Origin of the sequence: Colwellia sp. (assembly GCF_013214175.1) — a bacterium.
Classification (GTDB): domain Bacteria; phylum Pseudomonadota; class Gammaproteobacteria; order Enterobacterales; family Alteromonadaceae; genus Colwellia.
Genome location: NZ_JABSPA010000001.1, coordinates 113,953 through 229,295, shown reverse-complemented (window position 1 = coordinate 229,295; position 115,343 = coordinate 113,953). Strand labels below are relative to the sequence as shown.

The following is a 115,343-nucleotide window of genomic DNA, read 5'->3' as shown; positions in this document are numbered from 1 at the left end:
AGTCGTTGTTGGCAGGCTTTAGCTGATGAGAAAACACTGATGGCTTATTTCGAGCACTTACTCACTAATGACGACTTAGCCATGTTCGCTAGCATATTTAAAGATTTAGTGGCTATTCCTTTAATGAGGCCCGTGGTTTTTCTTTGTATTCGCAGTGAAAATCGCTCACCGGCACTAGCACAAGCCATTGGGCAATTGTTTAGACAAACTTAGGTATTATTATTTATGGAAAATATATATTATTTATTAGTCTTTTGTTTATTTTGCTGGTATTTCGTTTACTTAAGACAAGTATCAGAAGCCGCTAAAAAGCATGTAAATCGTTATTGCAAAGAAGCCGGGTTACAATTTATCTCTTTGGCAAGGCGCTCAAGTCGGATAAAATTTACTAAGCAGCATGGACCCTATATTTATAGCACTTTTGATTTTGATTTTAGTGGCGATGGTGAATCAAATAACCAAGGTGTGTTAACCCTTTATGGTTTAAAGCTCGAGCAAATTAACTTACCCGCATATCGAGTAAATTAGTACTGACCTTTATTAGTAAAAAAATCACACTGGAATTTATTGTCATACTAACCACTAAATCGCTGTTACCTTAAAGCATTAGTTTAGTTAAAGAATAAGTTACCTTAATAAATAACAAGCACCAAGTTTTAATCTATCTGTTGGAGATTTTTGTGCCATTTTTACAAGCCGTTTTTTGTTTAGAAGGATTTGATGATCGCAGTCGTTTTTTGGCAAGCTCAATGTTTGCTTTACTCGGCTTTATTTTTTGTTCGGTAATTTTTTCCGGCTATTTAGTGGTTAGTTTTGCACTTTTATTAATATTAACCACTGTACTCATCTGTAGTACTAAACGACGATTACACGACGCTAAACTAAATAAAAATTGGCAATTAGTGCCCGCGGGGCTCTTTTTACTTACCGGAATCTTAAGTTTAATTATTGAGAGTAGTAGTAGCTTCTATTTGTTAATTTTACCGGCGCTCAGTAGCGCTTTATTACTCACTTACCCAAGTAAAAATAAAAAACACCAAGATAAATATATCTTGGGTTATTACGGCCCAGTCGATCTAAGTATTTACCAACAAGAATCTGTTGGTATGACAACTCATAATCAACGTATCGAACCAACCCTAGTTGCAACAGGCATTAGCGAGCAACTTTATATCAATGAAACTGTAGCAGAACAAAACTCTGCGCAAAATTATCACTCAGATGATGTAACTGACAGTAAACAAGTCGATATTGGTGAACTTATTCGTTTGAAGTTCCTTAGTAACCGTAAATTACAACTTGGGGTAATCGCCAGCGTATCGCTGGTTTTTATCGCGGTCTTTGTTAATAGTTTATTTAATTCAATCAATCAACAGCAGTTAAGTAGCAATAACACTGAGTTGACTGAACCACAAGACAGCTCTAAAAACACCGCCAGTAATAGCATTACTACTAAAAATCATTTGCTTGAGATGCCAGATAACTTCAATTTATACTTATCTGAATATCAGGGAATTATTATTCACTGGCAGGCTGATCAAGTTCCTGATGGTGAGCTATGGTCACAGCTATCCGCAAAGGGTGATAAAAGCTGTCAAAGTATTAAATTTAATAAAGGTAGTGCTTTACGTCCTTTAACTGTTTTGGTTGAAAGCGGCAGTGAATACTTTGCTAGTTTCTCTCCCCTTGATAGTCAAGAACTAGTACAGGCACTGGCTTTTCGTGGTAAATTTTCACTTTGTGGTTATAGCTTCTCTCTTAAAGGCAGCCAAGCAGTATTGGGTAAACACAATCAGTACGCACCTTTTTTAGATAAAGACGCTTAGTTTGAACTATACCGCTATATAATCGAATGCAAAATAAAAAAGCGGCTCAATTAAATTGAGCCGCTTTTTATAATAATTTTTTACTGTTAATTGGCTTTTAAGTAAAGCCAATACCCGCCTTCATCAGGCCTTGATAGATACTTTTCATGGCAATGGTATTCTCACTAAGAGAATCTTGCCATTTATCACGTTTATCAAAGCCTAAGTCGCTAATTTTAAAATAGTGATCGGTTTTGATAGCGCTTTTATCTAGGCAAGCTTTAGTACAACCCAGCTCGCAGCCATCTATAGCAATAATAGCTCGACCTGATTTAGCCAGTGCAAGAATAGGTTCAACCTGACCGACAACCCCTGAAACACAAGACATCTCAGCAATACCGTCACCATCAAGATTTAAAGAAATATTGTGCGCCATCTGCGCAAGGTTTGAGCAACCAGAGCATGAATAAACTATTGGTTTACTCTTACTTTTATCACTATTGAGTTTAGGGGATTGTTGTAAGTACGACATTAAGCCACTCCTCCGCTACCTTTTTCAGCTGGCAACATTACCAATAAGAGCATTTTAACAAGCAGAAATAACTAAGAATTGATTTAGATCAATACAGCAAACAATAACCATTATGTTTTTGTGGTTATTTGTACCAGTCTGTTATTATTTGTTTTATTTTTGCCATATCCAGATGTTTTTGACATGCTTGACTGATACGTTCAATGGCTTGCTCCTCAAGTAGTTCAATACTCGGCGCTTGACTTACCTCATGACCAAGCCAATGCATAAAGAGTTTTAAGGCATTCGGTTGGTCAAATAAACCATGTAAATAACAAGCTGCTATTTGACCATCTTCGGATATTAACCCTTGTTTATCGCCTTGAATATCAAGTAGCGTATCAAGCGGTTTTTCGTCGTCATTAATAAATGTGCTCTCACCGGCATGAATCTCATAACCACAGATTTCAACGCTTTGTCCAGCTAGTTGCAATAGTCCTGAAACATTAAGCAAGATCTTTTGCCGCTTTAACACTGTCTTCATAGCAAAATAGCCGAGACCTTTACTGCTGCCCGCTTGTCCTTCCAGTCCATCGGGATCATCGATCAATTGACCGAGCATTTGATAACCACCACAAATGCCGATTACTTTACCGCCATAACGCAGATGTTTGGCAATATCATTATGCCAGCCACGTTGGCGTAAAAAACTGAGATCACTACGAACATTCTTACTACCAGGTAAAATAATCAAATCACAGGGAGGAATAGCTATTTTTTCAGGGCTAGTATCACCTTCAGCGCCCTTAGCGAACAGAAATTGGCAATCAATATCTTTATGATGGCGCAAAGCATCAAAGTCAGTGTGATTACTTATATGCGGGTAAACTAATACCACAATACGCACTTTGCCTGAAGACGATGTGCCTTGTGTTGATGACTGCTTTGTTACCAGCGCATCTTCAGAAGATATATCTAAGCCGTGTAAATAAGGCAAAACCCCTAACACGGGTTTATTGGTTTTTTGCTCCAGCCAGGTCAAACCTGACTCAAGTAACTTAATATCGCCACGAAAGCGATTAATGACAAAACCAACAACTCGGTCTTGCTCTGACTGTGACAACAACATCAAGGTACCAACCAATTGCGCAAAAACTCCGCCCTTATCGATATCAGCAATAATTAACACCGGGCAATCGACGGCCTCGGCAAAGCCCATGTTGGCAATATCACCCTCACGTAAGTTTATCTCTGCCGGGCTTCCCGCTCCTTCTACTACCACCAAGTCATATTTTTTTATTAAGCGCTGATGTGAACTAAGCACAGCGTGCATAGCCACTTTTTTATAATCTTGATACTCACTAGCTTCCATATTCGACGATGCGTTATGGCTAAGTGCTTTGCCATGGACAATAACTTGTGCACCAGTATCACTATTAGGCTTTAGTAATATAGGATTGAAATCGACATCTAAAGGTAAGCGCGCGGCCTTGGCTTGTAGTGCTTGCGCTCGGCCTATTTCGCCACCACAAGGGGTAACGGCACTATTGAGCGCCATATTCTGCGGCTTAAATGGTGCTACCTTAATATGTAAATCAGCAAACAAGCGACAAAGGCCTGCTACTAAAGTAGTTTTTCCTGCATCGGAAGTTGTCCCTTGCACCATCAAGGTTTTGCCTTGAGCAGATTTTTCTAACTCAAAAGGGTTGTTCATAGTATCAGTCTTACTTTGCCTGGCTTGCTTGTAATGCTTGGCTTTCAATTTAAGAATCCTCGAGCAGCGGTATGGCAATAGCCGTCACTTGCTGGTGTAATTGCTGATCTGGTTGTTGATGTATTTTCTGGTACGGTTGCTGGTCTGCTTGCCGGCATTGCTTTTTATCTTGATAAGGCTGGCTAACACAAACCCGAGAGAGGCTGCCATAACCAATTTGTAATTTTTGATGCCAACTGGCTTGTTGCCAATCAAGCTGTAATATATGCGCTAAGATCATGCGAATAACACCGCCATGGACAATAACTAAAACCCGTCGAGGTGTTTTCGATTCTTTTTTCTTAGCGGCAATAGCTATATGTTGCGCTAGCAAATTCTGCCAGGCGTTTATTACTCTCTGATGAAAAACGGCTAAGGTCTCTGCCTTAGGTAACACTATGTCCGCTGGCGCATGAAAAAAGGCTTCAAGTTGTGACCAATGAAGCTCAGGATTTTGTTCATTTAGCTTTCGATTGTGCCCCTTTGAGCTTCGGTTTTTCGCTTCGCTAAAGGGAGTATTATCAAAAGGAATGTCATCAAAAGGAACTCCATCAAAACAGCCAAAGTTCATCTCTTGTAAATCCGGAGATAACTCTAACGGTAAGTGGCAAGCCTCGGAAAATTCTCGCGCTAAAACTTGGCAACGTATTAGAGGTGAGCAAACAATAGCTTGGTGAGCAGTAGTCGTTTTTTGTTGGGCAACTAAGTATTTAAGTAAACGACGATTATCATTAGCAATAGGCTCTATATCTGTGCAACCATATAAAGCCGGTTTACCAGTTACCTTTACATGCCTTATTAACTCTATTTCAAGCATAAATAATACCAATTCCATTAAGTTTGTGATCTTGTTGTGCGCAGAAAAAATAAATCAGGGCAAGGCGCTTGATTGAGCAATAGCTGGCTATTGGGATTGAGAGAAACACCGCCTTGAGGTATTTTAACCAGCACAAGTAAGCGATAATTAAATTAAATTGGTATAATTATCACTTACCCACTAACATTTTTTATCGTTAACGGAATGCCCGCGGTTACCAAGGTGACCTTATCGGCAATGCCAGCAACTTTTTGATTTAACCAACCACAATAATCAACATATAAGCGGGTTGATTCGCCCATGGGGATAACCCCTAGACCTATTTCATTGCTGACAATAATAACCTCAGCATTTACTGAGCTTAAAGACACCACTAAACTATCTATCTCAGTTTGTAAGTGCTGACCTTGTTCGCCGTTAGTTGCTCCATGCACCGCATAAAGTTGATTATTCAACCACAAAGTTAAGCAATCTAATAAATATACATTATTGCTATCAAGATCAGTCAGTTTTTCGGCAAGCGCTAATGGGCATTCAATGAGTTGCCAGCTATCACCCCAAGCAGCTCTATCATTTTTATGCTGCTTTATTCTGCAGCCCATTTCCACATCAATGGCGGTTGCCGTAGCAATATAAACGGCTTGTTTATTTTGCCTTGTTGTCATCTCCAGTACTTGATGCTCGGCAAATTTCGACTTACCCGAGCGAGCCCCACCTAAAACAAAATGAATCAAGTGATTACCCCTGACAAGATATCTTTATTGATAAAGGAAACCAGCGTTAGATAAATAAGTAACTCGGAAATTTGCTGTGCTGCGCCTAAACAATCGCCGGTAAAGCCACCTATTTTGTCCATAAGCCACTGCTTAAATAACCAACGAAAAATCAATAACACCAGCAACAAAGCAAAGACCACTTCGCTTGCATAAAAAATTAATGGCGCAATTCCTATCAAGAGTAAGATAGATAATTCAGTTGAAGATTGTGCTTGAGCTAAGGGCTTACTCTTACTTAGATCGTCATCTGTGACATAAGGCATGCTAGAAATTAAACTACCCGCAACAGCCCTAGATAAACTTGCCGCTAAAATTAGTGCCAAAAGTAAGTGGTTACTATCTTGCTGAGTTAGCTCTACTAGCAAGGTAAATTTTAACAGCAAAGCCATCACTAAAGCAGCAGCGCCATATGTACCAATACGACTATCTTTCATTATGCTTAGTCGCTTTTCTCTAGTAAAAGCGCCGCCTATGCCATCAGCCATATCGGCTAGACCGTCCTCATGAAAAGCGCCGGTTAGTAGTAAACTTACGCCCATAATTAACAACACAGCGATATTGACGGGTAAAAAACTACTAAAACCGACATAAATCAACGCAAGAAGTAAACCTGTTACTAAGCCCACTAAGGAAAAATATCGGTTAGCTTTATTGAGTAATATCTCTGAATAGTGCATTGATTGGGGCACAGGTAAACGAGTAAAAAAACTTAGCGCCAAATAAAATAAATTCAGCTGACTCTTTGCTTGCGCTATCAACTGCTCTATCTGAGACTCTTTTACCTGTGCTTTTATCTGTCCATTTTCTGGCTTAGTCACACAGTAACTCCTGCACTTTCAAAACTGGCCATATTATTATAAAAACTTGCCGCCGCTTTAATTAAAGGATAAGCAAGTGCAGCACCAGTGCCCTCCCCCAAACGTAAACCTAGATTTAATAAGGCTTGGCCAGTTTGCTCAGTTAATGTTTGTGCAGCTAATAGCTCAGACAGTAAATCTTGGTGAGCTTTCTCTTGCGAGACATGTGAAAATATAAGGTAGTTGGCGACATTTTTATCCAAGCGATGGGCAACAAGTGCGGCCACGCTCACGATAAAGCCATCAATAACAACCGGAATACTTTTAGCTGCCGCCGTTAATATCGCAGAGACCATTTGTACTATTTCGAAACCGCCTAATTCAGATAAGAGAGTTAGTACCTCAGATTTATTTAAAGTCTCAGGCTCTTTCCCGGAATCTCTACTCGACTCTTTACAAGATAGACTAACTCGCTGTAATGCTTTCTCTATCAAAGCTATTTTTTTATTTAATTGCTCATCCGTAATGCCAGTACCTCGACCGACACATTGCTCGACACTAAATGTAGTCAGCGCTGACATTAACGCAGCAGCAGAGCTAGTATTGGCAATACCCATTTCACCAAGCAATAATAACTCGACCCCCTGTGCGACTTGCGCATTAACTACTTGCCTGCCATATTCAAAGCCTTGCTCTACCTGAGTGATAGACATAGCTGGCCCTAGTGAAAAGTTATGCGTACCGGCGCCAAGTCGTTGCTCAATAAGCTTAACAGCGCCCTTTTTATCCTTTACCACTTGAGGAACTTCATGCTGATTAATGGCTTGTAATATACCGCAATCAATCACAGTTAAGGCAAGCTCATTACTTTGGCAAAAGCAGTTTATCGCTGCACCGCCTTGTAAAAAATTGACTACCATTTGCTGGGTCACTTCACTGGGGGCAATACTTAATTTTTCTTCATTGATGCCGTGATCGCCAGCAAAAACCAACATGCTCGGCATTTTCATACTTATTTTTTCACTGGCTTCATCAACAGTGTTAGATAAGCTAGCACTAGCAAGCTTGCAGTTGTTTTCTCGTCTTTGCTGGTTAATTAAAGCGAGTTGTAAAGCCAAGGGTTCAAGTGCACCTAAGGCGCCTAGTGGTTTAGTTTTATGGTCTATTTTGGCTTGGATACTGTCGAATGTTTCTTTACTTAAAGGTGAAATAGGCATCATGAGGCTTAGTCTAAAGAGTTGTAATAAATAAGAAAAATAATGTTTCTATTTTAAGCTATTTAACTTGCTAAAAACATAACTCTTTTCACTATGATATAGCGTTAAAGTCACCCTAACACCCTGTTGCTTTTTATCTTTTTATTGCTTGCACTAGTGAATTTTACCACTAGCTTAGCTAGGAAAAAGAGTTAAAACTCTGTACCATCACCAATAGCAAGTATTTACCTTAAAATTTTACGTCAGGCTGATATAGTTTTATGAAAATAATTACAAAATGTACCCTTATCCTCTCAAGCATCTTTTTGACAAGTTGTGTTAATCAAAATACAAAAATTTCCGCCAACATTATGCCCCTGACGAACCCTTGTACTAAGCTCGACTTACTTAAAAGTGCTTATTATGATGACTTTAAGCAACTTAAAGAGATAAAAGTGGGCGGCAGAGTCAGTAATATGTGGAAAGCTAAATATCAGCTTTTTGGTGAAAGCTGCCAAGTATTTTCATGGGGAGGCAAGCAACATTCCTATTCTTGTCGCTTAATTGCGCCAGATGAAGAAACCGCGAAAAACTATTACCACAATGCAAAAAAAATCACTCAGCAATGCTTAGGCGATGAGTGGCAATTAGAAGAGAGTAAAAGAAAACACGATGATGGCATGAAGGCAGTTTTTACTAATCAAGACGCTAAACATAGTGAGCAGGTAAGCTTCTCAACTCATTTAGTACCAACATCGGGCATATTTTCTACCACTTGGACGCTTTACTATTATGTTGGTAATAGTTCACAGCCGAGCAAGAACACAGATTAACTTAAAATAAACATCTAATACCTATCAGCATAAGACTTAGACTCTTAAAGATACTTATACCAATTGCACTAACTAAGTGATCATTTTCAAATGGCCTAAAGTTCCAATAACATCGTTGCTTTCAATCTCAATAGCCAGCTATTGCTCAATCAAGCGCCTTGTTCTTGAAAATTTATTCTCATTGAATTCTGGAACCTTAATTAATCCAAATGGTATTATTTCAGCTATAAAAAAAGCTGATAGTTACTTTTGAAAATAAGTAAATATCAGCTTTCGAATTTTATAGCCTACGACTCAGTTATACCCGAAAACTCAGTTATAACCAGCAAGTCAGTAAAGGCTACTCACCAGGTAATAGTAACTAACAAGGCAACAGTTGCTAGCTATCTGTCGGCTCAAAACCGTCTAACGTTACCCCAGATAATCCACCGGTACCCGCTTGATCATTACTACGTAATTTAATCATTAAGCGTAAATCATTTGGTGAATCAGCGTGATGTAAAGCATCAGCATAAGTGATCAAACCATTTTGGTAATGATTAAAAAGCGCCTGATCGAACGTTTGCATGCCCAATTCATTCGACTTTTCCATAACCTCTTTAATACTACCGATGTCACCTTTTTTGATAAGTTCACTGATATAAGGCGAGTTAAGTAAAATCTCAATGGCGGCAACACGACTATGGCCGTCTTTTGTCGGTACCAGTTGTTGAGCAATAATGCCGCGTAAGTTTAATGCCAAATCAAATAATAATTTACCGTGTTGATCCGCTGGTACTAAATGCATAATCCGATCAATGGCTTGGTTGGCATTGTTAGCATGCAGCGTAGCAATACATAAGTGACCCGTTTCAGCAAAACTAAGCGCATGCTCCATAATTTCTTGGTTACGGATTTCACCAATTAAGATAACATCGGGCGCCTGTCGTAATGAACTTTGCAGTGCCGCATCAAAAGATTCGGTATCTAAACCAACTTCACGCTGAGTGATCATACTTTTTCCATGTTCATGGACAAATTCCACCGGATCTTCAATGGTTAAAATATGGCCACAGGAATTACGGTTACGATAACCTATCAGTGATGCCATTGAGGTTGATTTACCCGTACCGGTTCCACCAACAAAAAGTACTAAGCCACGCTTAGACATAACAACTTCTTTAAGTATCTGTGGTAAACCTAAATCGTCAACATCAGGTATTACAGTGACGATACGACGAGCAACCATACCGGCCATATCTCTTTGCCAAAAAGCAGAGATACGAAAACGGCCAATATCATCAATTTCAATAGCAAAGTTACATTCTTTTTCGCTATGAAATTGCTTCTGCTGCTTTTCATTCATGGCGGCATGGACAAGTTCTAAAGACTCTTCAGCCGTTAATACCACATCATCTATCGGTTGCAACTCACCATTTATCTTTGCGCTCACCGCCATTTTTGCGGTAACAAACATATCCGAAGCGTCTTTTTTTACCATTTTTTCTAATAATTGATGAAGTCTCATCTAATATCCTCTATTTCTTTTACTGGCAAAAGCTAGGTTCTAAAAACCTGAAAATTGATTTTTATCAACCGCTTTTTCCATGGCATCTTGTTTGGTAATCATGCCGCGATTTACTAGGTTTTGCAGACACTGATCCATGGTTTGCATACCGTGTTGCATACCGGTTTGAATAGCCGAATACATTTGCGCTATTTTATCTTCGCGAATCAGGTTTCGAATAGCGGGTACACCAATCATTATTTCATGGGCAGCAACACGACCACCACCAACCTTTTTAATCAAGGTTTGAGAGATAACGGCTCGTAATGACTCAGAAAGCATAGAACGCACCATAGATTTTTCTTCACCCGGAAAAACATCAATAATACGGTCAATAGTTTTTGGCGCTGAAGTAGTATGCAGTGTACCAAAGACTAGATGACCCGTTTCTGCTGCTGTCATGGCTAAGCGAATAGTTTCTAAATCACGCATTTCACCAACGAGAATAACATCGGGATCTTCACGTAAGGCAGAGCGCAATGCGGCTGAAAAACTCAAAGTATCACGATGGACTTCCCTCTGGTTAATCAAACACTTTTTGTTCTCGTGCACAAACTCGATAGGATCTTCGATGGTAAGAATATGATCGTGTTTGGTATTGTTTATATAATCAACCATGGCCGCTAAGGTAGTTGACTTACCTGAGCCGGTAGGCCCAGTTACTAAAACTAAGCCGCGCGGGGTATCGGAAATCTCCCGAAATATTTCCGGACAACCTAAGTCGTCAAGTGACAAGATCTTACTTGGGATGGTACGAAATACGGCTGCTGGACCACGATTTTGATTAAAAGCATTCACCCTGAAGCGCGCTAATCCTGGAACTTCAAAGGAGAAATCCACCTCTAAATTTTCTTCATATTCTTTGCGCTGACGGTCATTCATAATGTCATACACTAAAGCATTAACATCTTTTGCATCAAAAGCTGGGATATTAAGTTTACGTATATCACCATCTACACGAATTGACGGTGGTGTGCCCGTTGATAAATGTAAATCTGATGCGTTATGCTGTACGCTAAATGCAAGTAATTCGGTAATATCCATAAAAGCCTCTTTTATACGGTAATAAATAGGGTGATAAAAAATAATGTTTTTATCTTTTATCGGTAATAATTTAATAGGTTATACTATCCAGAAAATAATATAAGTTAAAAAGTTCACGCTAAATTCACATGATAAACATTAAAAATAATCTTGATAAAATTAAAGCGCAAATTCAGCAAGCTTGCCAGAAAAGTGGTCGATTAACTCATCTTAGTGAGCAGTCAAAGCAATCATTGCCAGTATCACTACTAGCAGTCAGTAAAACTAAGCCAGCGGCCCTCATCGAGCAGGCCTATTTAGCCGGGCAACATGATTTTGGTGAAAATTACCTGCAAGAAGCCATAGAAAAAATAGCCCAGCTGGCACACTTAAATGAGGCAAATTGGCACTTTATTGGCCCAATTCAGTCGAATAAAACCAAACAAATCGCCAGTAATTTCTCTTGGGTTCATAGTGTCGATAGAGAAAAAATTGCCCTGCGCTTAAATCAACATATCCAAGATAATAATTGTCACAATACTCCGCTAAACATATGTTTACAAGTGAATATTAGCAATGAAGAGTCAAAATCAGGTGTTGCTATTGATGACATTTTTCCGCTCGCTGAAATTGTCAACAACTGTGATAAACTCACCTTACGTGGCTTAATGGCCGTACCTGAAAAAAACGCCAGCAGCGCCTGCTATGAAAAAATGCAGCAATTATTTGCACAATTGAAAAAACAGTACCCCAGTGTCGATACCCTTTCTTTAGGTATGTCTAATGATTTGGAACAAGCGGTGGCTCACGGTTCAACCATGGTGAGAATTGGTACCGCCATATTTGGCGAACGAACAGTTAAAAATTAACCTTAGGACATCGTTATGAACAAAATTGCCTTTATTGGTGCCGGTAACATGGCGCGTGCGATTATTATTGGCCTAGTCAACTCAGGTGTGGCAGCACAAAACATCATGGTCTCTAACCCATCTGCAGCAAAGAGACTAAATCTTGCGCAAGAATTCGGCGTTTTACAAACTGATGACAATAATAAAGCCAGTGAATTTGCCGATGTAGTTGTGCTTTGTGTGAAACCACACTTTATCACTGACGTTTGCCGACAAATAAGTCAGGCTATCAGTATTTCCGGAAAACTGTTTATCTCTGTTGCCGCTGGGACTACGGTGGCACAGATTCAATTAGCGCTATCAAAAAACAGCCAGGTAAACTTGCCGCCAGTGATTCGCGTTATGCCTAACACGCCAGCACAGTTGGGTTTAGGAATGAGCGGTTTATATGCCTCAACTGAAGTTAGCACAGAGCAAAAATCAATTGCCGAGAAGCTTATGACTGCTGTTGGCAAAATAATTTGGCTTGCCACAGAAGATAAGATTAATGATATTATCGCCGTTGCAGGCTCTGCTCCGGCTTATTTTTTCTTGTTTATGGAAGCTATGGAGAAACAAGCGCAACATTTAGGTTTTTCTGCCCAAGAAAGTCGTATGTTAGTACAGCAAACGGCCCTTGGCGCTGCACAAATGGTTGCCCATAATGACGATGCTATCTCTACATTGCGTGCTAATGTCACTTCAAAAGGTGGTGCTACCCATGCAGCAATAGAGCAATTTAAGCATGATGGTATCGAAGAAATGGTGAAAAACGCCATGGGTGCAGCAATTACTCGTGCTGAAGAAATGGCTAAATAGTTCATTTCATTTACAGGATTTTTAATTAGAAACTTATTATTAAAAATTTAATTACCAAATTTAATTACCAAATTTAAAATTAACTAGAGGAAAACCAATGGAAGCAATTATTTATTTGCTTAGATTCGCCTTCGACGCCTTGTTAATGATTTTAATCATGCGCATATGGCTACAATGGGTAAAAGCTGACTTTTATAACCCATTAAGCCAATTCATTGTCAAAGTAAGTAACCCATTAGTGGTACCACTGCGCCGAATTATTCCTGGATTCGGCGGGATAGACCTGGCAACCATAGTTGTTGCTTATATTGTCGCAACATTAAAATTTGTTACTCTGGCGGCTTTATCCGGTGAAAGCTTAGGTGTTTTAGCGTTTTACATCGGTTTATTAGTGTTATTAAAACAAGCGGGCTTCTTACTGTTTGTATTGATGATCATCATGGCTATCATGAGTTGGGTAGTAAAAGGCTACAATGCTACATTAATGGTAATTAGCCAATTAACCGACCCTTTTTTACGACCTATTCGCAAAATAATCCCCAATATGGGTGGTTTAGATTTATCCATGTTAGTTGCGTTTTTGGCGATGAATGTCATCAATATATTGTTGGCAAGTTCACTGCCTTATTGGGGCGCGTTATAAAATAGCAGTTTGCCTATATTTTTGAACTTAACTTACTTTAGAACTGTTCTATAATAAAAGAGAGTAATAGCACAGTTCTAAGTCCGCAGTACTTTTTTTGGGAGATCCACATGAAAACTTCAATCATCAAACTACTTATAGCACTTAGCCTTAGCTTGTTTGTGATGACCAGTGTTAGCGCTGAAAACATGAAAAAATTAGGCTCTATGAATGTACATTACATGGCTATTGGTTCAACCTTTTTCACCCCTGAGATAGCTAAGGTCTATGGTATTACCCGCAGCCGATACAATGGTTTAATCAATATTTCGGTATTAGACAATAGCCAGAAAGGCACACCCGCTAAATCAGTGAGTATTACCGGTAAAGCTAAAAACAACCTAGGGCAATTTAAAGACTTAGACTTTAAAGAAGTCAAAGAAGGTAAGGCTATTTATTATCTCGCCCAAGTAAGCTATCACAATGAAGAAACCCTTCATTTTGATATTATGATTAATGATGGTAAAGAAAAACAGCAATTAAAATTTTCACAAAAATTCTATGTTGATTAAGATAAAATAACCTAACTAGTTATTAAAAAAGAGCTTTTTACAGCTCTTTTTTTTAGCCTTAATTTTAGCGATACAGGCCAGTATAAGGTAGAATAGCGCCTTAAAAACATCATCCATAAAACTCGCAATAGCCACAGGTAAACATCATGTCAAAAGTAGTATTAGCCACAGGAAATCAAGGAAAAGTTAAAGAGTTAGCACACTTATTGGCTGAGCAAGGTCTTGAAGTAGTTCCGCAAAGTGAATTTGATGTACCAGAAGTTGCAGAAACAGGCACTACCTTTGTCGAGAATGCCATTATTAAAGCCCGTCATGCGGCAAAAATTACGGGTTTACCTGCTATTGCCGATGATTCTGGTTTAGAAGTTGATGCCTTAAATGGTGCACCGGGTGTTTATTCTGCGCGTTACGCTGCCGACATCACCCAAGGTCAACTAACCGATGATGATAATACCAACAAGTTACTCGCCGCTTTAGCCAATACCCCGGATGAGCAACGAACGGCACGCTTTCATTGTGTTTTGGTTTATATGAAACATGAAAATGATCCAACACCACTTATTTGCCATGGTGTTTGGCAAGGTACTATTTCAAGAAGTAAACAAGGTGAGCAAGGCTTTGGTTATGATCCGGTGTTTTGGCAAAACGATTTACAAATGTCCTCCGCGCAATTAACACGAGATGTAAAGAACCAACGCAGTCATCGTGGTCAAGCATTAGCAAAATTGGTTGAAAAACTTAATCTTGCTGCAAAGTAAATTTTTTAAAACCTGTGTTTATGTTAGGTAGTTAAATATGTTAGAAAACCAGCCACTTTCACTATACATCCATATTCCATGGTGTGTGGAAAAATGCCCTTATTGTGATTTTAATTCCCATGCCGTTAAAAGCGCTATTCCAGAACAGGATTATGTCAGCGCTTTAATTGCCGATTTAGATGCCGATATTAACCGTTTTGCCTTAAACGATCGCCCGTTACACTCAATATTTATTGGTGGCGGAACACCGAGTTTATTTTCAGCGGCATCAATTAAAAGCTTACTAACACAGGTGCTGAGTCGCTTTGACCATAAAGCAGATATTGAAATCACCTTAGAAGCCAACCCCGGCACCGTTGAAGCCGACAAGTTTATTGGCTTTTACAATGCGGGTGTAACGCGACTGTCTATTGGTGTACAAAGTTTTGCATCTGATAAGTTGATAAAACTAGGACGTATCCATGATAGTAATCAAGCCCAAACTGCGGCAAAACTAGCCACAGATAGCGGAGTGACCAGTTTTAATTTAGACTTAATGCATGGTTTACCTAACCAGTCTTTGGAGAATGCCTTAGACGATTTAAAAATCGCCATTAGTCTTAACCCTCATCATATTTCTTGGTATCAGTTAACGATTGAACCTAATACTATTTTCCACTCTAAGCCACCGAAATTACCCGTGGATGATGTTTTGTGGGACATCCAAGATAGGGGTGTAGAACTACTTAAAGAAGCGGGTTATATCCAATATGAGATTTCAGCCTATGCTAAGCCAGGTTACCAATGCCAGCATAATATAAATTACTGGCAATATGGCGACTACCTTGGTATTGGCTGTGGCGCCCACGGAAAAATTTCCGATAGCCGTACACAAAAAATAATGCGTACGGTTAAGGTTAAGCACCCTAAAGGCTATTTGGATGAAAGTCGCGATTACTTAGATCAATTATCAGAAGTCGATAACAGTGACCGCCCATTTGAGTTTATGATGAACCAGTTAAGGCTACATCGTGCTTTTAGTGTCGAGCAATTTCAAAAAAGCACAGGGCTCACAATCAGCTCCGTACTGCCGCTACTTAAAGAAGCTCAGCAAAAGAAACTCATGGCTTTTGAAACGCGAGACAATGAAGAATATTGGCTGGTCACGACAACAGGACAAAGATATCTAAATGACCTGTTGGAAATTTTCTTATGACACTAACACCGCCATCAAACTCGCTGTCAACACAAAGCCCTGAGCAACAACGCCAGCTTGATTTAACGTTTATGCAAAGGGCCTTCGAGCTAGCTCAGCAAGCTGAGCTACATGATGAAATTCCGGTAGGTGCTGTGGTAGTGCATCAAGGCAAGATTATTGCTGAAGGCTTTAATCAGTCTATTATGCTTAACGATCCGTCAAGCCATGCGGAAATGAATGCTATTAGGCAAGCGGGAGAATATCTTAATAATTACCGACTACTAGACTGTACTTTATACGTAACGCTTGAGCCCTGCCCTATGTGTGCTGGCTTATTAGTTCATAGTAGAATAAAGCGCTTAGTCTATGCCTGCAGTGACCTTAAGACTGGCGCCGCAGGTAGTGCTTTTAACCTAGTCAATAATCCACAGCTAAATCACCAGTTGGAAATAAGCTCAGATATAATGCAAGAAGACTGTAGCCAACTGCTATCTGCTTTTTTTAAACGACGTAGAAAAGAAAAAAAACAAGCTAAACAAGCCGCCAATAAAGCCGCTCTTTAATAATAAATATCGCCGAAAAAACTTGCCACTAGAAATAGCCGCTAATTGATGGCGAATATTCAACCCTGTGCTAACTTATAAGTATTCCTCTTATTTAGTTTTGTTAATTTCTCTCATTTTCTCATGATTAAGAAATTAACAAACTAATAAGCTCATCATGCAGTATATGGCTCATGGAAGAACCCCTATGTCGGCTTATTTTGCACGTAATTCAAAAGAAAGATCAGGTCAAAAAGTAACTAATCCAATCACTAACACCACATTTTTTGATAGCAAGAAAAAAAGCTTCTTAGTTATAGTGCTGGTATTGTGTTTACTACCTAGCCTACTCAATTTATTGGGCCTCGACTTCTCTTCCAACATCACCGCCTTAAAACCTAATCAAGCGATTGAAGCAAACAACTTGTTTAATGCCCTTGCCGGAGCGCTTCATCACACATTACTAGAATGGTCTGCGGTAGTTTTAGCTTTACTTACTTTTATTCTGGCATTGGTGCATTACCGTATCCATCGTGATGTTGCTATCCCTATAATGGGCATGGCAATTTTTTGTGCTGGCTCAGTCGATGCCTTTCACACGTTAGCCGCCACTCGTATTATTTCAGCACAAGCAGCAAATACCGATTTCATTCCTTTTACTTGGGCTTTATCACGGATATTTAATGCTTGTATTATGATAACCGGTACCCTGATATCTTTTATGCTTTACGCAAGGCAGCGGCAAGCTGACAAAGCTGACAAAGCTGACAAAGCTGACAAAGCTGACAAAGCTGACAAAGCTGACAAAGCTGACAAAAATAGTATTGAATATGCACAAGCAAAGAGTAAAAAGGATTATCGAGCAATACTCATTATCGGCCTTTGCTTTATCACCCTAGCTTATGTCTTAGTTCATATTGCCGCGAATAGCACCAGCTTACCGCAAACAATGTTTAAAAATGCTCTGATCACTCGTCCTTATGATGTCTTACCCTTAGGTTTATTTATCTTTGCCGGCAGCTTATTTATCAACTTATATAAGCAATTTCCCACCTTAGCCAAATATGGCTTATTACTTAGTGTTATCCCCGAGGTCACCACACAAATTCATATGGCCTTTGGTTCAACGGCATTGTTTGATAATCACTTTAATATTGCCCATAGCTTGAAAATACTGGCTTACGGTTGTGCTTTTATTGGCTTACTTCTTGATTTAAAAGTAACCTCTATAAATAAACTGAGCCAAGAAGCGCGAACTAGTTCACAAGAAAATATGACTTCGCTGAAAAATTTAACTAACGATGCACTATTGAAAAACAAGTTGTTAGAGGTTGGTCATGCTCGATACTCTATTAGCATGCAAATACCTATTGCCGCTTTTATTTTGGTATTAAGTGTTAGCACTTTGGTAAGCTTTTTATTCTATTTCGAAACTGAGCGCTTGTTAACTCAACAAACCAGCAATGAAGTGGCTATTGAAAGTAACCTTGTTGAACCTATGATTGAACAACTTTACAGCCAAGCCAATTCTGACATCTTATTTTTGAGTCGTTCTCCTGGAGTGCAAGGGATGCTTGAGTCTTTTGAAAGTAGTGATGATCATAACTACCGATTGTGGAAAAGACGAATTGAGCAAACCTTCAGTGAATTCCTCATTAATAAAGAATTCTATTATCAAATCCGTTACATAGGTATCGCTAATAACGGCCAAGAATTAATTAATGTCCGCAATGATAGCCAAAGTATCGTTATACCAAAGTCTCGTTTACAGCAGAAATCCACTAGTCCATATTTTAAAGCCACTATAAATAAAGACCCTGGCCAAGTATATTTCTCCAAAATAGAGCTTGCTAAGAACTACGGTAAAATTGAAAAACCTCATAAACCGGTCTTACGAGTAGCAACACCTATTTACCATCCAAGCACAGGTGATATATTTGGCCTTATCATCGTTAATATAAATTTTGGCGACTTTATTAGCCAACTTAAAACCAGAGAGTTAAGCCAATTATCTTTTTACTTAACCAATGAAGAGGGCGACTTTGTTTCACACCCTGACAATAGTAAAACCTTTGGTTTCAACCTAGCACAGCGTTATTTAATACAAGATGAATTTCCTGAGTTAGCACCTGTGATTAATGAGAAATTAACCGAATATAGGATGGAGAGTGTCACTATTGATGACCATAAGTTTCTAGGCCATTATCAGCAAGTCAATTTAAATCGCTTTGATAACATTCATCAACTTAACTTATTGGTACTAAAAGACAGTACTGAAATGGAACAAACGCTAGCGGCCTTTAGAATTCGTAGCTTATTACTGGGTAGTGCCTTAGCTTTAGTTGCATTAGCCATAGCAACCGTTGCCGCTAGGCGTATTGCCACGCCATTACAGCAAATAACAGATAGCTTAGAAAATTATGAGCAATCTAATACTTTAAGCACACTACCCACCCAAAGTAGCACCGAAATTGGTGTGCTCGCACGTAGCTTTAATAATCTATTTACCCAGATGCAATTTGCTCTGCGTGAGCAAGAACACTCGGCATTACTGGCAAAACAAAGCTCAGAGCAAATAAATGCCATATTTTCCAGTGCCGCGGAGGGTTTTATTACTATCAATGAACAAGGCGACATCATTGCTTTTAACAAAGCGGCTCAAGAAATGTTTGGTTATAGCGAGGCAGAGGCGCTTAATCAAAATGTTCGTACTTTAATGCCCATTCAACAAAGCTCAAAACATGATGACTACCTGAATCAATATAAAGTAACTGGCATAGCTCATATAATGGGCATAGGTAGAAAATTACGCGCACAGAAAAAATCAGGGGAAATATTCCCCATCCACTTATCTATATCAAAGGTCACCAGTGAACAAGGCATAGTTTTTACTGGCATTATCCGAGACATTTCAAAAGAAGAATTACTCGAGTTAGAGCAAGAGCAACATCAACGCGCCTTAATGGAAGTGAACGAGCGAGTAAGCCTAGCAACTGACTCCGCAGGCATAGGTATTTGGCAATATAATATAGCTAATGACAAACTGACTTGGGATAAATGGATGCATAGAATATATGCAACAACGCCACAAAACTTTGTTGGCAATTTATCTGATTGGCAAAAATCTGTACACCCTGAAGATATCGACTCTGCTAATCAAGCAGTCTTAGATGCCATTGAAAAAAAGAAAAATTTTGATTATGAATTTAGAATCGTTACCCCCACAGGAGTAGTAAAACACATTAAAGCAATGGCTTTAGTAAAACTCGATAGTAATGGTGACGCCGTGCAAATGACCGGTGTTAACTTTGATATTACTGAGCGTAAGGCTGTTGAACAAGAGCACATTGCCGCCAAAGAATTAGCGGAAGATACAGCTCGCCATAAAGCTGAATTTCTTGCCAGTATGAGCCATGAAATTCGTACGCCAATGAATGGCATCCTTGGCATGCTTGGCTTACTGCTGAGAAATGATTTAAGCGAAGAACAAATGCATCGGGTGGAGCTGGCTAATTCAAGTGCCGAAGCGCTACTGAGTTTAATCAATGATATTCTGGATTTCTCTAAAGTAGAGGCAGGTAAACTGGATTTAGAAGTGATAGATTTCGACCTAAGAAATCTCTTTGGTGAGTTTAGTGAATCACTCGCTTTAAAAAGCCAAGAAAAAAACATTGAGATTATTTTAGATAATAGAGGCATCCAACAGAGTCATGTCAAAGGCGATCCCGGACGTCTCAGACAAATCCTTAATAATCTAACCGGCAATGCTATTAAATTTACCGAGCAAGGTGAAATAGTCATCTCGGCAAAATTAGTCGAAGAGAAGGCTGTTAATGACAATGAAGAAAGTCAGCTAACCCTGCATTGTAGTATTCGTGATACCGGCATAGGAATACCGGCCGATAAGATTGCCAATTTATTTCAATCCTTCACTCAAGTTGATGCATCAACAACCAGAAAGTACGGAGGTACAGGCTTAGGTCTCGCCATTTGTAAACAACTCTGCCAACTAATGCAAGGTGATATAAAAGTATCCAGTACTTTAGGACAAGGCTCTAACTTTTCATTTACGGTAAGTTTAGCAAAAAGTGAACAAGCCAAAATTGTGCTGCCTGATGTTGATATCAATAACGTGCCCATATTAATCGTTGATGATAATGCTACTAATCGATTTGTATTAAAAACACAATTAGAGCATTGGGGAGCAATTGTTTATGAAACCGAAAGTGGCTTAGCCGCGTTAGCTTTACTTGAAAGTAATGCGAAAAATCAAGAGCAAGCAAATATAAAAATGGCCTTTTTTGATATGTATATGCCCCATATGGATGGTGCGTCATTGGCTAAAAATGTAAAAGACAACCCTAATTTAAAAGAGATAAAGCTGGTAATGATGACTTCTATGGCCGCTCGGGGTGATGCAAACTACTTCAGAGATCTTGGCTTTTCAGCTTATTTCCCAAAACCAGCCATAACAAAAGACTTATTTAAAACTTTAACCTTGTGTTTATCACAAAGTACAAGTTCATCACAAAAATTGCCACTTATCACTCGCCACTACTTAAAAGGTGTTGAATCTTCCGAGCAAGGTAACGATCATATCAGTTTAAGTCAGTGTCGATTATTATTGGTAGAAGACAACCGTATAAACCAAGAAGTCGCTCGTCATATTTTAGCTGAATTTGGTATCGTGCCAGACATTGCCGTTGATGGTTTAGAGGCCTTAACTTTTCTTAAATCAACGAAAGGTAAATTAGCAAACGGTCCATCAATAAAGGGGCAAGCAACTCAAGGTAAGGCGCCATATGATATTATTTTAATGGACTGTCAAATGCCTGAAATGGATGGTTATCAAGCGACTGCAGCCATCCGACAAGGAGAAGCAGGTGACGAAAATAAGGCGGTAACGATTATCGCTATGACCGCCAATGCCATGAAAGGAGATAGAGAAAAGTGCTTGGCCGCTGGGATGACGGATTACTTAAGCAAACCCATTGATCCAGTAAAACTAAAAGAAAAGCTTACACAGTACGCTGAGTTAGTCATTGAAGCTGAAACAATTAGCCCAGCAGTCTTTAATGAACTTGAGCTACCGCCCCTAGTTAAAGTGCCAGAAAAAATAGCCGCTGACAGTGATGGTCCTTTACCTAAAGAGCAAGAGCAACTGATAGTATGGCAAAGGGATGAATTTAGTAAGCGTTTAAATAACAATGAGCAGTTTCAACACAAGCTTATCGCATTATTTTTAGACGATGCGCCCAAACAACTTAGCGCGTTAGCCCTAGGTATTCGCCAACAAGATAACAAACAGCAACATGAAATCAGCCATAAAATTTTAGGAATGACAGCAAACTTAAGTGCTCACGCACTACTCCATCACACCCGTAACTTTAATCACTATTTAACAACATCTCCCCCTGCGTATGCTCAAATAGATACACTATTCCAAGCAATGCAATTAGCTTATCAAGCACTTGAGCAAGAATTAAAACAAGTAATCAATGAAAAGCTCATCAAGAGTTAATAACAAACGAAAAACTTATGACTTTTAGCCGCTCTAGCGAAGGCTAGAGTATCCACTTTTTAGAGTTATTTTATTCGCTTAAATTTGATATGCCAAGCACATTAAGGTATTAATAGAGGTGTAACAACAGCAAAATAAAAATAATACTAATACCAGTCAGAATAAGAAAGTGCTCACGTAGCGAGAATTTAAAGGCTAATAGGCAAGGCTTTGATTGTAGATAATGGTTATTCCTTTATCAAAATCAATAACGTAGCATATAAGCCTTTAAAACTCGCCTTTGGAACACATGGAACACCATGATAACGTTACAAAATGAATGAAATATAGAACGACTATATCACTATTCATTTTGTGTGTTCTAATGTCGCCCATGTAATTCTAAGTGGTCACTTCTTTATGCTGAATGGTATCAAATAGCTAAAGGTTATCACTACACATGATCAAACGTCTTCTGCCCATTTATCATACGGGTTGGTTTTATCTACTTCTATTATTCTGGGGTTTTAGCTTTTGGTATGTTGCCCATGGAGCCCTAAACCAGGTAAACCAATTAAATATTAATACCCTCGCTAAACTAACATCAGTACAAGCTTTACCTGGGAATAACACAGCGTTTGACTCGAATAAAATTTTAACCCTGTATTCTTCTTTCGATGATCACGAGCTAGACTCAATAACAACAATATTGTCATCTCATCCTCAAAGTCAAATCACCTTGCTTGCTAAACCATCAAGCATATTTATGAGCCAACTTGAAAGTTATTTAGCTAACACTCCTAGGTATCATAAAGTGATCATTGCATCCGCGAATAGCTCATCGACACAAGCGCTAAATAGTCAATCGCCAACGCTACTTGCCCGCACCTTGGCTAGGTTTAGATACTCAGCAGAGCATAAAATCAGAAAGGTCAGCTCAAAACACTTTGTCTTTACGCCCTTTTTAATCAATGAGCGACAAAGCTTGCCAATATTATGGCAACAGCAAGATGGAATATACCTAAGTTTAGCCGGTGAAATTCTAAAGCAATTAAGTGTAAATAATGAGCTTAGTCTCAATCAAAATTGGCAATTAAGCTTAAGTAACAAAGAAAATAGCCTAATTCCTGCAGAGCTATTATTAGGGTTTTTTGGCGATGTATTCACTTCTGACAGCGTGGTTCAAGTTAGTCAGGAAAATAGCGCTAAGTTAGACCGCTTATCTAGCCCAGAAGATATTGCTAGTAATGCAGTTGCCCATACTTCGGTAAAGCAGTTTATTGAGCAGCAAAACGCCTTAGATTCTGCTATTTTTTCACCAAGGCAATATAAGGCCATAATTATCATAGATGATAATTATGGCCATCAAAAAATGGTGCTACCTTTAGTTAACAAATTAATTTTAGGTGATTATTTATCGCAAAACTTAAGCACTGTTTTATTATGTTGGGCTTTGGCGGCTGTCGCTTTAATTTTAGCTTGGTTCATACGCCACCTGCATATTAAGCAACAGCTAATAGGCATAGTGAGTTACAGCTTAGTGTTATTTATCATTCAATATTTTATGTTTAAGCAGCAACAATGGCTTGAGGTACTTCCCGTTGTGCTTGTACTGGCGGGCTCATGGTTATTACTTTTAGCTTATCAAAGGGAATATAACTTATTTTTATCGGCTCTTAATTATCGAACAGAGCACTTACCTAGTGCGTCACTCGCCACCATGGTTGATAAGGCTAAATCATTAACCAACAAGCAAGTAAAAATAGCACAGTCATCATCTCCGGCTGTGACAGATGTCACAGTGACAACAACCAATAGTGCCCGAGTAGCATCGCCCGTTAGCACCATAACTTTGCCCGCAGAAGATTTTGAGCAAACCTTAGTGATAGTTGATAATCAGTTACAAAGTCAGAGCAAGCTTAACCATCACTTAACCGTTAAGAATTTTGGCCGCTATCAAGTGGAAGGAATCTTAGGCAAAGGCGCAATGGGTATTGTCTACCAAGGTGTCGATCCTAAAATAAATCGGCATGTTGCCATTAAAACGCTGCAATTAAGTGATGATATTGACTCAGCTGAATTTACTGAAGCCAAAGAAAGGTTCTTTAGAGAGGCGCAAACTGCTGGTGGTTTAAGTCATGCAAATATAGTTACCATTTATGATGTCGGTGAAGAAAACAAGCTAGGTTATATCGCTATGGATCTACTGACTGGCGCGCCCTTATCACTATTTATCCAACCAGGGAAAACACTGCCTATTCCATTGGTTTATCAATTATTAATACAGATAACCGATGCCTTAGATTATGCCCATAAGCAAAACGTTGTTCATAGAGATATCAAGCCAGCCAACATTATTTATGATGATGACTTACTCAAAGTCACGGTAACGGATTTTGGCATAGCCTACGTCAGTGATAACAGTAAAACCCGTACCGGTATTATTATGGGCAGCCCTTATTACATGTCTCCAGAACAAATATTGGGTTTAAAAGTTGACGGTCGTAGTGATATTTTCAGTTTAGGGGTAACATTTTACCAGCTACTTTGTGGCTATTTACCTTTCGAAGGCGAGTCCATCGCCACCGTCGCCTATCAAATTACCAAAGCAAAAGCTGTTGCCGTCAATCAACGAAATCCCGCGTTGCCAACAAGTGCTCAGCGTATATGTAATAAAGCCATGCATAAAGATATAGATAAACGATATCAAAATATGGCAGAATTTAAGCTAGCGCTTGCTAATGCGCTTAAAAGAGACTTTAAAGTCAGCGCACTCTAATAAAAACAAGCTATTAACTAGTCCGTTAAATAACGACTTTTCATCATAAGATAAAGGCACTAACAGTTAACTCCTATGAATTATCACATTAAATCCCTATGTCATCAGGGCGCGATTCGAGACAATAATGAAGATGCCATAAGTTACGGCATTCATAAAGAGCTAGGTGTTGCTTGGATGCTAATTGCTGACGGTATGGGTGGACATAATGCCGGTGAAGTTGCCAGCGCAATGTTAGTTGACCATATCAAATCTGAGTGGGATAAAGTATCCATCACTAACCAAGCTAATTGGCTAACATGGATTACAGAACAACTTAATGCAGCAAATATAGCAATTCTAAACCAAGCAAGCAGTACTAGTGACCAGCAAGGCATGGGCACTACAGGCGTATTAATAGTAATAGAAAATAATAACTGCTATCTAGGCTGGGTTGGTGACTCACGTGCTTATAGTTTAAAAAATAAAAATTTAGTACAAGAAACAGTTGATCACACCATGCTGCAAGAATTAGTGAATAGAGGTGCAATAAGCGCAGAAACCGCTAAAAATTCCAATACCAAAAATCTACTATCGCAAGCAATTGGCGTTCGAGAAAAAATAGCCGTTGATACAGCAACAATTGCAATAAAAAGTGGTGATACCATTATGTTATCAACCGATGGTTTACATGATTATTTAACTGAACAAGAAATTAACCACTATTTATCAGTGTACTCTGAGAATAAAGATGTTTGTCATGACATGGTGTACCGAGCCTTAGCCCAAAATAGTAGGGATAACCTTACGGTAGGCTTAATCCGTGTAAGCAATTAACTAAAAATAAAAATAAATATAAATAAGAATAAGAATAATAATAATAATTAAATTAGGAGTTTATATGGCTTATTTAGCCTTAAGTGTTGAAGATGTAATTATTAATAAATGGCAACTTGTTGAAGGATATTTATCTATCGGCCGTGCAAGTAGTAATGACATTCAAATTAATGATGCCGCAGTCAGTTCAAAACATGCACGTTTAATCACCGAGCCAGACCCATTTATTGATGGTCAATTGATCACTTATTTAGAAGATCTTGCCAGTACTAACGGTATTGAATTAAATGGCAACAAGGTGTCGCGTGAAAAACTCAACCATGATGATGTGATCACTATTGGCTTTAATCAATTTCAGTTAATTGATAAGCAAACAAATAACCTTGATGAAACCGCAATAATTATTAGCTAGTATATTAGAGCACAGGCTAAAAGGTGCATTAGATAAGAGCAGTTGAGAAAGTTCAACTTATTGATAAGCAAGCAAACTTAATAATACTCGATGAAACTACAGTTATTAGCTAGTTCAATAAAAATGTACTAGTTAGAGCCTTTGTCAGAGTAGTGAATTAAATACTATTGAATTCCTAACTAAGCGGATAACTAAGCGGATCAGTGGCTTGCTCAACAACTTCATTCATGACTTGATTAAAGTGAGACTGTCTACGCGAGGTCATTTTATGATGTTGGCGGTTTAATTGTTTTCTTCGTTGATTATTCTTTAAGGTTCTTTTCATTTTATTATCACTCTAGGTAAGATTATTTTTAATTACCCATCGACTATAGCTTGGTGAAATGACAGTTTTATGACAGTAAAGGTATTGATAATGCTGTTATTATTTACCGTCATACCTAGCAATACCTAGCAATACCTAGCAAAGCCTAGTAAGACAATGTGAAGGTCTCTAACGAACAATGATTTAAATAGTTGGCAATGTTTATAGAATAGCTATTCTAATTCAGTAGGTTAATAATATCTGATATAACAAAGCAAGAAAATTAGCCCTAAGCTAATAGACTTGCCTCTACGGTTAAAGCTCTTCTCTGTAACTCTATTTAGCTGAACGTACATAAATAACCTTAACAACATCGCTATTATCATTAACCGCAGTTGTTACGTCTTGTATTTCAACACTAGTATCGTATTCCCTCAGGCTCAACTTTGTCAGTCCGTTCAAGTATTTAAACGTATTCATCGCCTGGTATTTTTTAGCAAAGCTAGCAATGGTCATGTCATTACACCTAACGGTATTGGCGATAAGTCTACCACTATCGTTAGGATAGCCTTTCGACCTACTCAATCTCGCCTTGTCATCAGAGCCAGCTAGCACACATACCTTAGTGGAAAAACTATTATCGCCGGCAACAAACTTATACTGAGTTGAATTGGCATTTACAGCGAATAAAAGGAAGAGAACAAGTGACATCAATTTTAGAATATTCATAACAAAAATCCTATACTATTGAGCCTAACAAGGCGTGCAATGGCAAAAGGCCAAGCACACCACAACTGCTAAGTATTTAGGTTTATATCTGAATGTATTTCATGCATATTCAAGACCTGTTATTTATCTGCCTGTTAACTAGAAATGAATCAATAGTTTATAAATACGTGCCAGTAAATTCCATTGGCTCTGAAATGATTGTGTAAAAATAACTGACAATATCATTATTTAAATAAAGCTTGTCATGTTAGTAGATGATAAATAAATTGTATTAATTACAATGATATTTAACGAATATGCATTGGAATTGAATAGTGTAAAGAAAAGCAGCAACTCTCAATATTTTTATACAATATAACAGCATAAAAAACGTCAATAAGTACGTTTAGCGTTAGGCTGCTAACTATTACATAAACACTTACAATCTAGCTGCGAATCGTGTTTTATTTGGCTGAAATTGCTTGTGCTTCTTTATCAGATTTTGGTTCAGATTTTACAGGAGTAATACTGTCCTGTGATTGACTTTCAGAGGGTAATGTTTCGGGTAAATGTTCTTGTAGTTCTAACGCTTGTTGGCGCTCTAATGCGATAGCATCTTCTTTGGCTTGCTCTTTGGATTTATTATCTAACCAGCTTAAGGTGTCGTAATAACGACGAATATTGTCAACATAATGCACAGGCTCTTCTCCACGTGCATAACCATGTTTAGTATTTTTATAATATTTTTTCTGTTGCAATAACGGCAAACGAGTTTTAACTTCGACCCAGCGGTCAGGATCGCCACCTTGGCGTTGGGTGATAATCCTTGCATCATTTAAATGGCCAAAGCCGATATTATAAGAAGCTAAAGCAAACCAAATACGATCTGGTCTCGGTATTCTATCAGGCATCATAGCAATCATGCGCTTAAAGTATTTTGCCCCGCCTCGAATACTTTGCTCAGTATCTAAACGGCTTTTAATACCCATTTGTTTTGCTGTGGCTAACGTCAACATCATCATGCCACGCACACCGGTATATGAACGTGCTGTTGGATTCCAGTGTGATTCTTGGTAACTAATGGCCGCTAATAAACGCCAATCGAGCTCTTGGGCATATTTCTCAAAAAAATGCTGATATTTAGGTAAAGTTGTTGCTACCGCTTTAATAAATGTCCGGGTTTCAACATAGTTAAATTGTTCAATATGACCATAATATTTGTCATCTAACGCTAGCAAAGTACCGTCGTGATGCACTATGCCAAAAAACTCAATCAGGCTTGCTAAGATATCATCATGACTGTTTTTACTGACCATCCAAGCTAAAGGCTCTGGCTTTTTAATACTAAAACCAATACTTATCTCAGGGTAATAACTGCGGTTAATGGCTAAGTTATTACTGTCAATCACGGTATAATCTATTTCACCACTGAGTACTTTAGCCAAAAGCTCTTCGCTATCAAATTCAATGGTTTCTTGCCAAGTGAGTTCGCTATGGGTTAGCTTTAGCTTCTCAAGGTTTTCCACATAACTTGACCCCGTGGTAACCATTAACTTACCCGCTAAGTCAGCCACTTTTCTCGGCCTGATATTACCTTGCTTAAAGACTAATTTCTGGCTGATAGTTTCATAACTCGGTGCAAAGCGAAAACGCTGTAGGCGCTTTTCAGTTTTTGACAAACTAGCAGCCAACAAGTCAACCTCACCGGTATTTAACTTGATGAAAAGTTCGTTAAGGCTATAACTTGGGATAATGCGCAATTCGACATTAAGCGAGTCAGCATACTTTTTTGCTAATTCATATTCAAAACCAGCAAAGCCATTGGCTGTGGTGTAATAATTTGTTGGTCCGAAGATTGTGCCAACATTGATATAACCTCGAGCTAAAATACGAGATAAACTTGAAGAGTCATTTTTTTTATCACAGCCACTTAATAAAAGAGTGGCAAAAATAAATAAGAGCAAAGAGATAAACTTAGTCATTAGCTTACCCTTTAATTTGCTCTTTAACTTACTAGCTAAGTTAGTAAAGAGTTTAGCTTTTATTGGAAAATATAAATGTTTAGTCATGACCTCAATTGTGTCGTGTATTGTTCTATTAGCCAAGTACTTTTTACCTGACACTAGTGTTAAGTTTTTACTTGACTTTTTCCGTTAACAAAAGCGTTAATTTCAACTATAATACGCGCGAAATTTTCGGTTAGTTTTTACTGTGCAGATTCAGCAAGTAAAAGCCAATCAAAGCCCTACATAATATTTGGTGATTACCCTATGACGATGTTGATTAAAAACCTTCGTGGCGCTCCAGCACTTTCTGAGTTCAGAGTTAAAAAACTATTAGCTCAATGTGAACAGTTACAGCTGCCAGTAAATGATATTTATGCTGAACTTGCCCATTTTGCTCAACTTAATGAAGATTTAAGTGCCAGTGAAGAGAATGTTTTACAGCAATTACTTACTTACGGCCCAACAATTGAAGAGCATCAACCTACAGGCTTATTTTTATTAGTGACTCCTCGTCCGGGCACTATTTCTCCTTGGTCATCAAAGTCTACCGATATAGCGCACAATTGTGGCTTAGCTAAAGTGGTTCGATTAGAGCGCGGTATTGCTTATTATGTATCATTCGAAAATGATGCACAGTTAAATGCAGAACAAGAAGTACAATTAAACGCATTATTACATGATCGTATGATGGAAAGTGTCTTTAATGATTTCGAAGAGGCAAGCAAGTTATTTGCCAGCAGTGAGCCTGGTGAATTAACCGCTATTGATATTGAAAATGGCGGTAAACAAGCACTTGTTAAAGCGAACGTAGAATTAGGTTTGGCTTTAGCTGATGATGAAGTTAATTACTTATTTGAAAACTTCACTAAACTAGGTCGCAACCCACACGATATTGAACTTTACATGTTTGCTCAAGCAAACTCAGAGCATTGTCGTCATAAAATTTTCAACGCGGACTGGACTATTGACGGCGTTAAACAAGAGAAATCTTTGTTTAAAATGATCCGTAATACTCACGAAATTAATGGTGATTACGTCCTTAGCGCTTATAAAGATAACGCTGCGGTAATGGTCGGTAATAAAGGTGGTCGTTTCTTCCCTAACCCTGAAACTAATGTTTATGGTTACCACCATGAAGATATTCAAATTTTGATGAAAGTTGAAACTCATAACCACCCTACCGCTATTTCTCCGTACCCTGGTGCTGCAACTGGCTCAGGTGGTGAAATTCGTGATGAAGGCGCAACCGGTATTGGCTCAAAACCAAAAGCAGGTTTAGTGGGCTTCTCGGTATCTAACTTACGCATTCCTGAATTTGTGCAACCTTGGGAAACTGATTTTGGCAAACCAAGCCGTATTGTTACTGCTTTTGACATCATGATGGAAGGTCCATTAGGTGGCGCGGCATTTAACAATGAATTCGGTCGTCCGGCTATTTTAGGTTACTTCCGTACGTATGAAGAAGAAGTTAACTCGTTTAACGGTGTTGAGGTACGTGGTTATCACAAGCCAATTATGCTTGCTGGTGGTTTAGGTAATATTCGTGATGAACATGTACAAAAACGTGAAATTATCGTTGGCGCTAACTTAATTGCCTTAGGTGGCCCAGCAATGAACATTGGTTTAGGCGGCGGTGCTGCTTCATCAATGGCTTCAGGTCAGTCAGCTGAAAGTTTAGACTTTGCTTCAGTACAACGTGAAAATCCAGAAATGGAACGTCGTTGCCAAGAAGTTATCGATAAGTGTTGGCAGCTAGGTGAAGAAAATCCAATCGCCTTTATTCATGATGTTGGTGCTGGCGGTTTATCTAATGCTTTCCCTGAACTTGTTTCTGATGGTGGCCGTGGTGGTGTATTTGAACTTCGTAACGTACCAAATGATGAACGCAGCATGGCGCCACATGAAATCTGGTGTAACGAATCTCAAGAACGTTATGTTATTGCCGTATCAGACAAGAATCTAGCGGTTTTTGAACAAATATGTGCCCGTGAACGTGCGCCATATGCTGTTGTTGGTCGTGCCACCGAAGAATTGCAATTAACCGTTACTGATGCACACTTTAGTGACAACGAAAAACTTAATACGCCGATTGATTTACCGCTTGAAGTATTATTAGGTAAAACACCTAAAATATTTAAAGACGTTAAAACGGCAACAGCTGCAGGTGATTCATTAGATCTAAGCAATGTCACCTTAACTGATGCTGCTAACCGTATTTTAAGTCTACCAACAGTGGCTGAAAAAACCTTCCTAATTACCATCGGCGATCGCAGCGTAACAGGCATGGTTAACCGCGACCAAATGGTTGGACCTTGGCAAGTACCAGTAGCCGATTGTGGTGTTACTGCATCTGCGCTTGATTCTTACCATGGTGAAGCTATGTCTCTTGGTGAGCGTACACCTGTTGCCTTATTAAACTTTGGCGCTTCTGCTCGTTTAGCAGTAGCAGAGTCACTAACTAACATTGCCGGTACTGATATTGGTGATTTAAACCGTATCAAGCTTTCAGCTAACTGGATGTCTCCTGCAGGTCACCCTGGTGAAGATGCTGGTCTTTATGAAGCGGTTAAAGCTATTGGTGAAGAACTTTGTCCAGCCCTTGGTTTAACCATTCCAGTAGGTAAAGACTCAATGTCGATGCGTACTCAATGGACTGAAGAAGGTATAGACAAGTCTGTCACTTCACCTATGTCATTAATCATCACCGCTTTTGGTGTTGTTGAGGATATTCGTAAAACAGTAACGCCTGAGCTTCGCAGCGACAAAGGCGAGACACGCTTAGTAGCTATCGACTTATCTAAAGGTAAGAAACGTTTAGGTGGCTCATGTTTAGCACAAGTTTACAAACAGCTTGGTAATGAAACCCCTGATGTTGATAGCCCAGAAGTATTAAAAGGTTTCTTCAACGCCATGCAAGCTCTTGTACGCGCTGAGAAGTTGGTGGCTTATCATGATATTTCAGATGGTGGTTTATTCACTACGGTTACTGAAATGGCTTTTGCCGGCCATACCGGTGTTGATATTGATATCAGCAAGCTCGTTACTACAAATGAAGCAAACGGCGCAAGTGATGATTTAGCTACCTTGTTTAATGAAGAGCTTGGCGCAGTTATGCAAATTCGTACCAACGATGTTGAAGCTATCGACACTATTTTAGCTGAGCACGGTATTTTAGATTACTGCACTGATATTGGTCATTTGAACAACGAAGATACTATTCGTTTCACTCGTGATGGTGAGGTTGTCTTAGAAAACTCTCGTACTTATTACCGTACTGTTTGGGCACAAACGACTTATAGAATGCAGTCACTGCGTGATAATCCAGAATGTGCACAACAAGAGCACGATGTTAAATTTGATACTGAAGATCCAGGTTTGAACACCGAGCTTACCTTTGATATCAACGAAGATATTGTTAGCGATTTAATTGTTAAAGACGCACAAAACGCTGCTAACGGCATCTCTAACCCTCGTATTGCTATTTTACGTGAGCAAGGTGTTAACTCTCATGTTGAAATGGCCGCGGCTTTTGACCGAGCGGGTTTTGTTGCCGTTGATGTACATATGTCGGATATCTTATCGGGTCGTACAGATTTAGCTGACTTTAACGGCTTAGTTGCTTGTGGTGGTTTCTCCTACGGTGATGTTCTAGGTGCTGGTGAAGGTTGGGCAAAATCAATATTATTTAATGCTGATGCCCGAACAATGTTTAAGACATTCTTTGAACGTAAAGATACTTTCACTCTAGGTGTGTGTAACGGTTGCCAAATGTTGTCAAACTTAAAAGACATCATCCCAGGCTCTGAGCACTGGCCTCACTTTGTACAAAACAAATCAGAACGTTTTGAAGCACGTTTCTCATTAGTTGAAATTCAAGAGAGTCCGTCGGTATTATTTAAAGGCATGGCTGGTTCACGTATGCCAATCGCGGTATCGCACGGTGAAGGTTATGCTGAATTTAGCTCTGATACTGCTATTGATGCTGCCAACAACTCAGGCACTGTATCAATGCGTTTCGTTAATAACTACGGTGACGTTACTGAAACATACCCAGCTAACCCTAACGGTTCAGTTGATGGTATAACTGCATTAACAACTACTGATGGTCGTGTCACCATTATGATGCCACATCCTGAACGTGTATTTAGAACGGTTGCTAACTCATGGCATCCAGATAGCTGGGGTGAAGATTCACCTTGGGTGCGCATGTTCCGTAACGCTCGTGCTTTTATAGGTTAATTTTATTGCTAGTTGTCCAAGGTTATTCATCAGAAATACTCATTGACTAACGTCAACTCCGTGTTTCTTCTTTGAACCTTGAACAGCTAACTGCAAAATAAACAATCAAATAGAACCGGTAAATTTCTGTTAAGAGATTTACCGGTTTTTTATTGCATAATTCAATGACTTAAACGAGAATACGATCAATTAAAGTAACCCACAACAATAAACAGTCGCTTTTTTGAGCGATTTTACCTATGCGGAAATGGAATTATGCATTACTCAGTTAAATTATATTTATTAACGGCTTTATTCGCTTTTTCGACTATATCTCAAGCCAACCAAAATGAGGCTGTTTTCTCTATTGGTGCGTTCAATGAACCTGAAGGGGATCGTTCTGGTGCCGAAATATCGGTATCTTTAAAAGGACATATGTTTGGCGGGAGACTAAGTGGCACTTTGTATTCTGGTGGTAATAACACTAAAACAGCTGAAACAACGAGTTACTTTTCTGCTGATGGTCATTTTTACCCTCAAGGCTATACAACTACAACCGAGTATGAAAGTAATGAGCTTTACCTTGGTTTTTCAGGCTTTGCCTTTGTGCATACCGGACAGGTAATAAACCCATATCTCGGTGTAGGTTTTTTTATTGGGAAAACACAACACTGTACCAGTCACGAAGAAGAATTTGAGGGCTGTAAAGATGAGCCTGTACTTGCTGTTTATCCTGAAATGGGTATTGAATTAAACATTATAAACATACAAATAACACCTTATATTCGACGTTATTACGATACCAGTGACTCACACAAGTCTGGCAATGTTTACGGCATTAACTTTGGATTTCGCTTTTAGCATTTTGTTCGTAGTCATACTTCAATTAATACAGAGTAATATTTAAAATAGTTGAACTTCTCAACGTTAACTTTTGTAAGTTAATTAAACAAAATCTAACGATATATCAGTACAGCCTTTTACACAGCGTACGCCCGTTGGGCCAGCTTGCTCAGGGGTATGAAGTTTAAGTGGTTGTTTACATACTTTACAGAGTACGGTTTTACCTAACATTACTTGTTTAAGTAATTTCTTTTGCTCAAAAAAAGAGTCTTTACTGGCTTTTTGTAACGCTGAAAACTGTTTAAGATCTATGTTCATATACTTGAAAAACTCACTAATAATAAAACCAAGGGTACACTTATAACAAGTAACTAGTTAAGCGATAAAATAAACACCAGCAAACTGTCCTTTTAAAGGTTCAGCACCTGCAACGAGTAACTCCTGATAACTTGTTATATTTTCATAAGTTGCCGGCATATACGGATAAGCAGTAATTTCCCATGGTAAATCTTCATTCGCTTCATTGGGGGTAAATGAAAGTTTTTGGTTGTTTTCTAATAATATCTGACCAAACTTAAGCGCTAACTCTTGACTAGGAAATAGCATTGAAAATTCAATTTCACGTTCGCTGTTAAGGTCATCACCATCTTGGCTCATCTGCCAAAGGGTGTTGCCTATTTCATCTTCAGGGAAAAGTGTTAGATCACGGCTCATATTAGTACTCATTTGCTGCAATTTTGCAGATTATTATTATCAATGGCTTATTTTAGCTTTGCACAGACCATAAACCTAGTAAAATAAACATACCAGCCTTGTTGTACATTAAAATTATGCCAATACCGTCCGCCGACTCTTCACTTGAGTCTAATAATCAAAGCAGTCAAAACTCTCAAAGCGCTCAATTCAAATATCACAAGTTTGAATGGCATATTAAAGCGAGTGAACAGCAAAGTGGTACAGCGATTACCTTACTTGAGAACTATGCGATAGATCAAGGCATAGCACTGTCCAAGGCAGAGTTAAAGCAGGCAATTAGTAAAGGTGCCTTATGGTTAACGCCAGCAAAAAATATAAAACAAACCCAACGCTTACGTCGAGTAAAAAAGCAATTACTCCCTGGTGATGAACTGCATTTTTATTACAATAGTGAAGTGCTCGGCACACCTGTCCCACAAGCTCAGTTGATTGCAGACTTAGTTGATTACAGCGTCTGGTATAAACCCTACGGTATGTTGTCACAGGGCTCTAAATGGAGTGATCATTGCACCATTGCTCGCTTTGCTCAGCAAAATTTACCAGATGAACGCCCTGCTTTTATTGTCCATCGATTAGATAGAGCGGCGACTGGCTTGATCCTTATAGCGCACAGTAAAAAGGCGGCACGAGCATTATCGAATATGTTTGAGCATCATCAACTAGAAAAGCATTACCACATCATTGTCCATGGCGATCACAGTGCAAGACCACAACCAGAGGTTATTAACAGTGACATTGATGGCAAGAGTGCCCGCAGTACTTTTACTTGCTTGGCTTATGACAGTGTTAGCAAGCGTTCATTAATAAAAGTCAAAATAGACAGTGGCCGAAAGCATCAAATACGCATACATGCCGCCACTATTGGACTACCAGTGGTAGGTGATAGATTGCATGGCATAGCAGATGAGAATGAGCCATGTAATTTACAACTGTGCGCAGTGAGCTTGCGTTTCATTTGCCCACTTTCAATTGAGCTGACGCCAGCAAGTGATAAGCCACCTATAGAAAAAGAACTACTTTTTGAATTGCCAGAAACATTAAAGCCCCAGTTGTAACATACGTTAGAACTGAGGCTTTAAATTTATAGCTTGTCTCGCGCTGAAAACTGTTTACCAGCACATAACTTCTATATACAGCGCTTAAATGCAGCTATTAGATGCAGATTTTAAATACAATAATTAAAGTCGTCATCTGCAAGTAGCGATAAACTATCACCAACTAAGTCTTTAGTGGCAATGGTTTTTAAAATATCTAGGCCCTGCTGACGTTGCTCTAGTGTTAGTGCTTGATACGGTAGACGAATATTTTTAGGCACCGCATCTGTCATCATTAACGCGCTATTGATTGCAATCGGGTTAGGCTCACAAAATAGCCACTTCATTAAATCTTGTACTTCGTCATTAAGTACTGTGGTTTGCGTTAAGTTCTCTTTATCCATTAGCTGGCGCATAATGCCAGGGATAATATTTGAAGTTACAGAAATCACGCCATGGGAGCCATATTCATGACGACTGGCATAACTTTCATCATCATTACCTGACCAACAAGCAATGCCTTGTTTTTCATAATAGGCAATACGATCGTTACCAGCACACTCTTTTACGCCAATAAAGTTTTTATGTGTTGATAAAGGCTCAATGAATTCTGGCGTTAAATCTTGTCCCGTTCTACCTGGCACGTTATAAATAAAGGCTGGACCAATATCGAGTACTTTTTTAAAATGTTCGATTACGCCTTTAAGAGAAGTACGGCCATAATACGGGTTAATTTGTAATGCGGCATCCATCCCTATAGCAAAACCATATTCGGTAGCTTTTATGGCTTCGCGGGTATTATTACTGCCAGTATTACCAACAATAATTAATTTATCACCAAAATTATGTACACAATGAGCAATTAGCATTAAATGCTCTTCCCAGCTAAGTAGATGCCCTTCACCGGTAGTTCCACCGACGACAATGCCATCAACACCAGCAGCGATTTGCTCTTTTATCAAGAAATCGTAACTTTTTAAACAAACTTCTCCTTTTTCAGTGTAAGGAGTTTTTATTGCGGTAATTAAACTTGCTGCTTTTAATCGCTTCATTAACTATCTCTAATTCTTATTTGATTTTAATTTAGGTAAATCAGTAAATTCTTGTCCATTATTCTAACAATGACCGAGGTTATCAACAACCCGTCTCATAATATATTCTTCATTGGTTAATATATGTTGGTAATGAAATGTTTTATGGTCCAACCCTAGCACCTTATACGCTTGATAATTATCATCATTATTTAAATCTGCTGAGTAGAGCTCTTCATTAATTAGTTCGTTTTTTGTTAAGGTAAAGTGAATATCTGCCACTAATCCCCAATCACCCAGCTCGGTAATTTCATCAATAACCTCACCCTTTTCATCAAGGGTTATAAAGGTAAATTCAAAGCTGCCATCACTGCTAAGCTGAGCATATTCAACGGTTTCATTACCTTGCTCATCAATATCATTTCGATACCAACGACCAAAAAGTAACGCCCGGGGATAAGTCTTTTTACTCACTATGTGTTTTCCTCAAATTTTGCCATGTGGAACTAGAACTTTAAGTTATTAGTTAATCATAAAAAAACCATAAGCTTGAATCAACAAACTTATGGTTATATTTAGGTAAAAAGTGCCAATATCAAAAAATTTCTATTTTTATGCACTAATGACGATAATGCATTGCTAACTAACTAGGAACAGACAGCTATTCACTTTTTAACAGCTCAATACTGCCATTAACGCTGTCTAAATTAATTTGACCTCCGCCGTTGCCAATTTTTCCGCGTAGGTTAACACCCAAAAAACCATTCTTGTTAGCTGTTAAGCCAAAAGTAGTGTTAATACTGCCATGCATAGTATCAGCCGTAATGTCAGCATTGATATTTTCAGGAAGGTACAATTTTATACTGCCGTTAACAGTTTCAACGGCTATCTTTTCAATGCCATGTGCATCTTGGTGATACCAAACATTTACGCTGCCATTAACTGAGCTTACTTCACTGTCACCGCGTAAACCAGTCGCATTGATTGAACCATTAACCACTCGCGCCGCTACTTCTCCGCTTATATTTTTAATCACTAAACTACCGTTAATAAGTTCAATATCAGTTAAATTAGTCTCCGCTGGTAACCATACTTGGTAATCTACTTTAGCCGCCTGTTTATGTTGACGGTAACCCTTTTCTTTATAGTCTGTACTAACCGTTACTTTCGGACCTAACTGAGTCATTTTAATAGTCACGTCATCACGAGACTCTTGTGTTTGTGCGCTAATTTTTGCCAGTACTTTTACGCTATTTTCCTGCCAACTATTGATGGTCACAGTGCCATTAATATTATTTAAGCTAAAACCACTTTGGCCTGATACCGAAAAAGACTGTTCAACTTCCTCAATCACTTGTGCTGATACTTGCAAACTAGGCAAAATAAGCGCGGTACAAAGCACTAAACGCTTTAAACAGTTGTTAATTTTATTACTCATGAATTATTCCCTCTATTTTATATTGTTTTTGACTTCACAAAAAAATTAGATGTAAGTTGAGATAAAAAGGTTTAAATTTATCGACAAATAATTACAGTTAGGAAAGCGATAGATGTCAGCCCCGAAAGTACAGTTATTATTAACCGGTAATGAGTTGATGACTGGAGACATTGTCGACAGTAACTCTGCCATGATGGCGCAAGTGTTAAAGGAACTTGGTCTTGAAATTAATCGTAAGGTAACCATCGCTGATGATTTAGCACTCCTTGTCAGTGAAATCACCTACATGGCAAGTACTAGCGACATCTTAATCATCAATGGTGGCCTAGGTCCTACGGTGGATGACTTAACCGCCCAAGCGTTAAGTCTTGCTATCGGGGAAGAGTTAAGTCAGCACCCACAAGCGCTTGCTCATTTAACCCTTTGGTGTCAACAACGTGGTACTGAATTAAATGCCCCTAACTTAAAACAAGCGATACTGCCTGCTGGTTGCCAAATAATCGCCAATAGAAGTGGCAGCGCCGTGGGGTTTTCCGTGCGTTATAAAGAGTGTGATATTTACTGTACCCCCGGCGTGCCTCATGAACTAAAAAACATGCTGAGAGAACAAATAATGCCAGCTATTGCTGAATACTTACCCAGTAATTTAACTACAGATGTTACTCGCTTGCAGGTGTTTGGCTTAGGTGAGTCAAGTTTGCAAAAAGCCATTAATGAGCAACTGCCCAATTGGCCCGCAGAAATAGAGCTGGGCTTTCGTGCCGGAATGCCGTTACTTGAAATCAAGCTAACCACAAATACCAAGCAAGGTTTGGCATTAAAACCACTATGGCAAAAGAAACTGACCAAGGTGCTTGGCGAGCATTTAATCGCTGAAATCCAAGGTAAACCAAAGACTCTGGCAGAACACCTGCTTAATCAACTGCAGCAGAATAAGGTAAAAGTCACCACAGCTGAGTCTTGTACTGGTGGACTCATAGCCAGTAAATTAACAGAAATCAGTGGCTCATCCTTATGCTTTGAAGCGGGTTATGTCACCTATAGTAACGAAATAAAAACGGCTATGCTTGATGTCCCCGCTAGCCTTTTCGAGCAAGACGGCGCGGTAAGTGAAGCTGTGGTAATAGCCATGGCAAAAGGCGCACTGTTAAAGTCGAAAGCAGATCTTGCCATTGCCGTATCGGGTATTGCCGGCCCAAATGGCGGCAGTGAAAATAAACCTGTGGGTACCGTTTGGTTAGCTTGGGGTAGTATTGATAATATCAAAACTCAGTGTTTGTTATTACCTTATAATAGACATCAATTTCAACAATTTGTCGCGGCAATAGGCTTAGACTTACTGCGCCGATACCTACTAAACGTAGAGGCAACACCAAACTATGTCATAGAAAGAGCCTTTCCACTGCAATAAGGTGCCAAGAACAAGAGATAAAACAATCACAAAGTTATCAACTAGAATAGTATTATCAGTTAATAACTAATCGCTTAGTCATTGCTTAGTTTAGTAAAAATTTATATATTAGGACTAATAGCAAAGATAAGTAATAAATGAATACTAGGAGCCTATTTTGATAGAGAAAAATTTTATAACCAGCGGCCGTAATACCGTAATACACAAAGTAAAAAAATTCGATTTACTTATTGTCAACGGCGAGAAATCTGTCGTTATTATCAGCCACCGCGGCATAGGAATTTATAAGGGTGAAGTGCCTGCAAAACGCTCTATTGCCAAAAAAGCTTACCAAGATATTGTTGATATTGCTTCTGCTGAATTATTTGGTGAAGAGAAAACACTATTATTTGTCCAAGCACTTGATGGCATTGAGTATAAGATAGATTATTCTAAAGAAGGCACCACAAGCTTTATTAAAATCCATCAAAATCATTATATGTAGGTTTGCTATAGATAAAGCCAGCTTTCGATCAAACACACACATGATAATTATAAAATAAAAGCACAGCATCTACCCGTTATTTGGCTCAGCAGTACTTAACGGTTAGGGGAGCCCCCGTAATGACCAAAGCCAGTTTAATTAGTAATAATAAGAATAATATCGATTTAGTGTTAGAGCCCATTAAAGGCGGAGATACTATTTCCGCTTTGACTATCAAAGAGCTAATTGATGCCTCAGAATTTAAAAAACTTAGACTCAATAATGGTAATGTTAAAAATGCCGTGGCTGAGTTAAATGATGTACTCAAACCTTTACAAGATAAAAAAACCGGTAGAACCATACGTTATCAAGTACTTGAACGTGTTGATGCAAAAATTAATATCACCATAGAATCTGATGAAATGGGCGCCAAGGCTGAAATTACTAGTGCTCAAGGTGGTAAACATCTTTCGGCAAAAGCAATATTAACCGCAGCACAAGAAGCTGGGGTAAAAAAAGGCTTTAGTAAAGAGCATTTAATACAACTTGCCCAACTTGCCGCAAAAGAAGCCCCTAATAATCAAGTTGATATGCAAATTGCTTCAGGAAGAGTACCAGTCAACGGTAAAGATGCCATCATCAAGCCATTAGTCGAAAGTGCACAAACTCGTATACTAAAACCCAAAAAACGCGAAGATGGTAGCGTAGACATGCGCGATCTAGGCGATATTATCTGTGTAAAAGTTGGTGACCCTTTAGCTAAAAAAGTCCCGTTAACACAAGGTATACAAGGTTACACGGTAACAGCGACACCGTTATCACCAGAGCCAGGTAATGACGTAGAGCTAGTTGCAGGTGAAGGGACTAATATAAGTCCGAAAAACAACAATATATTAGTATCAGAGAAAGTTGGTCTACCTAAGCTTATTAACAATGGCATGGAAGTTGATGAGATATATAAGATAAAAAACGTCAATGTGGCTACTGGTAACATCAATTTTACTGGCAGTGTAATTATTGATGGCGATGTTACTGAAGGCATGAAAGTAACAGCTTCAGGTGATATTACCGTTGGCGGTTTTGTTGAGTCAGCCACGCTTGATTCAGGTGGTGACATTACTATTTCGGGTGGCATTATTGGCCGAAAACATGATATTGAAAAAACTCATATTACCGACGTTACTATGAGTGTAAATATTCATGCTAAAGGCAGTATTTATGCTAAATATGCCCAATACGCACAAATCAGCTGTACTCAAGACGTGCGTATTGAAAACCAGTTACTGCACAGTATTTTAGATATTAATGGTCGTCTATGGATAGGAACCAATGACAAAGCCAATGGCAAACTCATTGGCGGTTATACCAAAGCAGGCAGCTCGGTAAACGCGGGGATGATTGGTGCTACCGCTGGTAGTAATACCATAGTTAATTTTGAGCACAAAATACTGAAATTTAAAGATGAAATTCATCAAGTAGAAGTATTACTCAAAGAAGAGTCAGATAAAACCAATGAATTAAAAGCGGCAATAAATAAATTAAAGAAATTGCCGAAAGAAAAAGCAAAACCAGAGCTAATAGCCAAAATAGTGCCAACCTACCAATATCATGCCAATAAAATGGGTGAAATGCTCAATGAAAAAAGCACCCTTGAAGATAGCTTGCAAGCGTACATGGCCAGTGTGTATATTGAAGCAACTGAAAAGCTTTATCATGGCGTAGAGCTCATTGTCGGTGACTTTAATGATAGAACCCGCCGAGAATATGGCCCAAGTAAAATGATCTATCGTGAGAGAAAGATACTTATTGACCCGATAGTGAATACTTAACGATTATGGTAAATATCTCAACGCTAAAATATAGTTTTATGCTTTTGGTTAGCTTACCTTTTTACCAGCAAGCCTATGCCCAGCAATGCTCTATCAACCTAAATTTTGGGGTTATTATTGACCCCAAACATATCCGTATTATCGAGCAAGGTAAAACCCTAGTACAAATTAACCATAGCGAACAACTTTTTATTAGTGGTAGAGAAGTCAGCTTATCTATTGAACAGCAACAATTATTAAGCAGCTTTAGTACTGGGATTCGCCAGCAAGTACCCGAAATAGTCTCTATTGCAGTTGAAGGTGTTGATATTGCTTTAAAAGCAGTCAATGAAGTGATTGCGGGCTTAACCGGTGAAAATAGTGCTTCACAGCAAAAAGTACAAGCCAAGTTTGATGAGTTAAAGTGGCGGATACGCGCACGTTTCAATCAAAGTGCCGATAACTATTATATCGCCCCACAAGACTTAAATGATTATGATGAAATGCTAACCGGTCAATTTGAACAAGAAATTGAAGCGATGATTTCAACATCCATTGGCTCTATATTAGCCGTGGTTGGTCAGTCAATTCTAGCAGACGATGACAATAGTGATTACGGTGGTGAAACACGAATAACTACCTTTGATACACGCTTAAAAAACATTAGTAAAGGGTTAGAGTTAGAAGTCACTGAACGTGCCAAAGCACTCGATAAAAAAGCGGCTATCATTTGTCAGAAGTTCAGCCAATTAGATGAAATTGAAACGCTGCTGCATCAGGCCATACCGGCATTAAAAAAATATAACCTGATAGAAATATCTAATTAAAGCTAACTATTACAGCTCTAAATTATTACCCACTTGATTTATAACTCCTTACTTTATAACCTCCTTTTTTTTAGCAGCTAAAAAGCAAAAGCCCCAGATACTCTAACGAGTATCTGGGGCTTTAATCGATATAATTAACTAATTACATATTCGGGTAGTTTGGCCCACCGGTACCTTCTGGTGTTACCCAGGTGATATTCTGACTTGGGTCTTTAATATCACAGGTTTTACAGTGAATACAGTTTTGCGCGTTAATGACAAACTTGTCGCCTTGCTCAGTTTTTTCAACTTCATAGACACCTGCAGGACAATATAACTGTGCTGGCTCATTATATTTAGCTAAATTCACCTGAATAGGAATAGCTGCATCTTTAAGCTTTAAGTGACAAGGTTGCTCTTCTTCGTGGTTAGTATTTGACAAAAATACTGAAGATAACTTATCAAAGCTTAATTTATTGTCAGGCTTAGCATACTGAATCACCGGCGCATCTGCAGCTGGCTTTAATTGAGCATAATCTAAGCTGTCATCTTTAAAGTTAAACGGTAATTTACCACCAAAGAAGTTTTGATCTACCATGTTATAAGCGCCACCTAACATGGTGCCAAACTTATGCATAGCTGGACCAAAGTTACGGGTGTTGTATAACTCTTCATATAACCAAGAGTCTTTATAAAGCTGGGTGAAATTAGTTAAATCTTGCTTACCTTCAGCCGATATACCTTCACCTGTAATCAATGTTTGGGCTATAGCTTCAGCAGCTAACATGCCAGATTTCATCGCCGTATGATTACCTTTGATTTTAGCAAAGTTAATAGTACCGGCGTCACAACCCACTAATAATGCACCCGGCATGGTCATTTTAGGTAATGAATTAAAACCGCCTTTGGCCATAGCTCGTGCACCATAGGAAACACGCTTACCACCTTCAAGGTATTGGCTAATTTTAGGATGATGTTTATAACGTTGAAATTCATCAAAAGGACTTAGGTGTGGGTTGCTATAATTTAAATCAACAATTAAACCGACAAATACCTGATTATTTTCCGCATGATAAAGGTAACCACCACCAGTAGTATCTTTATCTAATGGCCAGCCAGCAGTATGTACTACTAACCCTTCTTGATGATTGACTGGGTCAATATCCCAAATTTCTTTAAAACCTAAACCATAATGTTGTGGCGAGCTATCTTCATCAAGATTAAATTTTTCAATTAACTCTTTACCTAGATGACCACGACAACCTTCAGCAAAAACAGTGTATTTAGCACGTAACTCCATACCTGGCATAAAAGAGTCTTTCTCTTTACCGTTCGCATCTAAGCCCATATCACCGGTAATGATACCGCCAACACTGCCATCATCATTATAAATAATACTTTGTGCAGGGAAGCCAGGAAAGATCTCAACACCTAGTTGCTCAGCTTGCTCAGCTAACCAGCGACAAACATTGCCCATACTGACAATATAGTTACCATCATTGTGCATAGTTTTTGGTACAGAAAAGTTAGGTAATTTGATGCCTGAACTGTCATTACTTAACAAGTAAATGTCATCACCTGTTACTTTAGTCGTTAATGGTGCATTTTTTTCTTGCCAATCAGGAAACAATTCGTTTAAAGATCTAGGTTCAAATACAGCACCAGAAAGGATGTGAGCACCCACTTCTGAGCCTTTTTCAACTACACAAACCATTAATTCTTGTTGTTTTTCTTGTGCAAGTTGCATTAAGCGACAAGCAGTTGATAAACCTGCAGGTCCAGCGCCAACAATGACTACGTCAAATTCCATCGATTCGCGTTCCATAAGATCTCCCAGTATTATTCTATAATTATTTTAAAAGCTTGTAATTAAATTCAAACATGCGTTTGATATTCAAACAGGTGTTTGATAGTATCTTATTACAAGTGCTCAAGCAAGACACTGACATGAGCATTTAAATAGATTGTATCTTAGTTTAAAAGTTTTAACCAAGATTGCGTTGACGTTGACGTCAACCGAGGGTATCTTTTAACTATTATTGTAAATTAACCAACCTTTTCAGAGGCTGCGATGAAAGTATTAGTTCCTATAAAACGTGTTATTGACTATAACGTCAAAGTTCGAGTAAAACCCGACCATTCCAATGTAGATCTTGCCAATACAAAAATGGCGATAAACCCTTTTTGTGAAATTGCCGTTGAAGAAGCTGTACGTTTAAAAGAAGCTGGTATAGCTACAGAAGTCATTGCAATTTCTATCGGTGATAAGTCTTGCCAAGAGCAGTTGCGTACCGCATTAGCGTTAGGCGCCGATCGCGCTATTCAAATTGAAACTAGCGAAAGCCTAGATGCATTAAACATTGCTAAGTTATTACAAAAAGTAGTTGAAGAAGAGCAACCACAACTTGTTATTTTAGGTAAGCAATCAATTGATAGCGATAACAATCAAACAGGTCAAATGCTAGCAGCACTAACAGGTATGCCTCAAGGTACTTTTGCTTCAGTGGTAAAAGTTGAAGGCGAAAAAGTTAATGTTACCCGTGAAGTAGATGGCGGTTTGCAAACGCTTGCCCTTAACTTACCTGCGATTGTAACCACAGACTTACGTTTAAATGAACCTCGTTATGCTTCATTACCTAATATTATGAAAGCCAAGCGTAAGCCATTAGTTGTAAGACCGGCGGCAGATTTTGGCATTGATTTAAGCCCACGTACTAAATTATTAAAAGTGACTCCACCAGCAGAGCGCAAAGCCGGTGTTATAGTTGAAAGTATTGATGAATTAGTTGAAAAATTGAAAAATGAAGCCAAGGTGATCTCATGAGTATTTTAGTAATTGTTGAACACGACAACAGCTCGTTAAAAGCTGAAACTCTAAAAACCGTTGGCGCTGCGCAAAAAATTGGTGGTGATATCACCTTGCTAGTAGCTGGCTTTAATTGTCAAAATGTTGTTGATGCCGCAGTAAAAGTAAATGGCGTAAGCAAAGTATTAGTTGCTGACAATGCCGTTTATGAGCACCAGCTAGCTGAAAATGTCAGTTTATTAGTCACTGGTTTAGCAAGCGATTATGAACATATCCTAGCAACGGCATTAACTACCGGCAAAAACTTTATGCCTAGAGTTGCTGCGTTATTAGATGTTGCGCAAATTTCTGACATCATTGATGTTGAAAGTAGCGACACTTTTGTTCGCCCTATCTATGCAGGTAACGCGATTGCCACAGTACAAAGTTTAGACAGCAAAAAGGTTATCACTGTCCGTACTACGGGCTTTGATGCCGTAGCAACCGATGGTAATGCTGAAGTTGTTACTTTAGATACGGTTACTGATGCCGGTATATCAAGCCATGTCAATGACGAGTTTACTGTTTCTGAACGACCTGATCTAGGCGCAGCTACTGTGATAATTTCTGGTGGTCGCGGTATGCAAAATGGCGAGAACTTTAAATTACTTGACGGTATTGCCGACAAACTTGGCGCAGCTATTGGCGCATCACGCGCAGCTGTTGATGCTGGCTTTGTACCAAACGACATGCAAGTTGGTCAAACAGGTAAGATTGTTGCACCAGACCTTTATATTGCTGTCGGTATTAGTGGCGCGATTCAACATTTAGCCGGTATGAAAGACTCCAAAGTCATTGTTGCAATCAACAAAGACCCTGAAGCACCAATCTTCCAAGTAGCAGATTACGGTATTGTTGCTGATTTATTTGATGCTTTGCCTGAGTTAGAAAGCAAGCTTTAAAATATTGAGACAATAATATATTGCTAACAAGCAGTTTTCAGCTTGTTGTAGCCTTGATATAATAAAACCACGCTTATGCAAATAAGACGTGGTTTTCTTTTATCTAAAATTTGTTTAGTAATACCAAGTTGATTAAGTTCTTTCCCACTCAGCGAGAATTAAAGGGTTTAGAGGCAAGGCATTGATTAAAGAGAATGGTTATTCCCTTGTCAAAATCAATAACGCCGCATATAAACCCTTTAAACTCGCCCTATGGGAGCTTACTCAATGCCCACTAACATAGTTAAATTTATTTGGTTTAGAATGACTAGACCTAAACAAATCAGCCTTGTTAATGAACATTGAGTACAGCTCTGAGTTGGGGAGAAATTTAATCAATTTGGTATTATCCCAATCTGATTAATAGTATTGAGTGAGTTATGAAAAATAGTTTGTCTAGTTTAAGTGATTTAGCCGCAGCATTTGGTAAAGCACCCATCGAGCGTGATAACGCGGCGCCAGCAAGTGATGATTCATTAGTCTATTCAACTGACAGTGGTCGCATTAGCCAACAAAAAGAAAAAACAGTTACACCAAGTGATGGTTTTGCTCGCGTTCGACGTGAAACTAAAGGCAGAAAAGGCAAAGGTGTTATTGTTATCAGTGGCTTAGGCTTAGACAGTAAGGCACTTAAAGAGTTAGCGAAGAAATTGAAGAAGACCTGTGGCAGTGGCGGCTCAGTCGTTGGTGAAACCATTGAGGTTCAAGGCGATAAGCGCGACGTAATACAACAGGTTTTAGAAAAGTCTGGTTTTAAAGTTAAGTTTACTGGCGGTTAAACCTTCCCTCTAGTTCTGCCTTCTGGCTATTTATTAACGATTAATAGCCAGAATCTCATAAACTAGAGCTCATAATCTAAAGCTAATTAACTAAATCTCATAAGCTTTCCTACCTGATAAGGCATGAGATAAAGTATTGCCATCAACATACTCTAACTCGCCACCTACCGGCACACCGTGAGCTATTCTAGAGATATTAACTTGATATTGCTGAGCGAGCTCGGCAATAAAGTGTGCCGTTGCCTCCCCTTCTACCGTAGGGTTAGTTGCTAAAATAACCTCAATAAACTGACCACTGGAAAATTGCTTCGCTAAGATATCTAAACCTAAATCATCCGGCCCTATGCCATCGATAGGTGATAAATGTCCCATCAGCACAAAGTATTTACCAAAGAACTCACCGGTTTGCTCTATGGCAATAACATCACCCGGCGTCTCAACAATACAAAGCGTAGTTGATAATTGTCGCTTAGGGCTTTGGCAAATTTCACATAAGGCTTCTTCGGTAAAATTACGACACTGTTGGCAATGGCCAATATCAATCATCGCCTTTGCTAGAGTTTTGGCAAGTTTACTGCCGCCACGTCGATTACGTTCAAGTAACTGAAAGGCCATGCGTTGGGCTGACTTAGCGCCAACACCAGGTAAACATTTCAGCGAATCAATTAACTCTTGCACAAGTGGACTAAATTTCATAGGTAACAGCTATTTTAAAATATATGAAACTAATTTTAATAAAATTAGTCGCACAATAGTAGTGGCTTACTTAAATAAACACTACGGTGGTGAATAAATACCCTTTAACATGAAATTTATTGGCAAAGAAGGCTGACATTAACAGCAACCTTCCGCCCAGTAGACATTTTTTCTGGTAATTATTGTTAACAATTACCAGCAGTAATTACTGATGGTAAGAGAAAGTCGCCCTGAGTTTAATATTATTTAAAGCAGTCCCCAACAGCACTTCAAACTGACCAGTTTCAGCTAACCAATCATTAGTGTTAACATCCCAAAAAGATAAATCACGTTTAGTCAGTGTGATGCTAATTTGTTTACTTTCACCAGGTACTAAATAAACCTTGGCAAACCCTTTCAGTTCCTTTATTGGCCTGTCGACACTAGACTCGATGTCGTGCAGATATAATTGCACAACTTCTGCACCAGCGACTTTACCGGTATTTTCAACCCAGACAGTCACAGTTATATTTTCATCCCCTGTGATATTTGATGCCGATAAAGCAATTTCCGTTAAAGAAAAATTGGTATATGAAAGGCCATGACCAAAAACGAAGCTAGGTTTGATTTTTTGTTGTTCAAACCAACGATAACCAATAAAGACACCTTCAGTATATAAGCTTTCTTTGGCGTTATAATCGTTCAGGGCAATTGGTGCGGTATCTTCAAGATGAGCCGGCAAGGTAATTGGCATTTTACCACTAGGGTTAACATCACCGGTTAAAATATCGGCAAAAGCATGGCCTGCTTCCATACCGCCATACCAACCCCAAACAATAGTCTTAGCTTGCTCTGCCCAAGGCATTTCAACGGCTGAGCCGGCAACAAGGAAGACCACGGTTTTTTCATTGGCGGCAATCAGCTTACTAATAATTTCATCTTGCGAGTTAGGTAGTTTCATATCTGGTCGATCGATTGACTCTCGGTCATCGCCATGGCTCAAACCGCCAAAGTAAATAACTGCATCGGCTTGTTTAGCTGCGGCAATATATTCAGCTTCACTGCTAAATAATTCACCCGGTGCATTCCAACCTAAAGTGAAGTGTTCACTGCCATCATATTGAATTTCGAAAGAATAACTCTCACCTGCTATTAACTCGATATCATAAACTAATGCACTAAGTTCATTTGCTGTATCAGCACTAACTTGGTGAGCAATAACAATATTATCATTTATTTTCAATTGAAAATCACCCAAGGTTTCCACGTTCAATTGATGCAGGCCGGTCATTAACGGTTTGATCTGTGCTGCCATAGTGATGTGTTGAGTATTGACAACACCTTTAGCGTTAGCTGGCGCTATGGCTTTAAATTTTGAATCAACTATCCAAGATTGCTCGGTTAAGTTTATCCGGGCTTTTTCAGTAAAATAAGCGATGTTCCATGCCGGGGTGCCGGTCCAATGACGACTATCAACATAATCACTGGCAATTGCGGCTAATTCACTACTGCGTGCTCTCATTACAGTAATAGTAACGTCCTCACCAAACTTTTCTCTTAAACCTTGTAATGGCGTCACTTCATATAAAGACTTAACTTCTGACGAGCCGCCACCCGTACCATGCTTTTTATCGGCATTCGGACCAAGTACTAGTATATTTTTCAGTTGTTTTTTATCTAAAGGTAATACCGCTTTAGCGCCGACAATGTCATTTTTTAACAACACTACACCTTCGGTGGCAATTTTGCGCGCAGCAGCTTGATGTGCTTTGGTATTTCTTGAGCCTGGCAAACGGTTTTCGTCATACATGCCTATACTATACTGCACTCTTAAAATGCGCCTAGCCTTTTCATCAGCGACTGATTCTGGGATTTCTCCCGCTTGAATCATAGCTAAAAAAGGCTTAGCTAAAAAGTAATCTTCATAATCATCTACCTTAGTACCCATCTCTAGATCTAAACCATTAACTGCGGCATCATAGGTATTAATATCGACATGCCAATCGGTAAGTAGTACCCCTTGATAACCCCACTCACCCTTTAAAATATCCATGACCAAGTGCTTACTTTGATTGGCGTTAGTGCCATAGTATTGGTTATAAGAACCCATCATGCCAAGCACACCACCCTCTTTAACCGCCGCTTCAAAGGCAGGTAAATACACTTCTCTTAAGGTACGTTCATCTGGTTTGGCATTAACACCAGTGCGGTTTAGTTCTTGCGTATTTAAGGCATAATGTTTAACCGTCGCGGCAACATCATTGGCTTGAATAGCTTTAATTTGCGGTACCACTAACTTGGCAGCTAAAATAGGATCTTCGCCCATGTATTCAAAATTTCGGCCATATAAAGGTAAGCGCGCTAAGTTAACCCCTGGGCCTAAAATAAAGTCTTTTTTTCTATTGCGCGCTTCAGCCCCTAATACTTGGCCATGTAAGCGAGCCATATCAAGGTCCCAACTGGCAGCAACTGAAGTAAGATGCGGTAAATAAGTAGCATAGTCATCGCTCCAACCCGCCGATGCCCAAGTATGACGTTCTATTTGATGACGTACGCCATGAGGACCATCAGATAACCACATTTCAGGGATACCGACACGCTCAATGGCATTGATGTGAAATTTACCACTGGCATGAGCTAAAGAGACTTTTTCTGGCAAAGTCATTATTGCCAGCAGTGTTTCTACATCTTGCTCTACTGTCGCCAGACGAGCTTCTTGCTGGCTCTGGTTTTGTGATGCTGTGCTTGCCTGCCCTACCTTACTAGCTTGCTCTTCACTAACACAGGCACTAAGTGCCAGTGTTAGTGATATAAGAATTAAACGCTGTGGTGATACTTTCATGAACAGACCTTCTTTTAAAATTATTTTTTGCTATTTTCTATTTGATATTTATTTCGTTAATAAAAAATAAACACAAGAAAATGTAAGCGCTTACACAAATAAATAGTAACCATAATATTTATGGTTACTATTGGCAAGTCTAGCTAGACTAATTATCGTATCTAGTCGTTCAAAAATAGGTCTATACCCAAACCACTTCAAGATGCTCGTTTCAGGACGCCTGAGCGATTCATGTTCAAGGCGTGTATTTCATTAATGGTTGTTCCCTTAATGAACTACGCAACAATGAACGTGATTTGCTCAGACGTCACACAATGGCTGGTTTAGAAACGCTTTATCCATCGTTATTGACTTCGAAAATAGAATAACTATTCTCCTTAATCAATACCTTGCCTAAAGACGTTTCTAATTTCAGCTGAATCCTGCATCTTGAGGTGGCTTGGGTATATACCTGCAGCTGTACGTTTAAATAGATAAAGTCAGTTACACTAACTTGTTTGTACTCGCTTGATTTCCTCTGAGATTGTTCATGCCAAACGCTTAAATTATTATTTTTTCAGGTATGAATCTTATTATGAGTGATTGGCTTTTTAGCCACTTGGGACATTGGCAATTACAATCAGGGCATTCGTCATATTTCAAAAAAAGCCCAACATTGCACCTTCAACTTTATGTATACCTATACCTATATTTATACTTGTAAGTACATGTATTTATTTATTGCTCACTTCACTAAAACAAGAATATTTAACTGAATCTTACCGACTAGGCTACCTAATCAAGGTCAATTTTTGAAAAACATCAGCGGTGATATAACCTAAATTTTTATTACCATTTATAGCTTTAATATCAACCGAGCCGATAAAATGTTCGCGCTCTTTACTGCCATCGTTATCACAATAGGCCAACATAAAACCTAAGCTTTTGCCCTCAACTAATTTAACGGCTACTGGCTTTTTCATTTGCATAGTAAAACTATCGTCATAAACCCGAACCGCCAGCTCCCAGATAACTTTATTAGGGGGTTTTTCACTGCGTCGCCACTTACTTGTTACATGATCATTTAACAAGACAAAATTATCCGAGCCATCGGCATTTTTTTCGCCCATATCGACTGCCTGATTATCCAAGGCAATATGATAAGTAAAAGCATTAAAATTAAACTGGTGATTGCCACCTGAGCCATCTTCATCAATAAATATTTCTAAACAATCATCATCCCAATATAAATGGCGTGGATCGGCATGTTGATCAAATAAAATATCATCGGTAATTTCTACCAATAAATATAATTGCGCTTCATCCCACATTATTTTAAATCGTCCGGAAAAATCTTCTTTGCTCGGTTGTATACCAAGAATGAGCTTATCTATTGGCTGCCATGTAGCTAACTGCCAGCTAGCTTCATTTGCTAAGCCGTCTATATGCATTTTTTCTGGTGATTTTAACGCTTCAAGCGCAGACACATTGATAGAGAAGATAGCTAGTATTGTACTTATACATTTCAAATAGTTAGACATTGTTCGCTTTCCTGGTAATTAATTGAGCAAGGCTAGATATTTCATTTGCAACAGACAAAAAATTTCGGTCTATATTAATAGTGCTAATATCTTGCTCGCTCAGTAAAGGTGTCTGCATAGCTTCAAATTGGCTATCGAGTAATTCAGCTGAAAAAAAGTGACTTTCACGGTTAGAAATTCGCTCAGAAATAACCGCTTTGCTGGCAACCAAATAGAAGAAGTGACAATGAAAACCCAATACTCTAAACAGTTCTCTGTGCGCCGACTTTAAACCTGAGTACGCCAGAGCAACGGACTTACCTTGCTGATGTAGTGCATTTAACTCCGCTATTATCGCGGCAAGCCAAGGCGCTCTCATCTCATCTGTTAATGGCTTATTGGCTGCCATATGTCGTTTAGCTTGCTCACTATGAAAGTCATCTGCATCAACAAAAACTAACGAAAGTTCATCGGCCATTTGTTGGGCTAGGCTTGATTTACCCGTACCGCTAACACCCATAACAATAAATAAATGCGGCACTTGTTGTGTTAAAGCTTGGTTTTCTAAGTTACTCATGTAGCGGTACCTTCACCTGCAGCTGATAGATTTTCCCTGACTGTAAGGCAGTTAATACATTGCCAAAGATGACTTTTTTATCGAGTAATATTTCCATGTTCTCTATAGCACTGCTTTGCTCAATTTTAAAATCAATCGTTGCTCCCCTAAATAATCGATGACCGGATAAATGTTTTAACCTTGTCGGCATTTTGGGCGCTACTTGTAAACCGTTAGCGCAGCCTTTTAAGCCACACAGCTCTTCTACTAAACAGCGGTATAACCAAGAAATTGTGCCCGTATTGAATAAGTGGCTAGAGCGGCCTGCTTGTTTGGGAAACTGATGGTAAGCACCGCGATAATAATTTGGCACATAGATAGGTAATTGCCCGGTTCTTTGGGCATTTTCAATGGATGGCAGCATTTTACTGAGCAAGTCAAAAGCAAGATTGTTTTGCCCTGCCTGATAAAGGGCATAAATATAGAATATTGCCGCGTGATTATAAACAGAGCCATTTTCAGACACCCCAGGATGTTTTTGCGTGATACGGCCAATATCTTCCACCATAGCGGTATAACTTGGCGCTAGCATCATCACTCCTTGTGGCGTAGTCAACTGCTTAGTTATGGCCGCTATCATCTCGGCTTGCTGATGTGCGTTTGCTGCACCACTGAGCATGGCCCAACTTTGCGGGTTAAGGAATATCTTGCCCTCTTTGTCCTCATTGGTACCAAAGACACGTCCATTGTCGGTAATGCCGCGGGCAAACCATTGACCATGCCATAAGTGTTTATTTACCGCACTATTAATGGCTTTGGCAGCAAATCGATATTCATCATACTTTTGTCGGCTAATATTAATATCGTATTCAGCACAAAGATCACACCAAGTCGTTATTGCGTATGCGGTTGCTAAAGATAACCAGCTAGAAACGCCTTTACCTTGATAACCGACCATATTCATCGGATCGCACCAATCACCTTGTTCAATAAAACTTAAACCTCGATCATCGGTAGCATTAATGAGGTAATCTAAGGCTAATTCTATATGGTTGGCAAACGATAGCTCTTGCTCTGAATCGGCAAAACTTATCATTTCACTGAGTAAATCGACATCAGCAGTTTCATTTAAATAAACCGACAGACAAATAGGCAACCACACACCATGATCGGCATGGGGTACTTGATTAATATATTTAAGTTCCGCATCGACATGTAGCAATACCCCCTCAGGCATAGCGCCATTAATACTTTGCTGAGATAACGCTAAGATATAAGCTTGCCGCGTAACCTCAGTATTAATAAAGGCCATGCCCATATTGTCTTGAATATAATTACGCGTTTGTGGGTCGGTACTCAAACGGTTAACATCGCCGTGGTAAAACATCTGTCTTGGTAACCAATGATTAACAAAATCATCAAAGCCTTTATTTCCGGTACTATTATCACTATTAATGGTTAAACACGCTTTGCCTTGTGTTATGTAGTCTCGATAAGATCTTTCCGTTTGACTTCGTTGCCTATGGCCCAAATATTTTTCTTTAATTATCGCGATTTCAGCTTCATCTTTTGCTGGACCAAAGAGAAATTGGAAAGTTTTGCGCTCACTAGCTAATAACTGCTGTTTAAACTGCATTACTGCAACAGGTGTCTCATAACGCGCTTCAACATTTGCTAATAACTCAGCCTTTAAAGCATCGGGTTGATGCAAACCACCTTCACCTTCAAAAACCTTTTGATTAGCATGCCATGCCGTTGGGCGAGTATCACTAAGGAAAAAAGTTTTGTCTCTTAGCTGTTGATTTTTAAAGTAGTCTTCTACTTTTTGATAGGGTGTTACCGAATCAGCGACAATAGCATTTAAGGTCTCGTTATAGGTTGCTGACTGATTCATCCACGACATATAACCAATGGTAAAATATGGGTAGACGCTAATATTTCTCACCGTTTCAGTTAAATTAAGCACGGAAAAAAACCAACACTCCACTAAATCGTCTTTAGTTAAATTAACTTTAATGGTTATCTGCAAACCAAAGTGTTCAATGGACCAAGTAATATCACTATGGCTGAGTTCAAAAGAGAACTTATCGAGTTCAACGCGCATTGGCTCGTAAGGCAGTGAAATAGTTTCACCACTGTCTTCATCTTTAAGATAAAAAAATCGTCCGGGATGATGGCTAAAATAACTATGTTCTGGTTGAATAAAACTTTTAGCTTCCATGTTTGGCGCGTAAGAGTATTTAGCTGGCTCGGGTTGCATAAACTGTGCATTAACATAACCACGACAATTCACTTGCATCACCATGGCTCGATTCCATAAAAACCCGGTCGCATTAGGTAATTCAGTTGGGCTTGATAGTTTGATTTTACTAGCATCACCCGTTGTATTATCGATAGAAATCAACGGAAAAATAGGTATAGGTAACTTAGGCATTAACGGCTCCTGTTTGCTCATCAGCCGCTTTAGGGGTTTCTTGTTTCGTTAATTTTTTCTGTACTAATTCATGCTCCGCTAACGCTTCCCGTGTTTGTAACTCACCTTGCAACTTCTGCAACTGCTGATCATCTAACGGATAAAAATAAATTACCGGCACGGCAATGGCGGCAAAAATAGCCGGTAGCAAGGTCATCAATAGCACTATACCTTGCTCCGATGCGCCGGTTTGCACCTGATTGGCAATATAGCCTAATGAAGCCAGCGTCCAGCCAATCATAGCGCCCGCAAGGGCACCACCCAATTTTTGTGCAAATGCAGCAGCGGAAAATATCATCGCCGTGGCCCGACGCCCAGTACGCCATTGCGAGAAATCCGCTGTATCGGCATACATGGAAAAAACTAACGGTGATTTTGGCCCCAATGCTAAACCAATCATGATTTGTAAAATAAACATCAAGGTGATGTTATCCTTTGGCACAAAATAGAAAATAACTGACAGTACCGCGACAAGTGTCATCAGTATCATTAGCAAACGACGTTTATCAATAAATTTGGTTAATAGTGGCGTAGACGCTGCGCCAATGGCTAAAGCAATCATGTAAGCCATAGCAAAGCTGCCAATTAAATCTGGACGTTCAACATAATATTTAAAATAGAAAGTTCCGCTGCTGCCTCTTAATGAGATAGTCATCATGATAATAAGTGCTAGGACAAAAAGAATCTTCCAAGGGGAATTCCGGGTCAAATCTTTTAAATCTTGTAATACCGGTGTTTTTTGCTGTGCGGGCGGAGAGATACGCTCAGTGGTAGACAAGAAAGTTATTACAAAGAGTACGGCTGACACTAAACCATAAGTAAGCATAGTAAGCTGCCAACCCAGTGCTTCATCACCCTGCCCTAAGTAATTTACCAACTCAGGCGTCATATAAGCAACAAGACTGCCACCAGAAAAAGCACCAATAAAACGAAAGCTGGTTAAGGTCGTTCTTTGCTGACTGTCACCGGTAACCACACCGAGTAAGGCGCCATAAGGCACGTTTATAAAGGTGTATGCCAACATCATAAAGATATAAGTGCCATAAGCCCAAATTAATTTATTGCCATCACTGACATCAGGTACGGTAAAAGTAAGTACCCCTGCAGCAATCATAGGGATAATACCCCAGAGTAAATAGGGCCTAAATTTACCAAAACGGGTATTAGTTCTATCAGCGATTGCGCCCATTAGCGGATCAGAGAAGGCATCAATAAGCCGAGTCACTAACATCATGGTGCCGACGGCAGCTGCTGATAAGCCAAAAACATCGGTATAAAAGATGAAGAGGAATACATCAAAGACACGCCAATAAAAATTTGAGGCGACATCACCACAGGCGTAACCCACCTTTTCACCTAAATTAAGTTGATGTTGTTTTATATTTTTTATCATTATTAGGCTCGCTGTTATTACCAAAAGTTACATTTGTGCATCAAAGTCACAAAGACCCTAGTTACAATTTCCTGTCATCTCACACCACACAATGTAAGCGCTTACAAATATACTGTCATTTGTATTCTTTTCAACCTGTAATTTATTTAAAAAACAGCGAAAACAACCCAAACAACTGTTAAAAAACAAGTTTAACTTAAGAATTAAAATCAAGAACTGTAGATAAACTGTACTTTTAGTGTATAAACTTTAATATAAATTGAAATACTTATTGACCTACTTTTATTATTAATTTACCTTTATGTAAGCGCTTACATCGTTACTTTAGTTTGCAACTTGTCAAAACAATGTGATGTGATATATTTTTTTGTACCATCTTGTAAGCGCTTACACTAATATGATAATTATAAAATGGTCCACTAAGACTGAGGATGTAACATGATTCAGAAAACATTCACCAAAACAAGAATTGCAACAAGCTTGTCATTGATACTTGGGGCAACTGCGCTGCCGGCAATATCAGCAGAAGAAGTAGCACAACCTACAAGAGAAAATCTCGAAGTTATCGAGGTTCGCGGTATAAGGGGTTCATTAGTAAAGTCTCTTGATTTGAAACGTAATGCTATCGGTGTTACTGAATCAATTTCAGCTGATGATATCGGTAAAATGCCCGATCAAAATATTGCCGAATCACTTCAGCGTTTAACTGGTATCCAAATTGACCGTAATGCTGGTGAAGGAACTACCGTGAGAATTCGCGGTATGTCAAATAACCTAACCTTACTAAACAATGAAAGTTTTTTAACGGGTATGGAATACTTTCAACTTGGTGAAGGCCGCTCTGAATTTCAAGACTCATTAGAGGGTGTTCCTTCAGAAGTCCTTGGTGGCGTTGATGTTTATAAAACACCAACCGCATCATTAATTGAAGGCGGTGTCGGTGGCGTAGTAAATTTACGTACTCGCTCTCCTTTTAGTGTTACTGAAGCCTTTGTTGCCGGTAATATTAAAGCTGATATAGGTAAAGATTCTGATCAATGGAAACCTTCAGGCACACTTGCCCTAGGTAACAGCTGGGATAATTTTGCCGCAATTGCAACAATATCAACTAGCTCTAAGGTTGTACATTCAGATCAAGCCCAAAATATCAATCGTCAAGGTTGGGTGTACAATCAAACTGCAGCGGGTGAAAACTATATTTTACCAGGCATGCAATATGAATCAGACAGAGAATATACCCGCGACCGTATCGGTGCTACTTTAGCATTAGGCTGGCGTATAACAGATGATTTTGAATTAGGCTTAGATTATTTTCATAATCAGCTAGAAATTGATAGCCGAGAGTATGCCCAGAAATATGCTATGGCCATCGATGGTGCTCTAGATGAAACTAAACCTTATAGCATTGATAAAAATGGTGTAATTCAAAACGCTACGTTTAACCAAGGTGCAGGTGAAAATAACGCTTCACGTGAAATTACCGATATTACTGCTGATAACCTCAAACTTAGCTTTGATTACTTTGTTGGTGATTGGAACATTGACGGTAACCTCACCGTTGGTAAATCTAAGTTAGATAAACAAGCCGCTTTTGCCGATTCTCGCTACTCTCCTTATGGTGTTGCCGGTTTTATTGGTGCTGATGCAGAAAGTGGTAATGGCTCTGGTGGTATTACCCCCAATGCAGTAGCTGGCGATAACGGTGACCGTTCATATACCTTTACTGGTGGTAATGGTTTACCGAATATTGCCTTTTTAAATAATGCCCCACTGCAAGAATCTCAATATCAGTTTTATAAGTCTCATTGGGGTTTTGCTGATAAAACTGAAAACGATTCATTTTCAGCAGCATTAAATGCTCAATATGACATTGATGCTGGCGCGCTAAGAACTATTAAATTTGGTGCACGCTATGCGAATAATGAAGTTGATTTTGCTCAAGGTCGTTATTTAACTAACTTAAGCAAAAATGGCGCACAATCGCCGTTTGATCCGGGCTTTAATTATGGTTATAACGCAGGTATTCCCGCTCCTGATGGACACAACTTAGGTGATGTCGATGGTGATGGTATTAGTGATAACCAAGCTTGGGGTCCAATGTACTACTACCTTGATGCAGCTATTGGTAATACAGCGTTTGATGCAACGACTTCATCAGGCCAAAACTTGTTTGAAGCCTTACATGGTGTTGGCGGCTCAATGTGGGGTGGCTCACCTTCTACTATGCCAATTGATACTTTTACTAGCAATCCAGACCGCGCTACTACCGTAGATGGTTGGTTCCCAAGTGGCGGTTCAGTTAATAGTGCATTATTTCAAGATGCGAGCAAAATGGGTAACCCACAAGCTTGGTTATCATCTGTTGCCGGTGGTGCGCCAGTTAGTTTACATTCAATGCCATTAGAATCATGGAATGTTGAAGTAAAAACTACCGCTTTTTATGTAGAAGCTGACCTTGAAGGTGATGATGTACCTTATAAATTAAATATTGGTGCACGTGTTGTACACACCGAAACAACGGTTGAAGGTGCGCAAGCATCAGCACAAACCGATGATTACTGGGGAACTCATACTTGGAACGGTACTTTTAAAACTTGGACTAAAACCTCACAAACTGATGATTACTGGGACTTTTTACCAAGCGCTAACTTTAGTTATGACTTAGATGAGCAACAAATTATTCGTGCCTCAATTGCCCGCGTAATGTCACGTCCTAGCAATCAAGATCTTGGCCGCGGTTTTGGTACAGAATTTGTTCGTAATGACAAAAACCAATATGTATTCTCATCAGGCTCTGCCGGTAACCCAAATCTTGAACCTTTTAGAGCAAATCAGTTTGATATCTCTTATGAATGGTATATGGATGACCTAAGTTATCTTTCTACTGGTGTTTTTTATAAAGATGTTGACTCATTTATTGTTAGCCAAACCAATATTGAATATGTTGCCGATGGTAGTGATGCTGGCCAAACTGGCGCTGGGGTAACTCGTCCTTTTAATGGTGACGGTGGCTCTGTGCAAGGTTTTGAATTTGCCTTACAAAAAGGCTTTGATAATGGTTTAGGTTTTATTATTAACTACACTTATTCAGACTCATCAACAGATCAAGACTCATTAACTAAAGAAGACTTAGCACTGCCAGGTATTTCTAAACATGCTTATAACGTTATTGGTTTCTATGAAAACCATGGCTTTAACGCACGTATAGCCTATTCATGGCGTGATGAGTATTTATCACCTGATAATACCTTCATTTCTATCGCTGGTTTAACAGATCAATTTGGTGGCACTGACCGTCCATTAGCAAACTACTATGCTGATTACGGACAATGGGACGCCTCTGTTAGTTATGATATTAGCGGTAACTTCACCTTAACGGCTGAAGCAGTCAATATCACTGGTGAAAGCCAGGCTCGCTACGCTGAATTTGAAAACTTATTTAGAAGTTTTTCATCTGGCGAAGCAAGATACATAGTTGGAGCATCGTTTAGGTTCTAATTGATGATGTTATCAATAGATACGACTCCCTAATTAAAAGACACAACGACTGGTTCGTTGTGTCTTTTTTATTTTTCAGGCAGCATAATTAAAACTAAGATAATTAATGAGGGTTTACTATGGACAGCATAAATAATATTGTCATTGTCGGTGGTGGCACAGCCGGCTGGACTACAGCAGCATGCCTAGCCAGAGTATTACAAAATACCAACAGTCAAATCACCTTAGTTGACTCACCAGAGGTTGCGACCATAGGTGTCGGTGAAGCAACGATTCCACCACTGGTTGAGTTCATGCGATTTTTAGGCATAAATGAACAAGACTTTGTAAAAAAAACCCAAGCAACATTTAAACTGGCAATAAAATTTACTAACTGGAATACTCTAGGTGAACATTACTGGCACCAATTTGGTAGTGTTGGCGCAGACATAGATGGTAAGGATTTTTACCAGCACTGGTACAAATCAACGCTGAACGGTAATAAAAACACTTACACTGACTACTCCCCTGCCATTGCGATGGCTAAAGAAAATAAATTTATTATTCCTCCCGCGGCACAAGGTCAGCAGCAACAATCTATTTTAAATGGTGCCACTTATGCTTGGCACTTTGACGCTCTACTGGTAGCTAACTACTTAACTGAATTTTCAACCAAACTCGGTGTAAAACACTTAAGAGGTCATGTTGAGAGTATTGAAAAACACGAAAACGGCTTTATCAAACAACTCACCTTAAAAGACGGTCAAACCATTACTGGTGATTTTTTTATTGATTGTACTGGGCAAAAAGCAATTTTGATTGAAGGCGCTATGGGTGTTGAATTTGAAGACTGGCAACACTACTTACCCATGAATAGAAGCATTGCTTTGCAGACTGAGAATCACGGTCCATCAGTACCTTACACAGAGTCGACTGCCCATGAGTTTGGTTGGCAATGGCGAATTCCATTACAACACAGAACCGGCAATGGCTTGGTTTTTTGTGACAAATACTGTAGCGATGAAGAAGCCTTAGAGACATTAATGAATAATATTTCAGGTAAGCCATTAACTGAGCCTAAATTCATTTCTTTTACTACGGGCAAACGAAAAGAGTTATGGAAAGGCAACTGTTTAGCACTGGGATTATCGTCTGGATTTTTAGAGCCTTTAGAATCAACTGCCATTCATTTAATGATGAAAGGTGTAGTTAAATTTGCTGAAATGTTACCGGATAAACGCTGTCAACAAGCTACCGCAAAAGAGTTTAACCGCATAATGGATATTGAGTACTTAAGCATTAGAGACTTTATCATTTTACACTATTGCACTACCAGTCGAACTGACAGTCAGTTCTGGCGAGATTGTCAAAATATGCCGATCCCAGATTCTCTCAGTGAAAAGCTCGCTTTATTTAAAAACCAAGGTAGGTTATTTCGTAATGAGTTTGACTTATTCACGCCGCCTAGCTGGTATGCAGTATTAACAGGCATGGGCATCAAACCCGATAACTATGATCGCCTAGTTGATATATCAGACACTAAGCAAGTACAAAGCATTATGGATAATGGCTTAGCAAACCTGACTAATACCGTGCAACAACTTCCTATGCATCTAGACTACGTCAAAAGCTTTAGTCGGCTTACTTAGGTCAATTATAAACATACTATTTACCAATTCAGCGCTAAAGAGAATATACCCTTGCCCTAGTCCAAACAACGATTACAAAAAAGCTACACTGATTATGTTCAGTGTAGCTTTTTCAATAAAATCGTTTGAATAAAAAGCCGCTAGGCCCCCCAACAACACTTTTCTTAAAGTTTAAGCTGTTACGCTTGGTTTACTGCCAGACAGACCGTAATAAGCAATAAAGAAATAACAAAATATAGGTAAGATAAATGCTGACTGCACGCCAACACTGTCAGCTAATAATCCTTGAAAAAGTGGAATAATGGCACCACCAACAATGGCTAAACATAGAATACCTGAAGCTTGGCTGGTATGTTTACCTAAGCCTTGAATGGCTAAACTAAAAATTGTTGGGAACATAATTGAATTACATAAGCCAACCAGTAAAATTGCCACCATGGCAAGCGTGCCAGATGAGAATACAGCCACTAAAATTAAGATAACGGCCAGTGCGGCGTTAAAGCACAGCGCTTTACCCGCCGAAATTTTTTGCATAACTGCTGCACCGATAAAACGACCCACCATGGCGCCGCCCCAATAATAGGCAATATACTTTGCCGCTTGTGACTCTTCTAGACCGGCAATATTAGGATCAGCGAAGAAACTAACTAAAAAGCTACCAATGGCAACTTCAGCACCCACATAAACGAAGATACCAACAGCGCCAAGTACCAAGTGACGATATTGCCACGCACTACCATCATCTTCATCCTGAGCTTTCTCACCTTCTTCAACTGGAGATAAGTTAGGTAATTTTAACCAAGAAAAAATAGCGGCAAGCCCCAATAACATGGCAGCGAGAAAAACATAAGGCATTTGTACTGCTTCTGCTGACGCTTGGGCAGATAGTGCATCCGCTGCTTCATTTAAAATCAACAAGGCGCCAAAGAATGGCGCGACAGTAGTACCTAAGGCATTAAAAGCTTGTGTCATAGTTAAACGAGATGAAGCCGTTTTAGCATCGCCTAACATACTGACGTATGGATTAGCTGATACTTGCAATAAGGTAATGCCACTGGCAAGTATAAATAATGCCATCAAAAAAACCGGGTAGCTGTGCATAGAGGCTGCTGGATAAAAACATAAGCAACCAACGGCTGCTATCACTAGTCCTAAAGCAATACCTTTTTGATAACCCAGCTTTTTAACTATTGCGCCTGCAGGCAGTGAGACAAGAAAGTAAGCACCAAAGAAACAAAACTGAACTAACATGGCCTGACTGTAGGATAAATCAAAAACACCTTTTAAATGCGGGATCAAAATATCATTTAAACAAGTAATAAAGCCCCACATAAAAAATAACGAAGTTAATGATGTTAGTGCAAAGCGATAGTCGGCGCCTTGTGTCGCATCAGTCATATGTTGTGAGATACCAGTGTTTGACAATGAAGCCATAATGTCCCCTAATTATATTTAAAAATAATAAAGCACTCACAATGTAAGCGCTTTCACTTTTGTATTTAAAACTACCTTGGAATATTTTTCAAGCTTTTAAATCCCTTGAATAATTAAAAATCAGGTACGTAGTTCTATTAAAGTTAGTAAAGAATAAAATTGAAAAGCGCATTTTTTGCAAGCTATATTGCTAAAAGGACTTATATAATTAAGGCTGCTATGAGGAAAATTTACATAGTACATATCAATAGCGGCTTGCTTGGTAATAAAGCATAACTACTTAATGGCAACACTTTCATTAGGATCTTGATTAATCGTTACATTATTAAACAAGAAGGATGTTATTTAGAAGCCATAGGTTACCGAATCACGACATCACCACAAACCTACAACCACCTATATTTCAGCCACTTAGATATGATTCCGCTAAATCAAACTAAAATATGTTGACCTTAAGCAAAGAAAACACTAATCTAAATGTAAGCGCTTACATAGCTACATTAATAAACATACTAGAGTTTTTATCAACTCCATATGTAATTGCTTAGATAAAAATAAAATTAAGATAATCGCCAAACTCAGTTGGCTTAAAGACATAGGTATAAAGTTAATGACTGTTAAACTTACTCTACCCGCTCAATCTAAAATGTTATCACAAGATTTCATTTATGGTGTTGCCACCGCTTCTTTTCAGATAGAGGGAGGAGCGAATAGCAGATTACCTTGTATCTGGGATACCTTTTGCAATACCCCGGGTAAGGTAGTAGACAACTCGAATGGCGATATCGCTTGTGATCACTTTAACAATTGGCAGCAGGACATTGATTTAATTGAATCGTTAGGGGTTGATGCTTATCGCTTATCAATATCATGGCCACGAGTCATCACAGAATCTGGTGAGTTAAATCAAGATGGTGTTAACTTTTACCTTAATATATTAAATGAGCTACAACGCCGTAATATCAAAGCGTTTATTACCCTCTACCATTGGGATTTACCACAGCACCTTGAAGATAACGGTGGCTGGTTAAATAGAGAAACTGCCTATTTATTTGCCGCATATGCCGATAAAATCAGCCAAGCATTCGCCGGTAAAGTTCATTCTTATGCGACACTGAACGAACCTTTCTGTAGCGCCTTTTTAGGCTATGAAGCTGGCATTCACGCTCCAGGCATTGTTGGTAAACAATATGGCAAGAAAGCCGCCCACCATTTATTACTCGCGCACGGTTTAGCTATGCAAGTATTGGAAAAAAACAGTCCTGACACCTTAAATGGCATAGTACTTAACTTTACTCCTTGTTACCCCGAGTCTGATTCATTAGCAGATATAAAAGCAGCGGCTTTTGCTGATGATTATTTCAATCAGTGGTATATCAAACCTTTATTTGACGGTGAATATCCTGAAATAATGGCGCAATTACCTAAAGAGCATCAACCTGAAATTCTTGATGGTGATATGACAATAATCTCACACTCGATGAATTTTTTAGGCGTGAATTTCTATACTCGAGCAATTTATCGCGCCGATGCAGATGAGCATTTTTTACAGATAGATGCTCCAGAGCCTAGGACTGATATAGGTTGGGAGATTTATCCAAAAGCCTTTACCGAGTTATTGCTATCACTCAATGAAAAGTTCACACTTCCTCCTATCTACATCACTGAAAACGGTGCGGCAATGGCTGATAAGCTTGTCGACGGTGCTGTAAATGATACCGATAGAATAGACTATTACCAAAGTCATCTTAATGCTGTGCATGACGCTATTGAGCAAGGCGTACAAGTTGATGGCTATTTTGCCTGGAGTTTAATGGACAATTTTGAATGGGCTGAAGGTTATTTAAAACGCTTTGGCATTGTTTATGTCGATTACGAGTCGCAACTAAGAACAGTTAAAGCTAGCGGCCTTGCCTATAAAGCCCTAATAAGTAATAGATAACGAATAGATAGACTAAACATTTCAGCTAAGCATTGTAGCTAAAGGATAGGAACAGCAAATGACTAAAATTCCCTTTTATGAAAAAGTAGGTTACGCCACGGGCGACGCTGCAGCTAATCTAGTGTGGCGCGGCGCTTTAGCTTACTTAGCCGTGTTTTATACTGACACTTTTGGTTTAACCGCGGCAGCAGCCGCCATGCTATTTTTAGTGGTGCGTTTATCTGATGGCGTTACCGATATCATTATGGGCATGATTGCCGATCGTACCAATACTCGCTGGGGTAAGTTTCGCCCATGGATTTTATGGTCAACGCCCTTTTTAGCCTTATTTATGGTGTTATGTTTCACCACCCCTGATTTATCTGATAGTAATAAACTCATTTACGCTTATGTAACCTATATAGGTCTAACCCTTGCCTACACGGTAAATAATGTGCCCTACTCCGCTTTAATGGGCGTAATGACAGCAAGCGACACTGAGCGCACTAGTTTATCTGGCTTTCGCTTTGCTGGCGCTTTTGCTGGTGGTTTACTAGTGATGGGTTTCTTACCTGACTTGGTTGCCTATTTTGGCGACGGCAATGATGCCTTAGGCTATCAATATAGTATGTACATGTTTGCCGGTATTTTAATCGCCCTTATGGTGATAACTTTTGCCACAACCAAAGAACGGGTAACAACAGTCGTTGATGAATCAAGCAATTTAAAAACAGAGCTATTTGATTTAAGTAAGAACTTACCTTTTATCATTTTGCCTTTATTAGCCATGAGCTTGTTTTTCTATTATCGCGATATTTATAGTGGCATATTCTTTGTCATCATCATGACTTCTATGTGGCTGTTGATTAAGCGTTTAATCAACAATACTTCTGAGGATATGAGTGGTACTCAAAGAGATATGGTTGACCTACTTACCAATAAACCTTGGTTGATACTCTTAGGTATTGGCTTTTTAACCATGATGTTTAACGGCATAAAATACGGCACAATTGCTTATTATTTCAAATATCAAGTGGGCGATGAACTGATGATTGGTAAGTACTTCATCGCACTATTACTTGTGTCAATTTTAGGCGCCTTATGTACTGGTTATTTATCAAAACTGTTAGGTAAGCGCAGATTATTTATTGTCGCACTCATGCTTAGCGGTTTATTAACCGCCGCTTTCTATTGGGTACCTCAGGGCAATATCAGTGCTATTTTCATATTAGGTTGTAGTGCTGAATTCTTTGCCGCCATGATGCCAACGTTATTTTTTACTATGTTAGGCGACTCTGCTGACTTCTCTGAATGGAAAAATGGTCGCCGAGCAACTGGCCTCATCTATTCTGCGGGTACATTTGTGCAAAAAACCGGTGGTGGTTTTGCAGGCGCACTGGTCTTAGTTGTTCTTGCTAGCTATGGTTATGACGGTATGGACAAAGCCACTATCGAAGCCTCTTTGCCCGGCATGCAATTACTGATGAGTTGGATACCCGCTGCCTTTGCTTTTGCCGGCGCAGCATTAATGATGTTCTACCCATTAAGCTGTAAACAAAATCAACAAATAGGTAATGAACTAATACAACGTAGAGCAGAATTAGTAACGGCTTAATAATTTCCAACAGGGTAACTAAAACATAAAGTGCCTTGTTAATAATTACTGCGAAGACAAGTGAGCTTTGTAACAATGATTAGTGTTAGAGAAAAATAGCCTATGGCTTAGGCAATACCGCCAGTAATATCATCTTTCAAACGGTAATGATGTTTTTCGTTACTATTGGCGGCGCGCTGGCTGGTTATTAGCATTCTAGAACTACCAGGCAGATGTTGCTCAAACAGAAGCCACCAAACAAGGGATAATATTATCTTTTACTGTGTTACCGGCGTTAGGCTCATTTACTGTTGCTTAGGTAATGCGCAAATACACCTTAATAAACAGAAAGTAGTTAGAATACAAGCACAATTAACTACTGCTACTAGTTAACATATCGGCAAACATGTTAGAATTTTATCGTTAGAATTCAAAGTATTTACCACAACATTGCGCAACTTAGGAATAACATGGCGACTATATACGAAGTTTCAAAACTGGCGGGGGTTTCTTTAGCAACCGTTTCTCGGGTGATAAATAAAAACTCTCGAGTCAGCGATAAAACACGCCAAAAAGTTCAGGATGCCATGAAAGAGTTAGGCTATCGCCCTAATTCTATTGCGCAATCATTAGCATCCAATAGAAGCAATAGTGTTGGCATATTAGTTTCAGAATTACATGGCCCCTTCTTTGGTCAAATGATGGCAGGCATAGAATCTGAATTAAGAGTCGCTGGCAAACATGTAATTATTACCACAGGCCACAGTGAAGAAGATAAAGAAAAGGACGGCATTGAGTTTCTGATCAGCCGAAATTGTGATGCCATTATCTTACACGTCGAGGCAGTCAGTGATGCTTACCTTATTGATTTATGCAAAGGAAAAATGCCTATTTATTTCATGAGTCGATTAGTTGAAGGTTTAAATGACAACTGCATTAGCTTAGATAATGAATTAGGCGGCTACTTAGCAACCCAGTCAGTATTAGAGCAAGGGCACTCAGCTATTGCCTATATCGCCGGGCCACAATTTAAAGCCGATTCAAAAGACCGATTAGCTGGTCACAAACGAGCACTTGCGGATAATAATATAGCGTTTAGTGACACACTATATTTTGAAGGTGACTTTAAAGAAACCGGTGGTAGTGACGGCTTAAAATATTTCATTGATAGTAAACAGAAGTTTAGCGCCTTAGTTTGTGCCAATGATGAGATGGCTTCGGGTGCAATAACTTATGGCAGAGAGCAAGGGCTGTCCTTACCTAAAGATCTATCAATAATAGGCTTTGATAATATTATTTTTGCACGACATACCTACCCTAAACTGACCACAATAGATAATCCGGTAAATTTAATGGGCCATATGGCGGCAAAGTTAGTATTGAAAAACATTTATAAACAAAAGGATATGTCAATTACCCATTCTTTTGAACCGACGCTTATTACCAGAGATTCCCTTATTAACAAAACCTAGCCTAGTTGCTGATCCAGTTGAAAAACAAATACCTTTGAACGAGAAGTAACACAAAAGATGATGACCTCACAAGATACTCAAGTAATTAATCTGGTTGCTGATATTGGCGGTACCAATATCAGATTAGCGATTACCGAAAATAATAACATCACAGAAATCAATTGCTATCAATGTGCACAATTCCCAAGTTTGATTGATGTTATTCGCAACTATCTAGTAGAAAAAAAACTGACTAATGCCAGTATCAATGCTTGTCTGGCAATAGCTTGTCCAGCTGATGATGATTTAATTTCGATGACCAATTTACCTTGGCAGTTCTCTCAAAAAGAACTTAAAGCTGAGTTAAAGCTTAACAAATTAATGCTAATCAATGATTACACCGCTATTGCAATGGCGATCCCCATGTTAACAGATGGACAAAAAGTAAAGATTGGTGGCGGTGAACCTATAGCAAATAAACCTATTGCCGTTTGTGGACCAGGAACAGGCTTGGGCGTTGCTAACTTAATCCCTGTCAATAACAATTGGCATTGTTTGAGTGGCGAAGGCGGTCATATTGATTTTGCCCCTGTTGATGAGCTTGATATTCAAATATTGCAATACTTAAAAACGTTTAAGAAACGAGTATCCTATGAACAACTACTTTCTGGCTATGGCTTAGAGCAAATATATCAGGCATTAGTAGTTATCAAAAGTGAAGATTTATCAACGCCCTCTGAAACTAAGTTAACGGCGAAAGATATTAGTGCACAGGCTATAAATGGCAGCTGTCCATTGTGTCAGCAAGCCTTAGCTCAATTTTGTAAAGTACTGGGTAGTTTTGCTGGTAATCTCGCTTTAACAACAGCCTCTCTTGGTGGTGTTTATATTGCTGGCGGTATCGTGCCGAGGTTTATTGACTATGTTAAAGACAGCGAGTTTAGAACACGCTTTGAAACTAAAGGTCGTATGTCTCATTTAAACCAACAAACGCCTACTTACGTTATTACTGAAAGCCAGCCGGGTTTAATCGGGGCGGCGGCTTATCTTCATCAAGTTTGCCAATAACAAAAAAAAGCATTGCCAAAAACAAAAAAGCTCAAGCAATGCTTGAGCTTTTATATTTAAGAGCTAGCTTAGAGAAGCAGCCTAAAACGGCATTTTCATACCTGGTGGTAATTGCATACCGCCAGTAAGTGCGCCCATTTTATCTTTGTTCTGCTCTTCAACACGACGTACTGCATCATTTACTGCAGCAGCAAGTAAATCTTCAATCATGTCTTTATCATCATCCATTAAGCTGTCATCAAGCTCAACACGACGCACACTGTGGCTACCAGTCATAGTTACTTTAACCATGCCAGCACCGGCTTCACCAACAACTTCCATTTTTGCCAGCTCTTCTTGAGCTTTAGCCATTTTGGCCTGCATTTGTTGGGCTTGCTTCATTAAGTTGCCCATTCCGCCTTTCATCATGTTCTTTCTCCAATATTGCTAGGTTGTCTATTTTATACTTTGATTGTGCTATTTTACCTGAAAGACAGCAAGTTTTGAACGTAAATGAAATGAATTTATTCCGTTAGAACATTGCCCATTTCAAAGAGAAAAATTAACTTTCCCGTGGCGAGATACTCTCTTCATTTAAACTTGCTTGAAAAGTGTCTTGTAAAGCGATAACCACAGCATCTTCTTTTAATAAAGTCTTAGCATACTCAAGTCGTTTGTCATTAATTTGCACTTGGATTTGATAAGGATCAGCTACCGTTTCTTCAACAATAGCCAGGGTAACGGTAACTTGCCGAGATAGAAACTGACAAATATAGCTTTGTAACTGTTGTTGAGCGACCTCGGTATATAAATGCCGAGTTGCCTGATCTAACTTAAGAATTAAATTATCATCAGTCGAATCTTCACTAATGGTTGCATGAATCGCTAGTTGCCGAATACGCGCAGTAAGTTGCATAGAATCAATCATATGCGCCCACTTATCAACTTGATTCGCTTTTGTTATTTTCGCAGGATCAATATTATCTTGATGAAAGGGTACTTCTGGCTCTGGCGCTATAACAACACTTTCCGTTGCTGCTACTTGTGAGTCAACCGGTGCTTCGCTAATGCTGTTTTTATTACTATCTAGGTTACTAGACTGACGCAGAGCTGCGTCACTTGGCTTTTTTGCTTGCTTCTCCAACTCTTTCTTTCGACTACGAAGCATATTCCTCGTTGCGAGCACAGAGGCTACTGGACTATCAATACTAAGTTGCCCTTCTTGCACATTTGGACTAAACGGTGTTGGGATTTTTTGTTCACTGCTAGTAGGTATTGATGATACTTGCTGTGGAATAACCGGCGCTTTCTCTGGGATAACAGGTACTTGAGCCGCAACTTGTTGGCTCGGAGCTTGACTTGAAAAGTTTCCGGTATTATTTTTAAGTTCGACTGCTTGTTGCTCGATAGCAAGCATTTCATCATGCAATTGCTCTTGTTGTACATTGTCCGCGCTAGCAACAGACTCAACGTTAGTCGCTTGAACTTCAGGCTCAGGTTGAGCTACTACAACTGGAGTTTGAGGTAAATCAACGGCACTTGTCGGCACTTTAGCTTTTACCAGCTCAACATCATCGAAGTTAACCTCATTGATACTAGCGTCATTGCCCAGGCTATTGTTGCCGGTAACTGAATCATTGGTAAGCTGAGACTTTTGCATTGGCTTAAAAGCAAGTAAGCGCAATAAAGTCATATCAAAAGCGGCTTGCTCATCAAAAGCATAAGGTAAATCTTTGCGGCCATTAAGACTTATTTGGTAATAAAGCTGCACATCTTCAGCTAACATAGCTTTACTAAATCTCTTTAATAGCGCTAACAAATCAGCGGGTAAATCAAAATGCTGATCAACTATTTGCAGTAAAGCTATTTGATGGAATAACTGAATTAATTCCGCAAATAAACGGCTATAACTAGGCGCATATGAGGCTATTTCTTGTGATAACGCCATTAATGCTTGGCTGTCTTGTTTTAATAAAGCAATAACCAGCTGGTAAACCCAGTTTTGGTCGATACCACCAAGCATCTGTTGAATATTAACTAAACTAATACTTCCTCGCCCTTGAGCAATGGCTTGATCTGTTAAACTCAGTGAATCACGCATACTGCCACGGGCGGCTTTAGCGAGTAGAGTCAAACAACCTTGTTCATGACTGATTTTTTCATGAGATAAAATTTCAGCGAGCTTTTCTTCAATTTGCTTAACCGTTAAGGCTTTTAAGTGAAACTGTAAACAACGTGATAAAACAGTAACAGGTAGCTTTTGCGGATCAGTGGTCGCTAAAATAAATTTTACATGTTCAGGTGGCTCTTCTAGCGTTTTTAATAAGGCATTAAAACTATGACGAGATAACATATGCACTTCATCTATCAGGTAAACCTTAAATCGACCTCTGCTTGGTGCATATTGAACATTATCAAGAATTTCACGGGTATCATCGACTTTAGTTTTAGAAGCTGCATCAATTTCTAGTAGGTCAACGAAGCGACCTTGGTCAATATCAATACAGGCATCACATTCCCCACAAGGCTTATCGGTAATGCCAATTTCACAATTAAGACTTTTAGCAAAAATTCGTGCAATGGTAGTTTTACCAACACCTCGCGTGCCCGTAAAAAGATAGGCATGGTGCAAGCGCTGTTGAGATAAAGCATTGGCTAGCACATTGACAACATGCTCTTGGCCCATCAATTGTTGAAAATTTTTAGGTCGCCATTTTCTCGCTAAAACTTGATAACTCATATTAAATTACTTTTTGATTCAGTGACAAATTATTCGCCTTGATACTGAAGAAGCGAATAAGGGGTGATATTAATATCTGCAAGGCGTTTTTCGCCACCTAAATCAGGTAAAGAAATAACAAAACCAGCATCTTGTACTTGCGCACCAAGACGTCGGATCAATTTAGTTGTTGCCTCAATGGTACCGCCAGTTGCTAATAAATCATCAATGATAAGCACTTTATCTGCTGGAGTTAGCGCATCTTGGTGAATTTCTAAGATATCTTCGCCGTACTCTAATTGATAAGCCTGTGCATAGGTATCACGAGGTAACTTGCCTGGCTTTCGTACAGGAATAAAGCCTATATTCAGAGCAAGCGCCAAAGGGGCGCCAAAGAGGAAACCGCGAGCCTCAGTACCAACAACCTTGGTAAAACCTTTATTTCTGTAGGTATTGGCTAATAGCTCAATGGTTAAAGCAAAAGCCTCTGCATCTTCTAATAAGCTGGTGACATCGCGAAACAGAATGCCTTTAACTGGATAATCAGGGACAGTCTGTATCGCATTGAGCAATTGTTGTTGTTGGGTATTATTCATGATTTCGAAGCAGAAAGCCTTAGATAGGCTCGCTGTAATAGTAATAAATAGATATGTAAAGCATAAAGCAATTCTACTATTTTTTATAGCGATAATACGCCTGCTTAAGCAATATTATGAATTAACTTGCAAGCCCTCACTCTCAAAGCTTGAATCACTGAACTCTGTAATAAAACTTAGTAATAACTCTTTATTAATAGGCTTATCGATAACGCGATCAAACAACGAGAATTCAGGCAAACCTTTAAGGGTATGACTACCCTGGGTTGTCATAAATATGATTTTAGTATCAGCAAGTTCGGGGATTTTTTTTAAGTTTTTAGTAAGCTGTAGCCCATTCATCAAAGGCATTAAATGGTCGATAATAAAGAGCTGGTAATTGCCTTGTTGTGCTTTACCTAAAGCATCTAGACCATTAATCGCTTTATCAACATTATGCCCCTGTGAAATGAGTAACTCTGTTAGTAAATCTTGAACAGTTTTTTTGTCATCAACAACTAATATATTCATATACATTTTTAACAGTTATAGCTAATTTTGCGCGGATCTTACCCTATAATTATTTCAGTTTATAGGGTAATCGTAGATCAAAGATGAAACAAAATAATTTCAATGTAACGCCAACTTAGCACTAATGTATAATTTCATTGCCAAAGACTTATCTTTACTTGGACAGTTTGAGCTTTTGACGTTTAGGATTATCCGTGCTGTTTGGGTTAACATAAATATTACTAGCATTTGGCCTTGCCCCTTCTACCCATGGCGATGAGGGCTTTTCTTTATTCGTTTCACTTGTTTTATTTGTTTTTTTCTTAGCGTAATTGCCTTTGTCATTACCTGGTTTCGCAGGTTTATCTGTTGAACTAACTATTTTCTTACTTCTTTCGACATGATATTTTTTATCAATAGCCTGTAACAAGTTTCGTAAAACCTGATCTTTACACTCTCGATAATGTTTATGATCAACTTTACGTGAAAAGGCACTTAATTCCGGTTTGCTTAGACGAAAGTCAACGGTTTCTAGCAGTGAAATTAATTGTTCAGCTTGTAGATTAAGTGCGATCTTAAGTTTTGTTAAAATAATATTATTGGATAGTCGCTTCTCTGGTATCGCCTGAGCACCAGGTTTTTTACCACGTTTTTCATTTATAAAGCCATTGAGAAATATTGCTAATTTGGTATCAAATAATGAAACAAAGTCGCCATCATCGTCTTTTTTCAACCATTGACTTATTTGTTCACGGCTTACTTCCTCACCTGCAGAGGCAAAAATCGCTACCATTTGTTTATCATTAAAATTAAAGGTGTAACGCAAGCGGCGTAAAACATCATTATTGTTCACGGTAATATCCAGTACATAAGCATAAGAACGCTATTATACACACTAAGGCTAATAGCTAACATAACTGTTAGTGAAATACTTCTCTGCTAAAGTGCAGCTGTTTGCCAGATGTCATTAACGTTTTGAAGTCATGCTGATTAACACAAAGTAGCGTCTCATGATCGCCTGCTTCGAGGTAAACTTTTGATAATTTAGCTAACTCTTGTTCACAAACCATACTCAAATGATAAGCATCCGCCGCTGGGGGGACAGCGCCAGGATTACAATCAGAAAATACCTGATAGACTTCCTGCTCCTTCATTAATTGATAGCTACCATGTAGATTATCATTAAGTGCAGATAGGCTAATTTTGTCAGCCGCGGGTAGTATCGCCAGCAACTTTTTATCTTCATGATTTTTCAACAACACAGCTTTGGCTATTTGTTTTAAAGAAATATTAGCTGTAATTGCCGTGCCAACAGAACTATTACTGTGGAAATGTTCAACCACTTGGTAAGGAATGCATTTTTCAGTTAAATAGCGAGTTAGTCGGGTTGAAGTGTTCATATAAACCTCGGATACAGTAAGTATGCTTATTACAGTATAGCTATATATAGCCAAGTTACTTGATGATGACCTTACGGTGAGTGCCTTAGTTTATTAGCCACAAAAAACGGGCCTTAGCCCGTCATTTATTCATTACCTAATAGTAAGTGAGGGAATTAGCCACCACACTTTTTACTTTTGTCTTTCATTTTACCTTCACCGCACTTGCCCTCACCACATTTTCCTTTTTTAGCGGCTTTCATTTTACCTTCGCCGCACTTGCCTTCTTTAGCAGCGTTCATTTTACCTTCGCCACACTTGCCTTCTTTAGCAGCGTGCATTTTACCTTCACCACACTTGCCTTTTTTGTGGTCTTTCATTTTACCTTCCCCACACTTACCTTTTTTACCATCTTTCGCTTTACCTTCACCACATTTAGTATCGGTGTGTTCCGCGGCAATAGTGACTAGTTCATTGGCTGCAAAAGGGTTTGTCTCTGCTTTTGCCACATTACTAGCAAAAAGGCTAAAAGTAAGTAAGCCAAGTACCGCTGCTATTGATGATTTCTTAACTATATTCATGATTTATTTCCTTTATCTTTACTGATTTGTTTGTGATCTCATTATCATTGAGATTTAGTGATATGACTTTTTACATAGACCTGAGCGGGTAAATAAAAATTTCATCCTAATAAAATTTAGGCAATAAAAAACCAGCATTACCGTAAGATATATGCTGGTTTTAATATTAAAATTTAACTTAACGCTAAGCGTTCAAACTAAATAGTAACGTTCTTGCGTCTAGCTGTGTCAACAATAAAGCTTTTCCAACCTTTAGCATTTCTACGTGCACTAGGGTCTTTCATTGCTTTTTGAATTGCTGCATAGGCTTTTTTGTATTTCTCAAGATAGAAATACGATTGAGCAATATTGTTATGAATTTGGCCTTGATTAGAAACACCTAATTCAAGAGCTTTATTCAAAGCAACAATAGCCTTAGCAAATTGCTCATCTTGTTTTAACAACATACCTTGTTTACGATAATGTTTCGCATTATTAGTAATTTTGGCTAATTCACCATAATAACTTGCGGCTTTACCAATATGTTGTGCTGAATGCCAAGCATTAGCTAAAGTAGCGATACTTTTATCGTCACGTTTAACCAGACCTGAAGCAATATGCTTTTCTAACAACTTAGCAGCCTTAACCGGCGCTTCAGATTGTGAGTATAAGCTTGCCAGAGTCTTTATTTGACCTTCTTTCTGCAAGTGACCAAGTTTATAAGCTAAGTCGAGTGTTTGAGTTGCTTTATCATAATCTTCGATCAGTAAATAAAACATTGGCAATTGTGTCCACCACTGTTTATTTTCCGGGAAGATCTGAATTACCGTCTCTAAAACCTTAACAGCATCTTTATACATTTTACGTTCATAGTAAGACGTAATTTTCAATATGTACGGGTTTTGATTTGGCTTATCACCAAAAGCAGCAATCGCTTTATTAGCTGGCTCAATTACTTTATCTAGTTGCTTTAATGAGTAATACGCATTAGCAATTTTAATATAGGTTTGACCATCACTCTCACCAGAGAAATCCATCCAAGCATAAAAAGTCTGCAACGCACCTTTAAAGTCTTTGGTCTGCATTTGCATGTCGCCCAATAACTTTAAAGACTGGCTATGATCGACTGTATTCAGTAGATCAGGCTCTATAGCTTTTTTAAGATATTCAATGGTTTTCTGCTCATTGTTACCTAAGGTTGCATACATAACAGAAATCATACGAGCTACATAAGCTTTGTCATAAGATTTTGAAGGGTCAATATCCAACAAAATATCTAGAGCACCTTTGACATCGTCCGCACTATAAGCTTCAAAAGCTTTTTGTACTTTCTTACCAACACGTGGTCCAACAAGGTGTGTCTTACGCTTCTTTTTCTCAGTTTTTTCTGCACCAGCAGCTTCCGCATAATTTGCAAACGGAGCCTGCGCAACAAGTAACGAAGCAACAACAACTAGAGAAGTGGATAATTTTTTAAGTTTTAAGTTTTTAAACACTAATTTATTAAACATAACTAATCACCTCCCATTTTGAAGTCAAGTTGAACGGTTAAGCCTTTTTGTACTAAAGGTACACCATCAACAATCTTCGGTTTGTATTTCCACTTTCTAAGTGCACGTCGAGCTTCTTTATCAAAGACACGCTTAGGTTTAGCTTCTATAACTTTAACATCCTCAACACCACCAATTTTATTGATGGAGAAAGAAAGGATTACATAACCTTCTTTACCATCTCTAGCAGCTTGAATCGGGTACTTAGGCTCGATACGTACGATCGGTGTAGCATCGCCATCACGTCCCATACCTGCTCCAGGAGCAGACAAACCAGTTGATGCGCTTGACATCTGTACACCCGGCATATTGAAGTTTAAACCACCAGTATTGTTGCTGGTTTCAGGCTCCGGTGTTTGCTGCTTCGGTGGCGTTTTAGGCGGCGGAGGCGGCGGCGGCGGAACACGGCGACGCTGCTCTGCTGCAGACTTTGGCGGCGTAGTATTTACTTCTACTATTATATTTTCTTGCTGATCTTCTTTGCTTCTATCTCCGCTAGAAACAAGGAAGGCCATAAATACAAATAAGCCAAAGGTAACTGCAGCGCCTAGTAGTATTGATACTAAAAAGCGAACCATATTTTACCCCTTCGCAGCCGCGATAGAAATTCGGTCTATGCCAGCCTCTTTTATTGCATCCATTACTTTAACAACAACACCGTGTTTGGCGTCTTTGTCAGCTTGAATGATTACAACATCAGTAGGTTGCTCAGCAAGTAATTTTTCAATTCTTGCACCAACACGTTCAATATCTACTCGACCTTTATCTAACCAAATCTCACCATTCTCTTTAATTGCAACAAAGATATTGGCATTTTTTTGCTTAGTTTGATTCGCCGCTTTCGGTTTATTTACTTCAATACCTGCTTCTTTTACAAAAGAAGTGGTTACGATGAAGAAGATCAGCATGATAAATACGATGTCTAGCATCGGTGTCATATCAATTACTGCTTCTTCGTCCTCACGGATTTTTTTACGTGCCATGAATAGTTCTCTCTAGTGATGAGGTAAACTGTCAACCAGTTTAGCCTTTGCTAGTTTAAGTTTAGCGTCAAGTCTTGTACTAAAGAACACACCTGATAACGCTGCAACCATACCCGCCATAGTCGGAATTGTTGCTTGCGAAATACCAGCGGCCATTAGTCGTGGATTACCTGTACCTTGTTCTGCCATGACTTCAAATACGCCGATCATACCCGTTACTGTTCCCAGTAAGCCGATAAGAGGACACATAGCCACCAAGGTTTTTATGGTAATCATACGCTTTTCGAGTAATTCTGCTGCTTCGGAGATCCAAGTCTCTCTAATTCGATGTGCATACCAAGACGTAGTGTCTGTACGAGCTTCCCAATTAGCGATAATACTATCTCTAAGTTTTGGGTACTCTGATGTTAAGAACCAAAAGCGTTCAATCATCAGTATCCACATTAATAAGAGTGCGAAGGCAACAGCATAAAGAACGTTGCCACCTGTCGCAATAAAACCCCTGACAGATTCCCAAAGCTCTATCAGGAATAACATTATTTGGACCCCTTCTCAGCAATAGCAGCGATTAAACCAGCGCTTTGCTCATCAAGTTTTTGTAAAACTGATTTACTCTTACCTGCAACAATTGAGTGGATTAAGATAAGTGGTAATGCACAAATCAAACCTAATGCTGTTGTAACAAGGGCAAGTGAGATGTTACCAGCCATGATTTTCGGGTCGCCGGTACCAAACAAAGTAATTGTTTGGAAAGTCATAATCATACCGATTACTGTACCTAATAGACCCATAAGCGGGGCAATAGCAGCAAACATTTTGATTAAGTTAACACCACGGTCAACTTGTGGAGTTTCACGAAGAATCGCTTCATCAAGTTTTAATTCTAGTGTTTCAGCATCTGCAGATTGGTTATCATAGAAAACTTTAAGTAGACGACCTAATGGGTTATTTTCATTTGGTTTATCAAGGTTTTTCTCTTGCGTTTTAATGCGAGAAGTCATGCCACCTAAAACGATTAAACGTTCAGCTGCAATAAGAAGACCAATGATAAATAATACCGTGATAGCGTAACCAACTTCTTTACCTTCATGGAAGAATTCTTCAACAGTTTTCTTACGTGTTTCTAATGCTAAGATACCACCACGTGAAGGATCGACATAAACTGCGGCATATCCTGAAGAAGTATTGAAGAAATCTGCAGCAGTTTCACTGATATAGCCTGCAGGTTGTTTAGGTAAAGGTTGAACTTGACCTACTTCATCGTTGTAAGTTAAGTAACCGTCAGCTGATACTAGGTTAAAAGTACCGATACGAGTAATCGTTTCAGTAGATTTAGTGCCATCAAGTTTAGTTACATCAACACTGAATTGTGAAATTTTACCTGACTCAGTCATTTCAGTTTGTAAAGCAAACCATAATTCTTCTAGATCAGCGATACTTGGAATTTCTTTTGCGTTAGCGATACGATTAAGTGCTTCACCACGGTTAGGAAACTCAGCACTTACAATTGAAGTACTGATTTGGCCAAAGGCATTAGCAGCTGCAGCACGTGAAACACCAAACATTTCACCTAAAGTACCGGTGGCATTATCTAATTCAACTGACTTTTGCGTAAGAGAAATTTCATTCGCTGCATAAGCTTTAGTTAAACGCTTGTTACGTGCTTGCTGACTTGTTAACTCTTTTTTAGCTTTATTTAATAAAGCCGATTTGTCAGCGCGTGCTGATAAAAATTCAGCTTCACGTTTTTTATCAAGTTTAGCTTCAGATACACGGTCAGCTTTTACTTGTTTTAACAAATCATCTAATTGATTTGCTTGAGTTGTTGCTACAAAACCAGTCGTTAAAGACGCTGCTAGCAATACAAAATTAATAACTTTCTTCATTATTTCGCTCCCGCTGCAAATACTGGTAATTTAGCTAAATCCATCGGAAGTTGCTTACGTGCCATACGGATGGCATCAGTTATAGGTTTTAAATATTCATCACCTAACTCTTCCCATGCACGTGTTTGATTATTCCATAACCAAGAATTCTTAGCATCAAGAGATTGTGCAACAAGAGCAACGCGGCCCATGTGAACGAAATCAGCAGTTAGTGTACGACCGCCTAAGTCAATCTCACCTTGGTATGCATCAAAGATAGTACCGTAACCTGCTTCAATTTCATAAGCTTCAAGTACTAAACGAAATTGCTCAGAAGTAGTAACGTTTGAATCGTCCATTATATCGCGAAGATTAGCAATACGGTCTTTACGACGCTCAAGGTTCATCGGAACATCAAGCTCAATAAATTTATCAAGTGAGTCAATCATCTTGTACATTAACGGTACAACACCTTGCTTGAACTCATCGATACTATCAATTTGTCTTTGCAATGAAACTAAATTGACTTGTTGATCATCAACCATACGTTGAACATGGTCGTTATAACCACGTAATACGTCACCTTCATCAACTGCATTACGGTACTCAGCAAGAAGATCTTGCGTTTGTTCGTAGATGCTGTTGATTTTCGCTTGTGACTTTGCAGATTGCTTGAAGATTTTCGCTTCAGCTTTTTGAAGGTCTGTTAATGGATCAGCAGCAGCGATATTGCTACCAGCTAGTGCTAGTGCGCCAACCATCGCTGTCGCGATGAGGCTTTTCTTACTTACTTTGGACATAGTTCCCAACCATTGCTATTTTAATCTTGATAACCCTTCTTAACAAAGAATTTGTTAAAACATGATTACCGCGAATATAAAAGTCTGTCGTTTTTTTAAATGTAACTTTTTATGAATACAACTGGGCAATAGTCCCAAATGACAGCGGGGCTGTCAAGGCGAGACTTTAAAACAGATTGTATTACGTTTAACGTTATACAATTAATAACGCTAAATTGTATCGTTTTGCTAACAAAATTACTCAAATCACTATAAGTAAGCCGAGGGACAAAAATTTTGTAGATGTATGTTTTACTAACATCTTCGTAGTAAGTCAAATTTATTTACTCGAAGTGAACGAAATACATACAGGATGACTATTTTTATAGCTCATTTAACTTGTTGAAAGAGAGATAATAACTAGAGGGGGCATTGATAAGGGAAGTTAGATATAAGTAAATCCATTTAAGAAATTAAAAACAAAGGGTGTTTTTACCCTTTGTTTTTAATCATTATATTTTAGCTATTGTTTACTTTAAATGTTTTGCTAAGAATTTTTCCATCTTGGTGTAAAGCTCTATTTTATTTTCTTCTTTACTAAATCCATGACCTTCATTTTCTTTCATGATCCATTCATCATCGCTTAAGGTAATACCACGTTCTTCAAGAGCATCCCTTAAATCGGTAGCATGCTGTTTAACAACACGTGGGTCTTTGGCACCTTGAATAATCATTAAAGGTGCTTTAATTTTATCAACATGAGCTAATGGCGACATACGTTTCATCAATATTTCATCATCTGGATCACCTATTTGGATTTTTAACAATTCTTTAGCTGGTTCCCAATGTTTCGGCATAGAGGTAAATAACAAACCAACATCGGTCACACCCACATAATTTATGCCACACTTATATAAGTCAGGTGTGAAGGTTAAACCGGCCATTGCTGCATAGCCACCATAGCTTGCCCCATAAATACATACCTTATCAGGATTAGCAATACCTTCTTTAACTAGATAATTGATAGCATCAGTGAGGTCATTTTGCATTTCTGCGCCCCATTTCCCGCCATATCCAGCCTGTTCAAACTTTCTACCATAGCCACCGGAGCCACGAAAGTTAACTTGTACCGTTGCATAGCCTCGGCTTGCAAAAAATTGATGCTCTGGGTTAAATCCCCATACATCTCTTATACCAAATGGTCCACCATGAGGGTTAATAATAATGGGAAGATTTTTACCATTTGAGTCTTTTGGAATTGTGATATAGCCATTAATAACTAAACCATCACGACTTGTAAACTTAATAGGTGTCATTTCTGACATGTCATCAACATTTAACCAGCTCATTCTTGATAATAGGTGGCGAACTTTCCCTGCTTTTCTATCATACAGATAATAATTCCCAGGATCTTGATCATCATGTACCAGAAGCACATTGATACTTTCATCTTTCGACTGGCTAGAAATACTAACGCGTTTACCTGGAAAAGCTGACTTTAAGCCATTCATCATAGATTCAGTTTTTTTATCAAAATAAACTGTTTCAGGGTAATCCTTTATATAACTGACACCTAAAACTTTCTTTTGATGACGAGACATAATTAAATTACTAATATCGACATCAGCATCAGCAAAGATCAGCTTACCCAGTTTGTTATTTTTAGGGTCATACTCGTAAATTGCGGCTTTATCTCTTCCAATATTTGAAGCTACATACATAGTATCGTTGTCAAAATCATAAACCAGGGGAGCAATGCCTTCATCTAAGGGGCTAAATTCTCTTGTTACAGTGAACTTTTCGGCACCTTGATCCTTGTAAAGTAGCTGTCCTTTTAGACCATTTAATGTGGTAGCACCACGTACTTTACCATCATTATCTAAAATCCAGCCTTGAACATCCCCTGGGTTTTTAGCTATTAACTTCATCCTTGGGTTTTTCTTGCGCTTTTTATTCCAACGACTATGAATATTTAACTTGTATAAATCTGGTGCTTTAATTCTCCTACCATTATATTGAACTATTATATGATCAGGGTCATTGGGTAGAGTGTGCACCACAGCGGCAGTTCGAATACCTGAAGCACCTGACTTGGAGCCTACTAGTAAATCTACCCTCGGCTTTTTCTTAGATATATTAACTTTATATAAACTAAATGCTTCAGAGCCATCACTCTGAATAGTAAATATAATATCTTCATTGTTTGCCCAAAAAAAACCAGCAATATCCTGCTCTTTCAAACCGGTTACAGCTCGAATATTTTTTAAGCCATCAGTTTCCATTATGGCAATATTTTTTCGTTTGCCGACGGGTGAAATTACCGCTAATTTACTTCCGTCAGGTGAAAGCTGCAGTGAAGTGAATTTGGGGTTTTTAAAAAAATCTTCAACTTTTAACTCTGATGCACTTCCCCAAGCAACATCGGTGAAAGTTACAAACAACATCAAAGTGACGAATTTTTTCCATATTTTCATTTATTTTCTCCTACTAAAACAATAACCCACACACTTGTTAATAAACAGTTAACCATTACACCGGTGATGTTTTGGCTTAGCCGTCATTATGGACAAGATTCTATGGGCATAAAAAAACCTGTTAAATAAATTTAACAGGTTTTTAACATAATAACTAGGTTAACTGGATATTAGAAAGATTGTTCAATTCTAAAGTAAACAGTACGACCAGTTAGGTCATATAAAGACCAACTTACATCACGATAGTCACGGAAACCAAGGTATTGTGAAGGAGCTTCTTCATCAGTTAAGTTATTGACACCAAGTGTTAAACGCGTTCTAGTTGGTGCTGTATAAGCAACCTGAAGGTTATGTTTAACATAAGTAGGGATATCAGCTAAGTAATCAACTTCCCACTCTTCGTTACCTGAATCTTGAGCAGCAACATAGAAAGTAGTCCAAGTAGCAGTAAAGTCTTCATAAGAATAACCAATTGTTAAGTCACTCTTTAAATCTGGGAAGTCTTGTAAACCAGCTGAATCAAATGGCTTTGAGTCTGCCTCTGCTTTTTCTTCAAATGACATTACATATGATGCATTCAAAGTAGCAGCGAAATCACCAAATGAAGTTTCATGTGTGTAACGTAATGCGAAATCTAAACCGTCTGTAGACAATGAAGACTTGTTGATATAAGTCGTTTTCATGTCTTCAATTTTGCCAACGCCGCTAGAACCACGGTTAATATTAGAAGGGTATTGGCCTAATCCGCCGTTTTCTTGCTCTATACGCAAAATTTCACTGTTAGAAACACTATCAATCTTATTATCGTAGTTAATTGCGTAATAAGTAACTTCTACAGATAAGTTATCAAGTACATCCCAAACACCACCAATAGTAACAGAATCACCTGTTTCTTCGGTTAAGTTTTCATTACCACCAAACCAAGTTGCAACTTGCTCACCAGCATTAGAACAGTAACCTGACTCATCTTGACCAGGGTTAGCATCACACCAAGCTGTATCACGAACAGTAGGGAAACTTAAAGCATCTGATTGGAACATTTCACCCATATTAGGTGCTCTGAACGATTGTCCCCATGATGAACGTAATAATAAGTCTTCCATTGGTCTCCAAGTTAAACCAATTTTTGGCACAACCTTATCGAAAGTTGACTTTGAAATACCACGGCCAACGTCACCTTCTTGTTCATATTTCTCGTAACGACCCGCTAAGCTTATGTCAAAATTCATTGGTAAAGCCATTTGAATTTCTACATATGCAGCAGTACGGTCACGAGTAGCGTCAACATCATCGCCACCAGAGCCACCAGAAACAAAACCGTTTGCCGATTCAGGATCACTCTTTTGAGAAAAATCTATTTTTTCGTACTCAACACCAACAACACCAGCTAGTATGAAATCACCTTCATCGATGAATGTTGTAGAAACTAAACCATCAATTTGTTGACTTGCATAACGGCCTTGGTAAGTTCCTGTATGGTTAGCTTCCTGGTACATATCTTTCATGTCAGCATTCCAAGCATCAAAACTTTTGCCAGCATTATTAAATATATCGTAGTTACCAGAATCTACCTGTGCTTGAAAAGCAACATCGTTAACTAAGTTCTGACCAAAGCTGTTAGTAATTGATAGGCTATTTTGATAATTAACTTCCCAATCAAGACCTAAACCAATATCAGCAGCACCTTCAAAACCAAATACTACGTCAGAAGTAACAACTTCTGTTTTAGTATCGCGAGCGCCGATAGGTGCAGCACGTGTATACAAACGTACTTTTGTACCCGTATCACCGGTAGGGAACATTGGGTTATCTGATTGCATGTAAATAGGAGCAGTAGATACTGGAGTAGCAGCATAACGCGAATCCGTTTCGTTGATACTTGCCATTGCACGACCAACAAAATTGATATCATCTGTCATTTCATAACTGAACTGAGTGAATATTGAATTTTTTTCATTATCTGGGTAGAACTTTGTTACAGCGCCGTAATTATATTTACAACGACCGTTATTCGCGCCATCAGTAGTATCTACAACATCAGGAGCATCCGCACAAAGTGCAGAGTTAGACTTCCAATCATCATCGCCTACAGCGTCGCTAAAGTAGTTAGTTACTGGGCTATATGAACTGTAACCACTGTATACGTCAGCATCGTATACAGGCCATAAATCACGATCATAAACTGCATCAGATTCAGAATGTTCATAGGTAAAGACGATATTACCTTTATCAGAAGTAAAACCTGTAGTCAGTGTAAATGATTGACTTTCGCCACCGTCAATCTTAGGAGATGAAAATTCATATTTAGCATGAACACCGTCGAAATCTTTCTTAGTGATGATGTTGATTACACCGGCAACAGCCGCAGAACCATATACAGCAGAAGCACCGTCACGTAAAATCTCAATACGTTCAACAATTGACATTGGAATCAGAGAAGTATCAGCTGAAGAGCCTGATGAAGAACTTGTACCTGGCATACGACGGCCGTCTAATAATACTAAAGTAGCATCAGAACCTAAACCACGTAAATTAATACTTGAAGAAGCTGCAGCACCTGCACCATAACCTGAAACACCGGTCCAAGAACCAAATGCGTTAGCTGATAAGTTATTTAAAACGTCAGCAACTGTAGGAGAGCCTGAAAGGCTAATGTCGGCAGCAGTAATTACAGTTACTGGTGAGCTATTTTCAAGGTCAACTTGTTTGATACGTGAACCTGTCACTTCAATTTTTTCTACTTCTTCAGCGCCTTCATCAGCGGCAAAAGCTGGAGCAGAAATTGCTGCGGCAGCGCCGGCACCAAACATCATCGCTAAACGGATGGCTTTAGCTACTTTACTATTGTTATACATGTTTACTCCCTGGATCACATAGGTGATTTGGTTGTTTATTTGTTTGTTTTTATTTTAAAAAGACTCAAAGCTATGCTGCTTCGTTAATCTTTATCAAGTCGTATGACCTGATCTGTCGGTTAAGATAGTAAACGGGAATTACCGGAACCGTCAACACCAATTGTAATCAAATGACAATCTTTCATACATATGGATACATTTACACACATTATCACCCCAAGATAGAGCCAACCAAGAACGATTGCAACATACTGTTTTAAAAGATAAAAACAAGACGCGACACATGAAAAACATCACAATAAATAAATTTGAAAAGATATTGTAAAAAAACACTATAATTATACTTACATTTCTGTAACAAAGTAAAAACTCCTATTATTAACAACAAGTTAAATATTTACCATCTAGCAACTTACTTTCATAAATCAAATGTCCGCCACAGCCAATTAAAATATAAAACCAATTATTTCAATTGGTTAGAAACATAAATATCACCTTTGTAAATTTATGATTACAAAATAGTACCTTTTACTTTATGGGAATTTTAAAACTAGGCCACATTTAGCTATTTACTTAAGCCCTAGATACTGTTTTAGCTTTATCATCAACTACGTTATAATTAGGTTCCATATAACATACCTGCTCAATATATGAACAACAACCGACAACAAATAGCTATTCAGCGTTTATCAACGCTACTTGAACATTTATCTGGCCAGGCTAAGAAAATTGACCAGTTAAACGCTAAAAACAAATCCCATTACCTTATTGAAAATAACAACCTATTCTCTAAACATCTCTTTAGCACTGAGAGCGATAAATTTTCGCCTTACACTAAAGAAGTTACCAAACGCTTAAACGAATTTTCTCGACTGTACAATTCAAGTGCTAACAATATTAATAAAGCAGAGTTTGCGCTGTCATCATTAAAACGCATAGAAGAGCAAATTTCGGCTTTAATGAAGGCGATACAGGCAAACCAAACAATGCATCAAGCTGCCCAAGTTAGTTTTGACGCTAGGAAGAAAGTTCGGGTAAAATCGGCTCAAGTAAAGCAATTACAGCAAAATGATATTTACAATAAAATAGCAAAGAATGTCCTCCTTTCAAGTCATCAACTGCATCAGCAACTGATCGAACATCATGAGTTCGAAAGAAGGCTAATGGAAATGATTAGTGAGCGAGAGCAACAGCGTATGAGAAGTAGAGCGAGTAATATTGACAAGCTTTCACAGGAAGTCCTTGCTTTACACCAACGCCTTGGACGTTGTCGAAAGGCTATTTCAGCCATAGAACAAAAAATCAAACTTGCTGAAAAGAAAAGCCTAAGATAGCAATCAAAGCTTAAGCTTATATATTCGCATTTTGTTTTAACTAAGGTTACTCTTTATGTAAGTTCTATTTACTGCAAAATATAAAGGGGTTTTATGAAAATTTCAGATGACATTCACAACTATTATGAAAAGTTAGTTGTACAACACTTTGTTAAAGCAAGATTTGATGATAAGTATGAGGTAGATTTTATTGCAGACTTAACCTGTGTGGTATTAAATCAATTGCCAACACGTTATATTCGCCATGAAGTTGATATGGCTTTTTATTTACCGCCATCAGAGCGTTTCGAGATGGAATCAAAAGTAAAAAAAGCTATCGCTGATGCACTAGAATTTATGCATGTGAATTAAGTGATTTAATAGCAATATAGAGAGGTTGGGTGGCGACCCAACCAGCCACACCTCGGCACATGAGTCGTCTGCTGCGGTTGCTTCCTTCCGGACCTGGCCGAGTTCACAGAGTATCATTGCGAGGGGACCGAAAGGGTCACCATAGAGGCTTTAAAAATAACGTCTTAAAGCGGCGCGAATTATCGCTAAACATCGTTAGATATGCAAGCATAAGTTGGTAAAACATTACCAACTGCTTGCTTTTTAATCTCTATATGGAAAATAGTTAGTAAAACTTACTTATTAGCTTATTTAACCAGCTTTTCATTGATATCTAATAATACAGATTTAATGATTAATAAATTTTCTTTACCAATACGTAATAACAGTTTGTCACTATCATCTAAAGCTTCGAGTTGAGGGTCGTCATACTTATACATAACACTGGTACGCGTAACATTCATCGCTGACTTAGGTAGTTCCATATCTAGCACTCGTGTTATGGCATCTTGCAGGGTATAAGTGAAGTCATCTTCATAGCCTAACTCACTATATGCCTCATCAATTAGCGGTTTAAGATCAACATACCATTTAACTAGCATAGTACTATCCACTGAACGTAATAAATCGACATATAAGTCAAAGCGTTTACTTGTTTCGCTGTCCCACTGCCAAACGTTTTGCTGGCCATCAACATTCGGCAATTGCTCATCAATAGAGAACTTCACTTTAGGTTGAATAAAGGGGCTATGATCGTAAGCCAGTAAGCCCTGAGCAAAATTATCAGTAAAAACTACAAAGCGGCGAATAATATCCTCAGTAATCAACAGTGATAATAACTCATTACGCCATGTTAGCTCAGGTAACTTTCCTTGCACCCAAGCATCACTCTCATCCAATGGTGGTAATGACACCGCAATGACCTGCTCGATAACAATTTTTTCGGCAATTGGCTCTACCACATCACTAATAGGTGCTAAGGCTTCAGATAACTCAATAGCATGCTTAATTTCTTCCACGGATTGCATTGGCTGACTAGCCTCTGCTACAGGCTCTTGTTTTAACAATTCACTTGAGTCCATAGCACGTTTTTCGATTTCCCCCGCTGAAAACTGCCATAAAGCGACTGCCACTAAAACGAGAGTAACTATAAATATAATAAGCGGACCTGAATTTTTTTTACTTTCGCCCTGCTCTTTTAGCTGTGTTGGTTCTACGTTTTCCATGGCTATCCAAATTATCTTTAGTTAATGCTAAGTAAACATTATTGCAACGCTTTTTGCCTCGTGATGCAACCATCAATGCGTTTTTTCTTAGATTTTTATGTTATTTTTTGTTTTCAAATATAAATCACATAAAAATAAGCCTCTGTCATGTAGTGGCTTATTTAATAAGTAATATTATTCAATGGCTAACACGATTAAATTAGCCTATTGCGCATCGGCCTGATTTTCAGGTAAAGCTTTGATAAAAGCGGGTAACTTATTACAGTTTGCAACCACTTGATTGATTATGGGATAGGCACTCATATCAACATTAAATCGATGGGCGTTATACACTTGTGCGACTAAGCAAATATCAGCCACACTCACCGAATCGGCAAAGCAATACTGCCCTGCACTGTCATTTAATTGTATTTCTATGGCGGTAAAACCTATAGTCATCCAATGTTCAAGCCATAACTGTTTCGCCTCACCAGTGATATTGAGTGAACCGGACAAGTACTGTTGTACTCGTAAATTATTAAGAGGATGGACCTCACAGGCTATATCTAAAGCTAACGCATGAACTTTGGCTCTTCCTTTTCCATCACTAGGGTATAACGCTTGTTTTGGATGACTTTGCTCGAGATAATCAATAATGGCTAATGATTGGTTTAACGAAAAATCGCCATCAACTAAAGTAGGCACTAAATGATTTGGGTTGAGTTCACTATAATCATTAGCATGTTGCTCCCCGCCATTTTTAACCAGATGTACGGAAATAGACTCAAAGGTTATTTCCTTTAAATGCAGTGCAATGCGGACACGATAAGCCGCCGTAGAGCGCCAGTAGCCATAAAGTTTCATAGTATTCCTTAACTGAGTTATTTTTCTTAAAAAAAATGCCAATTACCTGACCAAGTTAACTAGTCTAGTTAGCATTAGTGCGGATAATTAGCATTTACTTATAATTTATTTAAAAAGCTGATTTCAGCTCATATAGCCAAGTCACATGAGAACGCGTGTTTCAGTACACCTGAGCGATTCACCTAGTTTGGCTATAATTATCTACTGTGCTTTATATTCAACAACCTTTTGGTCAATAGCACCAAAGATACTTGCACCTTCACTATCAAACATTTCAATGCGCACGGTATCACCAAAGCTCATAAATGGCGTAGATGGTTTACCATCAGCAATTGTTTCTAACATACGAATCTCAGCTAAACAGCTTGAGCCAGCTGAGCGGTCGTAGTTTGAAATAGTACCCGAGCCTATAACACAGCCCGCAGACAATGGACGAGTTTTCGCTGCATGAGCAACTATTGTGGGGAAGTCAAAAGTCATGTCGACACCACAGTTTGGTTGACCAAATAGCTCTTTATTTAAATGGGTAGTTAACGGTAAGTGTAATTTTTTACCATCCCATGCATTACCTAATTCATCAGGCGTTACCGCAATCGGTGAAAATGCACTTGAAGGTTTAGCTTGGAAAAAACCAAAACCTTTAGCTAATTCACCTGGAATAAGATTACGTAAAGAGACATCATTGACTAACATTAATAACTTTATATGACTTGCTGCTTGCTCAGGTGTTGCGCCCATAGGAACATCATCTGTGATCACCGCAACTTCTGACTCAAAATCAATACCAAATTCTTCACTGGCAACTGCTATATCATCGCGAGGACCAATAAAGGCATCTGAGCCACCTTGATACATCAAAGGATCTGTCCAAAATGTTGCCGGCATTTCAGCATTACGCGCTTTACGTACTAATTCAACATGGTTTACGTATGCACTCGCATCAGCCCATTGATAAGCACGAGGTAAAGGTGACTCACATTGTGCTTGTTCAAAAACTAGCGTGTCTGTTATTTCATTGTTGTTTAGCGCTTGATAAACTTCAGCTAATTTTGGTGAAATCTCACTCCAGTTATCAAGTGCAGCTTGTAACGTAGCAGCAATATCACTAACCACAACAGCTTTATCAAGTGTGCGGCTAACAACAACAAGTTGACCATCGCGGGTATTATTTTTAAGTGTTGCTAATTTCATTGTTAAACCTTTTAATTATATTTAATTATAACTATACCCGTTCCACTTGAAGGTGCTCGTTTCAGGAAGTTTGAGCGACTCATAATCAAGACACATTTTTTTATTAAGGATTATTCCCTTAAAAAGAAATGTAACGCAGAGTCTTATTTGCTCAGCCTTCCCCAAGGGCTGGTTTAGAAACGATTTATGCTTCGTTATTGATTTTGACAAGGAGTAATCATTCTCTTCAATCAATGCCTTGCCTAAGGCGTTTCTAATTCCAGCTGAATCATGCAACTTCAAGTGGAACGGGTATATAATATTTCTCGATACAGTTAATGTATAAAAGTATGGTACGAATTTTTTCACTGACAACCAAGTTATAGCGTCAGCTTATTAACTAACAGTACGGAATAATTTCTTTACGGCAATTATTACACTGATATTAGCCTTAAAATACACGCCTTTATGTTCAGGACCATTACTTCAACTAAATTTTAACTGTTTTTTTATTAATATCGTATTCACGTAACTTATTGGCAATCGCTGTATGGCTAAGGCCAAGCTTTCTAGCCAGTTGTCTGGTACTTGGATAAGCGGGATACAATTTTCGCAATAGGTCTGCTTCAAAGTTTTTAACCGCAGCATCTAATGTGCCTTCAAACTCTTGCTCTAAATAACCATGCTCGCGAGTATAAGCCGGTAATGCTAAGTGACTGGTTTCAATTTCATCACCCTCAAGTAATGAAGCGGCACGGGTAAGCACATTTTCTAATTGACGTATATTCCCCGGCCATGGGTAATGTTCAATAAAGTCACGACAATCATCGCTAACTTTCAGGTGAGTACGGCCAATTTGATGGGCGGCTTTAATGATGAAAAACTCTGCTAGTGGTAAAATATCACTACGTCGCTCTCTTAGCGCTGGTAATGTAAGGCCAAAAACGTTCAAACGGTAATAAAGATCTTCTCTAAACTCCCCTATGGAGACAAGGTTTAATAAATCTTTATTGGTCGAGCTAATGATGCGTACATTAACGGTGACTTCTTGCTCTGAATCGACACGCCTAAAGCTACCATTTTGTATTACCCGTAATAACTTACTTTGCAATTTAGCTGACATCTCGCCTATTTCGTCAAGAAAAACAGTACCACCATCAGCCAATTCAAAGATGCCACGTTTACTCTGCTCTTGATCTTTTTCACCAACACCAAATAATTCAGACTCGGCGACATCATCGGGTAAAGCCGCACAGTTTAAAGTCATAAAAGCATTTTCGGCACGTTCACTGGCACCATGACAAGCCCGAGCAAGTAACTCTTTACCGGTACCGGTTTCACCCATGATTAAAATGGAAGAGTCCAGTGACGACATGCGCTTAGCTTCACGAATCACTTTTCGCATAGCACTTGAAGTTGCCTGAATGCCTGAGAAAGTATTCTCATTAGGCTGTTTAAAGGCATTCATTTGTTGACCAAGACGAGCTTCAGATTTTAATATTAATACCGCACCAGCAAGTACACGGCTGTCTTCCTCACCGGCAACATGAATTGGCATAATATCAGCAACAAAATCGTCACCTTGGAATTTCAAACGTCGGGTTTGCGCCAATACATCCTTAGCATCTAACCAGCGATTAAAATTAAAACCTTTCAACCACAAGCTAATATGTTGCCCAACAAGGGCGCCTTCTTCTTCACCAATAATATTTGAGACTATGGTGTTAACAATACGAATATTGCCTTTTCTATCGATTGAAATAAAAGGATCAGGGAAGGTTTTTATTAAGGTAGCAAGTTCATTTCTTTCACGCTCAGATGGCATGTAAGGTGCTGTTTTTACGTCACCTACGCCCTCAATCAAGCGTAATTGCGGCATAAATGTTTGTAAATCAGAGAAATCTAAATCAGGAATATTAATAAAAATACGCCCTGGTTGCATCAATTCAATACCACGTACATTAATGCCGTGCTCGACAAATATACCTAATACTTTTTCTCCCATGCCAACACGGTCATGACAAGTAATTTCCAAACGCATTTCACAAGCCCTTAATCTAGAATGAACAAAAGGGCTATTGTAAACTAATTTTTACGATAATAAAGCACAACATTTATCAAGTTGGGTTTTGATAAATGTCAGTACTTTATTTTGCTATATTCATAATTTTTATAAAAAATCAAACGAGCTCTGTAACTTATTAGACAAGACTATAGGGGAAATTAATTATTCGCCTAATTCATCCGTTTTAGCTGCGCAGATAAAGTCATTTTTATGTAAGCCACCAATAGCGTGTGTCCACCAAGTAACTTTTACCTTACCCCATTCAAGTAAAATAGCGGGATGATGAAACTCACTTTCGGCAAGTTCCGACACTTTATTGGCAAAGGCCCAGGCTAACTTATAGTTTTTAAACTTGTATTCACGCTCGAGCATCATGACATTATCACGTACTTGTGGCACCCAATCAGGAATTAATGCTATAAGCTCTTTAAGCTCTTCATCGCTTACCTTAGGTGCATCGACGTGACAAGCTTCACATAATTGGCTCACTAATTTTTTGCTTGATGGTGCAGTCATTATTTATCCTTAATGATTTTAATAGTTGTTTTTATAGTTATTTTTATAGCTATTTACTAAATTTTTTAACCATGATTTAAAGCTGCTGACTCATGCTTTAACGGTTTATTGAGCAAAGTATTAACTAGCTTGTTTGGTCGGGAATTTGGCCTGGTGTAACCCTAACATCTGTGCTTTGGCAACTAGCTCCATAATATCTTCAATTTCAAATTTTCGAATTTCATCTAAATCAGATACCTTGGTTAACATGTAATATATAGGTTGCATTATATCTATTCGATAAGGCGTTCTTAAAACATCTAAAATATTAAAAGGCTGACGTTCCACTTCGGTACTGTTCATGGCGTAATCTGTTTCTCCTGGAGAAGACAGTACACCACCACCATAAATACGTAAGCCTTTTGGCGTATCGAGCAAACCAAACTCAATAGTAAACCAGTATAGGCGAGCTAAAAACACCCGCTGCTCTTTACTCGCGTTTAAGCCCATTTTTCCAAAGGCTTCGGTGTAGTTGGCAAAAGAGGGATTGGTTAGTAGCGGGCAATGACCGAATATTTCATGAAAAATATCCGGTTCTTGTAAATAGTCCATTTCTTCACGACTACGAATAAAGGTAGCGACAGGAAATTTCTTTTCCGATAGTAGTCTAAAAAACTCACCAAAACCGATTAAAGCGGGTACTGGATAGCATTGCCAACCTGTTGTTGCCTTTAACACCTGACTGACATCATCAAGTTGCGGGATGCGATCCGTTGGCAAGTTTAATTTTGCTAAGCCATCATGATATTCATCACAAGCTTTATCTTTGATACATGCTAATTGACGAGCGAATAGCTCCTGCCAAATAGAGTTTTCTTCAGCTGACCATGCTATAAAGCCCTGTTCATCAGGTACTTTTGAAATATACTTAGTGCCTTTTGCCATAGTATTAACCTTTCATCTTAAGCGACGTTGTTATCGTTTTTTAACGTAATAATTTTTAACCTTGAACTTAACGTTGTAACTAACGACGGAACTAACATTAACTTCAAAGTAATTATTTTTATTGTTTAGTGCATTCATCTTATGACATCAACGTAGATAAAATAAAGCAACACGAAACGGTTAAAAAACAACCAAAGAGATTTACTGTACATGAAAGGTTACAGGAAGAAATACAGCCCAGCATCTCTGGCTATGAATGTTTACCAGGACTGATTAAAGATTTAATTTGTTGAGCGACCTTCTTACGTACCTGGGTTAATTTAGGCTTTTCTTCGAAAGGAATAGGTCGACATAGCTCCATGGTTTTAGCGCCTAACCTCGCGGTTAACATACCCGCGCCAAGGCCTTGGGCGAACCGAGCAGATAGCTTACCCATTAATTCAGCGCCAAGCATATCACTACCAAGATCTGCCACTAACTCACTCGCGCCAGCATAAGCCATATTAACAAACACTTGTTTTATTAACTTTATTCGACTCCAGTAGCCCAGCTTTAAACCATAAAGCCCTGCTATTTTATTTATCATGCGTAAATTGCGCGATAACATTATTAACATATCTATCAGCGCTACCGGGCTTAAGGCAACTAAAACCACTGCTTCGGTAGAGAATTTGGCCACTTCATTAAGCGCTTTATCATCCACTTTAGCTAACACCACACGCGAATAAAGCTGAACTAATTCACTCGAGCTATGATCTCCGACATAAGCATCATGCCAGTCTTGCTGCTCTTTCGGGCTATCAAACACCAAGTCGCAAGGCAGATTTTCGCTAATATGGTCACAAAAATCTTTACCACGTTGATTAGAAGACTCAGTTAATTGCTCAGCATCTATTAATAACAGCTCCTTTGCCTGCTGTTTCATTCTCTGCCGACTTTTGAACTGCTTAAGACCAATAAATTCATGCCATAAAGCATTACCTGCCACTAAGCTCAATGAGGTTAATAACAGCGCATAAAGGCTAGTAATGATCGGAGAACTTTCAAAACCAGCAACAAAGAAGTTAACCGCCTCAATGGCGAGTAATGTGACAAACAATACCGTGATCACCCGCCATAACCATGAGTATTTACCGCTATTAACATCTGTCACACCTTGGTGTAACTGCTCGGCATCCAGCTCTGACAATCTCATTTCATCAAGGCCATCTTCATTAACAGCTAAGGGTAAATAGTCATCATTGGTAAAAAGAAGCTGCTCGGTTACATGAATATTCGCGTCTTTATTTTGACCCTCGCCTTGCCCGACAAAGGTATCACTTTCGCTAAAAAGTATTTGCTGCTGTAAATTATCGTTGTCTTGTTTGTCTTTGTTGCCTGTCTTAGTCATATCTTTTACCTGCGAGTAAAAATGGTAACCCTTGTTTCATGAATCCACGGGGGTCAATATTGATGTTTTCTGCGCTCAACTTAGTGAAGTAAGAGCAATTAAATTGAATGACTTACATAGCCAATAATCACCTTAGCTTTATTACTTTCATTGGTTATATCATTTTATCTGCCAGTAAAAACTGTAACACTTGATCCATGCGCACATGGGGTAAACATTGCTGTTTGTTGAGACCTGGTAATGGCGCAAACGCTATAAAATCGAAACGGTTCGATTGCCAATAATCGTCTTTGGGTAACTGACTGGGAACCGCGCCAGGAAATAGCGTTATTTTTTGGCCAAACACTTCGGCTGACTCTTTACCCTTAGCCTGAACTAATCGTTGTCCTTGGATAACAGGAACATCTGCTCCTTTATATTTACTAACACCGGAATTAGTCGACTTAACAGAAGCTATTGCTAAGGTCTTAATCTGTACAGCTTCATAATTCAAATGTTGTTTATTTTGATGAATCAATTGATTTAATAACGCCACCATAGGGGCATGTTGCTCAGGAGTAACATGGTCAGCTTTGGTCGCGCAAAACAGTAGTTTGTCAATTTTAGGCGAGAATAACCGAGAAAACAGTCCTGACTTACCATAGCTATAACTTTGAAGAATCATTGACATGGCGAGCTCTAGATCGGCAAAACTTTCTTTGCCTTTGTTCAAGGGCGTTAAACAATCTGCCAGTACAATTTGTCGATCAAAACGCAGGAAGTGTTGTTGATAAAATTTACGCACCACTTGCTCTTTATATTCCAGATAACGCGCGCGTAACATCCCAACTAAACTGTCATCTGGCGCATTTTGATAATCATTAGCATCAAGTTTTTCTATCGCCGGAAAAGGGAAAAACTCTAAGATTGGCGCGCCAGCCAATTCACCTGGCAATATAAAACGCCCGGGTTGGATAACAGATAAACCTAATTCATAGCGAAAAGTATGTAAAAGCGCAGTATATTCCTGTGCTAGCTCTGCTAACAGCTCTTCACTAGCACTGGCAAAAGGGTCGATTGTGGCCAGTTTAGTCAGAAACATTTCACTGTATTTAGCCCTTGGCTCACACATCATTAAATCATGTGTTTGCTGCGACCACTCTTGATACGTTTGTTTAAGCATAGGTAAATCAAGTAACCACTCACCTGGGTAATCGGTAATATCTAAGGTCAATGTAGCCATATCAGTGGCATATTTAAGTATTGAATTTTTCGGTTGATAACGAATAGCCAAGCGTAATTCACTGATACCATGTGTTGGCTCTGGCCAAATTGCCGGCTCTGCTGTTAAGGCAGACATGGCGGCATCATAATCAAACCTTGGTACATGGAAGTGCTTTTGCGGTACCCTTTTCGCCGCAATAAAATTACCATTGTGCACAGGGTCAAAAAAACTAAGCTTAGTGCCATTACCTTCATTAATTAATTGATTCACCAATGAAGTAATAAATGCCGTTTTTCCGCTACGGCTTAATCCGGTAACCGCTAAAGTAACATGCTGATCGAGACTACGGCTAAGTAATTCATTGGCCTTACCTTTTAGATCGTTCTTTAGCTTATCTAGGCCACGTTTTTTAAAAAATGATTTACTTATGAATGCCATAACGAATTGATAACTTGTATATTAATATTTTATTGGAGAAGTCATTTGATAATAAGGGCTTTTAAAAAAAATTACACCTATTGATTACTTTTCATTAGAAAAGTGAGCGCGTCACGGCAAAGGTAAAAACATTAGCGTTAAAATAGCAAAGCTGTCAACGGACAGCTTTGATCTCTTACCAGGCTATGATTAAGCTATTACAGCTTATTAATTTCCCTTGAAACGGTAAACTCCGCCGACGTGACATACTGCTCCATCGCTTGTACCTTTTTTTCTAAAGAGCGAAACTTACGGCCAATATCATATAGCGCCTGTTTAGGCGGCTCACCCGCCTGCCAAATTCGCGCTTTTACCTTTATTGACTCATTGCTGACATCATATTCTTGCCTGCCTTGTTGAGAACTATTGGCGTATCGGCTTGTACCTTGATCACCTTTAACGATTTTTTCTGGCGATTTATCCAGAATAAACCAACCGGCAATATAACCTAAGATTAGAAAGGGCATACCAAAAAGCACACCAGATACCACTAAGATCCTTACCAACCAGGTTTCCCAACCAAAATAATCTGCTATGCCAGCACAAACCCCTGCTATCTTGCCCTGCTCAGCGTTACGATATAACTCACCTCTTTTTCGATTCATAATTTGGTTCTCCAGTTTGGGGTCTCCGCGTCTAAAATCGCTTCGAGTGTTTGTATTCTATCTGCCATGGTATCGGCAACTTCTGACAATTCTGATAACTGAATATACTCTTCTTGGCTTAACCCTTGGCTTACTTGTTTTTTACTGCGGTAATGCAACACCAACCATATTGGCGCAACAATGATCATAAATATAATGACTGGTGCCATGATAACTTCTTCCACAATACTTCTCCTTTTATCCTATTCTAGCGATAGTTTTGTTTATGCTTTATTCATGTTGTAGTGATAATTTTTCTGCGATGTTAATGATCTAAGCTATTTTTTCTTGCTTTTCATCTTAGCTTTTAACTGGGCTAATTCATCATCAACCATTTCATCAGTTTCAAGCTCAGCAATCTCATCGGCTAATGATTTACCACCTAAGTCATATGAATCAACTTCTGCTTCAATATCATCAACCTTACGTTCATAGTGGTCAAAACGATTCAAGGCATCATTAACCCGAGTACTGTGGATATTTTCTTTTACTTTTAAACGAGAGCTTGCAGATTTTTCTCGAATGACAATCGCTTTTTGACGCGCCTTGGCATCCGATAGCTTATCTTGTAATTGCGTAATTTCATCTTGCAACTTGCGGATATGCTCATCAGTGTGTGTTAACTCATCTAATAAAGCTTGCGCGCTTTCGCTACTTTTTTTCTTTTCCATTAAAGCAGCTCGAGCTAAGTCTTCACGATCTTTACTCAAAGCCAGTACCGCTTTTTCCTGCCATTGCTGTGCGTCTTTTTCAAGGCGATTCACTTGACGGCTTAATTCTTTTTTGTCTGCTAATGTTTTAGCCGAGCTAGAACGTACTTCAACTAAGGTATCTTCCATTTCTTGAATGATCAAACGTACCATTTTTGCTGGATCTTCGGCTTTATCTAATAAGTTATTAATATTAGAGTTAATAATATCTGTGAATCTTGAAAAAATACCCATAACATCTTCCTCAACTAATGGCTAAATTATGCCAAACTGGTTTTACTTTTACGTGAACTAAGCATTAACTTAGCGCTTATTTATACTTTAACTACACTTTTAACATATTCATTATTTGCGCCAACTTTCACAATAACAACAACTCATTGTTTTAAAAGACATTATTATTTATTTAAAAAAGCCTTTCAACCTCACAAGTAATAAAATACACTATTTGTTAGTGAAATAAACCAACATTTGAGTTTACTATGTCTCGTTTTAAGCAACAAGATAATCTTCTTGGCCAATCCAATAGCTTTTTAGAAGTACTAGAGCAAATATCGCAAGTTGCTCCTTTGAGTAAACCAGTACTCATTATTGGTGAGCGCGGTACAGGTAAAGAGCTGGTCGCTGCCCGTTTACATTTCCTCTCTAAGCGTTGGGAACAAAATTATTTAAAGCTTAATTGTGCGGCTTTAAATGAAAACCTACTTGAAACAGAGCTATTTGGTTACGATAGTGGCGCCTTCACTGGTGCCAATAAACGTCATGAAGGGCGATTTGAACGAGCTGATAAAGGCACGCTCTTTTTAGATGAGATTGCTAATACCTCAGGCCTTATTCAAGAAAAACTATTACGTGTGGTTGAATATGGTGAGTTTGAACGTGTTGGCGGTTCAAGAACCATTACTACCGATGTGCGTTTAGTGGCGGCAACCAATGAAGATTTACCAACGTTAGCTGCATCTGGCCAGTTTAGAGCGGATTTATTAGATAGGTTAGCTTTTGATGTTATCACCCTACCTCCACTGAGAGAGCGTTTAGATGACATCTTAATGCTGGCAGAGCACTTCGCTATTAATATGGCGCGTGAGCTTGAATTCGAATTATTTAGTGGTTTTACTGAAAAAGCTAAACGTAGCTTGCTTGAATATCATTGGCCCGGCAATATCCGAGAATTGAAAAATGTCGTTGAACGCAGTGTCTATCGCGGTAACACCCCAAACTTACCTGTTCATGAACTTATTATTGACCCCTTTGAGTCCCCATTTAGACCGAGTCAAAGCATGCGCACCCAGGATAGGATCAAAGAAGTCAGTGCCAACATTACCACTACTACTGATAACGAGTACCAAGATGAAGCTCAATTAGCCGCCACAACCAAGCCAATCAGTGTGAAAGCGGCGGCAAAAATAGTGAGCCAACAGTTTCCACAATCATTGAAATCGTTATCACAAGATTATGAGATAGAATTAATTCAGTCAGCATTAGCACATTGCCAGTTTAATCAAAAGAAAACAGCTGACGCACTGGAATTAACGTATCATCAATTAAGAGGTTACCTAAAAAAATATAACTTGCTTGATGGCAGTATCAACGATGAGCTTTAAGCCAACACTTCCTTTACTCATTTCGGCTTTTGTTAGCCTGCTAACTGGCTGTAATGAGGCTAATAAACTTTCGTTAAGTGAACGCAGTATTATCTATTGTTCTGAAGGCTCGCCAGAAACATTTAATCCTCAACTGAGTACTTCAGGGACAACGACTGACGCCATTGCTAAACAACTTTATAACAGCCTTATTGTTTATAAAGGGCAGAATAATATTTTGGGCCCCTCACTGGCTAAAGACTGGCATGTGACTCGTGACGGTAAAAAAATAACCTTCTATTTACGTCAAGATGTACGTTTTCATCAAACCAGTTACTTTACCCCGACAAGATTATTTAATGCCGATGATGTTTTATTCAGTTTTAATCGAATTTTAGATAAAAGCCATGCTTTTCATCAAGTATCAGGTGGTCAGTATCCTTTCTTCCAAAGTAATGAATTTTCCGAATTGGTTGAGAAAGTAGAGAAAATTAACGACTTCACCGTACGTTTTATTTTAACACGCAATGACAGTTCCTTTTTAGCTAATTTAGCCACCGATTATGCGTCAATCTTATCGGCTGAATACGGTGAAAAACTATTCATTGAAAATACGCCGCATAAAATTGATATTCAGCCTATTGGTACCGGTCCTTTTAAATTAAAGGATTACCGTGTTGGTTCATTAATTCGCTTTTACCGTCATGATTTATACTGGCAAGAGAAAGCTAAAATAGAACAACTTGTTTTTGATATCTCTCCGAGTAAAACCAGTCGTTTAACAAAACTGTTAGCGAAAGAATGTGATGTTAGTAGTTATCCAATAGCTCATGAAAAAATTGCTGAAAGAAGCGATTTGCTATTAGAATCGATTACCTCGTTAAATGTTGGCTATTTTGGCTTTAATACTAAAAAACAGCCTTTTGATAATAAGTTAGTGCGTAAAGCCATCAGCTTAGCTATTAACAAGCAGGCAATAATTGATACGGTTTATCACTCTCAAGCAGCCCGAGCTAAATCAATACTGCCCAAAACATCATGGGCTTATGACAGTAACACCCCTGAACTGGGTTATGATCCGGTCCGGGCAAAGTCTTTGTTAGAAGTAGCCGGTTATCCACAAGGCTTTACTATGGACCTATGGGCTATGCCCGTGCAAAGAGCCTATAACCCCAATGCAGTTACCATGGCAAAGCTTATTCAAGCTGACTTAAAGAAAATAGGCGTAAAAGTGAAAATTGTCAGTTATGAGTGGAGTACCTTCTTACGCCGTTTGTCATTGGGTGAGCACCAAAGTTTTTTATTAGGCTGGAATGCCGATAACCCCGAGCCGGATAACTTTTTCACGCCAATGCTAAGTTGCTCGGCCAGCGAAAATGGCAATAATCGCACATTCTGGTGTAATGAAGAATTTGACCAACTGCTGCAAAAAGCACTTAAAACCACCAATATGAGTAAAAGAAAAAGTTATTATGCCCAGGCCATGGCAATAATTAGTGAAGAAATGCCATTATTGCCCATAGCTCACTCAAAGCGCTTTCAAGCACGGGGCACAGATGTCGAAGGGGATATATTGTCAACCTTTGGTGGTATCAGCTTTTATCATGCGTCTAAAACAAAACCAACTAGTGAGCCTCAAAACTTAAACGAGCCAAATAAATCCAAAAAGGTTAGTAACTAAGATGCTCACTTTTACCTTACGCCGCATCAGTTTGTTTATTTTTACTATGCTGGTACTGACCCTATTGTCCTTTAGTTTAAGTTTTTTATTCCCGGGTGATACGGTTATAAATCATTCAGGACAAATTAATGCCACAGCAAGCGAATTAGTACAACTTAATAAAGCTTACCAAATGGATAAGAGTATTGTTGATCAATATGGTGCCTATTTAACCCATATCCTTAATGGTGACTTTGGTCAGTCTATGGCCAGTCAGTCTCCCATTCGCAATGAGATTATAGAATTGTTACCAGCCACCATAGAGCTCAGCTTAGTAGCTTTACTTATCGCTATGGTAGTCGGTATACCTTTGGGCTTTATTGCAGCTATCAACCATAATAAAGCTAGTGACAATGTAATACTATCTTTAGCTATGCTGGGTTATTCCATCCCTGTTTTTTGGCTAGGTTTACTGGCAATACTGGTTTTCTCTATTGGCCTAGGTTGGTTGCCTTCAGCTGGACAAATTAGCTTACTGTTTGAAATAAAGTTTGTTACTGGCATCCAATTTATTGATATTTTATTAAGTGATAGTCCCTATAAATGGCAGGCTTTTAGTAATGCCAGTGCCCATATTATTCTTCCTGCCTGTGTTATCGCTTTAGCACCGGCAACTATTTTTATTCGCTTATCACGTGCTGCTATGATCGAAGTATTAGCCGCCAGTTATATCAGAGCGGCTCGTGCTAAAGGTTTAAGCTTCCAGCAGATAATATTTCGCCACGCCATACGTAATGCACTGATCAAAATAATACGCCATGTTGGTTTACAGTTTGCCAACTTAGTCACTATTGCCATGGTAACTGAAGTTATTTTTAGTTGGCCTGGCATTGGCCGCTGGTTAATAGAAAGTATCTATCAGCGAGATTACACCGCCATTCAAAGCGGTTTACTCGTGCTGTCTTGCTTTATATTCATTATTCATATTTTAACTGACTTTATTTATGCAGCGCTCAATCCATTAGCGCGAGGTAACCAGCATGGCTCGTGAAAAAATATACCTTGAAGAAGTCTTTCCCTCACCCTTTATGCAGCTATGGGGGATTTTTCGTAAAACGCCTGTTGCTATGGCTGGCTTCTGCTGTTTTATTTTTCTTATTTTATTAGCGATTTTTGCGCCAATTATATCTCCCTACTCTCCTGTAGATGGCAATTTAGAGATGATCTTATTACCACCCGCCTGGCATCCTGATGGTGACGTCAGTTATCTGTTAGGTACCGATGAGCTTGGCCGAGACATGCTGTCTAGGCTGATGTATGGCACCTCACTTACCTTTGGTTTAAGTTTTATTGTTGTTATTTTCTCGTTAGTTATTGGCGTCGTTATCGGCTCTTTATCAGCATTAACGCGAGGTATTAAGTCCAGTTTTTTAAATCACTTCCTCGATGTCGTGCTATCTATTCCATCCTTATTACTCGCCATTATTATTGTCGCAATTTTAGGACCGGGCATCAGTAATACGGTCTGGGCAATAGCCATAGTCTTTATCCCACAATTTATCCATATTACCCGTTATGCCGTGAAAGAAGAGTTCAGAAAAGATTATGTCTTAGCATCACGCCTTGATGGCGCCAGTAATTTCCGTATTTTGTACTACTCGGTATTTCCTAATATTGTCGAGCGCCTAATGAGTCAAGCGACGCTAGCGCAATCTGCAGCAATATTAGATATAGCGACATTAGGGTTTTTAGGGCTAGGCGCACAAATCCCCTTGCCTGAATGGGGCGCTATTTTGGCCAATGGCCTTGAGCGTTTCTATATAGCCCCTTGGACGGTTTACTTACCGGGCTTAGCAATATTATTCGCCGTAGTTGCCACTAACTTAGTCGGTGAAGGCATTCGCCACGCCCTCAAGTTACGTAAGGAAAACTAATGGTATTGCCCTACATAACGACAGTAACAGTTACCACCGCAACATCGAGCAATGACGTTTTACTTTCTTTGACATTAAACACTCAGCCATCACTCACCATAATTCAACCAAAGAAGAGCGCGTAAGTAGAGCATATGAATTTACTCGACATTAGAAATTTATCCATTGAGTTAGATACCCCCAATGGCCGTGTATTGGCAGTAGATAGAGTAAGCTTATCAATTAAAGAAGGTGAAGTACGCGGTTTAGTGGGTGAGTCTGGCTCAGGAAAGTCACTATTAGCACAAGCCATTATCGGAGTTTTAGAAGATAAATGGCATGTTCATGCTGACCGATTTCACTGGCGTGGTATCGACTTATTACGACTAACCATAGATGAACGTCGAGCATTATTATGTCGTGATATAGCGATGATATTCCAAGAGCCAATGAGTTGCTTAGACCCAACCACTTTAATTGGTGAGCAATTAAGTGAAGCCATTGATAGCAAACAATTATCAGGTTATTTTTGGCAACGTAAAAAACAACGTAAAGAGGCGGTGATAAAATTACTGCATAAAGTAGGTATTAAGAAACATAGTGAATGCATTAGTAGTTATCCTCATCAGCTCACCGAGGCAATTTGTCAACGAGTGATGATAGCAATCGCTTTGGCGGGTCGCCCCATATTACTAATTGCCGATGAGCCAACAGCTACGATGGAAAGTACTAACCAGGGACAAATTTACCGGTTATTAGCCAACTTAAACCAACTAAAAAACATGTCTATTTTATTGATCAGCCATGATTTAGAAAACCTTACTCACTGGACCAGCACGATCACGGTAATGTATAGCGGTCAATTTGTTGAAGCGGGCACCACTGAGCAAATATTTAATAAGCCAATGCACCCTTATACGCGGGCTTTAGTAGATAGTAGTACCAAAGCTAACCTGCAATTACCGACTAAATCGCGTTTAATGACCCTACCCGGTAGTATTCCTATTTTACAACATTTACCTATCGGCTGTCGGTTAGGTCCTCGATGTCCAAGGGCTCAGCAAACCTGTGTATCTGCGCCAAAGGTCAGCAATTTCCATGGTCATAAGGTAAGTTGTCACTTCCCGATTCTGCATGAATCACCAAGAAAAGAATCACAAAAGCATAAAGCGCTAAAACACAAAACGGTTAAAGGAAACAACTAAGATGAGTGTTTTATTGGATGTAAAAGACATAACGAAATCGTTCAAGCTTAAAGGACATTGGTACCATAAACGTAAGTTTAATGCCCTAGCACCGATATCTTTTGCCATAGAAGCAAAAAAGACCCTAGCGATTGTTGGGGAAACAGGCTCTGGTAAGTCAACCTTAGCGAAGATCTTAGTCGGAGCAGAAAAACCAACTAGCGGTAAAATATACCTCAATGGGCAGTTATTACAAAACCAACGCTTTAAACAGAGGTGCCAACATATCAGGATGATATTCCAAGACTCTGGCACCACTTTAAATCCCAGTTTAACCATACAAGAGTTACTCGATGAACCGCTAACACTAAATACCGATTTAGACGAGAAACAGCGACGACAGCTCATTCGTACCACATTACAAAAGGTTGGCCTACTTGGCGATCATATGAATTTTTATCCTCATATGTTTTCCGGTGGACAAAAACAACGTATATCACTCGCTCGGGCAATTATATTACAGCCACAGGTTATCATTCTAGATGAAGCCTTAGCGGCACTAGATCCCTCTCTGCGCTCACAAATGATTAACTTATTACTCGATTTGCAACAACAGATGGGCTTAGCGTACATTTTGATTTCCCACAACTTAGGCATTGTTCGTCATTTCAGTGACGATGTTATGGTGATGTCGCATGGCGAGGTGGTTGAGTCAGGAAAAACTCTTGAGGTAATGCGTAACCCACAGCATAAAGTGACGCAAAAGCTGATGATGAGCCAAAACTTCCAAATAAAGTAAATCATTAACACAAATAATTAGAAAATAGGGATAGTGAGAGAGAAAATACTTAACTACGCTTTTCTAGTTCCAGCCTTACCTGATCCAACATTGCTTTAAGCATTAAGTTTAATCAAAAATAAGCAACAAAAAAGCCAATAGCAGAAACTGCTATTGGCTTTTTTACTCACCGAAAGTCACCTTAACTCACATTTTAAATAATGGCGACTAACGATATTAGCTACTAATAAGCTGATACCTGCTCGGTAAGTTGCTTACGGGTAATTTCAGCATCAACTTTTAACGAGTTAACAAAGCTTTGATAAGCAGACTGTGCTAATTGAGACGTTTGTTGTTGCGCTAAATTAGGGTTAGCTGCAGACTCACGGACATCCACTGCCGTAACTTCAACTAAGGCAAGGTCACCATTACTTAAGGCAACAGTTGACGCTGAAATACCACCACTCACAGGGTGAGGTAAAACAAACGCAGCGCGACTGATACTTTGGTCAATTTCAGGACTATAACGAGCAACTTTCTCTTTACTAACAAAACTGGTATTAAGTGCTGTTAATTGAGCCGAAATATCGGTGCCGGCATTAAAGTCAGCTAATAAAGCATCAACAGTTTGTTGCGCTTGCTCAGTGGCTTTTTGATTAACTAAAATATCTTTAATTTGTGCTTCCACTTCAATTAAAGGCTTAACATTAGCTGCTTGGAAAGTATTGAGGCGTAATACCAATGCAACATCATCATTCACTTCAATAAGGTCTGAGTTCATATTGTCTTGTAAAACCATATCTGAAAAAGCAGCTTCAATAACTTTAGCTTGATCAAAAGGAACACTATTACCACTGCTCAATAACCATGGTGATGTTTGTATAACAACATTTACCTCGCTAGCTGCATCTTCAAGACTATCCGGAAATTCAAAGCTAATTCGCGCCATTTCTTGCTGTAAGGCAAAGAATTTATCTTGTGCAAGCTCATTACCTAGTTTAATACGTAACTCAGCTTGTACATCTTCAAAACTTTGAATAGCTTCGGCTTTATAGTCGGTTAATTTCAACACATGATAACCAAAGCTAGTGATAACTAGTTGACTATAGTCACCAATATTAGCCAATGCTAAGGCAGCGTCATCAAAACTTTCTTCCATCACGCCAGACTCTAACCAATCTAAATCACCACCGTTTTCACCACTGAAAGTATCATTAGAAACTTCTTTAGCGAGTGCTGCAAAGTCTTCACCTTGCTCAAGACGAGTTAATACCGCTTGTGCTTGAGTTTTTGCCGCTTCATCTTCTGCATCACCATCGGTAAATTCAATCAAGATATGAGAAATACGACGCTGCTCAGTTTCAGTATAGCTAGCTAAGTTCTCTTGGTAGTACTGAGTTAACTCTGCATCAGTAACATTAATACCTTTAGCAATATCAGTAACATTTAGGCTGATATAATCAACTTTAACCTGCTTTTTATTTTCAAAACGCGCTTGATTAGCTAGATAGTAATTATTTACTTCTTCATCCGTTAACTCAACTTTCACTTTGAACTGTTCTGCTGAGATAGTAGCGAAGCGAATATCTCGCGTTTGGTTTTGTAAAGCCAGTTGCAATTTTTCTTGGTAAGGTAAATTAAACTCAGTGGCAACTAGTGCTTGGCTTAATTGACGACGAGTCATTTCAACACGTAAATAATCACGAAAATTTGATGATTGGAAGAAGCCTGCTTGGTTAATAATCGCTAAGTAGCGGTTATTATCAAAAACACCATCAACTTGAAATTCAGGCATTTTACGAATAGTTTCTTTTAAACGAGCATCAGAAACTCGAATAGCAAGTGCTTCGCTATTTTGATCAATCAATTTTTCATTAATTAGGTTATCTAGAACACCTTGGCGAAAGTTAGCCATGTAATTTGCATCATTTGATAAGGTATCAAACATTTCACCAAACTGTTGCGCCATGCGGCTACGTTGTGCTTGATAAGCTTTATTAAATGCTTGCTGACTGATAGCTTCACCATTAACGGTAGCTACAGAAGTATCAACTGTATTAGTATAACTGCCAACACCTGCGACAGCGAAGGTTAGGATAATCAAACCAAGAATAATTTTGGCAGTCAATCCCTGCGATTTTTCACGAATATCTTCTAACATTTCTTTCTCTTTTTTTATGCCTAAAAAAACTAGGCTTAGGTATATTTATAACAAGTAGATTAATTGATATAAATTAAAGTTGCTCGCGATTTTAACAGATGATAAGCATTGCTAGAAGCACAACCTTGGTAAAATGCAAATTTATTATTCTTTTAATTAGCATATTTTTATTTTTGCCTAGGCTAAAAGCAAAAAACCACCTGAAAAGGTGGTTTCTAATACGCGGTATAACTTAGTCTAGTTTAGTGACTATTTATGCGTTACATGCGTCTTTTAATGCTTTACCAGCTTTGAAAGATGGGATTTTAGCAGCTGCGATTTGGATAGTAGCACCCGTTTGTGGGTTACGACCAGTACGTGCAGCACGGTCACGTACAGAGAATGTACCAAAACCAACAAGAGCAACTTGCTCGCCATCTTTTAATTCATCAGTTACAGCGCCAATAAATGAATCTAATGCACGACCCGCAGCAGCTTTTGAAATGTCTGCACCAGCAGCAATCTTCTCGATTAGTTGAGATTTATTCACAGTGTATACCCCTTCAATTGTTATTATACAACGCTATCCTTTTTATATATGCAGCCAATTGAAATATGATTTCTCTTGATGCATTGAAGCGTTGAGTGTAGAAAATATTTTGCTCTCTAGTTCCCTAAAGTCCATCTATATACATAGAGAATAAGGGGTCTAGCGATATAAGCGTTGTTAACTTACCATAGTTTCAGCGTTTGCAAAGCGAAAATTACGTTTATTTGCGATTTTTTTAGCTTTTCAGACCTTTTTTGATGTAAATCATCAAAAAAGGCCAAGCTTTGAACAAGTTACTTTTCAACTTTCCATTGTTCTACAGGGTGCTCAAGTGCTAGAGCAAGTACTTCATCTATCCATTTAACTGGGTGAATGGACAATTCAGCTTTAACATTTTCTGGAATTTCTTGTAAATCACGTTCGTTTTCATGGGGGATAATCACTGTTTTTATGCCGCCACGATGTGCCGCAAGTAACTTCTCTTTTAATCCACCAATCGCTAGAACTTCACCACGTAAGGTTATTTCACCTGTCATAGCAACGTCGGCTTTTACCGGATTACCGGTAAGGCTTGAGACTAACGCCGTACACATACCAACACCGGCACTAGGACCATCTTTTGGTGTTGCTCCTTCAGGAACATGAACATGGATATCACGTTTTTCGTAAAAGTTCTCGTTGATTCGAAGTTTCTCGGTACGACTTCGTACCACAGTCATAGCAGCTTGAATAGACTCTTGCATAACATCACCTAATGAGCCGGTATATGTCAGTTTACCTTTACCTGGTACAGAGGCTGTTTCTATAGTAAGTAGCTCTCCACCAACTTGCGTCCACGCTAAACCGGTAACCAAGCCGACACGATTTTCAGTATCAGCTTTACCATAATCAAAGCGTTGTACGCCTAAAAACTCATTTAGATTATCTTGATTAATGGTGACTTTCTTTAATTTTTTATCCAGTAAAATAGCCTTTACCGCTTTACGGCATAGTTTCGAAATTTCACGTTCTAAACTACGCACACCCGCTTCACGGGTGTAATAACGAATGATGCCAACAATAGCACTATCATCAATGTCTATTTCTTTAGCGTTCAAGCCATTGCGCTCAATTTGTTTATTGAGCAAATGATTTTTAGCAATATTAAGTTTTTCATCTTCGGTATAGCCCGACAAACGAATAACTTCCATACGGTCTAACAATGGACCAGGAATATCCATACTATTTGATGTCGCCACAAACATTACATCAGATAAGTCATAATCAACTTCTAAATAGTGATCATTAAAAGTGGTATTTTGCTCTGGATCTAACACTTCAAGTAAAGCTGAGGCTGGGTCGCCACGCATATCAGAAGCCATTTTATCAATTTCATCTAATAAGAATAGCGGGTTTTTAACCCCTACTTTTGATATTTTCTGGATTAACTTACCCGGTAGCGAGCCAATATAAGTACGGCGATGACCACGAATTTCAGCTTCATCACGAACGCCACCTAATGCCATACGAACATATTTTCGTCCGGTAGCTTTAGCAATAGACTGACCTAGCGAGGTTTTACCAACACCTGGAGGGCCAACTAAACAAAGAATTGGTCCTTTTAATTGGCTTACTCTTTGTTGTACGGCTAAATACTCTAAAATGCGTTCTTTAACCTTATCTAAACCAAAATGATCTTTGTCTAATACTTCCTGAGCTAGGGTAAGGTTACGCTTTAATTTACTGCGTTTTTTCCACGGTACGTTTATCATGCAATCGATATAGCTACGCACAACCGTTGCTTCTGCCGACATGGGCGACATCATTTTAAGCTTTTGATATTCAGCAAGGGTCTTGTCTTTCGCTTCTTTTGGCATTTGTGCTTCTTCAATGCGCTTAGCCATTTGCTCAAGCTCGTCTGGTGCATCATCACCTTCATTAAGCTCTTTTTGAATGGCTTTCATTTGCTCATTCAAATAATAATCACGCTGACTTTTTTCCATTTGCTTTTTAACACGGGTACGAATTTTCTTTTCAACTTGCAGTAAGTCGATCTCGCCTTCCATTAATGCCATCAAATGTTCTAAACGCAGATTAACATCAATAATTTCTAAAACTTTTTGCTTGTCAGCCAACTTCAATGGCATATGAGCGGCCATAGTATCGGCAAGCTGCTCAGCATCATCAATACCCGATACCGAAGTGAGTACTTCCGGTGGGATTTTCTTGTTAAGTTTTACATAACCTTCAAATTGAGAAATAGATGAGCGAATCAATACCTCAATATCATCACCTAGGTCGGTTTTTGGCTCAACATATTCAATTTCTGCACTAAAGTACTCTTCAGTCTCAACGAACTTATTTATTTTTGCTCGTTGTGCACCTTCCACCAATACTTTAACAGTACCATCGGGTAGCTTTAACATTTGTAAAATGGTGGCAACTGTGCCTGTACTGTAAACATCCTCAGCTTTAGGGTCATCGATAGCGGCATCTTTTTGCGCAACAAGAAATACTTGCTTATCGTTTTCCATGGCTAAATCTAAACAACGAATAGACTTTTCACGACCGACAAAAAGGGGGATAACCATTTGCGGGTAAACAACAACATCTCTTAAGGCTAAAACGGGGATCTCAACGACACCAGATAATTCTTTACTCATTGGCTACTCTTCTCGGGAATTGTTTTAATTGATAGAAAAATTAATAAATAAAATAAAGCTATAGAAACTATATGGGGCTAGGCTGTTAACTTTCAACAATAGATAAAAAATAAAGCGCCAAACCCTATATTTATTATTGCTAAGATCAAAAAAGCCTCAAGCAGTAAGTAATTATTATTAATAATTACTTACTGCTTGAGGCTAATAGTTTATACCTAGTGATATAACCGTGTTAAAAATTACTCAGAAGCAGCTTTATCTTGCTTACTGTCATAAATAACAATCGGCTTGCTCTCACCTTTAATGGTATTTTCATCAACGACAATTTTACTGACATTTTCCATTGACGGTAATTCATACATGGTATCAAGCAAAACCGCTTCAACAATAGAGCGTAAACCACGAGCACCGGTCTTCCTGTCCATTGCTTTACGGGCAATGGCATGTAAAGCATCAGTTCTGAACTCTAGCTCAACATCTTCCATATCAAATAATGCAGAAAACTGCTTAGTTAGTGCATTCTTAGGCTCTTGCAATATTTGAATAAGTGCTTCTTCATCCAGTTCAGTTAATGTTGCTAAAACAGGTAAACGACCAATAAACTCTGGAATTAAACCATATTTAACTAAATCTTGTGGCTCAACCTCCGCTAAATGATCGGTTAATGATTTCTGTTGATCTTTACCACGGACTTCCGCGCCAAAACCAATGCCAGTACCCGTATGATTACGTTGCTCAACAACTTTATCTAAACCTGAAAAGGCTCCACCACAAATAAATAGAATTTTAGAAGTATCTACTTGTAAAAATTCTTGTTGTGGATGTTTACGACCACCTTGAGGCGGTACTGAAGCGACAGTGCCTTCAATAAGCTTTAATAACGCTTGTTGTACACCTTCACCTGAAACATCACGGGTAATTGAAGGGTTATCAGATTTACGAGAAATCTTATCAATCTCATCAATGTAAACAATACCACGTTCAGCTTTCTCGACGTCGTAATCACATTTTTGTAATAGCTTTTGAATGATGTTCTCTACATCTTCACCAACATAACCAGCTTCGGTTAGCGTAGTTGCATCTGCCATAGTAAATGGCACATCAAGTAAACGGGCAAGGGTTTGTGCTAATAACGTTTTACCACTCCCTGTTGGCCCAATAAGTAAGATGTTACTTTTACCCAGTTCAACACCGTTGTGGTTATCACCTTTACGTAGACGTTTATAGTGATTATAAACGGCAACCGCTAATACTTTTTTCGCGTGATCCTGACCAATAACATAGTCATCAAGCTTTTCCCTGATTTCTATAGGAGAAGGTAATGCTTCTTTACTTTCTTTTGGCGAAATTTCAGAAATTTCTTCGCGAATAATGTCATTACACAGTTCTACACATTCATCACAAACAAAGACTGATGGACCAGCAATTAATTTACGTACTTCATGTTGGCTTTTGCCACAAAATGAGCAGTAAAGTAACTTACCATTATCGCCACCACTTTTAATATCGGTCATGCCCTACCTCTAAACTTTTAATACCAATAAATCCATTTAATTATCAATCTACACCGCTAAGTATACACCGAAATCCTATTTATCGTTACGTTGTTCTAATATGGAGTCAACTAATCCATATTCAACCGCTGCTTCTGCACTTAAGAAATTATCTCTGTCTGTATCTTGAGAAACTTTCTCTAGCGTTTGACCGGTATGCTCAGCCATTAAACCGTTAAGTTTATCTTTTATAAATAATATTTCTTTTGCATGAATTTCAAAATCAGATGCTTGGCCTTGGAAACCACCAAGAGGCTGATGAATCATTACTCGCGCATTAGGTAAACAATAACGTTTGCCTTTTTCACCACCTGATAATAAAAACGCCCCCATACTAGCCGCTTGGCCAATACAAACTGTGCTGATATTAGGTTTAATAAATTTCATCGTGTCATAAATTGCCATACCTGCGGTTACTGAACCACCAGGTGAATTTATGTAGAGAAAAATATCTTTATCTGGACTCTCTGACTCCAAGTATAATAACTGCGCAATAATCAAGTTAGCCATATGATCTTCAACTTGGCCACAAAGGAAGATTACACGCTCTTTTAACAGCCTTGAATAGATATCATATGAACGTTCACCTTTAGGGGTTTGCTCAACAACCATAGGTACTAACGCGCTTTCAATACCTGTTGCACTGCTTTGTGATGAAACCGGAGATGAACTTTGTGATGTAATTTGAGAACCAATTTGAGAGTTAAACAAGAGTATACCTTCCCTTAATAAATAAAAATGGCCTGTATGTTGCCATACAAGCCATTAAATTTAAGCGATTGCTGAGTCTATTGTCAATGCAAAATTAACTTTAAAGACGATAAACTTCAGCTTTACTTAAAATTACTTCGCTTCTGGGTTCATTATGTCGTTGAAGCTAGCTTTTTTATCCGAAACGTTAGCTTTTTCAACTAAAATCTCAACCGCTTGTTCTTCTAATGCAACATTATGCATCTGTTGCATAAGCTCTTTATTGTTAGCGTAGTATTCAACAACTTCTTTAGGATCTTCATAAGCAGAAGCCGCAGACGCAATTAATTCATTAACTTTAGTTTCATCAACTTTAAGTTCATTGACTTTAATTACTTCACCTAAAAGTAAACCGATTTTAACACGACGTTCAGCTTGTTCAGTAAACATTTCAGCTGGAAGTTGTGGCAAGTTCTTAGGATCCATTTGGCCTTTAAAACGTTGCATCGCTTGTTGACGTAAAACATCCACTTCTTGAGTAACAAGTGCTGAAGGTAAGTCAACCGCATGTCCAGCTAATAAGCCATCAAGAACTTGTGTTTTAACTTTAGCTTTAACCGCTTGTGTTAGTTCACGTGCCATGTTTTTGCTTACTTCAGCACGTAAAGCTTCAACGCCACCTTCTTCAATACCGAAAAGCTTTGCAAACTCTTCATTGATTTCTGGTAGTTCTGGACCTTCAGTTTTATGAACAACGATATCAAACTCAGCTTCTTTACCTTTTAGGTTTTCAGCATGGTAATCTTCAGGGAAAGTTACCTTGATAGTTTTTTCGTCACCGGCTTTCATGCCAGTTACTTCTTTCTCAAAACCAGGGATCATACGACCAGCGCCTAGTTCTAATTCAAAACCTTCAGCTTTACCACCGTCAAAGTCTTCACCGTCGACACGACCAGTGAAATCAAGAGTTAGCTTATCGCCTTTTTTAGTTTTACGTTTGTTTTCTTTCCATGTTTGGTGTTGCTTTTGTAGCGTAACAAACATTTCATCTAAATCAGCATCAGTCACGTCTACTTGTGGACGTTCAATAGCGATTTTATCTAAATCTTTTAATTCAACTTCAGGATACACTTCAAAAGTTGCTTCAAATTCTAATGCTTTGCCATCTTCATTGCTTTTAGCAACAAATGAAGGACGACCGGCAGGATTGATTTTTTCTGCAACAATAGCATCAACAAAGTTACGCTGCATAAGTTCACCAGCAACTTCTTGTCGTACTGATTTGCCATAGCGCTTCTGAATTACTGATGCTGGCACTTTACCCGGACGGAAACCGTCAATACGCTGTGTTTTACTAATTTGACGAAGACGATTCTTTACTTCTACATCTACTTTTTCGGCCGGAACAGAAATAGTCAGACGACGTTCCAAACCTTGTGTAGTCTCAACTGAAACTTGCATTTAAATACCTCAAAACTTAGCGTATAACGCTTTTTACGCACCAATTAATAGCCAGTACATTTGATAAACCTTACCAAATTCGTGACAAAATGATGCCCTGTTACAAAAATATGACGCCAAATTATAGCGAGGCAAAAAAAAAGTTGCAAGGTGTAAGTTTTAACCAATGAATAAATTGTCAATAATTCAGTGCTATTGACTATCATTTGTGCAAATTAGACCTTTAACTATAAGGGGAATTATATCGATGAAAGCAATTAGCCATTTCATAGTAATACCATTTTCATTAAGTTTGTGATCTTGTTGTGAGTAGGAAAAACAAATCAGGGCAAGTCGCTTGATTGAGCAATAGCTGGCTATTGGGATTGAGAGCAACGCCGCCTTGGAGTATTTTAACAAGCACAAGTGGGCAATAATTTAATTAAATTGGTATAAATAGAAAGCAGAGCATAGACCGCTTAGAATAAGGATTTAGATGTAATATTTAGGTGTAACAAGTAGGTGTACAACAACTTTTTAGCTTCCGCTATAAATAACAAAACAAGTAGAATTATAAATTTTAAGCAGCGCAGCTTGGTAGCGCACTTGGTTTGGGTCCAAGGGGTCGCAAGTTCGAATCTTGCATCACCGACCACTTTCTTCTCTCTCTGTAATTCTGGAAATCCTCAATCCTCAATCCTCAATCCTCAATCCTCAATCCTCAATCCTCAATCCTCAATCCTCAATCCTCAATTTAATATTCAAGATTCAATATTGCCTAGCTT

At 38.8% G+C, this 115,343-nt stretch carries 95 protein-coding genes, 1 other RNA gene and 1 pseudogene (1 of these 97 running past the window's edge); 40 read left to right on the top strand and 57 right to left on the bottom strand.

Annotated elements, in window-relative coordinates:
- The 3 genes from HRT55_RS00975 to HRT55_RS00965 all read left to right on the top strand — a co-directional run.
- Window positions 1–213, top strand: the final stretch of a protein-coding gene (locus tag HRT55_RS00975) for a DUF3549 family protein (RefSeq protein ID WP_291618158.1). Its footprint begins 852 nt before the window's first position; only the last 213 of its 1,065 coding nucleotides appear in the window; its start codon lies beyond the left edge, outside the window; its stop codon occupies window positions 211–213.
- 12 nt (window positions 214–225) lie between these two features.
- A complete protein-coding gene (locus HRT55_RS00970) occupies window positions 226–528 on the top strand; it encodes a DUF3301 domain-containing protein (RefSeq protein WP_291618156.1) in 303 nt (100 codons plus the stop codon).
- A 152-nt stretch (window positions 529–680) separates the two neighbouring features.
- Entirely contained in the window at window positions 681–1,826 is a 1,146-nt protein-coding gene (locus HRT55_RS00965) for a hypothetical protein (RefSeq protein ID WP_291618154.1), read from the top strand.
- Window positions 1,827–1,923: 97 nt separating this feature from the next.
- Here HRT55_RS00965 and HRT55_RS00960 read toward each other — a convergent pair whose 3' ends face one another.
- The 6 genes from HRT55_RS00960 to cobT all read right to left on the bottom strand — a co-directional run bounded on the left by HRT55_RS00960 (window position 1,924) and on the right by cobT (window position 7,679).
- Window positions 1,924–2,337, bottom strand: a complete 414-nt coding sequence (locus HRT55_RS00960; RefSeq protein WP_291618152.1) for a putative zinc-binding protein — start codon at window positions 2,335–2,337, stop codon at window positions 1,924–1,926.
- A 124-nt stretch (window positions 2,338–2,461) separates the two neighbouring features.
- Window positions 2,462–4,030, bottom strand: coding sequence for a cobyric acid synthase (locus HRT55_RS00955; protein WP_291618150.1), 1,569 nt, complete (start codon window positions 4,028–4,030; stop codon window positions 2,462–2,464).
- Window positions 4,031–4,079: 49 nt separating this feature from the next.
- On the bottom strand, window positions 4,080–4,904 hold the full coding sequence (locus tag HRT55_RS00950; protein ID WP_291618148.1) for a histidine phosphatase family protein: 825 nt from the start codon (window positions 4,902–4,904) through the stop codon (window positions 4,080–4,082).
- A 155-nt stretch (window positions 4,905–5,059) separates the two neighbouring features.
- Window positions 5,060–5,620 (bottom strand): bifunctional adenosylcobinamide kinase/adenosylcobinamide-phosphate guanylyltransferase, encoded by a 561-nt coding sequence (cobU, locus tag HRT55_RS00945; protein WP_291618146.1) that lies wholly within the window; start codon window positions 5,618–5,620, stop codon window positions 5,060–5,062.
- Window positions 5,617–6,480 carry an adenosylcobinamide-GDP ribazoletransferase gene (locus tag HRT55_RS00940; RefSeq protein WP_367240840.1) on the bottom strand — a complete coding sequence of 288 codons (864 nt, stop codon included), beginning with the start codon at window positions 6,478–6,480 and terminating at the stop codon, window positions 5,617–5,619. The genes cobU and HRT55_RS00940 overlap by 4 nt, the downstream gene beginning before the upstream one ends.
- Window positions 6,477–7,679, bottom strand: a complete 1,203-nt coding sequence (cobT, locus tag HRT55_RS00935) for a nicotinate-nucleotide--dimethylbenzimidazole phosphoribosyltransferase (RefSeq protein WP_291618144.1) — start codon at window positions 7,677–7,679, stop codon at window positions 6,477–6,479. Before cobT ends, HRT55_RS00940 begins: the two co-directional genes overlap by 4 nt.
- A 347-nt stretch (window positions 7,680–8,026) precedes the next feature.
- On the opposite strand from cobT, the gene HRT55_RS00930 reads away from it, so the two are divergent.
- On the top strand, window positions 8,027–8,488 hold the full coding sequence (locus HRT55_RS00930; protein ID WP_291618142.1) for a hypothetical protein: 462 nt from the start codon (window positions 8,027–8,029) through the stop codon (window positions 8,486–8,488).
- A gap of 379 nt (window positions 8,489–8,867) precedes the next feature.
- Here the strand turns inward: HRT55_RS00930 and HRT55_RS00925 are convergent, their stop codons facing one another.
- Together HRT55_RS00925 and HRT55_RS00920 are read right to left on the bottom strand one after the other, a co-directional pair.
- The gene (locus HRT55_RS00925; protein ID WP_291618140.1) at window positions 8,868–9,995 is read right to left on the bottom strand and encodes a PilT/PilU family type 4a pilus ATPase; all 1,128 of its coding nucleotides are present in this window, start codon (window positions 9,993–9,995) and stop codon (window positions 8,868–8,870) included.
- A 39-nt stretch (window positions 9,996–10,034) separates the two neighbouring features.
- Window positions 10,035–11,078, bottom strand: coding sequence for a type IV pilus twitching motility protein PilT (locus HRT55_RS00920; RefSeq protein ID WP_291613885.1), 1,044 nt, complete (start codon window positions 11,076–11,078; stop codon window positions 10,035–10,037).
- A 128-nt stretch (window positions 11,079–11,206) separates the two neighbouring features.
- On the opposite strand from HRT55_RS00920, the gene HRT55_RS00915 reads away from it, so the two are divergent.
- From HRT55_RS00915 to HRT55_RS00865, 11 genes are all read left to right on the top strand, one after another.
- Window positions 11,207–11,926 carry a YggS family pyridoxal phosphate-dependent enzyme gene (locus HRT55_RS00915; RefSeq protein ID WP_291618138.1) on the top strand — a complete coding sequence of 240 codons (720 nt, stop codon included), beginning with the start codon at window positions 11,207–11,209 and terminating at the stop codon, window positions 11,924–11,926.
- Between the two features lie 15 nt (window positions 11,927–11,941).
- Window positions 11,942–12,763 carry a pyrroline-5-carboxylate reductase gene (gene proC, locus HRT55_RS00910; RefSeq protein WP_291618136.1) on the top strand — a complete coding sequence of 274 codons (822 nt, stop codon included), beginning with the start codon at window positions 11,942–11,944 and terminating at the stop codon, window positions 12,761–12,763.
- A gap of 97 nt (window positions 12,764–12,860) precedes the next feature.
- The gene (locus HRT55_RS00905; RefSeq protein WP_291618134.1) at window positions 12,861–13,406 is read left to right on the top strand and encodes a YggT family protein; all 546 of its coding nucleotides are present in this window, start codon (window positions 12,861–12,863) and stop codon (window positions 13,404–13,406) included.
- Window positions 13,407–13,516: 110 nt separating this feature from the next.
- Window positions 13,517–13,957: a DUF4426 domain-containing protein gene (locus HRT55_RS00900; RefSeq protein ID WP_291613881.1), complete on the top strand. Its 441-nt coding sequence runs from the start codon at window positions 13,517–13,519 to the stop codon at window positions 13,955–13,957.
- A gap of 146 nt (window positions 13,958–14,103) precedes the next feature.
- Window positions 14,104–14,715: an RdgB/HAM1 family non-canonical purine NTP pyrophosphatase gene (gene rdgB, locus HRT55_RS00895; protein ID WP_291618132.1), complete on the top strand. Its 612-nt coding sequence runs from the start codon at window positions 14,104–14,106 to the stop codon at window positions 14,713–14,715.
- Window positions 14,716–14,752: 37 nt separating this feature from the next.
- A complete protein-coding gene (gene hemW / locus HRT55_RS00890) occupies window positions 14,753–15,910 on the top strand; it encodes a radical SAM family heme chaperone HemW (RefSeq protein WP_291618130.1) in 1,158 nt (385 codons plus the stop codon).
- Window positions 15,907–16,455 (top strand): tRNA adenosine(34) deaminase TadA, encoded by a 549-nt coding sequence (gene tadA, locus HRT55_RS00885; protein ID WP_291618128.1) that lies wholly within the window; start codon window positions 15,907–15,909, stop codon window positions 16,453–16,455. Before hemW ends, tadA begins: the two co-directional genes overlap by 4 nt.
- Before the next feature lie 187 nt (window positions 16,456–16,642).
- Complete coding sequence (locus HRT55_RS00880; RefSeq protein WP_291618126.1) at window positions 16,643–21,955, top strand: response regulator; 5,313 nt, start codon at window positions 16,643–16,645, stop codon at window positions 21,953–21,955.
- A gap of 439 nt (window positions 21,956–22,394) precedes the next feature.
- The gene (locus HRT55_RS00875) at window positions 22,395–24,713 is read left to right on the top strand and encodes a serine/threonine-protein kinase (RefSeq protein ID WP_291618124.1); all 2,319 of its coding nucleotides are present in this window, start codon (window positions 22,395–22,397) and stop codon (window positions 24,711–24,713) included.
- A 75-nt stretch (window positions 24,714–24,788) separates the two neighbouring features.
- Complete coding sequence (locus HRT55_RS00870; protein WP_291618122.1) at window positions 24,789–25,529, top strand: protein phosphatase 2C domain-containing protein; 741 nt, start codon at window positions 24,789–24,791, stop codon at window positions 25,527–25,529.
- Window positions 25,530–25,593: 64 nt separating this feature from the next.
- A complete protein-coding gene (locus tag HRT55_RS00865) occupies window positions 25,594–25,941 on the top strand; it encodes an FHA domain-containing protein (RefSeq protein WP_291618120.1) in 348 nt (115 codons plus the stop codon).
- A gap of 175 nt (window positions 25,942–26,116) precedes the next feature.
- On the opposite strand, the gene HRT55_RS00860 is transcribed toward HRT55_RS00865, so the two are convergent.
- The 3 genes from HRT55_RS00860 to mltF all read right to left on the bottom strand — a co-directional run bounded on the left by HRT55_RS00860 (window position 26,117) and on the right by mltF (window position 28,935).
- A complete protein-coding gene (locus HRT55_RS00860) occupies window positions 26,117–26,266 on the bottom strand; it encodes a hypothetical protein (RefSeq protein WP_291618118.1) in 150 nt (49 codons plus the stop codon).
- 315 nt (window positions 26,267–26,581) lie between these two features.
- On the bottom strand, window positions 26,582–26,974 hold the full coding sequence (locus tag HRT55_RS00855) for a DUF3718 domain-containing protein (protein WP_291618116.1): 393 nt from the start codon (window positions 26,972–26,974) through the stop codon (window positions 26,582–26,584).
- Between the two features lie 443 nt (window positions 26,975–27,417).
- A complete protein-coding gene (gene mltF, locus HRT55_RS00850; RefSeq protein ID WP_291618115.1) occupies window positions 27,418–28,935 on the bottom strand; it encodes a membrane-bound lytic murein transglycosylase MltF in 1,518 nt (505 codons plus the stop codon).
- A gap of 294 nt (window positions 28,936–29,229) precedes the next feature.
- Between mltF and purL the strand changes: the two genes are divergently transcribed.
- Window positions 29,230–33,198 carry a phosphoribosylformylglycinamidine synthase gene (gene purL, locus HRT55_RS00845; RefSeq protein WP_291618789.1) on the top strand — a complete coding sequence of 1,323 codons (3,969 nt, stop codon included), beginning with the start codon at window positions 29,230–29,232 and terminating at the stop codon, window positions 33,196–33,198.
- A 255-nt stretch (window positions 33,199–33,453) separates the two neighbouring features.
- The gene (locus HRT55_RS00840) at window positions 33,454–34,038 is read left to right on the top strand and encodes a hypothetical protein (protein WP_291618114.1); all 585 of its coding nucleotides are present in this window, start codon (window positions 33,454–33,456) and stop codon (window positions 34,036–34,038) included.
- An 84-nt stretch (window positions 34,039–34,122) separates the two neighbouring features.
- Here HRT55_RS00840 and HRT55_RS00835 read toward each other — a convergent pair whose 3' ends face one another.
- Both HRT55_RS00835 and HRT55_RS00830 read right to left on the bottom strand, forming a co-directional pair.
- Window positions 34,123–34,338, bottom strand: coding sequence for a hypothetical protein (locus HRT55_RS00835; protein ID WP_291618112.1), 216 nt, complete (start codon window positions 34,336–34,338; stop codon window positions 34,123–34,125).
- A gap of 57 nt (window positions 34,339–34,395) precedes the next feature.
- Window positions 34,396–34,734: a ribonuclease E inhibitor RraB gene (locus HRT55_RS00830; protein WP_291618110.1), complete on the bottom strand. Its 339-nt coding sequence runs from the start codon at window positions 34,732–34,734 to the stop codon at window positions 34,396–34,398.
- A 116-nt stretch (window positions 34,735–34,850) separates the two neighbouring features.
- Here HRT55_RS00830 and HRT55_RS00825 point away from each other — a divergent pair, with 116 nt between their 5' ends.
- Window positions 34,851–35,831, top strand: a complete 981-nt coding sequence (locus HRT55_RS00825; protein ID WP_291618108.1) for an RluA family pseudouridine synthase — start codon at window positions 34,851–34,853, stop codon at window positions 35,829–35,831.
- A gap of 110 nt (window positions 35,832–35,941) precedes the next feature.
- On the opposite strand, the gene dapA is transcribed toward HRT55_RS00825, so the two are convergent.
- The 3 genes from dapA to HRT55_RS00810 form a co-directional block, all read right to left on the bottom strand.
- A complete protein-coding gene (gene dapA / locus HRT55_RS00820) occupies window positions 35,942–36,862 on the bottom strand; it encodes a 4-hydroxy-tetrahydrodipicolinate synthase (RefSeq protein WP_291618107.1) in 921 nt (306 codons plus the stop codon).
- 63 nt (window positions 36,863–36,925) lie between these two features.
- Window positions 36,926–37,315: a hypothetical protein gene (locus HRT55_RS00815; protein WP_291618105.1), complete on the bottom strand. Its 390-nt coding sequence runs from the start codon at window positions 37,313–37,315 to the stop codon at window positions 36,926–36,928.
- Between the two features lie 187 nt (window positions 37,316–37,502).
- Window positions 37,503–38,279 carry a DUF4097 family beta strand repeat-containing protein gene (locus HRT55_RS00810; protein ID WP_291618104.1) on the bottom strand — a complete coding sequence of 259 codons (777 nt, stop codon included), beginning with the start codon at window positions 38,277–38,279 and terminating at the stop codon, window positions 37,503–37,505.
- 112 nt (window positions 38,280–38,391) lie between these two features.
- Here HRT55_RS00810 and HRT55_RS00805 point away from each other — a divergent pair, with 112 nt between their 5' ends.
- The 4 genes from HRT55_RS00805 to HRT55_RS00790 all read left to right on the top strand — a co-directional run bounded on the left by HRT55_RS00805 (window position 38,392) and on the right by HRT55_RS00790 (window position 42,788).
- Window positions 38,392–39,690, top strand: a complete 1,299-nt coding sequence (locus HRT55_RS00805; RefSeq protein WP_291618102.1) for a CinA family nicotinamide mononucleotide deamidase-related protein — start codon at window positions 38,392–38,394, stop codon at window positions 39,688–39,690.
- Window positions 39,691–39,847: 157 nt separating this feature from the next.
- On the top strand, window positions 39,848–40,174 hold the full coding sequence (locus tag HRT55_RS00800; protein ID WP_291615121.1) for a hypothetical protein: 327 nt from the start codon (window positions 39,848–39,850) through the stop codon (window positions 40,172–40,174).
- Between the two features lie 119 nt (window positions 40,175–40,293).
- Window positions 40,294–41,982, top strand: coding sequence for a DUF342 domain-containing protein (locus HRT55_RS00795; RefSeq protein ID WP_291618100.1), 1,689 nt, complete (start codon window positions 40,294–40,296; stop codon window positions 41,980–41,982).
- A gap of 38 nt (window positions 41,983–42,020) precedes the next feature.
- A complete protein-coding gene (locus tag HRT55_RS00790; RefSeq protein WP_291618098.1) occupies window positions 42,021–42,788 on the top strand; it encodes a YggN family protein in 768 nt (255 codons plus the stop codon).
- A 142-nt stretch (window positions 42,789–42,930) separates the two neighbouring features.
- On the opposite strand, the gene HRT55_RS00785 is transcribed toward HRT55_RS00790, so the two are convergent.
- Window positions 42,931–44,592 carry an electron transfer flavoprotein-ubiquinone oxidoreductase gene (locus HRT55_RS00785; protein WP_291618096.1) on the bottom strand — a complete coding sequence of 554 codons (1,662 nt, stop codon included), beginning with the start codon at window positions 44,590–44,592 and terminating at the stop codon, window positions 42,931–42,933.
- 246 nt (window positions 44,593–44,838) lie between these two features.
- Here HRT55_RS00785 and HRT55_RS00780 point away from each other — a divergent pair, with 246 nt between their 5' ends.
- The 3 genes from HRT55_RS00780 to HRT55_RS00770 all read left to right on the top strand — a co-directional run bounded on the left by HRT55_RS00780 (window position 44,839) and on the right by HRT55_RS00770 (window position 47,332).
- Complete coding sequence (locus HRT55_RS00780) at window positions 44,839–45,591, top strand: electron transfer flavoprotein subunit beta/FixA family protein (protein ID WP_291618094.1); 753 nt, start codon at window positions 44,839–44,841, stop codon at window positions 45,589–45,591.
- Window positions 45,588–46,514, top strand: a complete 927-nt coding sequence (locus tag HRT55_RS00775) for an FAD-binding protein (RefSeq protein ID WP_291618092.1) — start codon at window positions 45,588–45,590, stop codon at window positions 46,512–46,514. The genes HRT55_RS00780 and HRT55_RS00775 overlap by 4 nt, the downstream gene beginning before the upstream one ends.
- Before the next feature lie 419 nt (window positions 46,515–46,933).
- Window positions 46,934–47,332: a stress response translation initiation inhibitor YciH gene (locus tag HRT55_RS00770; protein WP_367240831.1), complete on the top strand. Its 399-nt coding sequence runs from the start codon at window positions 46,934–46,936 to the stop codon at window positions 47,330–47,332.
- 90 nt (window positions 47,333–47,422) lie between these two features.
- Here HRT55_RS00770 and recR read toward each other — a convergent pair whose 3' ends face one another.
- The 6 genes from recR to HRT55_RS00740 form a co-directional block, all read right to left on the bottom strand.
- Entirely contained in the window at window positions 47,423–48,028 is a 606-nt protein-coding gene (recR, locus tag HRT55_RS00765) for a recombination mediator RecR (RefSeq protein ID WP_291618090.1), read from the bottom strand.
- Window positions 48,029–48,233: 205 nt separating this feature from the next.
- Window positions 48,234–50,849, bottom strand: a complete 2,616-nt coding sequence (locus tag HRT55_RS00760; RefSeq protein WP_291618089.1) for a beta-glucosidase — start codon at window positions 50,847–50,849, stop codon at window positions 48,234–48,236.
- Between the two features lie 770 nt (window positions 50,850–51,619).
- The gene (locus HRT55_RS00755; RefSeq protein ID WP_291618088.1) at window positions 51,620–52,369 is read right to left on the bottom strand and encodes a sugar-binding protein; all 750 of its coding nucleotides are present in this window, start codon (window positions 52,367–52,369) and stop codon (window positions 51,620–51,622) included.
- Window positions 52,362–52,925 carry a gluconokinase gene (locus HRT55_RS00750; RefSeq protein ID WP_291618086.1) on the bottom strand — a complete coding sequence of 188 codons (564 nt, stop codon included), beginning with the start codon at window positions 52,923–52,925 and terminating at the stop codon, window positions 52,362–52,364. The genes HRT55_RS00755 and HRT55_RS00750 overlap by 8 nt, the downstream gene beginning before the upstream one ends.
- Window positions 52,918–55,338 (bottom strand): NdvB protein, encoded by a 2,421-nt coding sequence (locus tag HRT55_RS00745; RefSeq protein WP_291618083.1) that lies wholly within the window; start codon window positions 55,336–55,338, stop codon window positions 52,918–52,920. The genes HRT55_RS00750 and HRT55_RS00745 overlap by 8 nt, the downstream gene beginning before the upstream one ends.
- Window positions 55,331–56,770 (bottom strand): MFS transporter, encoded by a 1,440-nt coding sequence (locus HRT55_RS00740; protein ID WP_291618081.1) that lies wholly within the window; start codon window positions 56,768–56,770, stop codon window positions 55,331–55,333. The genes HRT55_RS00745 and HRT55_RS00740 overlap by 8 nt, the downstream gene beginning before the upstream one ends.
- 438 nt (window positions 56,771–57,208) lie before the next feature.
- Between HRT55_RS00740 and HRT55_RS00735 the strand changes: the two genes are divergently transcribed.
- Complete coding sequence (locus HRT55_RS00735) at window positions 57,209–60,268, top strand: TonB-dependent receptor (RefSeq protein ID WP_291618079.1); 3,060 nt, start codon at window positions 57,209–57,211, stop codon at window positions 60,266–60,268.
- A 119-nt stretch (window positions 60,269–60,387) separates the two neighbouring features.
- On the top strand, window positions 60,388–61,896 hold the full coding sequence (locus HRT55_RS00730; protein ID WP_291618077.1) for a tryptophan halogenase family protein: 1,509 nt from the start codon (window positions 60,388–60,390) through the stop codon (window positions 61,894–61,896).
- A 171-nt stretch (window positions 61,897–62,067) separates the two neighbouring features.
- On the opposite strand, the gene HRT55_RS00725 is transcribed toward HRT55_RS00730, so the two are convergent.
- On the bottom strand, window positions 62,068–63,330 hold the full coding sequence (locus HRT55_RS00725) for a sugar MFS transporter (protein ID WP_291618075.1): 1,263 nt from the start codon (window positions 63,328–63,330) through the stop codon (window positions 62,068–62,070).
- A gap of 610 nt (window positions 63,331–63,940) precedes the next feature.
- Between HRT55_RS00725 and HRT55_RS00720 the strand changes: the two genes are divergently transcribed.
- The 5 genes and pseudogenes from HRT55_RS00720 (at window position 63,941) to HRT55_RS00700 (ending at window position 69,364) form a co-directional block, all read left to right on the top strand.
- A complete protein-coding gene (locus HRT55_RS00720) occupies window positions 63,941–65,272 on the top strand; it encodes a GH1 family beta-glucosidase (protein WP_291618073.1) in 1,332 nt (443 codons plus the stop codon).
- A gap of 58 nt (window positions 65,273–65,330) precedes the next feature.
- Complete coding sequence (locus tag HRT55_RS00715; protein ID WP_291618071.1) at window positions 65,331–66,866, top strand: MFS transporter; 1,536 nt, start codon at window positions 65,331–65,333, stop codon at window positions 66,864–66,866.
- A 158-nt stretch (window positions 66,867–67,024) separates the two neighbouring features.
- Window positions 67,025–67,238 (top strand): annotated as a pseudogene (locus HRT55_RS00710) (MFS transporter); the annotation flags it as partial.
- Between the two features lie 77 nt (window positions 67,239–67,315).
- Window positions 67,316–68,317 (top strand): LacI family DNA-binding transcriptional regulator, encoded by a 1,002-nt coding sequence (locus HRT55_RS00705; RefSeq protein WP_291618069.1) that lies wholly within the window; start codon window positions 67,316–67,318, stop codon window positions 68,315–68,317.
- A 57-nt stretch (window positions 68,318–68,374) separates the two neighbouring features.
- Window positions 68,375–69,364: a glucokinase gene (locus HRT55_RS00700; protein ID WP_291618068.1), complete on the top strand. Its 990-nt coding sequence runs from the start codon at window positions 68,375–68,377 to the stop codon at window positions 69,362–69,364.
- Between the two features lie 81 nt (window positions 69,365–69,445).
- Here HRT55_RS00700 and HRT55_RS00695 read toward each other — a convergent pair whose 3' ends face one another.
- The 15 genes from HRT55_RS00695 to HRT55_RS00625 form a co-directional block, all read right to left on the bottom strand.
- Entirely contained in the window at window positions 69,446–69,772 is a 327-nt protein-coding gene (locus HRT55_RS00695; RefSeq protein ID WP_057181681.1) for a YbaB/EbfC family nucleoid-associated protein, read from the bottom strand.
- A 133-nt stretch (window positions 69,773–69,905) separates the two neighbouring features.
- Window positions 69,906–72,083: a DNA polymerase III subunit gamma/tau gene (dnaX, locus tag HRT55_RS00690; protein WP_291618066.1), complete on the bottom strand. Its 2,178-nt coding sequence runs from the start codon at window positions 72,081–72,083 to the stop codon at window positions 69,906–69,908.
- Window positions 72,084–72,112: 29 nt separating this feature from the next.
- Window positions 72,113–72,658: an adenine phosphoribosyltransferase gene (gene apt, locus HRT55_RS00685; protein ID WP_291618064.1), complete on the bottom strand. Its 546-nt coding sequence runs from the start codon at window positions 72,656–72,658 to the stop codon at window positions 72,113–72,115.
- A 114-nt stretch (window positions 72,659–72,772) separates the two neighbouring features.
- The gene (locus HRT55_RS00680) at window positions 72,773–73,168 is read right to left on the bottom strand and encodes a response regulator (protein ID WP_291618062.1); all 396 of its coding nucleotides are present in this window, start codon (window positions 73,166–73,168) and stop codon (window positions 72,773–72,775) included.
- Window positions 73,169–73,322: 154 nt separating this feature from the next.
- Window positions 73,323–74,000, bottom strand: coding sequence for a DUF1456 family protein (locus tag HRT55_RS00675; RefSeq protein WP_291618060.1), 678 nt, complete (start codon window positions 73,998–74,000; stop codon window positions 73,323–73,325).
- Between the two features lie 67 nt (window positions 74,001–74,067).
- On the bottom strand, window positions 74,068–74,547 hold the full coding sequence (locus tag HRT55_RS00670; protein WP_291618058.1) for an aminoacyl-tRNA deacylase: 480 nt from the start codon (window positions 74,545–74,547) through the stop codon (window positions 74,068–74,070).
- Window positions 74,548–74,702: 155 nt separating this feature from the next.
- A complete protein-coding gene (locus tag HRT55_RS00665; protein ID WP_291618056.1) occupies window positions 74,703–75,107 on the bottom strand; it encodes a hypothetical protein in 405 nt (134 codons plus the stop codon).
- A gap of 197 nt (window positions 75,108–75,304) precedes the next feature.
- A complete protein-coding gene (locus tag HRT55_RS00660) occupies window positions 75,305–76,597 on the bottom strand; it encodes a hypothetical protein (protein WP_291618054.1) in 1,293 nt (430 codons plus the stop codon).
- Window positions 76,598–76,599: 2 nt separating this feature from the next.
- The gene (locus HRT55_RS00655) at window positions 76,600–77,214 is read right to left on the bottom strand and encodes an energy transducer TonB (RefSeq protein ID WP_291612929.1); all 615 of its coding nucleotides are present in this window, start codon (window positions 77,212–77,214) and stop codon (window positions 76,600–76,602) included.
- A gap of 3 nt (window positions 77,215–77,217) precedes the next feature.
- Window positions 77,218–77,619 (bottom strand): biopolymer transporter ExbD, encoded by a 402-nt coding sequence (locus tag HRT55_RS00650; protein WP_291612927.1) that lies wholly within the window; start codon window positions 77,617–77,619, stop codon window positions 77,218–77,220.
- Between the two features lie 12 nt (window positions 77,620–77,631).
- A complete protein-coding gene (locus tag HRT55_RS00645; protein WP_291612925.1) occupies window positions 77,632–78,156 on the bottom strand; it encodes a MotA/TolQ/ExbB proton channel family protein in 525 nt (174 codons plus the stop codon).
- Window positions 78,156–79,505, bottom strand: a complete 1,350-nt coding sequence (locus HRT55_RS00640; RefSeq protein WP_291618052.1) for a MotA/TolQ/ExbB proton channel family protein — start codon at window positions 79,503–79,505, stop codon at window positions 78,156–78,158. The genes HRT55_RS00645 and HRT55_RS00640 overlap by 1 nt, the downstream gene beginning before the upstream one ends.
- Window positions 79,505–80,284: a DUF3450 domain-containing protein gene (locus tag HRT55_RS00635; protein ID WP_291618050.1), complete on the bottom strand. Its 780-nt coding sequence runs from the start codon at window positions 80,282–80,284 to the stop codon at window positions 79,505–79,507. Before HRT55_RS00635 ends, HRT55_RS00640 begins: the two co-directional genes overlap by 1 nt.
- Before the next feature lie 509 nt (window positions 80,285–80,793).
- Window positions 80,794–82,737 carry a S9 family peptidase gene (locus HRT55_RS00630; protein WP_291618048.1) on the bottom strand — a complete coding sequence of 648 codons (1,944 nt, stop codon included), beginning with the start codon at window positions 82,735–82,737 and terminating at the stop codon, window positions 80,794–80,796.
- 170 nt (window positions 82,738–82,907) lie between these two features.
- Window positions 82,908–85,592: a TonB-dependent receptor gene (locus HRT55_RS00625; RefSeq protein ID WP_291618046.1), complete on the bottom strand. Its 2,685-nt coding sequence runs from the start codon at window positions 85,590–85,592 to the stop codon at window positions 82,908–82,910.
- Window positions 85,593–86,242: 650 nt separating this feature from the next.
- Between HRT55_RS00625 and priC the strand changes: the two genes are divergently transcribed.
- Window positions 86,243–86,926 (top strand): primosomal replication protein PriC, encoded by a 684-nt coding sequence (gene priC / locus HRT55_RS00620; protein ID WP_291618043.1) that lies wholly within the window; start codon window positions 86,243–86,245, stop codon window positions 86,924–86,926.
- A gap of 93 nt (window positions 86,927–87,019) precedes the next feature.
- Complete coding sequence (locus HRT55_RS00615) at window positions 87,020–87,277, top strand: late competence development ComFB family protein (RefSeq protein WP_291618041.1); 258 nt, start codon at window positions 87,020–87,022, stop codon at window positions 87,275–87,277.
- Between the two features lie 36 nt (window positions 87,278–87,313).
- Here HRT55_RS00615 and ffs read toward each other — a convergent pair.
- The 12 genes from ffs to pspA form a co-directional block, all read right to left on the bottom strand.
- An RNA gene (gene ffs / locus HRT55_RS00610) (signal recognition particle sRNA small type) lies at window positions 87,314–87,410 on the bottom strand.
- A gap of 154 nt (window positions 87,411–87,564) precedes the next feature.
- A complete protein-coding gene (locus HRT55_RS00605) occupies window positions 87,565–88,482 on the bottom strand; it encodes a DUF3014 domain-containing protein (RefSeq protein ID WP_291618039.1) in 918 nt (305 codons plus the stop codon).
- A gap of 204 nt (window positions 88,483–88,686) precedes the next feature.
- Complete coding sequence (maiA, locus tag HRT55_RS00600; protein ID WP_291618037.1) at window positions 88,687–89,325, bottom strand: maleylacetoacetate isomerase; 639 nt, start codon at window positions 89,323–89,325, stop codon at window positions 88,687–88,689.
- Window positions 89,326–89,526: 201 nt separating this feature from the next.
- Window positions 89,527–90,516: a fumarylacetoacetate hydrolase family protein gene (locus tag HRT55_RS00595; RefSeq protein ID WP_291618035.1), complete on the bottom strand. Its 990-nt coding sequence runs from the start codon at window positions 90,514–90,516 to the stop codon at window positions 89,527–89,529.
- 469 nt (window positions 90,517–90,985) lie between these two features.
- Window positions 90,986–92,536 (bottom strand): transcriptional regulator TyrR, encoded by a 1,551-nt coding sequence (gene tyrR / locus HRT55_RS00590; protein ID WP_291618033.1) that lies wholly within the window; start codon window positions 92,534–92,536, stop codon window positions 90,986–90,988.
- A gap of 186 nt (window positions 92,537–92,722) precedes the next feature.
- The gene (locus HRT55_RS00585) at window positions 92,723–93,076 is read right to left on the bottom strand and encodes a 4a-hydroxytetrahydrobiopterin dehydratase (RefSeq protein WP_291618032.1); all 354 of its coding nucleotides are present in this window, start codon (window positions 93,074–93,076) and stop codon (window positions 92,723–92,725) included.
- 120 nt (window positions 93,077–93,196) lie between these two features.
- Window positions 93,197–94,000, bottom strand: coding sequence for a phenylalanine 4-monooxygenase (gene phhA, locus HRT55_RS00580; RefSeq protein ID WP_291618029.1), 804 nt, complete (start codon window positions 93,998–94,000; stop codon window positions 93,197–93,199).
- A gap of 250 nt (window positions 94,001–94,250) precedes the next feature.
- Window positions 94,251–95,390 carry a YcjF family protein gene (locus HRT55_RS00575; protein WP_291618028.1) on the bottom strand — a complete coding sequence of 380 codons (1,140 nt, stop codon included), beginning with the start codon at window positions 95,388–95,390 and terminating at the stop codon, window positions 94,251–94,253.
- A 154-nt stretch (window positions 95,391–95,544) separates the two neighbouring features.
- Window positions 95,545–97,032 (bottom strand): YcjX family protein, encoded by a 1,488-nt coding sequence (locus HRT55_RS00570; protein ID WP_291618026.1) that lies wholly within the window; start codon window positions 97,030–97,032, stop codon window positions 95,545–95,547.
- Window positions 97,033–97,229: 197 nt separating this feature from the next.
- On the bottom strand, window positions 97,230–97,676 hold the full coding sequence (gene pspC, locus HRT55_RS00565; protein WP_291610271.1) for an envelope stress response membrane protein PspC: 447 nt from the start codon (window positions 97,674–97,676) through the stop codon (window positions 97,230–97,232).
- Window positions 97,673–97,885, bottom strand: coding sequence for an envelope stress response membrane protein PspB (pspB, locus tag HRT55_RS00560; protein ID WP_291618787.1), 213 nt, complete (start codon window positions 97,883–97,885; stop codon window positions 97,673–97,675). Before pspB ends, pspC begins: the two co-directional genes overlap by 4 nt.
- A 108-nt stretch (window positions 97,886–97,993) precedes the next feature.
- Window positions 97,994–98,659 (bottom strand): phage shock protein PspA, encoded by a 666-nt coding sequence (gene pspA, locus HRT55_RS00555; protein ID WP_291618024.1) that lies wholly within the window; start codon window positions 98,657–98,659, stop codon window positions 97,994–97,996.
- Between the two features lie 248 nt (window positions 98,660–98,907).
- Between pspA and pspF the strand changes: the two genes are divergently transcribed.
- From pspF to HRT55_RS00525, 6 genes are all read left to right on the top strand, one after another.
- On the top strand, window positions 98,908–100,029 hold the full coding sequence (pspF, locus tag HRT55_RS00550) for a phage shock protein operon transcriptional activator (protein ID WP_291618022.1): 1,122 nt from the start codon (window positions 98,908–98,910) through the stop codon (window positions 100,027–100,029).
- Window positions 100,004–101,689 carry an ABC transporter substrate-binding protein gene (locus tag HRT55_RS00545; protein ID WP_291618021.1) on the top strand — a complete coding sequence of 562 codons (1,686 nt, stop codon included), beginning with the start codon at window positions 100,004–100,006 and terminating at the stop codon, window positions 101,687–101,689. The genes pspF and HRT55_RS00545 overlap by 26 nt, the downstream gene beginning before the upstream one ends.
- Window position 101,690: 1 nt before the next feature.
- Window positions 101,691–102,719 (top strand): ABC transporter permease, encoded by a 1,029-nt coding sequence (locus HRT55_RS00540; protein ID WP_291618018.1) that lies wholly within the window; start codon window positions 101,691–101,693, stop codon window positions 102,717–102,719.
- Window positions 102,709–103,602, top strand: a complete 894-nt coding sequence (locus tag HRT55_RS00535) for an ABC transporter permease subunit (RefSeq protein ID WP_291618017.1) — start codon at window positions 102,709–102,711, stop codon at window positions 103,600–103,602. The genes HRT55_RS00540 and HRT55_RS00535 overlap by 11 nt, the downstream gene beginning before the upstream one ends.
- 134 nt (window positions 103,603–103,736) lie before the next feature.
- Complete coding sequence (locus HRT55_RS00530; RefSeq protein ID WP_291618015.1) at window positions 103,737–104,786, top strand: oligopeptide/dipeptide ABC transporter ATP-binding protein; 1,050 nt, start codon at window positions 103,737–103,739, stop codon at window positions 104,784–104,786.
- 1 nt (window position 104,787) lies between these two features.
- Window positions 104,788–105,564, top strand: a complete 777-nt coding sequence (locus tag HRT55_RS00525) for an ATP-binding cassette domain-containing protein (protein WP_291618014.1) — start codon at window positions 104,788–104,790, stop codon at window positions 105,562–105,564.
- A 223-nt stretch (window positions 105,565–105,787) separates the two neighbouring features.
- On the opposite strand, the gene HRT55_RS00520 is transcribed toward HRT55_RS00525, so the two are convergent.
- From HRT55_RS00520 to tig, 6 genes are all read right to left on the bottom strand, one after another.
- Window positions 105,788–107,704, bottom strand: a complete 1,917-nt coding sequence (locus HRT55_RS00520; protein ID WP_291618012.1) for a SurA N-terminal domain-containing protein — start codon at window positions 107,702–107,704, stop codon at window positions 105,788–105,790.
- Between the two features lie 253 nt (window positions 107,705–107,957).
- Window positions 107,958–108,233: a nucleoid-associated protein HU-beta gene (hupB, locus tag HRT55_RS00515; RefSeq protein ID WP_033081291.1), complete on the bottom strand. Its 276-nt coding sequence runs from the start codon at window positions 108,231–108,233 to the stop codon at window positions 107,958–107,960.
- Between the two features lie 293 nt (window positions 108,234–108,526).
- On the bottom strand, window positions 108,527–110,875 hold the full coding sequence (lon, locus tag HRT55_RS00510) for an endopeptidase La (protein WP_291618010.1): 2,349 nt from the start codon (window positions 110,873–110,875) through the stop codon (window positions 108,527–108,529).
- Between the two features lie 239 nt (window positions 110,876–111,114).
- Window positions 111,115–112,389, bottom strand: coding sequence for an ATP-dependent protease ATP-binding subunit ClpX (gene clpX, locus HRT55_RS00505; RefSeq protein WP_291610243.1), 1,275 nt, complete (start codon window positions 112,387–112,389; stop codon window positions 111,115–111,117).
- Window positions 112,390–112,464: 75 nt separating this feature from the next.
- Window positions 112,465–113,112 carry an ATP-dependent Clp endopeptidase proteolytic subunit ClpP gene (clpP, locus tag HRT55_RS00500; protein WP_291610293.1) on the bottom strand — a complete coding sequence of 216 codons (648 nt, stop codon included), beginning with the start codon at window positions 113,110–113,112 and terminating at the stop codon, window positions 112,465–112,467.
- Between the two features lie 159 nt (window positions 113,113–113,271).
- Window positions 113,272–114,579, bottom strand: coding sequence for a trigger factor (tig, locus tag HRT55_RS00495; RefSeq protein WP_291618008.1), 1,308 nt, complete (start codon window positions 114,577–114,579; stop codon window positions 113,272–113,274).
- Window positions 114,580–115,343 lie beyond the last annotated feature (764 nt).

Bases quoted from the DNA above. Each gene is read 5' to 3' on its own strand.
- HRT55_RS00970 (WP_291618156.1), top strand. From the start codon at position 226: ATGGAAAATATATATTATTTATTAGTCTTTTGTTTATTTTGCTGGTAT.
- HRT55_RS00960 (WP_291618152.1), bottom strand. From the start codon at position 2,337: ATGTCGTACTTACAACAATCCCCTAAACTCAATAGTGATAAAAGTAAG.
- HRT55_RS00955 (WP_291618150.1), bottom strand. From the start codon at position 4,030: ATGAACAACCCTTTTGAGTTAGAAAAATCTGCTCAAGGCAAAACCTTG.
- HRT55_RS00950 (WP_291618148.1), bottom strand. From the start codon at position 4,904: ATGGAATTGGTATTATTTATGCTTGAAATAGAGTTAATAAGGCATGTA.
- cobT (WP_291618144.1), bottom strand. From the start codon at position 7,679: ATGATGCCTATTTCACCTTTAAGTAAAGAAACATTCGACAGTATCCAA.
- HRT55_RS00930 (WP_291618142.1), top strand. From the start codon at position 8,027: ATGCCCCTGACGAACCCTTGTACTAAGCTCGACTTACTTAAAAGTGCT.
- HRT55_RS00925 (WP_291618140.1), bottom strand. From the start codon at position 9,995: ATGAGACTTCATCAATTATTAGAAAAAATGGTAAAAAAAGACGCTTCG.
- HRT55_RS00920 (WP_291613885.1), bottom strand. From the start codon at position 11,078: ATGGATATTACCGAATTACTTGCATTTAGCGTACAGCATAACGCATCA.
- HRT55_RS00915 (WP_291618138.1), top strand. From the start codon at position 11,207: ATGATAAACATTAAAAATAATCTTGATAAAATTAAAGCGCAAATTCAG.
- proC (WP_291618136.1), top strand. From the start codon at position 11,942: ATGAACAAAATTGCCTTTATTGGTGCCGGTAACATGGCGCGTGCGATT.
- HRT55_RS00905 (WP_291618134.1), top strand. From the start codon at position 12,861: ATGGAAGCAATTATTTATTTGCTTAGATTCGCCTTCGACGCCTTGTTA.
- HRT55_RS00900 (WP_291613881.1), top strand. From the start codon at position 13,517: ATGAAAACTTCAATCATCAAACTACTTATAGCACTTAGCCTTAGCTTG.
- rdgB (WP_291618132.1), top strand. From the start codon at position 14,104: ATGTCAAAAGTAGTATTAGCCACAGGAAATCAAGGAAAAGTTAAAGAG.
- hemW (WP_291618130.1), top strand. From the start codon at position 14,753: ATGTTAGAAAACCAGCCACTTTCACTATACATCCATATTCCATGGTGT.
- tadA (WP_291618128.1), top strand. From the start codon at position 15,907: ATGACACTAACACCGCCATCAAACTCGCTGTCAACACAAAGCCCTGAG.
- HRT55_RS00880 (WP_291618126.1), top strand. From the start codon at position 16,643: ATGTCGGCTTATTTTGCACGTAATTCAAAAGAAAGATCAGGTCAAAAA.
- HRT55_RS00875 (WP_291618124.1), top strand. From the start codon at position 22,395: ATGATCAAACGTCTTCTGCCCATTTATCATACGGGTTGGTTTTATCTA.
- HRT55_RS00870 (WP_291618122.1), top strand. From the start codon at position 24,789: ATGAATTATCACATTAAATCCCTATGTCATCAGGGCGCGATTCGAGAC.
- HRT55_RS00865 (WP_291618120.1), top strand. From the start codon at position 25,594: ATGGCTTATTTAGCCTTAAGTGTTGAAGATGTAATTATTAATAAATGG.
- HRT55_RS00860 (WP_291618118.1), bottom strand. From the start codon at position 26,266: ATGAAAAGAACCTTAAAGAATAATCAACGAAGAAAACAATTAAACCGC.
- HRT55_RS00855 (WP_291618116.1), bottom strand. From the start codon at position 26,974: ATGAATATTCTAAAATTGATGTCACTTGTTCTCTTCCTTTTATTCGCT.
- mltF (WP_291618115.1), bottom strand. From the start codon at position 28,935: ATGACTAAGTTTATCTCTTTGCTCTTATTTATTTTTGCCACTCTTTTA.
- purL (WP_291618789.1), top strand. From the start codon at position 29,230: ATGTTGATTAAAAACCTTCGTGGCGCTCCAGCACTTTCTGAGTTCAGA.
- HRT55_RS00840 (WP_291618114.1), top strand. From the start codon at position 33,454: ATGCATTACTCAGTTAAATTATATTTATTAACGGCTTTATTCGCTTTT.
- HRT55_RS00835 (WP_291618112.1), bottom strand. From the start codon at position 34,338: ATGAACATAGATCTTAAACAGTTTTCAGCGTTACAAAAAGCCAGTAAA.
- HRT55_RS00830 (WP_291618110.1), bottom strand. From the start codon at position 34,734: ATGAGCCGTGATCTAACACTTTTCCCTGAAGATGAAATAGGCAACACC.
- HRT55_RS00825 (WP_291618108.1), top strand. From the start codon at position 34,851: ATGCCAATACCGTCCGCCGACTCTTCACTTGAGTCTAATAATCAAAGC.
- dapA (WP_291618107.1), bottom strand. From the start codon at position 36,862: ATGAAGCGATTAAAAGCAGCAAGTTTAATTACCGCAATAAAAACTCCT.
- HRT55_RS00810 (WP_291618104.1), bottom strand. From the start codon at position 38,279: ATGAGTAATAAAATTAACAACTGTTTAAAGCGTTTAGTGCTTTGTACC.
- HRT55_RS00805 (WP_291618102.1), top strand. From the start codon at position 38,392: ATGTCAGCCCCGAAAGTACAGTTATTATTAACCGGTAATGAGTTGATG.
- HRT55_RS00795 (WP_291618100.1), top strand. From the start codon at position 40,294: ATGACCAAAGCCAGTTTAATTAGTAATAATAAGAATAATATCGATTTA.
- HRT55_RS00790 (WP_291618098.1), top strand. From the start codon at position 42,021: ATGCTTTTGGTTAGCTTACCTTTTTACCAGCAAGCCTATGCCCAGCAA.
- HRT55_RS00785 (WP_291618096.1), bottom strand. From the start codon at position 44,592: ATGGAACGCGAATCGATGGAATTTGACGTAGTCATTGTTGGCGCTGGA.
- HRT55_RS00780 (WP_291618094.1), top strand. From the start codon at position 44,839: ATGAAAGTATTAGTTCCTATAAAACGTGTTATTGACTATAACGTCAAA.
- HRT55_RS00775 (WP_291618092.1), top strand. From the start codon at position 45,588: ATGAGTATTTTAGTAATTGTTGAACACGACAACAGCTCGTTAAAAGCT.
- HRT55_RS00770 (WP_367240831.1), top strand. From the start codon at position 46,934: ATGAAAAATAGTTTGTCTAGTTTAAGTGATTTAGCCGCAGCATTTGGT.
- recR (WP_291618090.1), bottom strand. From the start codon at position 48,028: ATGAAATTTAGTCCACTTGTGCAAGAGTTAATTGATTCGCTGAAATGT.
- HRT55_RS00760 (WP_291618089.1), bottom strand. From the start codon at position 50,849: ATGAAAGTATCACCACAGCGTTTAATTCTTATATCACTAACACTGGCA.
- HRT55_RS00755 (WP_291618088.1), bottom strand. From the start codon at position 52,369: ATGTCTAACTATTTGAAATGTATAAGTACAATACTAGCTATCTTCTCT.
- HRT55_RS00750 (WP_291618086.1), bottom strand. From the start codon at position 52,925: ATGAGTAACTTAGAAAACCAAGCTTTAACACAACAAGTGCCGCATTTA.
- HRT55_RS00745 (WP_291618083.1), bottom strand. From the start codon at position 55,338: ATGCCTAAGTTACCTATACCTATTTTTCCGTTGATTTCTATCGATAAT.
- HRT55_RS00740 (WP_291618081.1), bottom strand. From the start codon at position 56,770: ATGATAAAAAATATAAAACAACATCAACTTAATTTAGGTGAAAAGGTG.
- HRT55_RS00735 (WP_291618079.1), top strand. From the start codon at position 57,209: ATGATTCAGAAAACATTCACCAAAACAAGAATTGCAACAAGCTTGTCA.
- HRT55_RS00730 (WP_291618077.1), top strand. From the start codon at position 60,388: ATGGACAGCATAAATAATATTGTCATTGTCGGTGGTGGCACAGCCGGC.
- HRT55_RS00725 (WP_291618075.1), bottom strand. From the start codon at position 63,330: ATGGCTTCATTGTCAAACACTGGTATCTCACAACATATGACTGATGCG.
- HRT55_RS00720 (WP_291618073.1), top strand. From the start codon at position 63,941: ATGACTGTTAAACTTACTCTACCCGCTCAATCTAAAATGTTATCACAA.
- HRT55_RS00715 (WP_291618071.1), top strand. From the start codon at position 65,331: ATGACTAAAATTCCCTTTTATGAAAAAGTAGGTTACGCCACGGGCGAC.
- HRT55_RS00705 (WP_291618069.1), top strand. From the start codon at position 67,316: ATGGCGACTATATACGAAGTTTCAAAACTGGCGGGGGTTTCTTTAGCA.
- HRT55_RS00700 (WP_291618068.1), top strand. From the start codon at position 68,375: ATGATGACCTCACAAGATACTCAAGTAATTAATCTGGTTGCTGATATT.
- HRT55_RS00695 (WP_057181681.1), bottom strand. From the start codon at position 69,772: ATGATGAAAGGCGGAATGGGCAACTTAATGAAGCAAGCCCAACAAATG.
- dnaX (WP_291618066.1), bottom strand. From the start codon at position 72,083: ATGAGTTATCAAGTTTTAGCGAGAAAATGGCGACCTAAAAATTTTCAA.
- apt (WP_291618064.1), bottom strand. From the start codon at position 72,658: ATGAATAATACCCAACAACAACAATTGCTCAATGCGATACAGACTGTC.
- HRT55_RS00680 (WP_291618062.1), bottom strand. From the start codon at position 73,168: ATGAATATATTAGTTGTTGATGACAAAAAAACTGTTCAAGATTTACTA.
- HRT55_RS00670 (WP_291618058.1), bottom strand. From the start codon at position 74,547: ATGAACACTTCAACCCGACTAACTCGCTATTTAACTGAAAAATGCATT.
- HRT55_RS00665 (WP_291618056.1), bottom strand. From the start codon at position 75,107: ATGAATATAGTTAAGAAATCATCAATAGCAGCGGTACTTGGCTTACTT.
- HRT55_RS00660 (WP_291618054.1), bottom strand. From the start codon at position 76,597: ATGTTTAATAAATTAGTGTTTAAAAACTTAAAACTTAAAAAATTATCC.
- HRT55_RS00655 (WP_291612929.1), bottom strand. From the start codon at position 77,214: ATGGTTCGCTTTTTAGTATCAATACTACTAGGCGCTGCAGTTACCTTT.
- HRT55_RS00650 (WP_291612927.1), bottom strand. From the start codon at position 77,619: ATGGCACGTAAAAAAATCCGTGAGGACGAAGAAGCAGTAATTGATATG.
- HRT55_RS00645 (WP_291612925.1), bottom strand. From the start codon at position 78,156: ATGTTATTCCTGATAGAGCTTTGGGAATCTGTCAGGGGTTTTATTGCG.
- HRT55_RS00640 (WP_291618052.1), bottom strand. From the start codon at position 79,505: ATGAAGAAAGTTATTAATTTTGTATTGCTAGCAGCGTCTTTAACGACT.
- HRT55_RS00635 (WP_291618050.1), bottom strand. From the start codon at position 80,284: ATGTCCAAAGTAAGTAAGAAAAGCCTCATCGCGACAGCGATGGTTGGC.
- HRT55_RS00630 (WP_291618048.1), bottom strand. From the start codon at position 82,737: ATGAAAATATGGAAAAAATTCGTCACTTTGATGTTGTTTGTAACTTTC.
- HRT55_RS00625 (WP_291618046.1), bottom strand. From the start codon at position 85,592: ATGTATAACAATAGTAAAGTAGCTAAAGCCATCCGTTTAGCGATGATG.
- priC (WP_291618043.1), top strand. From the start codon at position 86,243: ATGAACAACAACCGACAACAAATAGCTATTCAGCGTTTATCAACGCTA.
- HRT55_RS00615 (WP_291618041.1), top strand. From the start codon at position 87,020: ATGAAAATTTCAGATGACATTCACAACTATTATGAAAAGTTAGTTGTA.
- HRT55_RS00605 (WP_291618039.1), bottom strand. From the start codon at position 88,482: ATGGAAAACGTAGAACCAACACAGCTAAAAGAGCAGGGCGAAAGTAAA.
- maiA (WP_291618037.1), bottom strand. From the start codon at position 89,325: ATGAAACTTTATGGCTACTGGCGCTCTACGGCGGCTTATCGTGTCCGC.
- HRT55_RS00595 (WP_291618035.1), bottom strand. From the start codon at position 90,516: ATGAAATTAGCAACACTTAAAAATAATACCCGCGATGGTCAACTTGTT.
- tyrR (WP_291618033.1), bottom strand. From the start codon at position 92,536: ATGCGTTTGGAAATTACTTGTCATGACCGTGTTGGCATGGGAGAAAAA.
- HRT55_RS00585 (WP_291618032.1), bottom strand. From the start codon at position 93,076: ATGACTGCACCATCAAGCAAAAAATTAGTGAGCCAATTATGTGAAGCT.
- phhA (WP_291618029.1), bottom strand. From the start codon at position 94,000: ATGGCAAAAGGCACTAAGTATATTTCAAAAGTACCTGATGAACAGGGC.
- HRT55_RS00575 (WP_291618028.1), bottom strand. From the start codon at position 95,390: ATGACTAAGACAGGCAACAAAGACAAACAAGACAACGATAATTTACAG.
- HRT55_RS00570 (WP_291618026.1), bottom strand. From the start codon at position 97,032: ATGGCATTCATAAGTAAATCATTTTTTAAAAAACGTGGCCTAGATAAG.
- pspC (WP_291610271.1), bottom strand. From the start codon at position 97,676: ATGAATCGAAAAAGAGGTGAGTTATATCGTAACGCTGAGCAGGGCAAG.
- pspB (WP_291618787.1), bottom strand. From the start codon at position 97,885: ATGGCACCAGTCATTATATTTATGATCATTGTTGCGCCAATATGGTTG.
- pspA (WP_291618024.1), bottom strand. From the start codon at position 98,659: ATGGGTATTTTTTCAAGATTCACAGATATTATTAACTCTAATATTAAT.
- pspF (WP_291618022.1), top strand. From the start codon at position 98,908: ATGTCTCGTTTTAAGCAACAAGATAATCTTCTTGGCCAATCCAATAGC.
- HRT55_RS00545 (WP_291618021.1), top strand. From the start codon at position 100,004: ATGGCAGTATCAACGATGAGCTTTAAGCCAACACTTCCTTTACTCATT.
- HRT55_RS00540 (WP_291618018.1), top strand. From the start codon at position 101,691: ATGCTCACTTTTACCTTACGCCGCATCAGTTTGTTTATTTTTACTATG.
- HRT55_RS00535 (WP_291618017.1), top strand. From the start codon at position 102,709: ATGGCTCGTGAAAAAATATACCTTGAAGAAGTCTTTCCCTCACCCTTT.
- HRT55_RS00530 (WP_291618015.1), top strand. From the start codon at position 103,737: ATGAATTTACTCGACATTAGAAATTTATCCATTGAGTTAGATACCCCC.
- HRT55_RS00525 (WP_291618014.1), top strand. From the start codon at position 104,788: ATGAGTGTTTTATTGGATGTAAAAGACATAACGAAATCGTTCAAGCTT.
- HRT55_RS00520 (WP_291618012.1), bottom strand. From the start codon at position 107,704: ATGTTAGAAGATATTCGTGAAAAATCGCAGGGATTGACTGCCAAAATT.
- lon (WP_291618010.1), bottom strand. From the start codon at position 110,875: ATGAGTAAAGAATTATCTGGTGTCGTTGAGATCCCCGTTTTAGCCTTA.
- clpX (WP_291610243.1), bottom strand. From the start codon at position 112,389: ATGACCGATATTAAAAGTGGTGGCGATAATGGTAAGTTACTTTACTGC.
- tig (WP_291618008.1), bottom strand. From the start codon at position 114,579: ATGCAAGTTTCAGTTGAGACTACACAAGGTTTGGAACGTCGTCTGACT.